The organism is Cedecea sp. B1(4), from assembly GCF_059414925.1.
This window is the reverse complement of sequence record NZ_JCAHMZ010000011.1, coordinates 1-83,410: the sequence shown is the minus strand read 5'-3', so window position 1 is coordinate 83,410 and position 83,410 is coordinate 1. Positions and strand designations below refer to the sequence as shown.

Below are 83,410 nucleotides of genomic sequence, written 5' to 3'. Positions count from 1 at the left end.
GATAAATTGTTAAAGAGCAGTGCTACTTTCTCAGTAGCGCGGGCTGTGCATATTACGCTTTCCCGCTGCGTAGTCAAGCATTTATTTTTCGCTTCACTCCGCCTGACACGCCGCTTTGCAAGCCGTTGTTCCGTGTCAGTGGAGGCGCATTATAGGGAGTTCTTCGGCGGTGACAAGCGTTTATTTAAAAAAACTTTCTGACCGCATTCTTTTTCGCCAACCCGCTTATTTACAACGCTATTTGGTGCTTAACTGTGCAATTTCACGGGCAAATCGGGCTACCTGCGGCCAATCGGTATAAACCACTTCTTTACTTGTATCCGTTTCACCGCCAGTCATTTTCATAATTAAGCGGATCATGAAGCGGTCCAGCCAGCCATAACGCGGGTAACGCAATGCACCGGCAAACACGGCACAATGATCGGGCTGCCAAACCGAGTTAAGCAAAAACTTGCGGGTATAAGGGTTCGTCTGCGGCGAACGCTTCTCTGGTTTACGGGCAACAAGATTGACCGCGAAAAATGCACTCGCGCGCTCCTTCAACTGCAGCTGATACTTTTTCACGAACGCCTCAACAGAGGCATGGAAATGTCCGTAGCGAATAGAAGCACCAATGATCACCCGGTCGTAATTAGCCCAGGCAAGTTCCTCGCAGCGATGGAGATTGACCACATCGCTCTCCACGCCCAGCTCTTTCAGTTCAGAAGAGATATAAGAAGCAATCTCACGAGTTTGACCATCTCGGGTCGAAAACAGAATTAAGGTTTTCACACAGGCTCCGGTTACTCGCGCCAGAAAGTAGGCGTGAACAGTACTAGCAGGGTAAATACTTCAAGGCGGCCAAACAGCATATTCACGATCAGGATCCATTTGGCCACGGGATTCATGCTGGCAAAGTTGTCGGCAACGACGCCAAGGCCCGGGCCCAGGTTATTAAGCGTTGCTGCAACAGAGGCAAAAGCAGAGAAGTCATCGACGCCGGTCGCGATGATAGCCAGCATACTGACGATAAACACCAGCGCATAAGCAGAGAAGAATCCCCATACGGCTTCAAGAATTCGTTCCGGCAAGGCCCGGTTCCCAAGCTTGATGCTGTAAACGGCATTCGGGTGTACCAGGCGTTTCAGCTCGCGGTTACCTTGTTTAAACAGCAGCAGGATACGAATCACTTTCAGGCCACCGCCGGTAGACCCGGCGCAGCCGCCGATGAAGGCAGAGCAGAGCAGCAAAACCGGCAAGAATAGCGGCCAGCGAGCGATGCTGTCCGTGGTAAAGCCCGCGGTGGTCGCCATCGACACGACCTGGAAGAAAGCCTGGTTCAAAGTCTGCCAGGCTGACTGGTAGGTATTATGGAACCAAAGCACCAGAGTACAGACCAGAACCAGCGAGAGCTGCACACCGATAAACATCCGAAATTCCGGATCGCGCCAGTACACTTTGAGGCTACGCCCGCTCAGCAGAGAGAAGTGCAGACTGTAGTTACAGCCAGAGATCAGCAGGAAGATAGCAATAATGGTATTGATGGTTGGGCTATTGAAGTAGCCCACACTCGCATCATGTGTCGAGAAGCCACCAATCGCAATAGTAGAGAAGCTATGCCCGATAGCATCAAACGCCGGCATCCCCGCGAACCAAAGCGCCAGCGCGCAAGCAATCGTCAGCAGGACATAAATAAGCCACAGCGTCTTTGCCGTTTCGGCGATACGCGGGCGCATTTTATTATCTTTAAGCGGCCCCGGCATTTCTGCCCGATACAGCTGTAACCCACCGACGCCAAGAATAGGCAAGATGGCCACCGCCAGGACGATGATCCCCATCCCGCCGAACCATTGCAGCATTTGCCGATAGAAAAGAATAGCATGAGGTAAAGAGTCCAGCCCCACCAGCGTTGTCGCGCCGGTCGTTGTCAGGCCAGAAAAGGATTCAAAAAAGGCGTCTGTTACCGTCAGATTCGGCCGCTCGGCAAAGACAAACGGCAGCGCACCCACGCTGCCCAGCACAGTCCAGAACAGCACAACTATCAGGAAGCCTTCCTTCGGTTTGAGATCCCTTTTCTCACGGCGATTTGGCCACCACAGTAAAGAACCTATCGCCAGCGCAACAAAAAAGGTTTGAGTGAAGGCGCGGCCGGCACCGTCTCGATAGATTAGAGCCACTAAGCCGGGGAGTATCATGGTTCCGGAAAAGAGGATAACCAACAGGCCAACGATTCGGGTAATGGCGCGAAAATGCATTTCAGCCGCTTCCTTAAATATCTATAAATAACGAGGTGGGATTATTGTTCAAACGGCAATAAATGCAATGCACCGCGGCTAAAGTCACTCAGCCTGGCGCTGAAGGCAGCCACCTGGGTTTGCGGCAACGCTACGCGCATAGCAACGATGGCCTGGAAGTCGCTTTCCACAATAAGACCATCGCTTTGCTTGAGTAGCGCTTCCACACCCGCCAACTGCGAATAGTCGCAATGCAAAGTATATTCGGTTAACGGCACTTTGAGCACTGTAGAAAGCTGGTTTAACGCCAGCTGTACGCCGCCGCCATAGGCTTTCACCAGGCCACCAGTACCCAGTTTCACCCCACCGTAGTAGCGCACCACCACCGCAGTGATTTCACCAATACCTTTTCCCATCAGTTGGGCAAGTATAGGTTTTCCTGCGGTGCCTGCAGGCTCACCATCATCCGAGAAACCTAGCTGCTGCGAGTCATCTGGCGCGCCAGCAACCCACGCCCAGCAATGGTGACGAGCGTCCGGGTGTTCAGCCCGGACTTTCTCAACAAATGCTTTAGCCGCTATTACTCCATCCGTATGGGCGACAAAGGTAATAAAGCGGCTTTTCTTGATCTCCTCGCTGACCGTGACGGGCTCGGCAGGGATTGGCCAACTTTCCATTACGCGAGCTTCAGGTTACGCGTCATGTTTTCGATGCTGTTTTCATAGATAACGACGTTATCTTCAATGCGGATGCCGCCAAACGGCTTCAGCGCCTCAATACGCTTCCAGTCGAAGTGTTTGCTGTACTGCCCTTCACGCCACGGTGCCAGCAGCGATTCGATAAAGTACAAACCGGGCTCAATGGTCAGCACCATGCGAGGTTCCAGCACGCGGGTACAGCGCAGATAAGGATGCTGCGAAGGTGCAGCCAGATGCGTCCCGGTATCGTCCTGCATAAACCCGGCTACATCGTGAACCTGCAACCCAAGCGGATGCCCGATGCCGTGCGGCATGAACGGGGTAGTGATCCCGGCTTCCAGCATCGCCTCTTCACTGATGTCGTTCACCAGCTTGTGGCGACGCAGCAACTTAGCCAGACGCTGATGGAACTGGAGGTGGTAATCGGTATAGCGCACACCGGACTTCATGGTGTCGATCAGCGACAGTTGCTCTTCGTTCACGTCTTTAATCAGGTGAGCGAAATCGCTGTCGCTTTGGGTCGTCCAGGTCCGCGTCAGGTCGGCGGCATAACCGTTATATTCTGCGCCAGCGTCCAGCAGGAAGCTGCGGATTTCGGCAGGTACGCGGTGATCCAGCTTAGTGTAGTGCAGCACTGAAGCATGCTCATTAAGCGCCACGATATTGCCATACGGCACATCGGTATCGCGGTGGCCGGTCGCCGTCAGATAAGCGATGTTAATGTCGAATTCGCTCATGCCGGACAGGAACGCTTCGTGCGCAGCGCGATGGCCGACGACTGCCGTTTTCTGTGCTTCGCGCATGCAGGATAGCTCGTAGTCCGTTTTATAAGCGCGATAATAATGCAGATAGTCGATAACCCCTTTCGGGTTGATGTTAGCTGGCGTGATATCCAGCTGTAATGCACGCTCTGGCACCGGGCCAATGTAGCCAATATTGCTGCGTGCGGCAGGCAGCTGGCTGCCGATACCGTCAGCTTTTGGCAGCGCAATCACTTCAATATCGTCGGTCCAGAAGGATTCCGGCAGCGGCTCCACGTTGTGCCAGTAATCCACCGGCAGATAGAACCACAGCTTCGGCTTATTCACGCCGTCCACCAGCAACCAGCAGTTAGGTACCTGGGTCACCGGCACCCAGGCCTTGAACTGCGGGTTTACTTTAAACGGATAGGCATGATCATCGAGGAAGACATTGAACAGCTCCCCGGAGTGAATAAGTAATGCATCAAGGTTAAAACGCGCCAGAACGTTGCGGGTACGCTCCTGTAGCGTTGCCACATGATCTTTATACAGCGCGGCCAGTGATTCCATAATTTATCCTTCTGTTTTTGTCTCTGTTCGCATCGCATCTTAGCATACCGGACAAACCGCCGAGTTATTTCCGCCGCCTGTGATCGAGTTTGCAAATATTTAAAGAGAAATTTGCATTTCATTAACATCAATTCCACACTCCGCTTCATCTGGTACGACCAGATCCCATTGCTGGATTCAGGAGACTGACATGCTCTACCAAGGTGAAACCCTACATCTCGACTGGCTGGAAGACGGCATCGCCGAACTGGTTTTTGATGCCCCCGGCTCCGTCAACAAGCTTGATACAGCGACCGTCGCCAGCCTCGGCGAAGCGCTGGCCGTACTTGAAAAACAGCCTAACCTCAAAGGCCTGCTGCTGAGCTCCAGCAAATCCGCCTTCATCGTTGGCGCCGACATTACCGAATTCCTGTCGCTGTTCCTGGTCCCGGCCGAACAGCTGACCCACTGGCTGCAATTTGCCAACAGCGTGTTTAACCGCCTGGAAGACTTGCCCGTCCCAACCATCGCCGCAGTGAATGGTTACGCGTTGGGCGGCGGATGCGAATGTGTACTGGCAACTGATTACCGCCTGGCGACGCCGGATACCCGTATTGGCCTGCCGGAAACTAAGCTAGGCATTATGCCGGGCTTTGGCGGTTCCGTTCGTCTGCCGCGTTTATTGGGTGCCGATAGCGCGCTTGAAATTATCACCGCGGGCAAAGACGTTGGCGCAGCAGAAGCGCAAAAACTTGGCCTGGTTGATGGTGTGGTAAAAACCGAAAAACTGCGTGACGGCGCACTGGCAGTTCTCCGCCAGGCGATCAAAGGCGAGCTGGACTGGCAGGCAAAACGCGCCCCGAAACTTGAGCCGTTACATTTAAGCAAAATCGAAGCCGGAATGAGCTTCACCATTGCTAAAGGCATGGTGGCACAGATCGCCGGGAAGCATTACCCAGCGCCAATGACTGCGGTAAAAACCATTGAAGCTGCCGCCGGCCTTGGTCGCGATGAAGCCCTGAAGCTGGAAACCCAAAGCTTTGTGCCGCTGGCTCGCTCCAATGAAGCCCGCGCGCTGGTCGGCATCTTCCTGAACGATCAGTTTGTCAAAGGCAAAGCGAAAAAACTCACCAAAGATATAGAAACGCCTAAACACGCGGCCGTACTCGGCGCGGGTATTATGGGCGGCGGCATTGCTTATCAGTCCGCCTGGAAAGGCGTGCCGGTCTTAATGAAAGACATTAACGAGAAGTCGCTGGCGCTGGGCATTAATGAAGCCAGCAAGCTGCTGAACAAACAGCTTGAGCGCAGCAAAATTGACGGCATGAAGCTGGCACAGGTGATTTCAACCATTCAGCCAACGCTGCAATACGCAGGGTTCGATCGTGTAGACGTTGTCGTTGAAGCCGTAGTTGAAAATCCGAAAGTGAAAAAAGCGGTGCTGGCAGAAACCGAAGATAAGGTTCGCCCTGATGCCGTGCTGGCTTCCAACACCTCAACCATCCCGATTAGCGAACTGGCAAGCGGGCTGAAACGCCCGGAAAACTTCTGTGGGATGCACTTCTTCAACCCGGTGCATCGCATGCCGCTGGTTGAAGTCATTCGCGGAGAAAAAACCTCAGACGCTACCCTCGCCAAAGTTGTGGCATGGGCAAGCAAGATGGGCAAAACCCCTATCGTGGTCAATGACTGCCCGGGCTTCTTCGTCAACCGCGTGCTGTTCCCCTACTTTGCAGGCTTTAGCCAGCTGCTGCGTGACGGCGCGGATTTCCGCCAGATCGACAAAGTAATGGAAAAACAGTTCGGCTGGCCGATGGGCCCGGCTTACCTGCTGGACGTGGTCGGAATTGATACCGCCCATCACGCACAGGCGGTCATGGCCGCAGGCTTCCCGCAGCGTATGAGCAAAGATTACCGCGACGCGATCGACGTTCTGTTTGATGCCGGACGCTACGGCCAGAAAACCCAGCAGGGCTTCTACCGCTTTAAAGAAGACAGCAAAGGCAAACCGCGCAAAGAGCAGGACGAAGCTGTTGATAGCCTGCTGGCAGACGTGAGCCAGCCTAAGCGCAGCTTCAGCGACGAAGATATTATCGCCCGCATGATGCTCCCAATGGTCAACGAAGTGGTTCGCTGCCTCGAAGAAGGCGTGATTGCCAGCCCGGCGGAAGCCGATATGGCGCTGGTTTACGGCCTCGGTTTCCCTCCGTTCCACGGCGGCGCGTTCCGCTGGCTGGACACCCTGGGCAGCGCGAAGTATTTCGATATGGCGCAGCAGTACCAAAACCTCGGCCCGCTGTACGTCGTGCCTGAAGGCCTTAAGGCCAAAGCATCACGCAACGAGCCGTACTATCCCCCGGTCGAGCCAGCCCGCCCGGCCAGTGATCTGAAAAGCGCCTGAGGAGTGAATATGGAAAAGGTTGTTATTGTTGATGCCATCCGTACGCCGATGGGCCGTTCTAAAGGCGGCGCGTTCCGCAACGTTCGCGCTGAGGATCTGTCGGCGCATCTGATGCGCAGTATCCTGTCCCGTAACCCGGCACTCGAAGCCGCCGCGCTGGACGACATTTACTGGGGCTGCGTCCAGCAGACGCTTGAGCAGGGTTTCAATATTGCCCGTAACGCATCACTTCTGGCGGAAATCCCTCATTCGGTGCCTGCCACCACGGTGAACCGCCTGTGCGGTTCTTCCATGCAGGCGCTGCACGATGCAGCACGCATGATTCAAACCGGCGACGCGCATGCTTGCCTGATCGGCGGCGTAGAACACATGGGCCACGTACCGATGACCCACGGGATTGATTTCCACCCTGGCCTCAGCCGCAACGTGGCAAAAGCTGCGGGCATGATGGGCCTGACGGCTGAAATGCTCTCCCGCTTACACGGCATCAGCCGTGAAATGCAGGATCAGTTTGCCGCTCGTTCCCATCAGCGTGCCTGGGCCGCCACAGAAGCCGGACACTTCAAAGCTGAAATTATGCCGACCAGCGGTCACGATGCCGACGGCGTTCTGAAGCGTTACGACTACGATGAAGTGATTCGTCCGGAAACCACGGTTGAAGGCCTGGCGGCGCTGAAACCTGCGTTTGATCCAGTCAACGGCACCGTCACCGCAGGCACATCTTCGGCACTGTCCGATGGGGCATCCGCGATGCTTCTGATGAGCGAGACTCGTGCTAAAGAGCTGGGCCTGAAAATTCGCGCACGCGTTCGCTCGATGGCCGTCGTCGGCTGCGACCCGTCCATTATGGGTTACGGCCCGGTGCCTGCATCCCGACTAGCGCTGAAAAAAGCTGGCCTGACCGCTCAGGATATCGACCTGTTTGAGATGAACGAAGCGTTTGCCGCCCAGATCCTGCCGTGCATTAAAGATCTGGGGCTGATGGATAAGATCGACGAGAAGATCAACCTGAACGGTGGCGCGATCGCGCTGGGCCACCCGTTGGGCTGCTCCGGCTCGCGTATCAGCACCACGCTTATCAACCTGATGGAGCGCCGCGATGCGCAGTTTGGCCTGGCTACCATGTGTATTGGCCTGGGCCAGGGCATCGCGACCGTATTTGAACGCGTTTAATAAAAAACGAAACTGAGTTTAGTTGCCGTGTTTCCCGCCTGTCAGGGGCGGGTTTTTTATATCTGAAAGATAAAAAAACCACCGACGATGCGGTGGCTTATTCTGACGACGAACGGCCTTAGATAAAGGAGAAAGCGTCGCCGAACATATGTTCAACCAGCGCCCCGCGCTCGTTGCAGAACAGTTCACGGGCAATTTTCGCCATTTCGAAACGACCTGCGATATAGATATCGTGCCCGCTCAGTGAAACGTGATCCTGCATAACGGCGGTAAGTACAGTCCCGCTCCGGCCACGCCAGCCTTCTTCCGGCTGCTCAACCACGGCTTCAACACGCAGATTAGGATGCTGTAGGGTCAGCCCTTCCAGCTCGGCCAGGTCGTAAAGATGCTTCTCTTCACGGCCGCCCCAATAGATTGCAATTTCACGCTCTGGGTTACGCGCCAGCGCCGTCAGCAGAATAGAACGAACGTAAGAGAACCCAGTGCCGCCGGCAATCAGGATAAGAGGACGATCTTCATCTTCGCGCAGCCACGCATCACCGTGTGGCATATCAACCACAATTTCCTGCCCTTTCAGAATACGGTCCATTACCGCCATGGCATAGAGGTTGAGCTCAGAGGCACCAATATGTAACTCAATGAACTCACGCTCGCTCGGCGTGGAAGCCATAGAGAACGGGCGCTTATCCCGCTCATCCATCACCACCATCAAATACTGCCCGGCCTGGAATGAGAAATCGCCTTCCGGCAGCAATCGAACGCGATATACCGTGTCGGTTATCGCTTCTACCGAGGTCACTTTACAGCTTAAGGTTGTCATGCGTCCCCTCTGTCGGGTCAATAATGCTAAACCGTAAAGGTCGCCACTCAGGCGCCTTTGTCGTTATCAAAAATAGCCAGTTCATCCCAGATTGCATCAATACGCGCGCATACCTCAACATCTTTCTTGATTGGGCGCCCCCATTCACGCTGGGTTTCGCCCGGCCATTTATTGGTGGCGTCCAGTCCCATTTTAGAGCCCAGCCCGGAAACCGGGGAGGCAAAATCCAGATAGTCTATCGGCGTGTTATCCACCAGCACCGTATCACGGGACGGATCCATACGCGTAGTGATCGCCCAGATAACATCGTTCCAGTCGCGTGCATTGACGTCGTCATCACACACAATAACAAACTTGGTGTACATGAACTGACGCAGGAACGACCAAACCCCCATCATGACTCGCTTGGCATGTCCGGCATACTGTTTTTTAATCGTCACTACCGCAAGTCGATATGAACACCCTTCCGGCGGGAGATAGAAATCAATAATCTCCGGAAATTGCTTTTGCAGGATGGGCACCAGCACTTCATTAAGCGCCACACCCAGCACAGCAGGCTCATCCGGCGGGCGGCCAGTGTAGGTGGAATGGTAAATCGCGTCCTGACGCTGGGTAACATGGGTTACGGTGAACACCGGGAAGCTATCCACTTCGTTGTAGTATCCCGTATGGTCGCCATACGGGCCTTCCGGTGCCATTTCACCAGGCTCAATGTAACCTTCCAGCACGATTTCTGCACCTGCAGGAATTTCAAGATCGTTGGAAATACATTTCACGACCTCGGTTTTAGTCCCGCGCAGCAGCCCGGCAAAAGCATACTCGGACAGCGTATCCGGCACCGGCGTCACCGCGCCCAGAATGGTGGCGGGATCTGCGCCAAGCGCTACGGAGACAGGGAAACGTTCACCCGGGTGAGCCTCACACCATTCCTGGAAGTCCAGCGCACCGCCGCGGTGAGATAACCAGCGCATAATCAGCTTATTTTTGCCAATCAGCTGCTGCCGGTAAATACCCAAATTCTGGCGCTCTTTATGCGGGCCGCGGGTGACCGTTAATCCCCAGGTAATCAGCGGGGCGACATCTTCCGGCCAGCAGCGCATGATCGGAATGCGATTAAGATCGACCTCATCACCTTCCCAAACCTGTTCCTGGCAAGGCGCATTACGCAGACGTTTAGTCGGCATATTCAGAACTTGTTTGAACTGCGGCAGCTTATCAAACAGGTCGCGGAAACCTTTTGGCGGCTCCGGCTCTTTGAGAAAAGCGAGTAATTTCCCGACCTCACGAAGAGCAGTAACGTCCTCCTGTCCCATGCCCATCGCTACGCGTTTCGGCGTTCCAAACAGGTTACATAGCACCGGCATGGTGTAGCCTTTCGGGTTTTCAAACAGCAAAGCCGGGCCACCGGCTCGCAGCGTGCGATCGGCAATTTCGGTCATTTCCAGATTCGGATCGACAGGCAATGCGATACGTTTGAGTTCGCCCTGCTGCTCAAGCAGCGCAAGAAATTCGCGTAGGTCGTGGTATTTCATGCAATTTATCGTGACGTCGGATTTGGCCGTCATTATACGGACTTCACCGCCACCATGCTGTATTTTTGTTAAATTAGCGTGAAACTGGCCGCCTGCGGGCCGCACCCGGACAGGTTATACTGAAGCTGTGTATATCTGCGAAGGACGTTTTGTTATTCTGACGCGCTTAAGCGGGCGAAAAGAGAAATTATGCAATCCTGGTATCTTCTTTACTGTAAACGTGGTCAATTACTGCGCGCCAAAGAGCATCTTGAGCGCCAGGAAGTTAATTGTCTTACACCAATGATCACGCTGGAAAAAATGGTGCGTGGTAAAAGAACTGCGGTCAGCGAGCCTCTGTTCCCTAATTACCTGTTTGTCGAGTTCGATCCAGAATCCATCCATACCACCACGGTGAATTCCACCCGTGGCGTCAGCCATTTTGTTCGCTTCGGCGCGCAGCCGGCAACGGTTCCGGAAACAGTGATTCATGAACTGATGCACTATCAAATAGAGAATATCCTCGACCCAGAAACGCCGTATCCCGGCGATAGCGTGGTGATTACCGAAGGAGCCTTCAAGGGATTAGAAGCCATCTTCGCTGAACCAGACGGTGAAGCCCGCTCAATGTTGCTGCTGAATTTACTGAACAAGCAGGTGCAGCAAAGCGTCAGGAATACCGACTTCCGCAAGGTTTAATGCAAAGAGGCCAGCAAATGCTGGCCTCTTTCTTCCTGAATCGCAACTAGCGCTGCATCTGCTCATCGTGCAGCCATTGGGCAACACGTTTTGAGAAGTACGTCAGCACGCCATCCGCGCCAGCACGCTTAAAGCACATCAAAGATTCCATAATCGCCGGTTTTTCGGCGAGCCAACCGTTCTGAATCGCAGCCATATGCATGGCATATTCACCGGATACCTGGTAGGCAAATGTTGGCACCCCAAAGGTGTCTTTCACGCGGCGCACAACGTCGAGATAAGGCATCCCAGGTTTCACCATCACCATGTCGGCCCCTTCCTGCAGATCTTGCGCCACTTCCTGCAAAGCTTCGTCGCTGTTAGCTGGATCCATCTGGTAAGTCTTCTTATTGCCGCCCTTCAGGTTACCGGAAGAGCCAATGGCATCCCGGAACGGGCCGTAGTAGCAGGAAGCATATTTTGCGGCATAGGACATGATCTGGGTATTCACGAAGCCATCAGCTTCTAACCGATCCCGGATAGCGCCAATACGTCCATCCATCATATCACTAGGCGCGACAATTTCGGCCCCGGCTTCAGCATGGGAAAGTGCCTGACGAACCAGAATCTCGCGAGTGACGTCGTTGATCACATAGCCATCAGCGTCAATGACGCCGTCCTGCCCGTGAGTGGTGTAAGGGTCCAGGGCAACGTCAGTCAGCAACCCAAGCTCAGGCACAGCATCTTTCAGCGCACGCACAGCGCGCTGTACCAGGCCATTTGGGTTATAGGCTTCTTCCGCATGCAGCGATTTCCCGTCGCTTTCAATGACCGGGAACAAAGAGAGCACAGGGACACCCAGCTTCGCGACCGCCTCTGCTTCTTTCAGCAGTTGATCGATAGTCATACGATAAACACCCGGCATAGACGGCACTTCCTGCTGCTGGTTGTGGCCTTCCATGACAAACACAGGGTAAATAAGGTCGTTTACCGTCAGCTGGTTTTCAGCCACAAGACGACGGCTGAAGTCATGACGACGTACGCGGCGCATACGACGCCCGGGAAACGTACCGGGAAATGCATAGCTCATTTAACTTTCTCCTGATTAAAACCCAGTCGGAATAACCGACGAGCATTGTCATCTGTTACCTGCGCAAGCCAGGCCGGGTCTTCACCGCGCCATTCGGCGACCTTATTCAGGATATGGGGCAGATAACAGGGTTCGTTGCGGCGGGACGCAGGTTTTGGTTGTAGATCCCGGGGCAACAAATAGGGCGCATCGGTTTCCAGCAGCAGTTGCTGAGCGGGGATAACCGGAAGTAACTCTCTTAATGTCAGGCCACGGCGCTCGTCGCAAACCCAGCCGGTAATGCCGATAAATAGTCCGCGAAGCAGGCAATCGCGGGCTTCCTCTTCAGTTCCGGTAAAGCAGTGCAGCACCACACCGGGCAGTTGATCCAACCAAGGGTCAAGCAGCGCAAGAAAACGTTCATGTGCATCCCGGCAGTGTAAAAATACCGGCATCATCAGCTCCGCGGCCAGCGCCAACTGCGCGGTGAAAGCGCGTTCCTGCTCTGCAGGAGTAGAGAAGTTACGGTTAAAATCCAGACCGCATTCGCCAATAGCGACAACCTGGGGGGCCGCCGCTAAACGGCGGATGGCACCCGCAGTTTCGTCATTCCACTGGCTGGCATCATGGGGATGCACTCCGGCGGTGGACCAGCAGTTTTCATACTGCTGCGCCAGGAGTAATGCTTGTTCACTTTCATGGAGGTTGGTACCGGTCAACATCATGCCACTTAGGCCAGCCTGCCATGCGCGAGCGACCACATCCTCGTGATCTTTTGCGAATTGAGAACTGGTTAAATTCACGCCAATATCAAACATCTCTCCCTCCAAACGACAACCGCCCCTGAGGGCGGTTATTTAATTACTGCTCTTTTTCCGAGCGCGTCTCTTCAGATTCATGCTCATCATCTTCATCGCCATTACGCCCTTTACCGACGTAGAAACGGGAGAAGAAGACGCCAACCTCAAACAGGCAGTACATTGGCACCGCCAGAAGGGTTTGCGAGAAAACATCCGGCGGCGTTAACAGCATGCCAACAACAAAAGCCCCAACCAGAATATAAGGGCGCTTCTGTTTCAATGATTCCGGTGTTGTCACCCCCATCCAGCACAGCAGGATAATGGCGACGGGCACCTCAAACGCTACGCCAAAGGCCATGAAAAGCGACATCACAAAGTCGAGATATTTCGTGATGTCCGTCGAGACGACCACCCCTATTGGCGCAGTTTTTGTCAGGAAACCAAAGGCTAGCGGGAAGACCACAAAATACGCAAAGGCAATGCCGATATAAAAAAGCAGCGTGCTAGAGAACAGTAGCGGCATCACCAGCTTACGCTCGTGTTTGTACAATGCAGGAGCAACAAAAGCCCAGATCTGGTACAGAATGACCGGCGCGGCCAGGAACACCGAAACGTAAATGGTTAATTTTATCGGGGTAAAGAACGGTGACGCGACATCGGTCGCAATCATCGTTGAACCCAGAGGCATGTGTTTGATCAGCGGAGCGGAAACCACCTGATAGATGTCATTGGCGAAATAGACCAGCGCCAGGAAAATCACCAGCACGGCGATCATGCTGTTCAGCAGGCGCTTACGCAGCTCGATCAGATGGCTAATGAGCGGTTGGGTATCTTCAACAGCCATAGTTACGATTTTTCACCTGGAGGTTGCGTTGGGGTGACAGCGGGTGCAGCCTCGGGCAAAGGCTTCACCTGAGGCTCGACAGCAGATTCGACGGCGTTTTCGACCGCCACAGGTGTCGGCGTCACAGCCTCCGACGGTACGGCATCAGGCGCAGCCGCCTGATGTGCCGCATTGGCTGGCGTGGCGCCTTCATGACTTTGCTGCTCATCCTTAACCAACGGGTTATGGATGGTATGCGCTTCGTCGCTGTTCTTTTCAGGATCGTGCTGGGTATAGGAACGCTTCATCGACTCAGCGGCCTGGCGCAGTTCGTCCATTGACGCCTTCAGTTCAGGCGTCAAATTATCCATACTGGCTTTCTCGACCTTTTTCAGGCTGTCCTGCAGTTCCTGCAGCTTCAGTTCCTGAGCGAGTTCGTTCTGCACCGTGGTAGCCAGAGAACGTAGCGCGCGCACCCAGCCAACAACTGTTTTTACCGCCACCGGCAAGCGCTGCGGACCCAGAACAATCAGGCCAATCACAAACACCAGCAGCAGTTCGCCAAAACCAATGTCGAACACGGTTTATACCTGCTCTTTATCGTTGCTTTTCGCTTCGTCTTTTTTCACGTCGCTCGGTTTTTCAGAGAGGGATTTTGCTGTGAAATCAGCATCCTTCTCACCATTTTCTTTCTCTTTGCCGTCGTCGTCGCTCATGGCTTTCTTAAAGCCCTTAATAGACGCGCCAAGATCTGAACCTAAAGAGCCCAGCTTCTTGGTGCCAAACAATAAAACAACGATAACAACAATGATTAGCAATTGTGGCCAACTGATGCCCATACCTACTCCTGAATAAAGATGTTAAGGCAATGAGAACCGCTATTATACGGCAATCACCCGTTAATTCCGATTAAAGTTCAGGCAGAGCGCCGCCAGCCAATCAGCCAGACAACGATTCCCCCCGCCATCAACCAGGCAGGCATAAAATCCCACTCAGGTTTGTTGATCAGCAGCAGCGTCCCGCTCAATATAAGCGTGGCACCGATACCGAACAGGTAACGCGACTGTCCCTGCCGCACGTGATGAAGTTGCAGGTCGCGCTGAATTTTATCAACGCTAAGCTGTAATTGCTTGCCCTGGCGCAAACTGTTGTACACCAGTTCCGGCAATTCCGGCATTTTTTCCACCCAAAAAGGCGCTTTTTCTTTGAAAGCACGTACCAGAGCAGGAATACCAACCTGATCTTTGATCCAGCTTTCCAGGAAAGGTTTCGCCGTTTTCCACAGATCCAGCTGCGGATAAAGCTGCCTACCGACGCCTTCGACGTATAAGAGGGTCTTCTGCAATAAAACTAACTGCGGCTGAACTTCCATGTTGAAACGACGCGCGGTATTGAACAGGTTCAGCAGCACATGGCCAAAGGAGATCTCCGCCAGTGGCTTCTCAAAAATAGGTTCACAAACGGTGCGAATCGCAAACTCGAACTCTTCAACATTCGTATCTGCGGGCACCCAGCCAGAGTCCACATGCAGCTCGGCTACCTTGCGGTAATCCCGGTTGAAGAAGGCAATAAAGTTTTCTGCCAGATAGCGCTTATCGTCTTTGTTCAGCGAGCCCACGATACCGCAGTCGATACCAATGTATTGCGGATCTTCCGGGTGGTCGTAGCTCACGAAAATGTTGCCCGGATGCATGTCCGCATGGAAGAAGCTGTCGCGGAAGACCTGCGTAAAGAAGACCTGCACGCCACGTTCGGCAAGCAGCTTCATGTTGGTGCCCTGAGCTTCGAGCGCAACGGTGTCAGAGACCGGAACACCGTAAATCCGCTCCATCACCATCATGTTCTCGCTGCAGTAGTCCGAATAAACCTCCGGCACATACAACATTGGGCTATTTTCGAAGTTACGCCGCAGTTGGATGGCGTTCGCCGCTTCACGAAGCAGGTTTAACTCATCGATCAGCGTTTTTTCGTATTCACGCACCACTTCCAGCGGGCGGAGGCGACGGCCATCCGGCAGCAAACGCGGCACCCAACGGGCGAGACGATAGATGAGCTTCATATCGGCTTTGATCACCGGCAGGATGTCAGGCCGAATGACCTTAATCACGACCTCTTTGCCGCTCTCTTTCAGGCGTGCGGTATGCACCTGAGCAATGGAGGCGGAGGCCAGAGGCTTGATGTCAAAATCGTCGAACCAACTTTCAACGGGAATTCCGCCCATCGCCAGTTCAATCTGTTTCTTCGCCAACGCGCCGTCAAAAGGTGCAACTCTGTCCTGCAACATAGCCAGTTGGTCAGCGATGATCGGTGGGAACAGATCGCGACGGGTAGAAAGCATCTGACCAAATTTGATCCAAACGGGACCAAGCTCCTGCAGCGCAAGGCGAAGACGTTCTCCCAAAGGCTTATCACGGTGACGATTCGGCATCCAGAACAGGCAACGCCGCCACAAACGTAACGGCAGCGTAATGCGCATTTTGGGAATCAGTTCATCAAGGCCATAGCTCAGAAAGGTACGGACAATGAAATAAAGGCGGCGAATTTCTCCTGGCGTCATTTGCCCTCCAGCTTATCCAGCCGTTTGCTGAGTGCGTCCACCGAGCGTGCAAGCGCTTCGGTTTCCTCTGCGAACCAGGCCACTTCGAGTGAGCCAGGCGCAACGCGCCACTCTTCGGTGAGCGCTTCTCCCAGATACTGCTGATTGCGGATCAATCCTTTTTTCAGCAGCTTTCCGCCATGACGCGCAAACTTACTGATACCTTCAGAGGCAATATCGCCTATATACGGAGCCAGCAGTTCCGCAGGATCAAACTCCGCGAGATCCATCAGCGATGCCAGATTTTGTACAACCTGAATGTCACCCGCCACGTCAAGTTCACCGCTGCGAATCAGAGCGGTAAGTTGCTGGCGATCGCGCAGTTTCGGCAGCACGCCGATATGGGTTGTGACGCTACAATCCGCCTCACCTTCCCACTGGCTCAGTACGTCCAGCTGTTGTTCACTGAACACCAGCACCAGCGGCGCTGAAAATTCTTTCAGGCTAACGCGCAACGTCTTGCCCTGCAGGCGTTGACGAGCGGATTTTAGGCTACGATCGCGCCAGAGGAAGGTGTTCAGCACACCTTCGATTCCGGCAGTCATCAGCGACATAAATGGCATCGCGGCTCCCTGTTAGAATTTATAGCCACGGTGCAGGGCGACAATCCCACCGGTCATATTGTAATAGGTGGTGTTTTCAAACCCGGCTTCTTCCATCATGCCTTTCAGCGTTTCCTGATCCGGGTGCATGCGAATGGATTCTGCCAGGTAGCGATAGCTTTCGCCGTCCTGAGCGACCATTTCACCGATGCGCGGCAGAATGTGGAAGGAATACGCGTCGTAGGCTTTGTTCAGCGGCTCGAAAGCTGGTTTGGAGAACTCAAGTACCAGCAGGCGGCCACCGGGTTTGAGAACGCGGAACATAGAGCGCAATGCAGCGTCTTTATCCGTGACGTTACGCAGGCCAAAGGAGATGGTGATGCAGTCAAAGGTGTTGTCCGGGAATGGCAGCGCTTCGGCGTTAGCCTGCACGTATCTGACGTTCCCCACAATGCCGATATTGCGCAGCTTTTCACGCCCCATTTTCAGCATCGAATCGTTAATATCGGCCAATACGACTTCGCCAGTCTCTCCGACGAGGCGAGAGAATTTAGCCGTCAGATCGCCCGTACCGCCCGCAAGATCCAGCACGCGTTGGCCACGACGTACGCCACTGCAGTCTATCGTGTAGCGTTTCCACAACCTGTGGATACCAAAAGACATCAGGTCGTTCATTACGTCGTATTTCGCCGCAACAGAGTGGAACACGTTCGCCACCATATCGACCTTTTGCTCTTTAGCTACGGTACGGAAGCCAAAGTGCGTTGTTTCCTGGGATCCGGACTCCTGGGATTCATCAACCATCTCAATGCCTGCTTAATAAAGAAAATGTTCGGGAAGTGTAACAGAATGGGCGTGAAAGCCCTATGATTCAACCGTGCTACTCAGCCTCAGTTTAACGCTCTTCACCCGTGCGCGATGAAGACAAAGTATCGAATTCAGCCTCAGGTTCTTCGCCCGCATGGCCCAGTCGAGCCGAATCATCCTCATCTTCCTGACGAGCGCGTTCGACCAGATCTGGATTCATCTCACGTTTGACTTCTACGCCAAGCCCGCGAAACGCATCCGCCTGAACCAGGATATTCCCACGCCCGGATGAAAGTTTTTTCATCGCCTGCCGGTAGTTATCCTGCGCCTTATCGAGACTTTGCCCAATCGCAGACATATCATCCACGAACAGGCGCATTTTATCGTACAGGCGCCCCGCCCTGTCGGCGATTTGCTGGGCATTACGGCTTTGATGTTCATAGCGCCACAGATTGGCAATAGTGCGCAGCGCCACCAGCAGCGTCGTCGGGCTCACCAGCATAATGTTATTTTTCAGCGCTTCGCTAATCAGTTCAGGCTGCCTGTCGATAGCCAGCAGGAAAGCGGGCTCAACGGGAATAAACATCAACACATAGTCCAGCGAACGTAGCCCCGGGAGTTGTTGGTAATCTTTGCGCCCCAGCAGGCGAATATGGCTGCGGATAGCGGCGATGTGCTCATTCAGCGCACTTTCACGCGTGAGTTCATCTTCACCATTGAAGTAACGCTCATAGGCCACCAGCGTCATTTTTGCATCAATAACAACGTCTTTGCCCTGAGGCAGGCGGACGATAACATCCGGCTGCATACGACTGTTGTTTTCAAGCTGGATGTTCACCTGAGTCTGGTATTCATGCCCTTCACGCAGGCCAGAAGCTTCCAATACCCGAGTTAACACCACTTCCCCCCAGTTACCCTGGGTTTTGTTGTCGCCCTTCAGTGCTTTGGTGAGATTGAGCGCCTCTTGCGCCATTTGTGCATTGAGCTGCTGCAGGTTACGGATTTCGTGCGTCAACGTATGCCGTTCGCGTGCTTCCTGGCCAAAACTCTCCTGGACCTGGCGTCGGAAGCCATCGAGCTGTTCTCGAAGTGGGGAAAGCAACACGTTAAGGCTTTGGCGGTTCTGCTCTTCAACCTTACGCCCGCTTTGCTCAAAAATACGGTGGGCCAGATTCTCAAACTGCTCGTTCAGGCGCTGCTCGCTGTTAAGCATTTGGCGATGCTTGTCTTCAGCATTGAGCCGGGTTTGCTCGAGCAACGTGGTCAGCTCACGAATATCTGCTTCCTGCCCGCTGTTAATTTCCATTTGAGCACGGACCTCACGGTTAAGCTGGTCGCACTCATCTCGCCAGTGCTGGTTTTGCTGAAGCTCCTGCCGCGCGGCTGTAAGCTCACCGTAGATTTCACGCTGTTCTTCATGCAAAGCCGCCAACCGCTGCGCCGCACGCAGACTGGCGACAAGCCAGCCGGTCAGCAAGCCCACCAACCCGATGCCCAGCCCAAATAACAGTGAAATATCCATGCTTCCCCCAAAACGAAACCAACATCGGCAAAATAAAATTCTGCTGTATAAATGTCCAGATGAAAAGGGATTTTCCGGAAGGGAGCGCGCAAAGCATAAAAAAAGCCGGCGAGCGCCGGCCTTATGAACGGAAAAGCAAAACTACAGCAGGCGACGCGCCGCCTCAACCACGATTTTCACCGCGTGACTTTCCGTTTTCTTCATGGTTTCCGCGTTAGGGATCTCTTGCTGAGTACGGTTCACGATGACCCCGGCAACCATACCCGCACGCAGACCCTGGCTGGAGCACATGGTCAGCAGCGTGGCGGATTCCATTTCATAGTTCATCACGCCCATTTCCTGCCACTCTTTCATTGAGCCTTTGAAGCGGCTAACTACGCGGCCGGACAGCGTGTCGTAACGCTCCTGACCAGGGTAGAAGGTGTCGGAGGATGCGGTCACGCCGATGTGCGTCGTTGCGCCCACGGCTTTTGCCGCTTCAACCAGCGCGGTAGTACATGCGAAGTCTGCCACGGCTGGGTATTCCATTGGCGCGAAGTGCAGGCTGGCACCATCCAGGCGAACAGATGCGGTGGTCACTAGCACATCGCCCACGTTGATGTTCGGCTGAATCGCCCCGGTAGTCCCGACGCGCAGGAAAGTGCGAATGCCAAGCTGTGCCAGTTCTTCAACGGCAATAGAGGTAGATGGGCCGCCGATACCGGTAGAACAGATGATAACCGGCTTGCCGTCGAGTTCAGCACGCCAGGAAGTGAATTCACGGTGGGAAGCCAGCTTAACCGGCTTGTCCATCAGCGCGGCGATTTTTTCCACACGCTCAGGATCGCCAGGAACGATGGCAAGCGTAGCCCCTTGCAGGTCATTTTTAGTGAGGCCGAGATGGAAAACATCAGACTTGGACATAACAGACTCCTCTGTTGAGTAGGTTTCAGGAGAAGCAAAGCGACACTTTACAGAACCCCTGAGCATAATTTCGTGATGACGCTCACTTTGGATGAAACAAATTACATTATTTGTATATTCATATGCGATCATCATCACAATTAAGCGTCGATCGGGCTATTTTTTGAACTTTGACGGCGTTTTTTGCCCGCCAGATTTGCTACTAATCCTGGCTATAGTTATCACACTGCGCTAATGCTGGTTCGGAGAAAACCATGAAACAAAAGCAAACAACACATAACACACCGGGCGAAGGTTTCGCACCGGCGGCATCCCCCATCGCCCCCACCGCTTTGCTAACGCCGGATGACACAATTCTTTCTGGGGAAACGTCAATTCCAAGTCAGGGCGACAATATGCCGGCTTACCACGCCAGACCCAAAAATGCCGATGGTCCGTTGCCGGTCGTGATTGTCATTCAGGAGATATTTGGCGTACACGAACATATCCGCGATCTCTGCCGTCGACTGGCGCTTGAAGGCTATCTGGCCATCGCCCCGGAGCTTTATTTTCGCCAGGGAGAACCGGGAGATTTTGCCGATATCCCCACGTTGTTAAGCGGCCTGGTCTCAAAAGTGCCAGACAATCAGGTGCTGGGCGATCTTGATCATGTGGCCAGTTGGGCTTCACGCAACGGCGGCGATGCGCATCGCCTGATGGTCACCGGTTTTTGCTGGGGCGGGCGAATTGCCTGGCTTTATGCGGCGCACAATCCACAGCTGAAAGCGGCCGTCGCTTGGTACGGCAAGCTGACGGGTGAGAAAACGTTGAACTCTCATCACCACCCGGTAGATATCGCCGTCAATCTTAATGCGCCAGTGCTAGGCCTTTATGGTGGTCAGGATACCGGGATTTCTCAGGAAAGCGTTGAGACCATGCGCCAGGCACTAAGAGCGGCCAATGCCAGGGCGGAAATTATTGTCTACCCGGAAGCCGGACACGCTTTTAACGCTGACTACCGCCCGAGCTACCATGAAGCGTCGGCCAAAGATGGCTGGGAAAGGATGCTGGCGTGGTTTAAACGGTACGGAGTAAGGAAGTAAAGCCGGTCGGTTACCCCGGACTGCATAACATAACGGGCCGTCCGTCACGGCCCGTTATATCCCTGACATCTAAAAATCGTATTCGTTAATCACATCTAGAATACTTTTTTCATTATGGTAGCGAGTTCTCAAAGCACCCTGCTGCGATTTTGCTTTACCACAGATAACATTAACCTGTTTTTCAATATCCTTTTGCTGCTCTTTTGGCAAGCTAGAATCCCATTCACCAGATAAATGCTGGCAGTCATCTGCATTTATTAGAAACTCAGTAACATCTTTTGGATATTTATCCGCAGCCTGAGCGCAGGAAACCAAAAAAAATAGCGCACAGAAAATTAGGCTTTTATTCATTTTATCGACCATCCGTTGACCAATGAGGTTTATCGTTAGCACCGCCGTGATACTTTATCACATCAAAGCTTTTCCCTACTTCATGTAATTGAGCATTCATGCCATCACGGGGCATTGTTTTGATAATAACAGTCTCACCTTTATTATCTTTAATTTCCAGGTTACCCATCCACGACAGCGTCATATCAATAGCATTGCCTTCCGTATGTCGGCTCCTTAACGCCGGAGCAACGTTGAGATTGGACATGCCATAAGCCCGAACCATCGCTTTTGCCGCATTAATGCTTTTATTTCTGTCAGCCTTTCCGTTCGCACCATTATGCACCCATTCAATTTCCACACCCGATTTTTCAGGAATATTGGCGGGTTCAACCATGCCTCGTGCCAGCTTCCAGGACCAGTGCATTAAATATGCCCTTTCCGGCGGACGTAACGTCGCCGAAATAGTTACCCTGACGCCAGCATCTTCAAGGCTTTTTAGAAAATTATTAACATTTGCCCGGAATATTGGACTCAGGGTTTGCGTGTCACTACTTCCCTGGAATCGACTAACCCAGCTTTCACCGCTTAGCTGCTTCATAAGTATCCTTTTATTTCACAAAAAAAGACAAACTGCGCAGTAAGCTTCTCAAGAAAAAATTCAGCGTGACAAGGTGAATGTTGGATAAATACGACTTTCAGAAAAGGGTAAGGGCATTATTCCTGGCATTAGCATGCATTAGCGAACAGGGAGGTGAGGGCGTGATTTTAGCTATGTGAAAAACGGAGGCTCTCACCTCCGTTTTAGTATTAAGCCTCGCGCAGATTCTGTGCCGCTTGCACCATGTTTGCCAGCGCGGCACGGGTTTCTGGCCAGCCACGGGTTTTCAGGCCGCAGTCCGGGTTAACCCACAGTCGCTCTGCCGGGACGGATTCCGCCGCTTTCTTGAGCAGGGCTTCAATCCATTGCACATCCGGAACGTTTGGAGAGTGGATGTCGTACACGCCCGGCCCAATTTCATTCGGGTATTCGAACTCTTTAAACGCCTCCAGCAGATCCATATCGGAACGGGAAGTTTCGATGGTGATCACGTCCGCATCCAGCGCCGCAATGGAGTCCATGATGTCGTTGAACTCGCAGTAGCACATGTGGGTATGGATTTGGGTGTCATCTCGCACCACGGCGGCGTTCAGACGGAAGGCCTCCACGCCCCACTCCAGATAAGCCTGCCAGTCGGACTGGCGCAGCGGCAAACCTTCACGCAGGGCGGGTTCATCAATCTGGATGATACCGATACCTGCGGCTTCCAGATCCGCTACTTCGTCACGCAGGGCCAGCGCAATCTGCTTCGCGATAGTCTCCCGGGAAACATCTTCACGCGGGAAGGACCAGCAAAGAATCGTCACCGGACCGGTCAGCATGCCTTTAACCGGTTTGTCGGTCAGGGACTGCGCGTATTTGGCCCACTCAACGGTGATCGGCTCCGGACGGCTGATATCGCCGATAACAATCGGAGGTTTCACGCAGCGGGAACCGTAGCTCTGCACCCAGCCGTTCTGAGTAAAGACGAAGCCATCCAGATGTTCGCCGAAATACTCAACCATGTCGTTACGCTCGGCTTCGCCGTGCACCAACACGTCAAGGCCCAGACGTTCCTGCTCAACAATCGCCTGCTTAATGTGTTCGGCGATACCCGTGCGATAGTTGCTCGCGTCCAGCTTGCCTTTTTTGAAGTCCAGGCGCAGGCCGCGAATTTCAGTTGTTTGCGGGAAGGAGCCAATGGTCGTTGTTGGCCAGGCTGGCAGGTTGAAACGTTCACGCTGGGCTGCTGCACGGGCAGTGTAAGCATTCTGGCGCTGGCTGTCCTGGGCGGTAATTTTAGCCAGACGCTCGCTGACAGCGGCATTGTGCACACGTTTGGACTGACGACGAGCCTGAATCGGGGCGCTCCATTCAGCAATTTTGGCGGTATTCCCACTGTTTAATGCTTCAGTCAGTAAGGACAGCTCAGCACACTTCTGCAGGGCAAAAGCAAACCAGCTTTTAACTTCGGCATCCAGGCGAGTTTCTACGCTCAGGTCAATTGGGCTGTGCAGCAGGGAGCAGGAAGATGCCACCCACAGCTCACGTTTACCCACCAGGTCTTTTAACTGAGCATATTTCTCCGTCAGATCGGCACGCCAGACGTTACGGCCGTTGATAACACCCGCCGACAACAACCAGTTTGCAGGCAGTTTCTTATGGATGTCATTCGCGTCATCTTTGCCATGTACAAAATCAACGTGCAGACCCTGCACCGGCAGCGCGGTGATGGTGTTCAGGTTTGGCCCCACGCCTTCGAAGTAGGTGGTAAGCAGCAGCTTCACCTGGCCGGTCAGTGCGTCGTAAGCGGGTTTGAAGACATCCAGCCATGCTTTTGGCAGCTCCAGCACCAGCGCAGGCTCATCGATTTGTACCCACTCAATGCCACGCTTCGCCAATTCGGCCAGCACCTGCTGGTAGACTGGCAAAATATCTTTCAACAGGCTCAGGCGGTCAAAAGGTTCGCCTTTCACTTTGCCCAGCCACAGGTAAGTCACCGGCCCAAGCAGGACAGGTTTGACCTTATGGCCCAGCGCAAGCGCCTCCTCGACTTCTTCCAGCAACTGAGTCCAGGTCAGTTTGAACTGCTGCCCCTGAGTAAATTCCGGCACCATGTAGTGGTAGTTGGTATTGAACCATTTGGTCATTTCTGCAGCGGCGGCAGGCTCGCCGGTTGGTGCCCGGCCTCGGCCGATGCGAAACAGCGTATCGATATCGACACTGCCGTCTTTGTTCTGATGGCGAGCAGGTACGTTACCGAGCAGCAGGCTGGTGGTCAGAACATGGTCATACCAGGCGAAATCGCCCACCGGCAGTAATTCGACGCCGGCTTGTTTTTGTTGGTCCCAGTGGCGGGCACGCAGTTCGCGGCCAACCGCCAGTAATTCTTCGCGGGAGGTATTCCCTGCCCAGTAGCTTTCTTGTGCTTTTTTCAACTCGCGCTTAAGGCCGACGCGAGGGAACCCCAGGGTGTGATTATGGATGGTCATATTATCACCTCTTTATTTATAAGCTTAATCCAGATGGATTTCGGATTTAGGGACAAAAACGCAATAAACGTTTTTGAACAGCCGCAGGCTGGCCCCAACGGGGCGAGGCTTCAGCCGAGTAACGCGGTAAGCTCGCTTATCACCGGGAGCTTACAAAGTAAGTGACCGGTGTAAGTGAGTGAAACCAACGCGCCATAAATTCGAAAGACGCTGGATTTAGACGTCCAGATGTTTACACTTCTATAATCAGCAGGTACTGTATAATCCTCAAGCGCAATTTGTTCATGCCGAAGTGAAGGACTTTCATGATCGAGATTAAACACCTGCGGACGCTGCAAGCGTTACGACACAGCGGTTCGCTGGCCGCCGCTGCTGCCGCCCTGCATCAGACTCAGTCGGCCCTCTCTCACCAGTTCAGCGATCTGGAGCAGCGGCTCGGCTTCCGCCTGTTTATCCGTAAAAGTCAGCCACTTCGCTTTACGCCGCAGGGGGAGATCCTGCTGCAGCTGGCGGAACAAGTGTTGCCGCAGATTGGCCGCGCCCTGCAGGCCTGCAATGAGCCGCATCAAACCCGGCTGCGCATTGCGATTGAGTGCCACAGCTGCATTCAGTGGCTGACGCCTGCGCTGGAAAATTTCCGCCAGCACTGGCCGCAGGTGGAGATGGACTTTAAATCCGGCGTTACGTTTGATCCGCAGCCTGCGCTGCAGCAGGGCGAGCTGGATATCGTTCTGACATCGGATATTTTGCCGCGCAGCGGGCTACATTATTCGCCGATGTTTGATTTTGAAGTGCGCCTGGTGATGGCGACAGACCACCCACTGGCGAAGAAAGAGAGCATTGAGCCTGAAGACTTAACCCTTGAAACGCTGCTTATTTACCCGGTACAGCGTGAGCGTATGGATATCTGGCGTCATTTCCTGCAGCCAGCAGGGGTTAGCCCGTCGCTGAAAAACGTCGATAACACGCTGCTGCTAATTCAAATGGTATCGGCGCGGATGGGGATTGCCGCCCTGCCGCATTGGGTGGTGGAAAGCTTTGAGCACCAGGGCCTGATTGTGACCAGAACCCTGGGTGAAGGTTTATGGAGTCGCCTCTACGCCGCGGTACGTGACGGCGAACAGCGCCAGCCGGTGACCGAGGCGTTTATTCGCTCGACGCGCCAGCACGCCTGCGACCATTTACCGTTTGTGAAGAACGCGGAGCGACCCATCGGCGATGTACCCACAGCGAGGCCATTATCACCGTTCCCCCAATAATAAAGCTCGGCCAGTGGGGTTGCTCCTGCCAGATGGCAAGATTCACCAGCAGCCCGGCCGGGACGTGCACGTTGTTCATGATGCCGAGCGTGCCGGCGTCCACCTGAGTTGCGCCGTAGTTCCACATAAAATAACCCAACCCGGAAGCGACAACGCCAAGCCAGACCAAAATCCCCCACTGTAGCGTCGTGGTGGGGAGTTTCTGCGGATTGCCAAGCGCAAACCAGGCAACAACGGCGACAATAAACGCCCCCAGATAGAACCACGAAAACGCGCAGTGCTGCGGCATCGGGTGCGTTTCCATCAGGCGCTTGTAGCCCACCATGCCGATAGCGAAGCAGATGTTCGCCCCCTGCACCAGCAGCAGGCCGATCCAGAAGTGATCGCTGACTTTATCGTAACGAATAATCGCCGCGCCAATCACCGCCAGCCCCGCACTCAGCGCATAGCCCCACCGCAGTTTATTGCCGCTCAGCAGGTCGTAAATCAGCGTGACGTACAGCGGCGTCATTACCGTGAAAAGCAGGAATTCGGATACCGTGAGATAGAGGTAAGCGCGGAAGCTGAACAGGTACATCACGCCCAGCTGTAGCGCGCCCACCAGCATGTACAGCAGCAGGGTTTTGAGCGGGTAGCCTTTAAAACGCAGGAACGGCAGAAACACCAGTGCTGCCAGGCCAACGCGCATCAGCACCGAGAAATAGCTGTCCACATGCCCGGCGAGGTACTCCCCAATCAGGCTAAACGAGAAGGCCCACAGAATCGTGGTAATGATGAGTAATGGCACAATGAGCAATCCACAACGAACAAGATTGCGCCATTGTACTGAGAGGAGGCTACATCGGCTTAACTATTTAGTTGACGAGTGGCCATTGATTAACCACTCGTCATTTGCCGATCACTCAGTCTTGAGGAACAGCTTACGCAGATAATGCGGCACGGCGTTGTCGCCGTTGGTGCCAATCACTTCCAGCTCCGGCAACAGATCTTTCAGGCGCTGGTGAGCGTTGCCCATGATGCAGCCCTTACCGGCCATGCTCAGCATCTCGGCGTCGTTCATGCCGTCGCCAAAGGCAATGCAATCCTTCAGGCCGTAACCCATCGCTTTCGAGACCGCTTCCAGCGCGTGCCCTTTGGAAACACCGCCCGCCATCACTTCCAGGCAGGTCAGCGTCGAGAAACTGACGTTCACGCGGTCACCCCAGCGGGCGTTGATCGCCTGTTCCAGCGGCAGCAGCGTGTCGTGATCGTCGCAGGTAAAGAATACTTTGCTGACGCCGTCGGCTTCCAGCAGGCCTGGTTCAAAGAGGGTGTAGCTGAATTTGGCTTCCTGGAAATACTTCATTTCTTCCGGGCGGTGGCGGTTCATAAACCACTCGTCGCCTTTGTAGACGTTGGTCACGATGTCCGGGTTGTTATGCACCACGCCAAACAAGTCCTGAGCGATGTCGTGGTCGAGATCGTGAGAGAAGAACAAGTTGCCGTCGGTATCGTGCACGCGAGCGCCGTTCGAAGTGATCATGTACGCTTTGATCTCAAGATTGTCGCGAATTTGCGCCACATCGATATGGTGACGACCGGTGGCAAAAACAAAGTTAACACCTTCAGCGGTGAGCAGTTTTAACGTTTCTTTCGCGTAAGCGGAGAGGAAATGATCGGGAGACAGCAAGGTGCCATCTAAATCTGAAGCAACGACGTGGTACATAGGGATATTCAGCCTCTGGAGAGATATTTTCAATTAGTTATGCCGGTCGAAAAACTCAAGCACGGCAGACAATGCTCTGGCTCGCATAGCGTCCTTCTCAAACAGGATCTCATGATACGCGCCTTCAATGACGTAAGGTGTTTCCCCCTCACAAGGGTGGCCCGCCGCGGCCATAATTTCGCAGAATTGCTGGTGCGCGCGGTTATCGACCACTCGCTCCTCTTCCGCCTGAAGTAAAAAGATCGGCGTGGTGATGGCAGTGGCTCCTGCTAACACCTTTTCTCCGGCGAGGATCCCTTCTCGTACCCAATGGAACGTTGGCCCGCCCACCCGCAATGCTGGCTCATCAGCATAAAAACGCAGGCTGCGGCGGTACCGCTCTTCGCTGTGGGTCAGGACGTTAACGCTAAACGGCAGCGCGCGCCAGCGGCCCGTCCCAATGGCGTATCCTTCCCGAATACGTGGATGCCCTTCGGCCCAGTCAAGAATATGACGCACCATCCATTCCGGCCAGCGCAGGATAATACCAAACATCGGGGCGCAGAGCGCGACCGCATCAAAAGCGCCCGGGGCTTGCTGTAACCATAACGCAGCAATGGCGCCGCCCATCGAATGGGCCAACAGGTAGCGTTTACGCCAGTGCCCTGACGCCACTTCCTGCTGGTAAAAACGATCAAAATCTTCGACATAGTCACTAAAGTTGACGACGTGGCCACGGTGGGTGTCCGACAGCATGCGTCCTGAACGCCCCTGCCCGCGGTGGTCGATGATCAAAACATCAAACCCGCTGTGGAACAGGTCATACGCCAGCTCAGCATATTTCACATAGCTTTCTATTCTACCAGGGCAGACAACAATCACGCGATCGTGCTGCGGTGAACAGAAGCGAACGTAGCGAACCGGCACGTCGTCCACGCCGGTAAATTCGCGCTCTTCCCGCTTGCGCCAGAAGTCCGTCAGTGGGCCCGTGGCAAAAGCAGCAAATGCGCCTTCCCGTTCTAACCATCCATTTTTATGCTGAGACATAGGGGTAGGCATCAGGTATCTGTGGATTTTTTATGGCCCGTGGCACGCTTATCAACAATAGCGTATTGTGGCATAAAAGCGCGCGTTCAGGGAGTTTCGCATGACCTTCGAGTGGTGGTTTACCTATCTGCTAACCACAATAATTCTTAGCCTTTCCCCCGGCTCCGGTGCCATCAATACCATGACCACCGCCATCAGCCACGGCTATCGCGGTGCGACAGCGTCAATTACCGGGCTGCAAACCGGGCTGGCGCTGCATATTGTGCTGGTGGGCGTTGGGCTAGGGGCCCTGTTTTCACGCTCGCTGCTGGCCTTTGAAGTCCTGAAATGGGCGGGCGTTGCCTATCTTATCTGGCTGGGCATCCAGCAATGGAGAGCCGCTGGCGCGCTGGATTTAAACACGCTGGCCACCACGCAACCGCGCAGCAAACTGTTCAAGCGAGCGGTGTTTGTTAACCTGACCAACCCGAAGAGCATCGTGTTTCTGGCCGCGCTGTTCCCGCAGTTTATCGTCCCGCATCAGCCCCAGGCGATGCAGTACGTTGTGCTCGGTGTTACCACAGTCGTCGTCGATATTATTGTGATGATTGGCTATGCGACCCTGGCCAAACGGATTGCCGCCTGGATTAAAGGGCCGCGCCAGATGAAAGCCCTGAACCGGGTCTTTGGCTCGCTGTTTATGCTGGTTGGCGCGCTGCTTGCGGGAGCGCGCCAGGCCTGATTATCGGGAGATGATCAGGTGAATACCAAACCCGGTGAACAGAGCGCCAGCCATACCGTCTATCCATTTGGCGAGGCGCTGATAGCCACGACGCATTTTTGGTAAGGCGAACAGGCTCGCCACGATAGTGAACCAGGCAAAGGTTTCAATCGCGATCAACACAAACAGGCCCCAGCGCTCGGCGCTGCCCACGTTGTCGCCAACAAAAAGCGAGAACACGCTGCCGAAGTAGATAATCGCTTTCGGGTTAGCCAGGTTCGTCAGTAGCCCTTTCACAAAGCTCTTCCCACCGCTCGCCAGCTCGACTTTTGGCGCTTCTTCGCTTTTAACTTCTTTCTTGAATGCGCCGCGCAGCATCTGATAGCCCATCCAGCAAAGATACAGCCCGCCGCCGACCATGATGATGTTATGCAGCCAGGCCATTTTTTCGAGGATAAGGTGCAGGCCTAGCAGCGCCACGCCTGCCCAAACCATGACGCCAGCGGTGATCCCCAGCACGCCCATCATCGCCTCTTTGCGAGAGCGACTTACGGCAGTCTGGGAAACAAAGAAAAAGTCAGGCCCCGGGCTCATCAGGGCAACGATGTGCACCAGCGCCACGGTCAGAAATAGCATTAACATAGGGAATAGCTCGCGTGCAGATAATTCGAAGAGTCATTATCCTGCCACTTTTCCTCGCGACAGGCTACTCTTCATCCACGCCGTCAACGTGGTCGCGGATAAGCGTCATAAACGGGCGGCCAAAGCGCTCAAGTTTGCGCGTCCCCACCCCGTTAATGCCCAGCATCTCGCCGGGCGACAGCGGCATCTGCTCCGCCATTTCAATCAGCGTCGCATCGTTGAATACCACATAAGGCGGGATGTTTTCTTCATCCGCGATGGATTTGCGCAGTTTTCTGAGTTTGGCGAACAGCTTGCGATCGTAATTACCGCCAAAGACTTTCTGGCTGGCGCGCGGCTTGATGGCGACAACACGGGGCACCGCCAGCATCAGCGGCTCTTCACCACGCAGGTAAGGACGTGCCGCTTCCGTGAGCTGCAGCGCTGAGTGCGCGGCAATATTTTGCGTCACCACGCCGAGGTGAATGAGCTGGCGGATCACGCTGACCCAGTGCTCCGTCGTGTGCTCGCGGCCCTCGCCGTAAACCTTCAGCTTATCGTGGCCAAGGTCGCGGATACGCTGATTGTTAGAACCACGCAGCACTTCAACCACGTAGCCCATCCCAAAGCGCTGGCCGACGCGGTAAATGCAGGACAGCGCTTTTTGCGCGTCCATCAGGCCGTCATAGCGACGAGGCGGGTCGAGGCAGATATCACAGTTGCCGCAGGACTGCTGGCGGCCTTCGCCGAAGTAGTTCAGCAGCACGAGACGGCGGCAGGTTTGCGCTTCGGCAAACGCGCCCATGGCGTTGAGCTTATGGCGCTCGATGTCCTGCAGCTGTCCCGGTGCTTTTTCTTCAAGGCATTTACGCAGCCAGGCCATATCCGCCGGATCGTAAAACAGCATCGCTTCCGCAGGCAGGCCATCGCGCCCAGCGCGGCCCGTTTCCTGATAGTAAGATTCAATGTTGCGGGGGATATCGAAGTGGGCGACAAAACGCACGTTCGGCTTGTTGATACCCATGCCAAACGCGACGGTCGCGACCACAATTTGCAGATCGTCACGCTGGAATTTTTCCTGCACGTCACCGCGTACCTGATGCTCCAGGCCCGCGTGATAAGCGCCGGCGCTGATGCCTTTGCTTTGCAGTCGGGCGGCGATGTCCTCCACTTTTGCACGGCTGTTGCAGTAAATAATCCCGGACTTACCGCGCTGTTCCTGAATATAGCGGGTGAGCTGATCGAGCGGCTTAAACTTCTCCATCAGCATGTAGCGAATATTCGGCCGGTCGAAGCTGCTGATTTGGATAAACGGATCGTGGAGTCCCAACAGGCGCACGATATCGAGCCTGGTGGTGTCGTCCGCCGTGGCCGTTAGAGCAACAAAGGGGACGGCAGGCAATCTTTCGCGAAGCTGACCAAGGGCAGCATATTCCGGGCGGAAGTCGTGCCCCCACTGCGAAATGCAGTGGGCTTCGTCCACTGCCACCATCGAAAGCTGCCAGTTACTAAGATGGTCAATAAAATTGTCCATCATCAGGCGTTCAGGGGCGATATACAGCAGGCGAATTTGCCCGGTGCGGCAGCCGGTCATCACTTCCAGCTGCTGTTCGCGGGTTTGGGTCGAGTTAAGACAGGCCGCCGCCACGCCGTTCGCCAGCAGCTGATCGACCTGGTCTTTCATCAGGGAAATCAGCGGGGAAACCACCACGGTCAGGCCGCCAAATACCAGGGCAGGAATTTGATAACACAGGGATTTACCACCGCCGGTTGGCATCACTACCAGGCAGTCACGCCCCTCCAGCACCGTGTCGATGATGGTTTCCTGACCCGGACGGAACTGTTGGTACCCAAAGGTATCCTGCAGAACCTGTCTCGCCAGCGACGCCTGATTGATTACTTCCGCCTGTGCCACGCTATCCCCACTACCTAAAATTCAGGCGCCATTTTCAGCGCCTGGAAGAGAAACTGCAATGCTTTAGAAAAGATCGTTTAGCATAACGCCTACGCCAACCCGTGTCTGGTTAAAGTTGTAATCGATGAGCGATTCACCGTAGCCGCTATAGACCTGGGTATAGAAGCGAACGTTTTTCGAGATCGGGTAACTCACGCCAAATTCTGCCCCACCATAGCCGCTATTCCAGTTGTATTGCCCCTTCACGCTGAAAATCGCATCACCCAGCGCATAGCCCACCTTAAGCTGGTAGTAGCCCATGTATTTGGTGATGTCCGGGTTGTCCTCTACGCTCCCCACCACGTACCAGGGTTTGACTTCCACCTGCCAGTCGCCGTGTTGTGCCATCAGGCGGGTGTACAGGCGGTTCCAGCCGCGCGAGGTTGGGTCAGAACGACCGTTTGAATCGTGGTTATAGCCAAACTCGACGTCCCGCAATGTCCAGCCCGCAAACGTTGCCTCCGTTGCGAAACCGAGGAATAGCTGAGGCTCATAGTTGGTTTCACGAAACGGGGAGGATTCATTGCGATTGGAAAGCTGCCACCAGGATTTCTGGGTATAGGAGGCGGCCAGCACGGAGTTATCCCCCAAAATACCGCGCCACAGTGGGAAAGCCAGGCTGAGCTGGAACTTCACCTCGTCTTTGCGCGCGTTGCTGGCCCAGTCATAAGAGCTGATCGCCTCTTTGTTCATGTCGCTGGTCCAGGTGTACAGCAGGTAATTCGTGTCGTACGGGTACAACGTGAAGGGGTTGTCGTGTTCCTGCAGCAGATTGGCAATGATGCTGCCTCGCACCGCGGGCTTGTCGTGAATCTTATCGATGGTGGTTTCTTGTGCGAAGGCGGTCAAGGGCAGCATCGCGGCTACTCCCCACCCCAGAGGTTTCAGCATTGGTCCCGTTCTCCATAACAAAAAAGTGTCTAAATATTTATCACCAAACATTTTACCGCAGGATGCCCCAAAGCACGTCTCTGGGGTTCCGAAAGTGGAAAGCAACAATTGAGAAGCATAAACTACACACTTTGTTAACTTATTCGTTATTTGTTCGAGGAATGAACGATGTCTTCCCCTGTACTGACCACAGAAGCCGCCCTCAAGCTGGTGGGCGAAATCTTCGTGTATCACATGCCGTTTAACCGCGCGCTTGGCCTGGAGCTGGAGTGCTACGAAAAAGCGTTCGCCCAGCTGAGTTTTAATAATCAACCGATGATGGTGGGCAACTGGGCACAAAGTATTTTGCACGGCGGCGTTATTGCCTCCGCGCTGGACGTGGCAGCTGGCCTGGTCTGCGTAGGTAGTACGCTGACTCGCCACGACACCATCACCGAAGACGAGCTTCGTCAACGTCTGTCCAAAATGGGCACCATCGATTTGCGCGTGGATTATCTGCGTCCGGGCCGCGGAGAGCGCTTCACGGCCAGCAGCAGCCTGTTGCGCGCCGGTAACAAAGTTGCGGTAGCGCGAGTAGAGCTACATAACCAGGACCAACTGCACATTGCCAGCGCAACGGCTACCTACATGGTAGGGTAAGGATGTAAACCCTGTTATTATTTGCTCACTATTTTTTTGCTGAGTTTTCTTCATGGATCCGAAACAGACACGTCAGGGGATCTTGCTTGCCCTGACGGCCTACTTTATCTGGGGCATCGCGCCGGTATATTTCAAACTGATTCACTACGTACCGGCGACAGAAATTTTGACCCACCGCGTTATCTGGTCGTTCTTCTTTATGCTGGCGCTGATCACTGTCTGCCGCCAGTGGCCGCAGGTGAAACGTTCCTGCCAGAACCGTAAAAAGATCCTCGCGCTGGCGTTAAGCGCCGTGCTGATTGGCGGCAACTGGCTGCTTTATATCTGGGCGGTGAATAATCAGCACATGCTGGAAGCCAGCCTGGGTTACTTTATTAATCCACTGGTGAACGTGCTGCTGGGGATGCTTTTTTTGGGTGAACGCTTCCGTCGGATGCAGTGGGTCGCTGTATTGCTGGCCTTCTGCGGCGTGCTGGTTCAGCTCTGGACTTTCGGTTCGCTGCCGATCATCGGCCTGGGTCTGGCCTTCAGCTTCGCTTTCTATGGCCTGATCCGCAAAAAGATTGCCGTAGATGCACAAACCGGGATGCTGTTTGAAACGCTGTGGCTGCTGCCGATCGCGGGCATTTATCTGTTTGGCATCGCCGACAGTGCCACCAGCCATATGGGGATGAACCCGTGGACGCTGAACCTGATGCTTATTGCAGCCGGGGTAATCACTACGGTGCCACTGCTTTGCTTTACTGCGGCAGCGACCCGTTTGCGCCTTTCAACGCTGGGCTTCTTCCAGTATTTAGGGCCGACGCTGATGTTCCTGCTGGCGGTGACGTTCTACGGCGAAGTGGTGACGCAGGATAAGCTGATTACTTTTGGCTTTATCTGGGCGGCGCTGGCGCTGTTTATCGCGGATGCGGTTTATACTCAGCGGCGCACGAAAGCAACGTCGCTGAAATAGATGTAAAAAAGGAGCCTTTGGGCTCCTTTTTTCTTACAACCAGTTTTTGCGCTTAAAGTAGAGATAGGGCGCTAAGCCAGCGAGCATCATAAAGATAATCGCGCCGGGATAGCCAAAGCTCCACTTCAGCTCAGGCATAAACTCGAAGTTCATCCCGTAGCTGGATGCCACCAGCGTCGGCGGCAGGAAGACAACCGAAACCACCGAGAAGATTTTGATAATGCGGTTCTGCTCGATGTTGATGAAGCCCATCGCCGCCTGCATCAGGAAGTTAACTTTCTGGAACAGGGATTCGTTATGCGGCAGCAGGGATTCGATATCTCGCAGGATTTCGCGAGCCTGTTCCAGCTGGCTGCCCGGCAAACGTGCCTTACGCACCAGGAAATTCAGCGCGCGCTGGGTATCCATCAGGCACAGACGAACCTTCCAGCCGATATCTTCCAGTTCCGCCAGCGTCGAAAGCGCGGCGTCGTATTCGTCGCCCTGATGCCCTTCCATGATCACGCGGCTAAGCTGTTCCAGGTCGCTATAAATGTTTTCGATTTCATCCGCCAGCTGTTCGATTTTGGTTTCAAACAGATCCAGCAGCAGCTCCCACGCGTTGCCGTCCGCCATGGACTGATTGCGGGCGCGCATGCGGTAAAGGCGAAACGCAGGTAGCTCACGTTCACGCAGCGTGTACAAGCGGCCTTCACGAATGGTAAAAGCGACCGTGCTGTTACCGGCGTGATCATCGGCATCTTCAAAGAAGAAAAAGGAGTGGATGTGAAGGCCGTCTTCGTCCTCAAAAAAACGCGCGGACGCTTCGATATCTTCCAGCTCTGGTCGGGTTGCCAGGCTTTGACCAAGTTCCGTTTGCACTCGCTCTCGCTCGCTCTCTTCCGGCTCGACGAGATCGACCCATACCGAATTGGCAAGGGTATCCGTCTCATCCAGCTCAATGCGGGCAAGGCGATTATTTTCCAGTTGAAATGCGCTCAGCATGACCGGGACTCCCAATGCAAAAAAAGATCAGGGACAATTCGGTTGGCACACAGACAGAAACAATAGAGGTTTCAGACCATTAAACAGTCTGACTCAAGGGGCGACGGAATGAAAATACACGAGGTCGCTGACAACCACGAAGGCTATCAGCATCAGAGGATAGCCTTAGAAGTTGTACCTGGATGACAGGTTATTGAGCCAGCATCTACTGGGTGTGTCCAAGGCGAGTGTCCTCTTAGCGTATTCGTGCGCGCATGTTACGCCACCACTAATATGGCGTCAACACGCAACGGGACACGGCTGAACAAGTTCATGCCAGTGACATATTAAGGGTAGCCCACGCACTAAAAATTGTAATTAATTTCTGTAGGTTACACGGTTTCCAGGCGCGCATAGGCGGCAACTAACCACTTGATTCCCTGCCCCTGGAATGCCACCTGCAGGCGGCTGTGCTCCCCGCTGCCTTCCAGGTTCACAATGGTCCCTTCGCCGAACTTAGGATGACGCACGCGCTGGCCCAGGCTAAAGCCAGAATCGTTCTGGGCGAGAGGAGTACCCATCCGCTGATGGCTGACCGGACGGCTGATACTTGCGCGCAGGCGAACTTCTTCCACGCAGTTTTCGGGCAGCTCGCCGATAAAGCGAGACGGACGATGGTAGGCTTCTTTCCCATACAGGCGGCGCGTTTCCGCATAGGTCAGCGTCAGCTTTTGCATTGCACGGGTTACGCCCACGTAGGCCAGACGGCGCTCTTCTTCCAGACGCCCACCCTCGTCGAGGGACATCTGGCTCGGGAACATGCCTTCTTCCATCCCCACGATAAACACCTGTGGGAACTCCAGACCTTTGGCCGAGTGCAGCGTCATGAGTTGCACGGCATCCTGCCAGGTATCTGCCTGGCCTTCCCCCGCTTCCAGCGCGGCATGGGAGAGAAACGCCTGCAGCGGCATCAGATCTTCGTCTTCGTCGTTGTAGCTGAACTGGCGCGTGGCCGTCACAAGCTCTTCTAAGTTCTCAATTCGGGTCTGGCCTTTCTCGCCTTTTTCCTGCTCATACATGATGAACAGGCCTGAATCTTTAATTACCCGGTCGGTCTGGACGTGCAGCGGCATATCCGCAGTTTCATGGGCGAGCGCGTCAATTAACTCCATAAAGCGCTGCAGCGCGGAGGCCGCGCGGCCAGCCAGCGCTTTTTCCTGCAGCAGCAGGCGGCAAGATTGCCACAGCGTTAGCTGCTGGTCACGCGCGGTCTGTCGCACGACGTCGAGCGTGCGGTCACCGATACCGCGGGTTGGCGTATTCACCACGCGTTCAAAGGCAGCATCGTCGTTGCGGTTGGCCATCAGGCGTAGATAGGAGAGCGCGTCTTTGATTTCCTGACGTTCGAAGAAGCGCATCCCGCCGTAAATACGGTACGGCATACTGCCCTGCAGCAGCGCCTCTTCCAGCACGCGCGACTGGGCGTTGCTGCGGTACAGAATGGCACATTGCTCCAGCGCACCGCCGTTTTCCTGCCAGGTTTTAATGCGGTTAACCACGAAACGGGCTTCGTCCAGTTCGTTGAAAGCGCAATAGATTGAGATAGGTTCGCCGTCGCTGCCGTCGGTCCACAGCTCTTTACCAAGGCGGCCAGAGTTATTGGCAATCAGGGCGTTGGCCGCGTTCAGAATGTTGTTCGTCGAGCGGTAGTTTTGCTCCAGACGAATCGTTTGTGCCCCCGGGAAGTCATTCAGGAAGCGCTGGATATTTTCAACCTGCGCCCCGCGCCAGCCGTAGATCGACTGATCATCATCGCCGACGATCATCACTTTACCAGTGTCCCCGGCCAGCAGGCGGATCCACGCATACTGAATGCTGTTGGTATCCTGGAATTCGTCCACCAGGATGTTGGTGAAGCGCTCGCGATAGTGATTCAGGATATGTGGCTTATTCAGCCACAGTTCGTGTGCGCGCAGTAACAGCTCAGCAAAATCCACCAGCCCGGCGCGGTCGCAGGCTTCCTGATAGGCCTGATATACCTTCTGCCAGGTTTGCTCCACCGGGTTACCGTAGCTTTCAACGTGATGCGGGCGCAGACCTTCGTCTTTTTTGCCGTTGATGTACCACATCGCCTGGCGCGGCGGCCACTGCTTCTCGTCCAGATTCATCGCTTTAATCAGGCGCTTCAGCAGGCGCAGTTGATCTTCGCTATCGAGGATTTGAAAGTCCTGCGGCAGATTGGCGTCCATATGGTGCGCGCGCAGCAGACGGTGCGCCAGGCCGTGGAAGGTACCCACCCACATCCCGCCCTGGCTGGTGCCCATCAGTTGACCGATGCGGTGGCGCATTTCCGCCGCCGCTTTGTTGGTAAAGGTCACCGCCATGATGGAGTACGGCGAGCAGTTTTCGACCGTCATCAACCACGCAATGCGGTGCACAAGCACACGTGTCTTACCACTGCCCGCCCCGGCCAGCACCAGCATATTGCTGCGCGTGGCGGCAACCGCTTCGCGCTGTTTGTCGTTGAGGCTGTCGAGCAGGTAAGAAACGTCCATTGGCACCGCCGAAAAAGAGAAAGAGTTGGCTCAGCCAACTACTGGTGATTTGTACAGAGTTACTGTTGATTATATCAGCGCGAGAAGGGATGCCAACCGCGAAATCTCCAGATGCGGTAATAAACGGCTGTCATCTATACGCATCAGGTCGCCTTCGCGCAGGTTAATCCAGCAGGCATGCATTCCGCAGCGCACGGCACCCGCCACGTCGGTGGTCAGGTCATCGCCGACATGCAGGATTTGCTCCAGCGGCACACCTAAACGCTGCGCAGCGGTATGATACATATCGCTGAAAGGTTTAGCCCGCCCGTCCGGCCCGGCCCGTAGAATGAATTCGAAGTAGTTATCCAGCCCGAACAGGTGCGGCTCTGCGTTACCGTTGGTGATCGCCACCAGCGGCCATTTTTTAGCAAGCTTTGCCAGCGTGTCGTGTGTTTCCTGTGGGATGTCGATGCGGCTGCGCCATTTTGCGAAGTTCTCCATGGCGGCACTGGCACCGGTAACAGCCTCTTCCGGGCTAAGCCCGGCATCTATCATCATTTGCTCGACGGCACGGCGACGCCATTCGGTGACATCATGATAAATGTCCGGCTCTTTCACGCGCAGCGTCTCACGGCTGCGATGAAAATCCAGGGCGGTAAACGCGCTGAGCTTTGGGTGATAATTCTGCACAAAGGCCAGCGACTCCTCAGTGGTGCGCAGGATCACCGGATGGTTATCATAAAGCGTATCGTCGAGATCGAAGGTCAGGGCGGCAATTTGCCCGAGTGGGCGGTAAAAATGCATTACGTTTTCCCCCGTTTGGCGCGTGGATGCGCGGCATCATACACCGAGGCTAAATGTTGAAAGTCGAGATGGGTATAGATTTGCGTAGTGGACAGGTTGGCGTGCCCAAGCAATTCCTGAACGGCGCGCAAATCGCCGCTGGATTCCAGCATGTGCGTGGCAAACGAGTGACGCAGTTTATGGGGATGCACATGGCTGCTTAGCCCCTGCTTGATACCCCATTCGCCAAACCGCTTTTGCACGTTGCGGGCGGATATTCGCTTCCCCGTTTTGGCCAGAAATAGCGCATCGTCATCCGGGCCAAATAGCTCGCGCAGATCCAGCCAGTGTTCAACCCAGGTCACTGCGCTCCGGCCAACGGGTACGCGGCGCTCTTTGCTCCCTTTACCCATCACCCAGACCTCTCCGGTAGAAAGATCTATATGACCGCAATTCATATTCACCAGTTCGGAAAGACGCAGGCCTGCGCCGTACATCACTTCCAGCATTGCCCGATCGCGCACGGCCAGCGGATCGTTCAGATCGATATCCAGCAGATGGTTCACATCATCAACTTCGATGTTTTTAGGCAAATGTCGACCGGCTTTTGGCGTGGTAATGCCTTTGGCGGGATTCGCTTTCAGCTCGCCCTGGCTAACCATCCAGTCAAAAAAGCTGCGTAGTGCCGAAAGTCTTAACGCGAGGCTGGAGGCCTGTAGGCCTGCCCTGCGGCTACGCACGGCCAGTGAGCGCACGGCGGCGGCATCGCATTGTTGCCAACTGGTGAGCTTCATCTCTTCGGCAATGTGAATAATCGCCGTGAGCTGGCGCTGGTAGTTCAGGAGAGTGAGCGGGCTGAGCTGGCGCTCAACCTTAAGGTATCGCAGAAAACCATCAACGTGAGATGTTAATACGGAAGTGGTCATGCCCGTTCAATCCAACGCTCCAGCAAGTCTGGCAGCATCAGCGCCAGCTCGTGCAGCAGCTGAGTGCCCTGCCCCTGTTGATAATGTTGCGGGTCGCGGCTACTGAACAGCAGAACGCCAAGATCGCCCTCGTTGCCCATCAGCGACAGGGCAACGGAACCAATGGCTTTTGCCTGCGGCAAGACCAACAAAAGTTCCGGGCCATTAAGTGGGCCGAGGTAGTGCTGGCTTTCGCCAAGACGCTGAATACGCAGCGGCTCAAAAGCCTGGCGGTTCAGCGCGAGATGCGTGAAGTCTGACGGAGCGCCGATACGCCAGCGGTCAGCAAAAAGCCGGATGTTCGCCCCGGCAAGACCCATGTCCCGCGCCCAGCGATGCAGCCGGTTCAGCATTTCCTGCAGGCTGGAAGCCGAAGCCAGCCTCCCCTGAAGCTTCAGTAGCCGATAGAACAGACCTTCGTTGGCGCTCGCCTGCTCCATCAGCAATGTCATGTTCTCTTCGAGGTGGTTGATGTGGTTACGGCTGCGGGCCATATGCCACTCCACCAGCGAAACGCTGCCGCGCACCGGGTGAGGAACCTGCATGCTCTCCACCTGGTGGGCATTGCGAATAAAGAAATCAGGGTTGCGCTGTAAGTATTCGGCAACCGCGACATCGTTAAGCTCAAGAAGGGCTTCTTGCTGTTCCTCGGCATTCTTCATAGATGTATAAATCCATCATAGACGTGGGCCGCCGGGCCGGTCATGTAAAGCGGTGACCCTGGCCCTTTCCAGGCGATATCAAGACGGCCGCCAGGCAGCTCGACGCGCACCTGCTCCGCCAGTAATCCTTGCTGAATACCAACCGCCACTGCGCCACAGGCGCCGCTGCCGCAGGCTTGAGTTTCGCCCGCACCGCGTTCGTAAACGCGCAGGCGGATGTGTTCGCGGCTCACCACCTGCATGAAGCCGATGTTGGCTCGCTCAGGGAAGCGTTCATGGCTTTCCATCACTGGGCCCAGGCTTTCAACCGCGGCGGTTTCGATGTCATCGACCTGAATAACGCAATGCGGGTTACCCATTGAAACGACGCCGCACATAATGGTTTGTTCGGCGGCACGCATAATATAGGTCTTTTCTGCTTTGTTTGCCCGGAACGGCACCTGTGAAGGATCGAAGTTAGGCTCGCCCATATTGACGCGAACCATCTCATCTTCCGTCACGCTCAGTACCATTCTGCCATTGGCGGTACTGACACGAATTTCACGCTTATTGGTCAGTCCTTTCAGGCGCACAAAGCGGGCAAAACAGCGCGCGCCGTTACCACACTGGGAAACTTCACTGCCATCAGCGTTAAAGATCCGGTAATGAAAGTCGAGATCGGGATCGTAGGGAGGCTCAACGATCAGCAACTGATCGAAGCCGACGCCAAGATGACGATCCGCAAGCCGACGGATCAGCTCCGGAGAGAAATAAACATTCTGCGTCACCGCGTCGACGACCATAAAGTCATTACCAAGGCCATGCATTTTAGAGAACTGCATCTTCTGCTCCATTAGCGCGGTTACAAAGCACGATTTAGCTAGTAAACAACCTGAGTCGGCGCATCATCAATGCCGCGACTGTTGCGGACGGGTGCCGTCTGGACAGGTTGTTCTGGGGTTGCGCTATGCGTTGTCGGCGTCGCTTTTTTATCAGCCGGAGGGAAATAAAGAGGCCCCTTCAGGCCGCAGCCGGTGAGGCTGACGAGCGTCAGTGCCAAAGCTAGAGGGCAGAAAATCTTCTTCATTATCGGGTAGCCTGTGATTCACTATTCTGCCGTCTATCATCGCAGGTGAACCCTGAAAAGCAATACTCTTCATCACCCAGACCGCTGAAAATCACCTGGCAGCAAATCGGGCAAGAAAATAATCGCTGCTACCTGGCCCCTTCTCATCGCTGACGCAGGTTGTCTTTCAAAAGGTGGCACAGTTGAAACGGATGAGTATTACGGCCCTGAATGATCCCTGAGCCACAGTTTCTTATTACCGGCGATGCTCTTATACTGCCCTGAAATCCCAACAGGAAGCAGACATGAACGACAGCGAATTTCACCTTTTAGCCGATAACCTGTGGCGCACGATTGAAGAGCGCCTGGACGACTGGGACGGCGATAGCGATATTGATTGTGAGATTAACGGCGGCGTGCTGACCATCAGCTTTGAAAACGGCAGCAAAATCATTATCAACCGCCAGGAGCCTTTACATCAGGTGTGGCTGGCCACCAAAAGCGGCGGCTACCATTTCAACCTGAAAGGTGACGAATGGATATGCGACCGTAGCGGCGCAGAGTTTTGGCAGTTGCTGGAAGAAGCCAGCACGCAGCAGGCGGGTGAAGCGGTTAGCTTCCGCTGATTACTGCTGGTACTGCTGCAGTAGCGGCGCTGAGTTGTCGTCCTGATTAACCGGCGCGGCTGTTGTGATTGACTGGGTGCGGAACGGAATGACCTGCACCCGCCCATCCGTTTTCACAATCTGATAGAACTGCGGCAGGTTGAAGTTGATGAAGCTTGAGCCGTAGGTAAAACGATCGTGGGACGAGGAGTAGAAGCGGCTCACGTCGCGCACCAGCTCTTCTTTGCTGCCTTCGCAATGATGATAAACTTCCGCCCGGTTGCTTTCATCCAGGATATAGATGTTGAAGCCCTGGTCTTCACTGGCTTCTTCAAAGAAGAACTGAATAATCCCTTCACTGGCAAAGCCATCCACCACCGCCGGCAACTGTACCTGGTTAGTACCAACCTGTACCGACAGGCCATGCAGCTTGTTGTGCGAGATGGCACCATAAAACTCAACGGCGTTTTCCAGTTTTTGTACCGAGACATTCAAACGCTCGAAGAACAGGCCCCATGTCTGCCCGGAGACGCGCAGCGCTTTAAAGCGGCCCGGCTCCTGGCGCGTGCTGGAAAGGCGGAATTCGATGCATTCAGACACCAACTGCTGTACGCGAGTGCGGATCAGGCCACGCAGATGCTGGCTGTAGCAGAAGACCTCCACGCTATCCGGCGGTGCGGCGTCCTGGTGCATTTTCCCAAGAATGGTTTTCAATGCCTCGATCATCGCCTGCTCGCCGTTAAAGTGCAGGGTACGCACTTCGTTCCACGAGTTGCGATACAGCAGGTCAACGCTGCCAATCAGGCACTGCTGCTGCTCGCCGAAGCTGAACACATCCAGCTTACGGAAATCAAAATGCACAACCTGATTGCGGAAGGCGGCCGTCGGGTCGTATTCAAGGTTGACGATAATCGCCAGATGGCGAATCTCGCACGGGCTATACAACGCTTTTGGCGTCGGTGCCGGGAGCCGCAGCGGGAAGTGGTGGGAGACATCCGCCACCATCTCCTGCAGCTTCGGTAAATCACAAATACCGTTGCCCTTAATAAACAGGCGGGTACGCGAGGTCAGCAGGCCGTTAAAGTAGGCCCACGCCACCAGCTTATTAAGATAACGGTTATATTCCAGCGGTTGATGGCTGACGATAGAGTCCATGTTCGGCGCGCGGTTGTAGAGATACCAGCCAGAGCGGTTCGCACGGCCAAGCGGCACATGGATAAAGGTCAGGTTTGGTTCAGACAGATCTGGGGAAATTTGCGGGTTTACCAGCGTGACTTTGCCCGGCAGCGCTTCAAACGCAGCGTACAGCTTACGCGTTAACACGCCGATGTCCTGCGGACTGGCAGACACACTCAGATTGTTGCGACGCGCAAAGCGGATGAGATTGCGGTAGCTTTGCATCATCGCGTCGAGCAGTTCGTTGTGCGCCTCGCGGACCTGGTCGATTTTCCAGTTTGCACGGTTGTCCAGCATCGCCAGACGCGTTTCGTCCCAGCCCCAGCTCTTCACCAGTTGACTAAGGACTTCGCGGCGCCAGCCAACACAGGCACGCTCACGTGAAAGTTTTTCGCAAACTTTCAGATAGAAACAGCGGCGAACCAAGTCCAGACGCGCATGATCTTCGATTTGCGTCAGGTACTCGGTGACGCGTTCCAGCATCATGCAGTACGGATCGAGGCCAAAGGAGACAATTTCACCGTCGTGCAGGCGCTGTTTAATGTCTTTTGCCAGCAGGCGCGTGTTCGGATATTCCCAGGAATACGCCTCCAGCAGCAGCGTTTTCAGCACGGCTTTATACGGCGAGTCGATGCTTTTATAGAGCTGCCACAGGCTGGCACCAAAGTACTCTTCAGCAGACAGTGAACTTAAACCACCGAGATCTAGCCACTCGTTCGGCGTCAGGACACCCTGCGCATAGAGGCTCATCACGTAATCGTCGTAATGTTCTTCTTCATCGCCCGGCACCATGTTCCACAGAATGCGCTTCCCGGCCAGACGTACCGCAGTACGGTAAAATTCGTCCAGCAGCAAGATGTGCTGAGTAGAACCGCAGTCTTCGCCGCCCAGGCTGCCGCTTTCGTTGTGGCGGAAGCGGTTTTCATCAATCAGGAAGAAACTGACCTCAACGCCAAGGGAGGCCGCCCAGCTTTCCAGCAGGCTACATTTGCGCTGCAGCAGTTGGCGCTCGTCGTTATCGAGCCAGGCCTGGTGGCAAACCCAGATATCAAGGTCAGAAGAGCAGCTCTGCCCCACGGAGGAGGTGCTGCCCATAGAATAGAGGCCGGTGATCGGCAGTTCGCCCGCTGGCGTCTCCTGAGGCGGCATACCGCGCTGCAGTTCGAGTTCGTCCAGGTAGTGGCGTTGGGTTTCATCAGGCGTGTAGAGGCAAATGCCGCGGGGAACGTTACCGTCAAGGTAACCCGGCATCAGCGGGTGATGATAATGTAATAACGTTGGCAGTAGACTGTAGACCTGTTGGAAGGCAGGCCCCATAGCAGCAAGCGCACGATCTACGCGCAGTTGGTTGATGGCATCCAGTCTCTGTTTAAGTGTCTCAATATAGAGGTACAAGACATATCGCCTGATGGTTTCAGTATTACGAAAAAACCCGTTTCCTGGTTGTTGTCCCCATTATTATAAACGATCGGGACAGCAATTGCTGGAAACGTGATCAATTTAACACCTTGCCTGTTGACCGTAAAGAAAGATGCGCTACCAAAGTGGTAGATGCCCTGGCCACAGGCTGTTTCTTCCATAATACGAATCACGTCCCTCTGTTGCCGGAAAAACCGCCGAACCTGACAGCCTTCCGCTAAGAGTGGTAGGATGGTCGGTGGACGATAATTACGGTAACAAGCATGTTAGACAATATACTCAGAATTGCCACTCGCCAAAGTCCCCTTGCACTCTGGCAAGCACATTATGTTAAGCAACATCTTGAAGCTTTTCACCCGCAGCTCACCGTTGAGCTGGTGCCAATGGTCACTCGTGGCGACGTCCTGCTGGATACACCGCTTGCCAAAGTCGGCGGCAAAGGGCTGTTCGTTAAAGAGCTGGAGCTGGCAATGCTGGACGGGCGCGCGGACATCGCCGTCCATTCCCTGAAAGATGTGCCAGTGGAATTCCCTGAAGGTCTGGGGCTGGTCACCATCTGCGAGCGCGACGATCCCCGCGACGCTTTTGTTTCCAATCATTATCAAACGCTGGATGAGTTGCCTGCCGGCAGCATTGTGGGCACCTCAAGCCTGCGCCGTCAGTGTCAGATAGCCGAGCAGCGCCCAGATTTGGTTATTCGTTCCCTGCGCGGCAATCTTGGCACCCGCCTTGGTAAACTGGATAAAGGCGAATACGATGCCATTATTCTTGCCGTTGCCGGGCTAAACCGCCTTGAGATGCAGGATCGCATTCGCTACGCCTTACCGCCGGAAGTGTCTTTACCCGCGGTCGGCCAGGGCGCCGTCGGCATCGAATGTCGCCTGGACGATGAGCGAACCAGAGCGCTGCTGGCACCGCTGAATCACTACGAAACCGCCGTTCGCGTTAGCGCCGAACGTGCGATGAATATGCGCCTTGAAGGTGGCTGTCAGGTGCCGATCGGCAGCTATGCCGAGCTGAAAGATAACGAGCTTTGGCTGCGCGCATTAGTTGGCGCGCCGGACGGTTCCATTATGGTTCGTGGTGAACGTCGAGGTAAGCCGGAAGATGCCGTGGCCATGGGTGTTTCACTGGCTGAAGAGCTGTTGAATAACGGCGCAAGGGAAATCCTCGCCGACGTTTATGATGGAGACGCTCCCGCATGACGATCCTCGTCACCCGCCCCTCCCCAGCCGGGGAAGAGTTAGTGAGCCGACTGCGCACACTCGGGCAGGTGGCTTACAGCTTCCCGCTTATTGAGTTCTCGCCAGGCCGGCAACTATCGCTGCTTCCGGCCCAGCTTGCGGCGCTCGCACCAGGCGATCTGGTCTTTGTCCTCTCACAACACGTCATTGACTATGCCGCCCCACTTTTGCGTCGTAACGGCATCCCGTGGCCGGGTAATTTAAGCTGGTTCGCCATCGGCAGAACGACCGCGCTGGCTTTCCATACCGTCAGCCATATTCCTATTCGTTACCCACAAGATCGGGAAACCAGCGAAATCTTGCTACAATTACCGGAATTACAAAATGTTGCTGGTAAGCGCGCATTGATTTTACGTGGTAATGGCGGGCGTGAACTGTTGGGCGAAACGCTGGAAGCGCGAGGTGCGGAAGTTAGCTTCTGCGAATGCTATCAGCGAAGCGCTATTATTTACGATGGAACAGAAGAAGCCCACCGTTGGCACGCCCGGGGGATCTCAACGCTGGTCGTGACCAGCGGCGAAATGCTACAGCAGCTTTATACGCTTACGCCTGACTGGTATCGCGAGAACTGGTTACTTCGCTGTGAGTTACTTGTTGTCAGCGAGCGTTTGGCAAGCCTTGCCAGGACATTGGGTTGGCAGAATATTCGGGTAGCCGCGAATGCGGACAATGACGCGCTGCTTCGTGCGTTACAACACACCTAACAATAACAGGACGCCACAATGACGGAACAAAATACTTCCTCCGCCATAGTTGAGGAAACCACACCCGCGGTGGAGACGCCATCACACGCCGAACCCGTAACGAAGAAAAATCGTTCCGGCATTGCCGGTATTGCGCTGGGGGCCATCGCGATTGCCATTGCCCTGGCATTAGGTGGCGGACTTTATAGCTATGGTAAGCATCAGGCGTCCACTCAGACGGCCACCAGCGATGCGCTGGCAAATCAGCTGATTGCCCTGCAAAAACAGCAAGAAGAACAAAAAAGTGAATTTGAAGCGGCGCTAAAACAGCAGACGACCGCACTTAGCGACGCCAACAAACAGCAGGCAGCGCTGACACGTCATCTGGACGAAGTGCAGCAAAAAGTCGCGACTATTTCCGGTAGCGATTCCAAAACCTGGCTGCTGGCACAGGCCGATTTCCTTGTGAAACTGGCCGGCCGCAAGCTGTGGAGCGATCAGGATGTCACCACGGCCGCTGCGCTATTGAAAAGCGCTGACGCCAGCCTGGCAGATATGAACGATCCAAGTTTGATCACCGCTCGCCGCGCACTGACCGACGATATTTCTACGCTGTCTACGGTAACACAGGTCGACTACGACGGGATTATCCTCAAGCTCAATCAGCTCTCTAACGGCCTGGATAATTTGCGTCTGGCCGACAACGACAGCGATGATTCCCCGATGGATTCTGACAGCAGCGAGCTGTCAGGTACGATTACCGAATGGCGCCAAAATCTGGTGAAAAGCTGGCACAGCTTTATGGATAGCTTTATTACTATCCGCCGCCGCGATGAAACCGCGGTTCCGCTCCTGGCGCCAAATCAGGATATCTACCTGCGCGAAAACATCCGCTCCCGCCTGCTAGTCGCCGCGCAGGCGGTGCCACGCCATCAGGAAGACACTTACAAGCAGGCGCTGGATAACGTTTCAACGTGGGTTCGCGCCTACTACGACACCAATGATTCCGCCACCAAAGCGTTCCTTGAAGAGCTTGATGGCCTGAGTCAGCAAAGTATTCATATGGATATTCCGCAAACGCTGCAAAGCCAGGCCCTGCTTGAAAAGCTGATGCAGACTCGGGTTCGCAATTTGCTTGCTCAGCCGGCAAGTCCTGCAGCCAATAATGCGCAGCCAGAAGCGGCTCCCGCTCAGCCGGCACCTGCCGTAAGTCAGGGGGAATAAGTATGATTAAAGTCTTATTGCTCTTCCTGCTGCTGATTGCGGGCATCGTGCTGGGCCCAATGCTGGCAGGCCATCAGGGCTATGTTTTAATCCAGACCGATAACTACAACATTGAAACCAGCGTGACCGGGTTAGTCATTATTTTGATCCTGACCATGCTGGTGTTGTTCGCCATCGAATGGGTATTGCGCCGCATTTTCCGCACCGGTGCCCGTACCCGTGGGTGGTTCCTGGGCCGCAAGCGCAGCCGCGCCCGCAAACAGACCAAAGCCGCATTGTTGAAACTGGCCGAAGGCGATTATCAGCAGGTTGAGAAGCTGATGAGTAAGAATGCCGATCACGCCGAACAGCCGGTGGTTAACTACTTGCTGGCTGCCGAAGCCGCCCAGCAACGCGGGGATGAAATTCGTGCGAACCAGCATTTAGAGCGCGCCGCCGAACTGGCGGATAACGATCAGCTTCCGGTCGAAATCACTCGCGTTCGCCTGCAGCTTGCCCGCAATGAAAACCACGCCGCACGCCACGGCATTGATAAGCTTCTGGAAATTGCGCCGCGCCATCCTGAAGTGCTTCGCCTGGCCGAGCAAGCTTACCTGCGAACCGGCGCATGGAGTTCCCTGCTGGATATTCTGCCGGCCATGGAAAAAGTGCAGATTGGGGATGAAGCTCACCGCGATGCGCTGCAACAGCAGGCGTGGATCGGCCTTATGGATCAGGCGATGGCCGGACAGGGTAACGAAGGCCTCAAAGCCTGGTGGCGTAATCAAAGCCGTAAAACGCGCCACCAGACCACGCTGCAGGTCGCCATGGCAGAGCATCTTATTGAGTGCGATGATCACGACGCCGCCCAGGAGATCATCCTTGACGGGCTGAAGCGCCAGTATGACGATCGTCTGGTATTGCTGATGCCGCGTCTGAAGTCAGGTAACCCAGAGCAGTTAGAGAAAGCATTGCGCCAGCAGATCAAAACGCAAGGCGATCGCCCTTTACTGCAGAGTACGCTTGGCCAGCTGCTGATGAAACACGGTGAATGGCAGCAGGCATGTGATGCATTCCGTGAGGCCATTAAACAGCGCCCGGATGCCTACGATTACGCCTGGCTGGCAGACTCTCTCGACAAATTACATAAGCCTGAAGAAGCCGCCCTCATGCGTCGTGACGGTCTGTTGCTCACGCTGCAAACTCCCTCTAACAGCTGATCATCAGGGCGGAGCTCTACCGCCCTTTTCTTTTTCCCACGCAAAAAAAAACACCTGCCAAAAGGCAGGTGTTAAAACAGGTCTGTTTGACAACTAAGTGGTGCTTCACTCAACGTTATGTCCAGGGTGTTCGATGAGACCCCATGGGGGCGACATCTGTCGGTGGACGATAAGCACCGTAATCGGCTCTGCGTCATTCCTTGGTTTATGAAGCCGAAGCAAACATAAGAAGTGGAATGAGCATCTACGCAGGTATTATTGCACAATACATGCCAGGTTTGCATTTAGAAACACACATCACGATTAAAATTAATATTTTCATTGAGTTAGCGTAAGGAAGTGCTCCACCTCAGCCTTCTCAGCTTACCTTCGTCAGAAGAAATAAAATGTCTCCTCCAGGAGACGGCTTATAGAGGTAAAAATTAAACTCAATAAAAACAAAATCTTAAATGTCTCCATTTGGCGACACTAAATGGCCTGATTGTCTCACCTGAGCGACAACATCAGAGCAACAGGTGCATAAAATGCCAGACAAAGGGCGCCACCAACGGTGATTAACGAGAGAGAATTAATTCCTTAAAGGGCGTTGCAGATGCATCGTTGTCTCGCTTAACCTGGCCCAAACCTCCTCCGGAGGTTTTCATCCTCTGTAAGCTTCATATGCAAAAAGGCCAGCTCGAAAGCTGGCCTTTTCTAAAGTGGTCGGCGAGAGAGGATTCGAACCTCCGACCCACTGGTCCCAAACCAGTTGCGCTACCAAGCTGCGCTACTCGCCGAAATACTGCTTTTACTGCTGCTTTCAACACATCAAAAGCTTATTAGGGCTCCGGGCTGAAAGCAAAAACCCTTCTTCAGAAGGGCTTTTAAAATTTGGTCGGCGAGAGAGGATTCGAACCTCCGACCCACTGGTCCCAAACCAGTTGCGCTACCAAGCTGCGCTACTCGCCGAAATACTGCTTTTATTGCTAATTAATTTAGGTGTGGTGCGAAGAGAGGGACTTGAACCCTCACGTCCGTAAGAACACTAACACCTGAAGCTAGCGCGTCTACCAATTCCGCCACCTTCGCATACATCTAAATTAATGGGGTGGCTAATGGGACTCGAACCCACGACAACTGGAATCACAATCCAGGGCTCTACCAACTGAGCTATAGCCACCACTGTAAAACTTTCACGCGGTACATGATACCACCGCAGCTCTAGCGCCATTATAATAAATGGTGCGCCCGACAGGATTCGAACCTGAGACCTCTGCCTCCGGAGGGCAGCGCTCTATCCAGCTGAGCTACGGGCGCGTAGCGCCGTTGCGGGGTCGGATAATACGGGCTTCGTGCTCAGCTGTCTAGTGCTTATTTCAATAAAATACTCGCAAAACTGCGCGTTTGGTTATGCTTTGTGCATCCTGATGCTTATCCGTTCAGTTTTTCACTAACGGCATGCTTATTCAGGCCAAACACCTTATAAACCAACGTCACCGCAGCAAGGAAAACAACGCCGACCGTGAGTGACATCCGCGTATCTTCATTCAAGCCCATCCCCACAAGCACACACGCCAGAAACGCCATGGTCAGGTAGTTAGCCCACGGGAATAAAATAGATCGGAACGGGTGGCTGGCAATGGCTTCCCGATGCGCCTTACGGAATCGAATCTGGCTAATCAGGATCACAAACCACGGCACCATGCCCGGTAATACGCTAGCGCTGTAGACATAAACGAAAACGCGCTGCGGATTTGGAATGATGTAATTCAGACAAGAACCGAGCAGCAGAATACCGATAGAAACAGCTACCCCAACGACAGGCACACCGCTGCGGGAAACCTTCGCCATTTTGGCCGGGAGCTGGCGGTTTTTCGCCAGGGCATATAGCATACGCCCACAGCTGTACATACCGCTGTTACAGCCAGACAATGCCGCCGTTAAAACAACAAAGTTAATAATCCCTGCCGCCGCGGTGATGCCTATTTTCGCAAAGGTCAGTACAAACGGGCTACCTGTAGTGCCGATTTGGTTCCATGGGAAAATAGTGACGATAACGAAAATCGCGCCCACATAGAAAATCAGAATACGCCACAGCACTTTCCCTACGGCACTGCGTAAGGTGACCTGCGGGTTCTTAGCTTCGCCGGCGGTAATACCAATTAACTCCACGCCCTGATAGGAAGCCACAACAATACACAACGCGGTCAGGAATCCTTTCCAGCCGCCAGCAAAGAAGCCGCCGTGCTCTGTAAGGTTGCGAAAGCCAGTCGCCTGACCATGATTTCCAAAACCGAAAAAGATAACGCCCAGGCCAACGACAATCATCACGATGATGGTTGTCACTTTAATCATTGCAAACCAGAACTCGATTTCCCCGTAAAGGCGCACTGCCGCAAGGTTTGCCAGCGCCACAAGCCCTACGGCAAAAATGGCGGGCAGCCACTGAGGAAGATCCGGGAACCAGTATTGGACGTAGACGCCAATCGCTGTAATTTCGGAGATGCCAACCGCCATCCACATAAACCAGTAAGACCAGGCCGTCAGATAGCCGAAAAAAGGGCTCATATAGCGGTGCGCATAGACGGCAAACGACCCGGCAACGGGTTCAAGGAACAACATTTCTCCCATTGAACGCATAATAAAGAACACGAACAGGCCCGCAATAATGTACGCCAGCAGTACCGACGGTCCGGCCCATTTGAGGGTACTGGCGGCGCCCATAAACAGGCCAACACCAATGGTCCCTCCCAGGGCGATAAGTTCGATGTGTCGAGCTTCCAGCCCGCGCTGCAGCTCTGCTTTTTTCTCTGCCATAAATCCTCTGTATTGTGTTTGCTTTACTCCGGTTTTTACCGGTTATTGTGTTTGGTTGTTGCCAGGGTCAATAACAGGCCATGCAGCGTCGGCAAGAGATTTGCTGGCGCAACATCACTACGGCACTGCATCGAGTGGGCGCAATGGTTCCGTATTTTTTACAAAATTACAAATAACTGCGTAACAAACTGGAATAAGTCTGGTTGAAAATCATGCAGGAAAAGCAAAACGCGCCCGGATGAGCGCGTTGAAAGGTTTAAAGCTTACCTGTCAAATGCCAGCGCTGATAGCGCAGCAGTCTGAGTTGTCTTTTGATTCTGGTTGGCTGTGATAACAACCGGTATAACCACTCCAGTCCGAATTTTTGCCAGACCTTAGGCGCCCGCTTTACTCGCCCGGTAAATACGTCATATGTTCCACCCACGCCCATATAAAGCGCATGGGGATAGACCTTCCGACACGCCTGCATCAGGATCTCCTGACGTGGCGAGCCCATCGCGACGGTAACAAGCTCAGCCCCACTGTCACGAATGCGCTCAAACAAGGCTGGCCGCTGCGCATCGGTAAAATAACCGTCCTGGCTACCGACAATATTGACCTGCCAAAGCTGCCGTAGCTTCGCTTCGGTCTGCGCAAGAACGTCGGGCTGGCCGCCCACCAAAAATACCGGGGTCCCTTCCTGACCCGCCCGCACCATCAAGGCTTCCCACAGATCGGCCCCCGCTACGCGATTAACCACAGCTTCAGGGTATTTTTTCCGGATGGAGCGAACGACGCTGATGCCGTCAGCGTATTTGTATTCCGCTGCCGCAATAAGGCCGCGAGTTTGCTCATCGTCTTCTGCCGTCAGCACTTTTTCAGCATTAATCGCCACTAACGTCCCCTGGCGCAATCGTCCCCCCGCATAGAGATAATCCAGCGCATGCTGCATATCTCGCCATCCCAACAGGTCAAGACCACGAAGAGTATAAAAAGGGGCTTCAGTAGAGTTGTTCATGAATATCCTTGTCATGCATTTTGCGCGTCGACTGCGGACACGCGGCGCAAGCGCTGATGAATAAGCCCCGCGCTTTCAAATAGCCAATAAAGTAATTTTGCCACGACCAGGCAGGCGCCAAAGATGACCAGGAAGAACACCACGCGTGAAACAAAAGAGTCCAGCCCCTCACGAGCCAGAACGATCATATTGAAAATCGCCCCGAAGCAGAACGCATAGATTATTGCCGCTTTATAGCGATTACTTTCTCTGTTCGCCAGCGCATACAGCCAGTCAAACCATTTGATAATCAAGCCGACGACAACCGCCCCGAGTGGGATAAACCACACGCCGCCCATCACCACCAGCGAGCCGATCAGCGTTGGGGAAATGGCCAGTCCCGAATGGTTGTTCAGTACCTGCCAGGTGAAATAGTTCGCGGTATTCAGCACCGTGCCAGGACGATCTGGCCAGACCCAACTGGGGATAAATACGTAGAAATCCCGAATAATAGGTGCGAGCCCCTGGAATTCAATCTTGTCGTAATTTTGCAGCAAGAGACCAAGATTCTCCCACGGAGAAAACGTATCTCGGGTCAAATAAAGGAAGGTATAAAACGCTTCGTCACCGCTGACGTTCAGGCCGTAGCGCTTAAGCGCCAACCAGAACATCCCGACGATCCCCAGCACACCCGCTGCCGCCAGCATCCAGAGAGAGATCCACCCGCGAATAATGCCGATAAACAAGAAGATGGCGAAGGCGATGATGATGTTGGCACGCGTCCCGCCGACAATCATGTACGTTAACAGGCCGAAACCCACAGTACTGACCAGGAAGAAGATCCAGGCCCGGCTGTCCTGACGCAGGAAGTACACCACCAGCATGGCTGGTATAAAGAAATAGAAGAAGCGCTTAAGCGCTACGCCTGATACTTCACTGGAGAAAATTTGGCTGTAAGAATGCAGCTTAAACAACAGGAAGCCGTTATGGGCAAAGAAGATCCCGACGCTGACCAGAGCCACTAACACCAGCATCAGCCACGTCAGGTGCGTCTCAACGCGATTCATGGTAAATAGCGGACGCCGCTCCATGTGCCCTGCCTTCGCCCTAAGCCGCGTTTTATAGGTCACATAGTAAATACCATAGAAACAGGCCGCCGCGAGCTGAGCCTGCAACAGCACGTCCGCGGGCACCACCGATACCCCAAAACGAAATACCAGGGTACAGGTAAACGGAAAGCCGAAGAAAAAGGTCAACAGGTAAAGCAGTGAAAAGAAGACGTTGAAGTTAAAGCGCACGCGGCGAAACTCTTGATACGTCAACAATCCGATAAACCCGACCGACAGGAACCAGACAACAAATAACCCGCCAAATTGCGTCAGACTCATTTTTGCTCTCCAGCCGCGGTACTAAGCGCACGATGCCACCCATCGATATAGTTCGGGTTAAAGAAAGCGATGCTGTGTTTATCCAGTAAGCGTAGCTGGCGCTGAGCTTCCCGCACAGTCGCCTCATCAAGGATATCTCCGGTAAAGAGCACCGGAATATGCTGCTCAACCATGTCTTGCCAGAAAGGATTTTTCCGGTTCAGCACGCAGGGGATCCCGGCCTGAATCAGTAAGCAAAGCGTGCCGATACCCTGCTGGCGTGCAAAGATAAAATAGCCGAGATCGCACTGGCGCAGCAGAGTGAGGTAATCATTGAATTCGATTTTTTCCGTCAGCACGTCGAGGTTTTGCGGGCTAAACAAACCGCTGCCAGCCTGCTTTACCTCTGCAATATAAGCTTCGTTATTTGCCGGGTATCCCATCGGCACAACAATGCGCACCGTGTCGCCAAATTGCTGATGAATAGCCTTCAGTGCATCAACATGCTGGTTACTGCGGTCACCAGAGTTGCCCACAAGTAACGTCAACTTCCCGCTGCGTTGCCGATCAACAGCCATTGTATTGAGGCCAGGATCCATACGCGTTGGGAAATACAGCAGCTCGCCAGGCACCTGTGGGTGCCGCTGGTGAAAATAGCTTAAATCCCCACGCGTGGCGTAAACGCACCCAACTCTCCCTTGGGCAAAACGGCGTAACTGGTAAAAAAGCCGAAATTTGATGCTGCGTGAAACCTCATAAAGATCGGCTCCCCAGATATGCCAGTTCACCTGCTCCGGCTTTAGTCCCCCGGTTAGCAAGGCAATCCAAAGGCTGCCGTTAAACTGCCCGTGAAAAAAGAAACGCTGCTGTCGGTTAGCTCGAGCTTTTGCCACAATTTCTGCGGCAATAGCCTGCTTTGAAGGGCATAGAGAGATCGACAGCGCCGGAAAAGCGGACAACAAAGAGGGATCCTCTGAAACCACGATGAATTCTCGTGCATGAGGCGTCGTGGCGGCCAGAACGTCGTTAAAAAAACGTAATACCGTCTGATTATGATGCGGGATATCAGATCCCAATACGTGAATCAGTGTTGTCATGCTCGTCTACGATAAATAAGAAATACGCCACAGCAGAGCGCAAAATAAACAATATAGGTCGCCATATAAGCCTGAGCCGCGCCCAGCGCACCATGAGCAGGTATTAACCAACGCGAAAAGCCGGTTAACAGAATAAACTGACTGATTTCAGTCAAAATATAAAAGCGCAATGACGCCTTCGCGATAACCAAATAGCCAAACACATAGGCGCCAACCTTCAGCACATCCCCCACCAGCTGCCAGGCAAACAAATCACGCATGGCGATAAATTTTGGCGAAAACAGTAGCCAGATGGCGAAATCACGCAGCAGCCAGACTGTCAGACTTGCGGTTGCCACGGCGGGCAGAACAAACTTTAGCGAGCGCACAATTTCACGCGTGATGGCGCTTTTTTCTTTCAGACGAGCAAGCGTTGGCAACAGGTAAACGCTAAAAGATGCCGTAATAAACTGCAGATAAGCATCTGAAATACTGCTTACCCCTTGCCAGATACCGACTTCGTCCCAACTGTAATGTTCCGCCAGCAGGTTTCGCATCATCACATAGGCCACGGGGAGCGTGACTGAGGTGATCAGCGCCATGAGCGTAAACTTACCAAGATGGCTGGCCAGCAGCTTATCCCAGCTCGGTCTCAAATAGCCCAGCGGAACATGTTCACGCCTGACCAGCATAAGCACCGCAGGAACGACGACCAGAGCGGGGACTAACGCGAGACCTAACAGCGCCCCCTGGTAACCGCCGAAGCGATAGCAAGCATAATAAGCCAACACGCCAACAACGCTGCCTGCAATTAACGCAAGTGCGTTACCCGCCGCATCACGAAACCCCTTCATAATGGCCAGCGACAGGTTTGCCCAGGCAATGCCCATCTGGACCAGTGCCACCAGACGCACCAAGTTCTGGTAGTCCGCATGACCAAACAATCCGAGGCTTATCGGTCCCGCGGCCAGAACGAAAATCACGGCCAGCAGCGACGAAAAACCCAACACCATCGCCGAGGAGGTGCCAAGTACCCGCTTTAACTGCTCCGGATTGTCGTGATGTTCAGCAACGTATTTGGTGACACCGTTAAAAATACCCGCACCAGCGAGCACGCCAAGCACGGTCACCATCTGACGAAAATTACCGGCCAACCCCACCCCAGAAGGGCCAAAGGCAACGGCCAGCATTTTGACCACCAGCAAACCGGCACCAATTTTTACCAGCGTGGACCCGGCGGTCCACAGTGACGCTTTAGCTAACGACATCTCAGGCGAAGTAACTTTGCAGCGTATTGATGATGGTGCGTTGGTTCACTGGCGGCAAGTTATAGAACAGCGGCAGGCGAAGCAAACGCTCACTTTCACGAGTGGTGAAGCGAGCTTCCCCGTGGAATCGACCAAATTTCTCACCGGCCGGGCAAGTATGCAGCGGTATGTAGTGGAACACCGCCAGGATCTCCGCTTCTTTCAGGTAGGAAATTAGCGCGCTGCGGTCTTCAATATCACGCAGCTTGATGTAGAACATATGGGCATTCTGCACGCAATTTTGAGGAATAGTCGGAAGTTCGATACGCCCGGCTTTTGCTAACGGCAAAAGAGCGTCGTGATAGGTTTGCCACAGCTTCAGACGCTGCTGGTTAATCTGTTCTGCCGCTTCAAGCTGCGCCCAAAGATAAGCCGCCTGCAGATCGGCCATTAGATAGCTTGAGCCAATATCACGCCAGGTGTATTTATCCACCTGACCGCGGAAGAACTGACTGCGGTTGGTGCCTTTCTCACGAATGATTTCTGCCCGCTCGATTAAAGCAGGGTCATTAATTAGCGTCGCGCCACCTTCACCACCCGCGGTATAGTTTTTCGTCTCATGAAAACTGAAACACCCGATGTGTCCAATTGCACCCAGCGCGCGGCCTTTATAAGTCGACATCACGCCCTGAGCGGCATCTTCCACCACAAACAGGTTATGTTTTTTGGCGATGATCATGATGGTATCCATTTCACAGGCCACTCCTGCGTAATGGACCGGCACGATGGCTCGTGTTTTTTCAGTAATTGCCGCTTCAATTTTTGTTTCGTCGATGTTCATGGTATCAGGGCGCACGTCCACAAAGACGATGACGGCCCCTCGAAGCACAAAGGCATTAGCCGTCGAAACAAAGGTATAGCTCGGCATGATCACTTCATCGCCAGGCTTGATATCCAGCAGGATAGCGGCCATCTCCAGCGAAGCTGTACAAGACGGCGTCAGCAGCACTTTCTTGCTGCCAAAACGTTGCTCCATCCATTGCTGGCAGCGGCGAGTAAATCCCCCGTCTCCGCACAGTTTGCCGCTGCCCATAGCAGCCTGCATGTATTCAAGTTCAGTACCAACGACCGGCGGAGCGTTAAATGGGATCATTTTTTCACCTGTATAACCAGAAGGCGGTGCTTTCTATGGTGGCACCGCTTTTAATATAGCGACGCAGCGCGGCGGTATTACTCACCTGAGTTGCCACCCGCAGGGTTTGCAAACCACGCTGACGACACCAGTCTTGCGCAGCAGCCATCAGTTCCTCGCCCAATCCTCGTCCAGCAAGCAGGCCAATTCTGGCCTCGACATCATTTAACTGCCGTAACGTCACAAAGCCTTGGGGCTCATCGCCGTTCTGCCGCAACAGGCACTGGTGATCGAACGTGCCAAGGACGGCGTTTTCAATCCATTGTGCATAGAAACGGCCGCTGTCCCCAGCCTTATACCAGGGCGTACGAAAGCGGCTTTGCGTGAATACCTGAGAAGCCGCCTGGCGAAGCGAAGGAATATCATTCGGCTGGGCGATATCGACGGGAATATTTGCATTTTGCGTGCCAACAGAAAGGACCAAATCCACTTCACCTTCGACAAGCTGGAAGCCAAGCTGCTGCAGACCATCCAGCCAGTCGGTACGATGAGAGGGAATTTTTGCCTGGACGCGCGACCAGGTATTTAACTGATCTTCCTGCAGCGCAGGAGCTTCCTCAGAGAAGCGAACCGCGCAGCTGTTTACGTTAAAGAAACGATTTTCCCAGTCCAGAGGAGCCAGGGTGCCGTGAATTGGGCTCATCGTCAGTTATCGCCAAACGCCTTTGGTGTCGACAATCCACGGCTGATGCACCTTATCAGCAGGAACAGCTTTAAATTCTTTATGATCAACCAGCATCACCAACACGTCAGCCTGTGCAAGCGCGACGTCTGCCGAAGTTAATTCACAGTGGCCGACAAGCTTCCCTGGTAACTCGTGGATATTGGGTTCCACCACCAGCGTTTTACCGCCGTGCCATTCGGCCAGCATCTCAGCAATTTCCATTGCCGGACTTTCACGTAAATCGTCAATGTTGGGTTTAAAAGCAAGCCCGAAGCAGGCAATGGTGAGTTCGCTGGCGCGGCGGCCTGTTTCAGCCAGGCAATCGGCTATCGCCGCTTTAACCTGATTAATGACCCAAAGCGGCTTGTTGTCATTCACTTCACGTGCGGTACGGATAAGACGAGCCTGCTCAGGGTTTTGCGAAACGATAAACCATGGATCGACCGCAATACAGTGCCCACCAACACCGGGCCCAGGTTGCAGCACATTCACACGAGGATGGCGATTGGCCAGACGGATAAGTTCCCAGACGTTAATCCCCTGATCGGCACAAATCAGCGAGAGTTCGTTAGCAAAAGCAATATTGACATCGCGGAAGCTGTTTTCCGTCAGTTTACACATTTCGGCTGTGCGAGAGTTGGTGATAATACATTCGCCTTTAAGGAAAATATTATACAACTCGCTTGCACGGGCAGAACATACTGGCGTCATACCGCCAACGACGCGATCGTTTTTGATAAGCTCAACCATCACCTGCCCCGGTAAAACGCGTTCCGGGCAATAGGCGATATTGATATCCGCAAGCTCCCCTACCTGTTGGGGGAAGCTCAAATCCGGACGCAGGGCAGCCAGCCATTCCGCCATTTGCTCCGTCGCGCCAACGGGAGAGGTTGATTCCAGCACGACAAGCACCCCTTTCTTAAGTACGGGTGCAATGGATTCTGCAGCCGATTTCACATAAATCATGTCGGGTTCATGATCGCCCTTAAAAGGAGTTGGCACAGCAATCAGATAAGCATCGGCCTCGACGGGCTGCACGGTAGCGCTCAGGTATCCACCCTCAACGGCAGATTTCACCACCTTGTCTAAATCAGGCTCAACGATGTGAATTTCACCTCGATTAATGGTGTCCACCGCCCGCTGGTTAATGTCCACGCCGATGACTTTTCGCTTGCTGGAGGCAAACGCGGCAGCGGTAGGCAGGCCTATGTAACCAAGGCCAATAACGGAGATGGTGGCAAAACTCATGATCTCACCTGATGTTGTTTTAAGGCATTCAAAATACGGCGGCAGGCTTCTCCATCCCCGTAAGGGTTATGGGCACGGCTCATCGCCTGGTATTCCTGCTCATCGCTGAGCAGTCGAGTGACCTCTGCCACAATTCGCTCTTCGTCAGTCCCCACCAGCCGCACAGTGCCGGCGGCAACAGCTTCAGGACGCTCAGTGGTTTCACGCATTACTAAAACAGGCTTCCCAAGAGATGGTGCCTCTTCCTGAATCCCGCCGGAATCGGTCAAAATAAGCCAGGCGCGATCCATGAGATAAACAAACGGCAGATACTCCTGAGGCTCAATCAAAACAACGTTATCAACGTGCCCCAAAATTCGTCTTACTGGCTCACTGACGTTTGGATTCATATGAACCGGATATACGATTTGCACATCGCTGTTTTGTGCGGCAATTTTTGCCAACGCGTGGCAGATACGCTTAAACCCTTCTCCGAAACTTTCCCGGCGGTGTCCGGTGACCAGAATCATTTTTTTTCCGGCATCGAGGAAGGGATGTTTCGCCTCTATTTCCTGGCGCACAGCTTCCTGAGTCAGGACGCGATTTCGCACTGAGAGCAAGGCATCAATAACGCTATTGCCAGTCACGAAGATTTTTTGTTCGCTGATATTTTCTTTCAGTAGGTTCTGACGCGAGTTTTCCGTCGGTGCAAAATGCCAGGAAGCAAGATGTCCAGTTAATGTACGGTTTGCCTCCTCCGGCCACGGGGAGTAAAGGTCGCCGGTACGTAACCCCGCCTCAACGTGTCCAACAGGGATCCGCTGGTAGAAGGCCGCAAGGCTTGCAGCAACGGTCGTGGTTGTATCGCCATGAACCAAAACAACATCCGGCTTAAAGGATTCCAAAATAGGCTTCAGCCCTTCCAGAATACGGCAGGTAATTTCCGTCAAGCCCTGCCCCGGTTTCATAATGTTTAAGTCATAGTCTGGCGTAATGGAAAAGAGGCGTAATACCTGATCCAACATCTCACGATGCTGTGCCGTTACACATACTTTCGCGTCAAAAAATGCGTCTTTTGCCAACGCATCCACCAACGGCGCCATTTTAATAGCTTCCGGGCGCGTGCCAAAAACGGTTAATACTTTCACGGTGATTCTCTTATGTTGAATAAAGTGGAGGCATTCCATCGCTCCTCCACAAGATAAAGGGCCTACGCGGTCTTTGGACGGCGAGCTAAAGCTACACCGGCACCAACCAGTGCCCCAACCGTACCCCACATAATCAGCAAGAATGCACGACGAGGGCTGTCACGCTTAACTGGCTCTTCTGGCGTGCGTAAATAGCGATAGTTTTGGAAACGAGTATCGACGGTTGGTCCGACATTCAGCGTGTTCAGCATCGCCCGGTTTTGATCGTAATCGATATCAAAATCAGGGCCCACGGCCTGAAGGCTTTCCAGGCGTGCCTGCAACATAGGGCGGCCCAGCATGAACATTTCTGAATCCGGAAGTTCTTCTGCGGGAACATTCGTTTCGCTGCGGGTGATATTTTGCTGTTGAGCGATTTTCAACGCCTGCTCAATGCTTTTTACTTTGCGATCGTAGATAGAGTGCGCGACAGCCTCCTGCCGTTTCACCTGCGCTTTCATCTGAACGGTACGCGCCGCCCAGGCCCCGGTCAACTCTTCGTTCAGGTGGCTAGCCGCGCGCTGGCTTGCAAAAGCAACGTATTGCCGTAAAAGATTGTTGGCATCTGCAGCGGTTTCAGCCACCAGTTTGACGCTGTCGTTAATATTGCGCGCGCTGTCGCCCGGGGTGTACTGAATGTTGTCGACAATCTCATCCAACAGCGCAGCATCAGCTTTACTGTTACCGACCTGACGCTGCTTGTAGTAATCCGTCTGTAGCCAGAAATCCCTACGGGTATCATATGCAGAAAGCTGCACAACGAATTCTTTATAGGCTTCGTCCATTACCGAAGGCTGATCCGCCGTCGCCATATTCGCTTTCACATCGAGGTTGCGCAGGAATTGCTGCTGAGAATAGTAGCCCCCAAGCATATTGACCGTTGGGCGATCTGTGATAGCCGTTGCACTCCACTCTTGTTTCGCTAAAAAGGTGTAAATCAGCGCAATAAGGGCAAACACAAAGGCAATTCCGATAATCCAGAATTTGCCCTGCCACAGTGTGCGAAACAAGCCACGAATATCCAGCTCGTTTTCCACAACCGGGTAATTATCAGGCACATGCTCTTTCATCGCTTCCCCAATCCAAGTCTGACTAAATGTTTACGTTGTTGTTTCTGCGAATGCGACGTTTATGGCGTCTGATGAAACGGGCCACTTTCCAGGCTCGTTTAATACAAAAATCGTATAGCACGAATGCTAGCAAGAACAATGCCAACATCAGCCACTCTGGAATAAAATGTAGATACTCTGCCGTAACACCAATGGCAGCAAGCAACGCTGCAGCAAGGGTGATCAGCACAAACGCTTGTCTCGAAGTAAACCCAGCCCGCATGATCAAATGATGAATATGCTGTCGATCTGCGGAGAAAGGACTCATGCCTTTGCGCAGCCGACGATACATAATAGCAATCATATCCATCAGCGGGATGGCGATGATCCATAACGCGGTCACCGGGCTGATGGGGTGTGTTTTACCCTGGGTCGTCTCCAACAGGATCCAGATAACCGTAAAACCGATTAACGTGCTGCCAGCGTCGCCCATGAAAACTTTATAGCGCCGCCCTAACAAACCAAGATTCAGAAGTATATAGGGCAAAATGGCAACGATCATCGCGAAACACCACATCGCAAGGCTGTGCTGACCATCCAAAAGAAGGATTATGCCCATGGCAGCAAAAGAAACCGAAGAGAGTCCCCCCAGCAAACCATCAATGCCGTCCACCATGTTGAATGCGTTGATCGCCGCCCAAACAGCAAACAGCGTCAGGAAGTAGCCAAATGGCCCCAGAACCAACTCCCATGAACCAAAAATGAAACCCAGGCTGCTAAGGTAAAGCTTGCCATAAGACATCATGATGATGGCAATCAGAGCTTGAACAAAAGCTCTTATCTTAACGCTGATATCGAAGCGATCGTCCAGCGCACCGACCAGGACCAACACGCCGGCGCAGGAAAGGTAAAGCCAAAGGTGTGGAATGTAATCATTACTAATTAAAAAGGTAAAACATATCCCTGCAAATACGGAAATACCGCCTACCAGTGGGATTGATCCCTGGTGACGTTTACGGAAATTAGGTTTATCAACCAACCCTATTTTGCGAGCAGCTTTTCGCGCACAAAAAAGAAATGCGGTGGTAAATAAAAAGACCAGGATTAAATCAGTTCCAGCGGTGAATAGATTCACAGTGAAAACTCTCGACGAAATAAAGGATCAGATTCATTAGCATCATAGTAGCTCTCTGCCAGACCGGTATGTGTCACGGTTTCTCCTTGAAATGACCGCACGTTATACGTGCAGGTTGATGCTTGATCCGAAAAAAACACACTATCTATGGTTAGATAAAGGCAAGCTATAGGAATTAGCTGCTATGCATATCGTATAGAGCAGAAACGAAAAACGCCACGACTAAGCGTGGCGTTCCCCGAGTTTTTGTTGCTTACGAGCGCTTCATCATGTCGAAGAAGTCATCGTTTGTTTTGGTCATCGCCAGCTTATTGATGAGGAATTCCATGGCATCAATTTCACCCATTGGATGAATGATTTTGCGGAGAATCCACATTTTCTGCAGCTCTTCCTGCGTGGTAAGCAGCTCTTCTTTACGCGTACCGGAACGGTTGTAATCGATAGCCGGGAAGACACGTTTTTCAGCGATCTTACGGGACAGATGCAGTTCCATGTTACCGGTGCCTTTGAACTCTTCGTAGATGACTTCATCCATTTTAGAGCCGGTATCGATAAGCGCGGTAGCGATAATAGTCAGGCTACCGCCCTCTTCCACATTACGTGCAGCACCGAAGAAGCGTTTTGGACGATGCAGGGCGTTCGCATCCACACCACCAGTCAGGACTTTACCCGATGCCGGAACAACGGTGTTGTAGGCACGAGCCAGACGAGTGATGGAATCGAGCAAAATGATAACGTCTTTCTTATGTTCAACCAGACGTTTCGCCTTCTCGATAACCATTTCAGCAACCTGAACGTGGCGAGAAGCCGGCTCATCAAAGGTAGAAGCAACAACTTCACCTTTTACCAGACGCTGCATCTCGGTTACTTCTTCTGGACGTTCGTCGATCAGCAGCACCATCAATACACAGTCTGGGTGGTTATAGGCAATGCTCTGCGCGATGTTCTGCAGCAGCATGGTTTTACCGGCTTTTGGCGGTGCCACGATCAGACCACGCTGGCCACGACCAATTGGTGATGCCAGATCCAGTACACGCGCGGTTAAGTCTTCGGTAGAACCGTTGCCACGCTCCATACGCAGACGAGAGTTTGCATGCAGAGGCGTTAAGTTTTCAAACAGGATCTTGCTACGGGCGTTTTCCGGCTTATCGTAGTTAACTTCGTTAACCTTCAGCAGCGCAAAGTAGCGTTCGCCTTCTTTTGGCGGACGAATCTTACCGGAGATGGTATCCCCTGTGCGGAGGTTGAAACGGCGGATTTGGCTGGGAGAAACGTAGATGTCGTCGGGACCGGCGAGGTAGGAGCTGTCTGCGGAACGGAGGAAACCAAATCCATCCTGCAGTATCTCCAGCACACCGTCACCAAAGATATCTTCGCCACTCTTAGCGTGTTGCTTCAGGATGGAGAAAATGATGTCCTGCTTGCGCATGCGGGCTTGGTTTTCCAGCCCCATATTTTCGCCGAGAGTAATCAGCTCAGAAACCGGCGTATTCTTTAATTCGGTAAGATTCATAATGGTGGGTTCTTAAACTCGGGGTAAATCTCGAACTTAGTTTCGTGAATGGTATGGCAGGGTCATCCATGCCTGTTTAATGGCTACCACACATGTCTGATCGCTGCCTGGTCATAGGAAAAACGCAGAACTGAAACGACGAGACGGAATGGGTGATAAGCCCGAATTCGGTTATGCGTCCGTTGTGATTGCTGTAAAAGAGAGTTGATTTGACAGCGAACGGGAAGCATTAAGGTAATACAAAGATTCAAACTTAAGGGCAAGTTTAAAGCGAAGTCATAGGTAACTTAGCATGTGTGACGCCGGGCGTCCAGCAGCTCGCAAAAAAATGCAAGTGCAGCACGCACCGGCTGAGATTCCATTATGCCAGATTAGCGTCGAGGAACTCTTTTAACTGGCCTTTAGACAGCGCACCCACTTTGGTCGCAGCGACTTCGCCATTTTTGAACAGCAACAGGGTTGGGATACCACGGATGCCGTACTTCGGCGCCGTACCCGGGTTCTGGTCGATGTTCAGCTTAGCTACGGTGATTTTGCCCTGATATTCATCAGCGATCTCGTCGAGAATCGGGGCGATCATTTTACATGGACCGCACCACTCTGCCCAGAAATCAACCAGAATCAACCCTTCAGCTTGAAGCACGTCCGTGTCGAAACTGCTGTCAGTCAGGTGAATAATTTTATCGCTCATGTTCAACTCCACAGGATTATGTCTACCTTGTTGGTGTAGCATTAACCAACTTGGGGTGACTTTATTTCACCCGGTTTATTTCAACGGATGTGCTTTCGTAAAGCAATAGTAAACTGATATTCTACCACACTATGAGCAAAACACATTTGACCGAAAAGAAGTTTTCCGACTTCGCCCTGCACCCTAAGGTGATTGAAGCCCTTGAAAATAAAGGGTTCCATAACTGCACCCCAATTCAGGCACTGGCACTTCCGCTGACTCTGGCGAATCGTGACGTTGCAGGGCAGGCGCAAACCGGTACAGGCAAAACGATGGCGTTTCTGACGTCCACGTTCCACTATTTACTTTCTCACCCGGTTCCAGAGAACCGTCAGGTGAATCAACCGCGCGCCTTGATTATGGCGCCAACCCGCGAGTTAGCGGTACAGATTCACTCTGATGCGGAACCGTTAGCTCAGGCGACTGGCCTGAAGCTTGGCCTTGCCTATGGCGGCGACGGCTATGACAAACAGCTGAAAGTGCTGGAAAGCGGCGTCGATATTTTGATCGGCACCACCGGCCGACTGATTGACTACGCCAAACAAAATCACATTAACCTGGGCGCGATTCAGGTTGTGGTCCTGGATGAAGCGGATCGCATGTACGATCTCGGCTTTATTAAAGATATTCGTTGGCTGTTCCGCCGCATGCCGCCGGTCACCCAGCGCCTGAATATGCTGTTCTCAGCCACGCTTTCCTACCGCGTACGTGAACTGGCTTTCGAGCAGATGAACAACGCGGAATATGTGGAAGTTGAGCCCGAGCAGAGAACCGGCCACCGCATTAAAGAAGAGCTTTTCTATCCTTCTAACGAAGAGAAAATGCGTCTGCTGCAAACGCTGCTCGAAGAAGAATGGCCGGACCGTGCCATCATCTTCGCTAACACTAAACATCGCTGTGAAGATATCTGGGGCCATCTGGCTGCCGATGGTCACCGAGTTGGTTTGCTAACCGGTGATGTTGCACAGAAAAAACGCCTGCGTATTCTGGAAGAGTTTACTCGTGGCGATCTGGATATTCTGGTCGCAACAGACGTGGCAGCTCGCGGTCTGCACATCCCAGCTGTGACGCACGTATTTAACTACGATCTGCCGGACGACTGTGAAGATTACGTTCACCGCATCGGCCGTACCGGTCGTGCCGGGGCAAGTGGTCATTCCATCAGCCTGGCATGTGAAGACTACGCGCTGAACCTGTCGGCGATTGAAAACTATATTGGCCACGCCATTCCGGTAAGCAAATATAACGCTGAAGCACTGTTAAATGAGTTCCCACCGCCAAAACGTCTGACCCGTAGCCGCCCAGGCAACGGTCCACGCCGCGGTGGCGCTCCTCGTGGTAATCGTCGTCGCGCAGGTTAAAAATCTATGCTAAGTACCGCCTCACTCTATGCAGCAATTGATCTGGGTTCTAACAGTTTTCATATGTTGGTTGTGCGTGAGGTGGCAGGAAGCATACAAACCCTGACCCGCATTAAGCGAAAAGTTCGCCTCGCTGCTGGCCTCAACAGCGAGTGCGTTCTCTCCCCGGAAGCCATGGAGCGTGGCTGGCAATGCCTGCGCTTATTTGCCGAACGACTCCAGGATATCCCTCAGAATCAAATTCGCGTTGTGGCTACAGCCACGCTGCGTCTCGCCGTTAATGCCGATGTTTTTTTGCAAAAGGCGCAGGAAATCCTGGGTTGCCCGGTGCAGGTTATTCGCGGTGAAGAAGAAGCCCGCCTGATTTATCAGGGCGTTGCCCACACTACAGGCGGCGACGATCGCCGCCTGGTCGTTGACATCGGTGGTGCAAGTACCGAGCTGGTAACGGGCACCGGGGCGCAAACAACCTCGTTATTCAGCCTCTCAATGGGCTGTGTCACATGGCTGGAGCGTTTCTTTAGCGACAGAAACCTCGCTCAGGAAAACTTCGCCGCGGCAGAAACGGCGGCTGCAGAAGTGCTCAGCCCGGTCATTGCCGAGCTTAAAAGCCACGGCTGGAAGATTTGTGTTGGCGCGTCTGGAACCGTGCAGGCGCTGCAAGAAATCATGATGGCGCAGGGGATGGATGAACGCATTACCCTGGCAAAACTTCAACAGCTAAAACAGCGAGCGATTCAGTGCGGCCGGCTGGAAGAGTTGGAAATTGAAGGCCTTACGCTTGAGCGTGCGCTGGTTTTCCCAAGCGGTCTGGCCATTCTCATCGCTATCTTCCAACAGCTTGATATTGAATGCATGACACTTGCAGGCGGCGCGCTGCGTGAAGGTTTGGTCTACGGGATGCTGCATCTTGCGGTGGACCAGGAGATTCGCCAGAGAACGCTACGTAACGTTCAGCGCCGTTTTATGGTAGATACCAGCCAGGCGGCTCGCGTGGAGCAGCTTGCGCAGAATTTTGCTTCACAAATCGCAGAGCCGTGGGGGCTGGATCCCCTCAGTCAGCAGATGCTGGCGAGCAGCGCCCTGCTGCATGAAATTGGCTTAAGCATCGATTTTAAACATGCCCCGCAGCACGCGGCCTATCTGGTGAGAAATCTGGATTTGCCGGGCTACACGCCCGCGCAGAAAAAATTGCTGGCAACGCTGCTGCTTAACCAGACCAATCCCGTCGATCTCTCTTCGCTCCACCAGCAAAACGCAGTCCCGCCGCGCGTGGCGGAAAGACTCTGCCGCCTTTTACGTCTGGCGATTATTTTCGCAAACCGCCGCAGAGACGATATCCTGCCCGAGATTAAACTGCAGGCCGACGGCGAAACCCTGCACCTGGCCTTGCCCGACACCTGGCTTGCCTGTCACCCTCTCGGTGCCGAACTGCTGGAACAGGAAAAACTCTGGCAGAGCTACGTGCATTGGCCGCTCAGCGTCAATTAATCTAGCTTTTACGCGCTTTGGCCAGCATTTCGCGGATGTTGGCCACATTACTCTGCCCTTTTTGCATCCGCTCTTCGGCAGAAACCACTTTTCGCTCAGTTTCCCAGCTTAAATCGTCCTGTGGCAGCTCCATCAGGAACCGGCTTGGTTCAGGCCGTATCAGCTCGCCATACTGCCGACGCTCCCGGCAAAGCGTAAACGTCAGCTCTTTTTGCGCCCGGGTAATCCCCACGTAAGCCAGACGACGCTCTTCATCCACGTTATCTTCGTCGATGCTGCTTTGGTGCGGCAAAATGCCTTCTTCCATGCCCACAAGGTAGACGTAGGGAAATTCCAGCCCCTTAGAAGCATGTAGCGTCATCAACTGAACCTGATCGGCCTCTTCTTCACTTTCACCACGCTCCATCATGTCGCGCAGAGTAAAACGCGTCACCACCTGGATTAACGTCATCGGCTCATTCAGGTCGTTGCCTTCAAGCATCTCAGTCATCCAGCTGAAAAGCTGGTTAACGTTTTTCATCCGCATTTCGGCAGCTTTCGGGCTGGGTGAGGTTTCATACAGCCAGCTTTCATAGTCGATGCCGTGGATCAGGTCTCGCACGGCGGCCACCGGTTCACGCTCGGCAAGCGTTGCCACGTCCCGCAGCCAGTGGGTAAAACGCTGCAACGCATCAAGGCCGCGCCCGCTTAGCGTCTGGCTTAACCCCATATCGAAGCTAGCGGTAAACAGGCCTTTATTGCGCTGCATCGCCCACTCGCCAAGTTTTTGCAACGTTGCCGGGCCAATTTCGCGCTTGGGTGTATTTACAATACGCAGAAATGCGCTGTCATCATCCGGGTTCGTCAACACGCGCAGATAGGCGAGCAGATCTTTAATTTCCGGACGAGAAAAGAATGAAGTGCCGCCGGAGATACGATACGGGATGCGGTTTTGCATCAGCATCTTTTCGAACACCCGGGACTGGTGGTTGCCGCGGTACAGAATCGCGTAATCTTTATAGTTGGTTTTATTAATAAAGTGGTGGGCGATAAGCTCGCCGGTGACGCGTTCGGCCTCATGCTCTTCATGATTAGCCGTCACGACCTTCAATTCTGCGCCGTGTTCAAGTTCAGAGAAAAGCCGCTTCTCAAAAACGTGCGGATTGTTGGCGATCAGAATATTGGCCGCATTCAAAATCCGGCGGGATGAGCGGTAGTTCTGCTCAAGCTTGATGACTTGCAGCGCCGGAAAATCCTTGCTCAACAGAACCAGGTTTTGCGGGTTTGCCCCACGCCAGGAGTAGATAGACTGGTCATCGTCGCCTACAACGGTAAAGCGCGCCCGGGCGCCAACCAACAGTTTCACCAGCTCGTACTGGCTGGTGTTGGTATCCTGATATTCATCCACCAGCAGATAGCGAATACGGTTTTGCCAGCGCTCCCGTACTTCTGCATTGCGCAGCAGCAGCAGCGTTGGCAGCAAAATCAGATCGTCAAAATCCAGCACGTTGCAGGACTTCAGGTGCGTGTCGTAAAGGCCGTAGCAATGGGCAAAAATACGATCCCGTTCGCCCTTCGCCTGCGCGGCGGCCTGCTCCGGAGACAACAACCCGTTCTTCCAGTTGGAGATGGTTGAAATCAGCTGTTGAAGCAGCACCTTATCGTTTTCTAACAGGCCTTCAGTTAGCTCTTTTAGCAGTGCGGTCTGATCGGTATCGTCAAACAGCGAGAAGTTAGATTTCATACCAAGCGCCGCGTACTCGCGCTTGATAATCTCCAGCCCCAGCGTGTGGAAAGTCGAGATCATCAACCCCCGTGCCTCTTTGCGCCCCAGCGTCTGCGAAACACGCTCTTTCATTTCGCGGGCGGCCTTATTGGTAAAAGTTACCGCCGCGATCTGGCGCGCCTGATAACCGCTTTCGCGAATCAGATGCGCAATTTTATTGGTGATCACACGCGTTTTACCCGAACCCGCCCCGGCCAAAACCAGGCAGGGTCCGGTGACAAATTCGACGGCTTGTTGTTGGCCAGGGTTTAAACGCATACGGTCACTCAATGAAAGTCAGGAGGGGACAAAAACAGCGTGGTAGTATAGCGAGCGTAATCAACATGACTCAAGGCACTATCATGGCAAAAACTGCAGCAGCACTGCATATCCTTGTAAAGGAAGAAAAACTGGCTCTGGACCTTCTGGAACAGCTTAAAAACGGTGGCGACTTCGAAAAACTGGCGAAGAAGCACTCTACCTGCCCGTCCGGCAAAAAAGGCGGCCATTTAGGTGAATTCCGCCAGGGCCAGATGGTTCCTGCGTTCGATAAAGTGGTGTTTTCCTGCCCACTGCTGGAGCCTTACGGCCCGCTGCACACTCAGTTCGGCTACCACATTATCAAGGTGCTGTACCGTAACTAAGTAAAAGGCCGGGATATCCGGCCTTTTCTTTATTTTGTCGACTGCAACGTCTGCTGGGCTTCATGCTTCAGCAAATGCGTGCCGACCGCCATCTGGAACACTTTAAAAATAATGCCGTTCACGAAAGTGGTCAGCGTGAGGGTAATAAACGCCGTCATAATCCAGTCGATCACCGGCATCCCGCTGTGCAGCAAATAGGGACGGTAAATCAGCATTCCGGCAAAAACGACCCAGTGGCTAAGACAGTAGAAACATTGAAAGAGATGGCCCAGCATCGCATGCTTTTTTGCCGTCCAGCTGCGCAACCCTGCAAACAGTTCAGTTTGCGTTATCGTCATCGAAATACTGGCGGCAGCCAGGGCGATCATCAGACAAACTGGCAGATCCGTGGTTAAGGTTGAAATCATTCCTCATGCCCCTTTTCATTGAAATAGCGAATAAATTCGCTCCCGATATCTTGTAATGTCAGGCTTTTAAACCTCGTCAGTACCAGCTCTTCAGCGGCGGTAAACGTCTCGGACATCACTCGATTGACTCCCTGCTCTACCAGGCATTGCGGGTTTTCATTGCGGTTACCTAGCGCAAACAGACCCGGCGATCCCAGCGCCAGATAAATATCCAGCAGCGTCACTTCGCTGGCCGGGCGGCAGAGTCTCCAGCCGCCGTGGTGACCTTTGGTTGAGCAGACGATGTTGTTCTCGCGCAGACCGGCGAGCACTTTACGAATAAACGCCGGATTGCCGTCGATAAAGGCGGCCATTTGTTCCGATGTGAGCGGTTTGTCCATCTGCTCCAGGTGAAGCAGGATGTGCAATGTTGCTGAGAAGGAGTTATTTATTTTCATGTAACTTAAAATATTACATAAAAAGAGAAACGGCAAGATAACAGGCACAAAAAAAGGCGCCGAAGCGCCTTCTTCATTTCAAAAACACATTAGCCAGCAACAGCGATGCGTTTCATATCGGTCATGTAGCCACGCAGTTTTTGACCCACTTTTTCGATTTCGTGGCTGCGAATGGCTTCATTGACGTCACGAAGCTGAGCGTTGTCTACCGCAGCGGCTGCGATCTCTTTGCCCAGATCGCCCGGCTGCAGCGTGGTCATGAACTCTTTCAGCAGCGGTACGGCCGCGTAGGAGAACAGGTAGTTACCGTACTCAGCGGTATCAGAAATAACCACGTTCATTTCGTACAGGCGCTTACGAGCAATGGTGTTAGCAATCAGCGGCAGCTCGTGCAGGGACTCATAGTATGCCGACTCTTCGATGATGCCAGCATCCACCATGGTTTCGAAGGCCAGCTCAACGCCCGCTTTCACCATGGCGATCATTACCACGCCTTTGTCGAAGTATTCCTGCTCGGAAATTTTACCTTCAAACTGCGGTGCAGTTTCGAAAGCAGTCTGGCCGGTCTCTTCACGCCAGGTATGCAGTTTCTTATCGTCGTTAGCCCAGTCAGCCATCATGCCGGAGGAGAACTCACCGGAGATGATGTCATCCATGTGTTTCTGGAACAGCGGAGCCATAATGGTTTTCAGCTGCTCGGACAGCGCGTTGGCGCGGATTTTTGCCGGGTTGGACAGACGGTCCATCATCAGCGTGATCCCGCCCTGCTTCAGCGCTTCGGTGATGGTTTCCCAGCCGAACTGAATCAGTTTTTCTGCATATGCAGCATCAGTACCTTCAGCCACCAGCTTGTCGAAGCACAGCAGAGAACCGGCCTGCAGCATACCGCACAGGATAGTTTGCTCACCCATCAGGTCAGATTTCACTTCCGCAACGAAGGAAGACTCCAGCACGCCCGCACGGTGGCCACCGGTGGCGGCAGCCCAGGCTTTGGCAATCGCCATACCTTCGCCTTTCGGATCGTTTTCAGGGTGAACTGCGATCAGCGTTGGCACACCAAACCCACGTTTGTATTCTTCGCGCACTTCGGTGCCCGGGCACTTAGGTGCTACCATCACCACGGTGATATCTTTACGAATGGTTTCACCGACTTCAACCACGTTGAAACCGTGGGAGTAGCCCAGCGCCGCGCCGTCTTTCATCATCGGCTGTACGGCCTGAACAACGGAAGAGTGCTGTTTGTCTGGCGTCAGGTTAACAACCAGATCCGCCTGTGGGATCAGCTCTTCATAAGTACCCACTTTGAAGCCATTTTCGGTCGCTTTACGCCAGGATGCACGTTTCTCGGCGATAGCTTCCGCACGCAGGGCATAGGAAACATCCAGTCCGGAGTCGCGCATGTTCAGACCCTGGTTAAGACCCTGAGCACCGCAGCCGACGATGACGACTTTTTTACCTTTGAGGTAGCTTGCTTCATCGGCAAATTCATCGCGCCCCATGAAGCGACATTTACCCAACTGCGCTAACTGCTGGCGCAGGTTCAAAGTGTTGAAATAATTAGCCATCGTAGAACTCCGTATGTGTCGTGTTGTGCTTATTGTAAGGGCTCTGCAGCCGTGTCGTGCTGCATAGAATGAACCCACTATATGACAGGAAATGCGTTGCTTAAATTGATATATTAACAACATCGCGTTGCAATTATTGCAATGCAAAAACGAGGCTTGATGACCATGGATTTACGCGATCTGAAAACCTTTCTGCATCTGGCTGAAAGCCGCCATTTTGGGCGTAGCGCGCGCGCCATGCACGTCAGTCCCTCCACGCTTTCGCGCCAGATCCAGCGTCTGGAGGACGACCTCGGGCAACCTCTGTTTTTGCGTGATAACCGCACCGTAACGCTGACTGAAGCCGGCGAGCAATTACGGCTGTTTGCCCAGCACACGCTGCTGCAATATCAGCAGATGCGCCACACGCTTGGCCAGCAAGGTCCTTCCCTGAGCGGAGAGCTGCATCTGTTTTGCTCGGTGACTGCCGCATACAGCCATTTGCCGCCCATTCTGGACCGCTTCCGGGCTGAACATCCTTCCGTTGAAATTAAGCTGACCACAGGCGACGCCGCGGATGCGGTAGAAAAAGTTGATTCCAATGAAGCCGACCTGGCGATCGCCGGAAAACCAGAGTCCCTTCCACCTGGCGTGGCTTTCTCAATGCTGGAAAATTTATCCGTGGCCTTGATCGCCCCCGCTTTGCCTTGCCCTGTCAGGGCGCAGGTAAGCCAACCGGAGCCAGACTGGGCCAAAATTCCGTTTATCATGCCCGAGCAAGGGCCCGTTCGCCGCCGTATAGAACTGTGGTTCCGCCGCCAGAAAATCAGTAACCCGGTAATCTACGCTACCGTCGCCGGCCACGAAGCCATGGTGTCAATGGTGGCGCTGGGATGTGGCGTCGCGCTGATCCCGGAAATCGTACTGGAAAACAGCCCAGAACCGGTGCGCAACCGCGTGCTGGTTCTGGAACGTAACGATGAGAAAGCGCCGTTTGAACTGGGCGTTTGCGTACAAAAAAAGCGGCTCAATGAGCCGCTTATCAGCGCGTTCTGGAAGCTTTTACCCGGCAGCCATTAACCGGCCAGGAAGAAGCGGAACGCTGGGTTCTGGGTTTCGTCGTGACATTCGTAACCCAGTTCGTTGAGCCGGGTTTCGAAGTCCGGCTCATTTTCACCCAACTCAAACGCCGCCAGAACTCGCCCGTAGTCAGTACCGTGGCTACGATAGTGGAACAGAGAAATGTTCCAGTGCGTTCCCAGCGTGCTCAAGAACTTCAGCAGCGCCCCCGGCGATTCCGGGAATTCAAAGCTGTACAACCGTTCGCGCAGCGGCTTCGAAGGTCGCCCACCCACCATGTAGCGAACGTGCAGCTTCGCCATTTCGTCGTCAGAGAGATCGACCACACCATAGCCGCCTTCGCTGAGCTGAGCGATGATCTCTTTACGCTCTTCCAGCCCGCGAGTCAGTCGCACCCCAACAAAAATGCAGGCATCGTCAGAGCTGGCATAACGGTAGTTGAACTCAGTGACCGAGCGACCGCCCAGCAGCTGGCAAAACTTCAGGAAACTACCTTTTTGCTCTGGAATGGTGACCGCCAGCAACGCTTCCCGCTGCTCGCCGAGTTCACAGCGCTCCGAGACATAGCGTAGCCCGTGGAAATTCACGTTTGCGCCAGACAGCACATGTGCCAGGCGTTCTCCACGAATGTTGTGCTGCTGGATGTACTTTTTCATCCCCGCCAGCGCCAGCGCGCCGGAAGGCTCGGCGACAGCACGCACGTCTTCGAACAAATCCTTCATCGCCGCGCAGATGGCATCGCTGTCCACGGTGATGATGTCGTCCAGATATTCCTGGCACACGCGAAAGGTTTCGTCGCCGATGCGCTTAACAGCAACACCTTCGGCAAACAGCCCTACGCGCGGCAGCTCAACCGGGTGCCCGGCATCCAGCGCCGCCTTGAGACAGGCAGAATCTTCGGCTTCAACCGCAATCACTTTGATCTGCGGCATCAGTTGCTTGATCAAAACCGCTACGCCAGCCGCCAGACCACCGCCGCCAACCGGCACGAATACACGATCGATGTGCGCATCCTGCTGCAGCAATTCCAGCGCAACCGTACCCTGCCCGGCGATAACTGCCGGGTGATCAAACGGAGGCACGTAGGTGAAACCTTGCTGCTGAGAAAGTTCGATGGCTTTGGCTTTTGCCTCATCGAAATTCGCGCCATGCAGCAACACTTCCCCGCCGAAGGCCCGCACAGCATCGACTTTGATATCCGCAGTAGCCACAGGCATAACGATCAGCGACTTAATACCCAATCGCGTGGACGAAAGCGCAACGCCCTGGGCGTGATTTCCCGCAGAAGCGGTGATCACACCACAGGCTTTTTGCTCGCTGTTCAAGCCCGCAATCATCGAATATGCCCCGCGCAGCTTGAAGCTATGCACAGGCTGACGGTCTTCACGCTTAACCAGAATGACGTTATCAAGGCGCGACGAAAGCTTTTCCATTTTCTGCAGCGGCGTTACCTGCACGACTTCGTAAACCGGCGCGCGCAATACCGCGCGCAGATACTCTGCTCCGCCGGGGGCATCGGGTAGCGGTTGTGACTCAGCCATAATTAGCCTCCAAGCTTGCTTTTATCACGCACGGCGCCTTTATCCGCACTGGTGGCGAGGCTGGCGTAGGCGCGCAGGGCGAAGGAAACCTGGCGCTCACGATTGCGAGGAGTCCATGCCGCTTCACCGCGAGCTTCCTGCGCTTCACGACGTGCAGCCATTTCCTGATCGGTAAGCTGCAGCTGAATACCGCGATTAGGGATATCGATGGCAATCATGTCGCCGTCTTCAATCAGGGCGATATTGCCGCCGCTCGCGGCTTCAGGAGAAACGTGGCCGATCGACAGACCCGAGGTCCCGCCCGAGAAACGGCCGTCGGTGACCAGCGCGCAGGCTTTACCCAGTCCCATAGATTTCAGGAAGGTGGTTGGGTAGAGCATTTCCTGCATGCCTGGCCCGCCCTTTGGCCCTTCGTAGCGAATAACAACCACATCACCCGCCACCACTTTTCCGCCGAGGATGGCTTCTACCGCATCGTCCTGGCTTTCATAAACTTTGGCCGGGCCGCGGAATACCAGGCTGCCTTCATCCACGCCCGCGGTTTTAACAATACAGCCGTTTTCCGCGAAGTTGCCGTACAGAACGGCCAGGCCGCCATCTTTGCTGTAGGCATTTTCCAGTGATCGAATACAGCCGCTAGCGCGATCGTCATCCAGCGTGTCCCAGCGGCAGCTTTGCGAGAAGGCCTGGGTAGTACGAATGCCCGCCGGACCTGCGCGGAACATGGTTTTCACCGCCTCGTCTTTGGTCAGCATCACATCATATTGTTCCAGCGTCTGCGGCAGAGAAAGGCCAAGTACGTTTTTCACTTCACGATTCAGCAATCCGGCGCGATCCAGCTCGCCGAGGATCCCGAGCACGCCACCGGCACGGTGCACATCTTCCATATGGTATTTCTGGGTGCTTGGCGCAACTTTACACAGCTGTGGAACCTTGCGGGACAGCTGGTCAATATCTGTCATGGTGAAGTCGATTTCAGCTTCTTGCGCGGCGGCCAGCAGGTGCAGAACGGTGTTAGTGGAGCCGCCCATGGCGATATCCAGCGTCATGGCGTTTTCGAATGCTTCTTTGCTGGCGATGTTGCGCGGGAGCGCGGTGGCATCATCCTGCTCGTAATAGCGCTTGGTCAGTTCAACAATGCGTTTACCCGCGTTCAGGAATAACTCTTTGCGGTCGGCGTGCGTCGCCAGCAGTGAACCGTTACCCGGCTGAGACAGACCTAGCGCCTCGGTCAGGCAGTTCATGGAGTTGGCAGTGAACATACCTGAACAAGAGCCGCACGTTGGACACGCGGAGCGTTCAACCTGCTCGCTTTGCTCGTCAGAAACTTTCGGGTCAGCACCCTGAATCATCGCATCGACCAGATCCAGCTTGATGATCTGGTCGGAAAGTTTAGTTTTCCCGGCTTCCATCGGGCCGCCGGAAACGAAGATCACCGGAATGTTCAGGCGCAGCGAGGCCATCAGCATCCCTGGGGTGATTTTGTCGCAGTTGGAGATACAAACCATGGCATCGGCGCAGTGGGCGTTCACCATGTACTCAACCGAGTCGGCAATCAGCTCGCGGGACGGCAAGGAATAGAGCATACCGCCATGCCCCATCGCGATACCGTCATCCACCGCAATGGTGTTGAACTCTTTTGCTACGCCGCCGGAGGCTTCGATTTGCTCGGCAACCAGTTTACCCAGGTCACGCAGGTGAACGTGGCCCGGTACGAATTGGGTAAAGGAGTTGACGACCGCAATGATCGGTTTGCCAAAATCGGCGTCGGTCATCCCCGTTGCGCGCCACAGCGCGCGGGCACCCGCCATATTGCGGCCGTGGGTTGTAGTGGCGGAACGATACTTAGGCATGCTTTATTTACTCCAGTCTGTCGGGTAGCAGGCGGTCAGTTGCCGCCCGCCTGATTATATTTTTGTTTAAGACTTACGGGTTTACCTGATCTAACCAGCCCCACTTGTCTTCGGTTTCGCCGGTGAACAAGCCAAAGAATGCCTGTTGAATACGTTTGGTGACCGGGCCACAGCGGCCTTCGCCCACCTGAATGCGGTCTACGCTGCGTACCGGGGTGATTTCGGCGGCGGTACCGGACATAAAGACTTCGTCGGCCAGGTACAGAGATTCGCGCGACAGCACCTGCTCACGGACTTCAATGCCCAAGTCTTTTGCCAGCTTGATGATTGCATCGCGGGTAATCCCCGGCAGCGCTGAAGAGGTAAATGGCGGGGTGTAGATCACGCCGTCTTTCACTTCGAACAGGTTTTCACCCGCGCCCTCAGACAGGAAGCCGTTCACATCGAGCGCAATCCCTTCCTGATAGCCGTGGCGGCGTGCTTCGCTGCCGACCAGCAGAGAAGAAAGGTAGTTACCGCCCGCTTTGGCCGCGGTAGGAATGGTGTTTGGTGCCGCACGGTTCCAGGAAGAGACCATTGCATCAATCCCCTGATCCAGCGCTTCAGCGCCCAAATAAGCGCCCCACGGGAAGGCCGCAATGATCACGTCGGTGGTATACCCTTCCGGCGGATTAACGCCCATACCTACGTCGCCAACAAAGACCAGAGGGCGAATGTAAGCGCTGGTGAGATTATTTTTACGGATAACCGCACGACAGGCCTCCATCAGCTCATCCACGCTTTGCGATACCGGGAAGCGATAGATTTTTGCTGAGTCACGCAAGCGCTGCATGTGTTCACGATGACGGAACACCACTGGCCCTTTGTGCGAGTCGTAGCAACGGATGCCTTCGAAGACCGAAGTACCGTAGTGCAGCGCGTGGGACATTACGTGAACTTTCGCTTCTCCCCACGGAGTCATCTCGCCATTGAACCAGATGTAATCAGCTTTCTTGGTCGTCATTGTTATTTTCCTTTTACGCTCAGGCGCGGATTTGTTGTGATGTTGGTTGCTGGATTTCAACGCAGGCAACGTCAACCAGCTTGCTTAATTGAGTAAACAGTAATTCGACTGGCCGCAGGCTAGCAACGGTCAATTCAATATTAATATTGTCGGTATTCCCCGCCGCGGCCATATTCATCGCGCAGATCTGGAATCCACGATGGCGCACTACGCGTAAAACACGTTCTAACGTTTCCGGGCGGAAGCGAGCCTGCACTGCGAGCTGATGTTGCATCATGATAATTTCTCCAGCATTTGCGAGTTACTGGCACCGGGCGGTACCAACGGCCAGACGTTTTCGTACTCATCGATCGAGACGTGAAGCATGTACGGGCCGTCGCTGTTCAGCAGGGCGTCTAACGCGGCTTCTACCTGGTCTTTACGGGTGATGTGCTGGCCTGGAATGCCAAAGGCGCTGGCCAGCGTGAGGAAATCAGGGTTGTCGGTCAGGGTGGTTTCACTGTAGCGCTCTTCAAAAAACAGCTGCTGCCACTGTCTCACCATGCCCAGGCGTTGGTTATCGAGCAGCAGGATTTTGACCGGCAACTGTTTGCGCTTGATGGTGCCTAACTCCTGAACGTTCATCATGAAAGAGCCATCGCCGGAGACGCAAATAACCGTATCTTCCGGCCTTGCAACCTGGGCACCTACGGCGGCGGGTAAACCAAAGCCCATCGTGCCAAGCCCGCTGGAAGTGATGAAGTTCTCCGGGCGGGTGAAGGTCATGTGCTGTGCGGTCCACATCTGATGCTGGCCTACGTCGGTGGTCACAACGGCTTCTGCTGATTTGCGCTCGGAGAGCTGCTTCAGCAGCAAGGGGGCATAGATAGCCTGACCCGGATGATCGTAGCGCCACTGGTGTTCTTCGTTCAGGGCGGCGATATGCTGCTGCCAGGAAGCAATGTGCAACGGCTGCTGCAAGGCCAGCAAAAGCTGATTCAGCGGCCCCTGCAACGCGACATGCGCCTGGCGCAGCTTGCTCAGCTCCGCAGGATCGATATCCATGTGGATAACTTTGGCGTGCGGAGCAAAGGTATTCAGCTTCCCGGTGACGCGGTCATCGAAACGGGCTCCAACGGCCAACAGCAGATCGCATTCCTGAACGGCGAGGTTCGCCGCCTTGGTGCCGTGCATTCCCAACATACCGGTATAAAACGCATGGTCGGCCGGGACTGCACCCAGCCCTTTCAGAGTGACTGTGGAAGGCATACCCGTGACGGAAATAAACTCACGGAGCGCTGGAACCGCCTGCGCCATCCCAACGCCGCCGCCAACGTAAAGCATCGGCTTTTTGGCCTGAGCGAGCATTTCACGGGCCTGCTGCAATTCAGCCAACGGTAGGCCAGCATCATCTTCAACGGCAGATAACCAGGCCTCAGGCTCACCAATAGCCAACTGAATATCTTTTGGAATATCGACCAGAACGGGGCCTGGACGGCCAGAATTAGCAATCTCAAAGGCCTCGGCAAGGACACGCGGCAATTCATCAAGGGATTCGACGAGGAAACTGTGTTTGGTGCAGGCAAGCGACAGGCCGAGGACGTCAACTTCCTGGAAAGCGTCAGTCCCGATCAAAGGAGCAGCCACCTGGCCGGTGATGGCAACCACAGGAACAGAATCTAAAAGTGCGTCAGCAAGGCCAGTTAACAGATTTGTCGCACCGGGGCCAGAAGTGGCAATACACACACCGGTTTTGCCCGTTGAGCGGGCATAACCAATAGCTGCCATGGCTGCACCTTGCTCATGGCGACACAGTAGATGTTCCACACCACCGTCGTACAACGCATCGTACACCGGCATAATCGCGCCGCCAGGATAACCGAAAACTGTTTCAACACCCTGCGCTCGCAACGCATGTACTACCCACTGTGCACCATTCATAGTTAGTTCCCCGTCTCATCACCGGAGAAACAGCATTTTATTCTGCAATACATACTCTGCTCCTCGCTTCACATTCTTCAGTCAACAAAAAACCCCCGGACCTTTCGGTGCGGGGGTTCTTTTCGATTCAGGCTTGATTTTTAAGCCTTTCTTTCTCCAAGTGCAGCCCCGCACGGTGGGATAATAATCACCACCACGCTAATCACGACCAGGCTAATCACTCGTAGAAGGGCTGTCATTTTCTGTATGTTCTAACGTCTAGTTCGAAGTAATACCTACAGAGTTATCACAGAGTTGACGTAAAGCACAATATTTTTTTATGACGAAAAGATCGCCGTTGAAATTAATTAGCATAAAAATTATTTAATTTCAGTGCATAACGAGAAAGTGAAAATAATTCATAAAACTGGTCTGCTGAGGGTATTTTCTGCGTAATACCAGTAAAAAGTTATTGTTCTGCGATCGGCTTCGCAGCCAGAGCTGTAAAAAAGAAAGTGGATAAAAAAGTCAGGGAGGTGCTTCCCGGTGCATAAAAAGAACAATATTTAATCTTTTATTGGCGCGGCAGAATGAAGTTTTTCACGGAGGAAAAATGTCACTGTCGGTTGTCTATACCAGAGCAGCGCTCGGCGTTCACGCCCCACAGGTTACGGTTGAAGTGCATATCAGTGCTGGTTTACCGGGGCTTACGCTTGTCGGACTGCCTGAAACTACCGTGAGAGAAGCCCGGGATCGAGTCAGAAGCGCATTGATCAATAGCGGCTACACATTTCCAGCGCGTAAAATCACTATTAACCTTGCTCCGGCAGATCTTCCTAAAGAGGGAGGCAGATACGATTTGCCGATTGCTCTGGCGCTGCTGGTTGCCTCTGAGCAGCTAAATACGCCCAAGCTGGCCAAGCTTGAGTTTATCGGCGAGCTTGCGCTGACCGGGGAGCTACGTGGGGTTTCTGGGGCCATATCATCCGCTATGGAGGCTTTGAATGCGGGGCGAGAAGTCGTGGTTGCCGCAGAAAATGAAGAAGAAGTAGCCCTGATCGCTAAACCGGGCTGCTTTGTGGCCACGCATCTGACCGAGGTATGCGCCTGGCTGGAAGGAAAACACGACCTCCGCACCCCGGTTAACCCTGCACTGTGGCAAGCGGATAACATAGAAGACATGAACGAGATTATTGGGCAAAGTCAGGGAAAACGAGCGCTGGAAATTGCGGCGGCTGGCGGGCATAACCTCTTACTGATAGGCCCACCAGGAACGGGAAAAACCATGCTGGCGAGCCGGCTCAATACGCTCCTTCCTCCTTTGAACGATGCTGAAGCATTACAGAGCGCTGCCATTCTGAGCCTAGTACAATCTTCACATCTTCATCGCCATTGGCGTCAGCGTCCGTTCAGGGCTCCCCATCATAGTGCCTCTTTAACTTCCGTCGTGGGCGGCGGGGCTATCCCGCAGCCAGGAGAAATTTCGTTAGCGCACAACGGCGTGTTATTTCTGGATGAATTACCTGAGTTTGAGCGCCGCGTACTGGACTCGCTTAGGGAACCTATTGAATCAGGCGAGATTCATATCTCTCGCACCCGGGCAAAAATCACCTACCCCGCGGATTTTCAGCTTATCGCGGCGATGAACCCCAGTCCTACAGGGCACTATGAAGGCAAACATAACCGTGCCACGCCCCAGCAGACTTTACGCTATATGAATCGGCTCTCGGGCCCTTTTCTCGACCGCTTCGATCTCTCAGTGGATATCCCGCTTCTCCCAGCAGGAATGCTGAGTCAAACGAACCATCAGGAAGAAAAAAGCGAGAGAATAAGGGAAAGAGTAATAGAGACACGCGACAGGCAACTCTCCCGGCAGAACAAGCTGAACGCCCGACTCAGCAATCATGAGATCCGCGAACACTGTGAACTTGTGCCGGATGATGCAGTTTGGCTGGAGGAAACATTACTCAAACTGGGCCTGTCGGTCAGGGCATGGCAACGTCTTCTGAAAGTCTCTCGTACCATCGCGGATATCGAGCATTGCGAGAGTATTACTCGGGCACATCTCCAGGAAGCACTAAGCTATCGAACTATTGATCGGCTGCTCCTGCATTTGCACAGACTGACAGAATAAAAAACGGGGCTTTCGCCCCATTTTTTAATCATCACTATCGCTGTAGTCTTCAACCGTATCCATCTGCGGTTTACCGCCAGACAGGGTATGAAAACGTTTTGGACGCTTAATACGCGCCGTGTACTTGCTCCAGACACGTTCCGCTTCAGTAGCAGGCTCGCGCACACCACGGCATACGGCAACAAACTGCACTTCTTCTTCATTGCCTGGTTCGCGCTTACCGAGATCCAGCTCATTGAACGCAAAACCATGACGTTCTAACAGCTGTGCCTCTTTGATGGTGAAATCACCATGACGAGCAAACCCACGTGGATAATGTTTATTGTCGAAAAACCGATTAGTCGTCGTAAAGCTTTCCGCCATCCTACACGCTCCTGATTTTCTTGGCCGAGCTATTTATGGCGCGGAGTATTAGTTACGCTTGACAGAGTGTAAAACAAAACATTTAAATCATAACGACAAATTATTTTTTGGAGTAAGCCGTGGACACCGAATTACTTAAAACCTTCCTGGAAGTTAGCAGAACACGGCACTTTGGTCGCGCTGCAGAAGCACTTTATTTGACGCAATCTGCGGTAAGCTTTCGCATCCGACAGCTCGAAAATCAGCTTGGTGTAAACCTTTTTACCCGCCACCGCAATAACATACGGCTGACAACTGCCGGGGAGCGCCTGTTGCCCTACGCAGAAAACCTGATGAATACGTGGTTAGCGGCGAAAAAAGAGGTATCACATACTTCTCAGCATAATCAGCTCACGCTTGGTGCCAGCGCATCACTTTGGGAATGTATGCTTTCTGAATGGCTCATTGCGCTTTATCAACAGCATAATGGTCTGCAGTTCGAAGCACGAATTGCACAACGTCAGTCACTCGTTAAACAGCTTCATGAGCGCCAGCTGGATTTGTTGCTCACAACTGAAGCGCCAAAAATGGACGAATTTTCCAGCCAGTTGCTAGGTTACTTCAGCATGCGGCTTTATGGTCCTGCCGCGGAAAGCCGTAAAGCTTCACTCAACTATTTACGCATCGAGTGGGGTGCGGATTTTCACCAGCATGAGGCCGAGCTCATTGGAAGTGATGATATTCCGGTATTAACGACCAGTTCAGCAAAAATAGCCTGTAAGCTGATCTCTGAACTTAACGGTTGCACCTTCCTGCCGATTGAGTGGGCAAAAGAACAGCCCGGGATCTGGCCTGTCCCCGAAAGCACAACGCTTTCCAGACCATTGTATGCTGTCTGGTTACAAAATACGGACAAACAGAGTGTTATCAATGAATTATTGAAGACACCATTAAAGGCGCAGTAATGCGCTTTTAATAGCTAAGAATATAAAGGAGAGGAATTTTGGACAAAAAAAATCCTTTGCCTAAGCAAAGGATTATATATGGCAGGGGCGGAGAGACTCGAACTCGCGACACCCGGTTTTGGAGACCGGTGCTCTACCAACTGAGCTACGCCCCTAAATTTTCCTACTATTAAGCCTGCTTAAAGAGCAGGCTTAATTTTAATAAGTGGCGGAACGGACGGG

General features: G+C 53.7%; 78 protein-coding genes and 6 tRNA genes. 20 read left to right on the top strand and 64 right to left on the bottom strand.

Going from position 1 to position 83,410, the window contains the following annotated elements; genetic code table 11:
- A partial coding sequence (locus tag ACR6JA_RS20230; RefSeq protein ID WP_494599349.1) for a hypothetical protein occupies positions 1 to 201 on the top strand: 201 nt, incomplete at its 5' end.
- 36 nt (positions 202 to 237) lie between these two features.
- Here ACR6JA_RS20230 and hemG read toward each other — a convergent pair.
- From hemG to pepQ, 4 genes are read right to left on the bottom strand one after another with little or no spacing between them, the layout of a single operon-like run.
- Complete coding sequence (gene hemG / locus ACR6JA_RS20225; protein WP_166879461.1) at positions 238 to 771, bottom strand: menaquinone-dependent protoporphyrinogen IX dehydrogenase; 534 nt, start codon at positions 769 to 771, stop codon at positions 238 to 240.
- An 11-nt stretch (positions 772 to 782) separates the two neighbouring features.
- Positions 783 to 2,234, bottom strand: coding sequence for a Trk system potassium transporter TrkH (gene trkH, locus ACR6JA_RS20220; RefSeq protein WP_008455438.1), 1,452 nt, complete (start codon positions 2,232 to 2,234; stop codon positions 783 to 785).
- A gap of 41 nt (positions 2,235 to 2,275) precedes the next feature.
- Positions 2,276 to 2,890, bottom strand: a complete 615-nt coding sequence (locus ACR6JA_RS20215; RefSeq protein ID WP_213716339.1) for an IMPACT family protein — start codon at positions 2,888 to 2,890, stop codon at positions 2,276 to 2,278.
- Complete coding sequence (gene pepQ / locus ACR6JA_RS20210; RefSeq protein ID WP_494494336.1) at positions 2,890 to 4,221, bottom strand: Xaa-Pro dipeptidase; 1,332 nt, start codon at positions 4,219 to 4,221, stop codon at positions 2,890 to 2,892. Before pepQ ends, ACR6JA_RS20215 begins: the two co-directional genes overlap by 1 nt.
- 190 nt (positions 4,222 to 4,411) lie before the next feature.
- On the opposite strand from pepQ, the gene fadB reads away from it, so the two are divergent.
- Positions 4,412 to 6,601 carry a fatty acid oxidation complex subunit alpha FadB gene (gene fadB / locus ACR6JA_RS20205; protein WP_494494335.1) on the top strand — a complete coding sequence of 730 codons (2,190 nt, stop codon included), beginning with the start codon at positions 4,412 to 4,414 and terminating at the stop codon, positions 6,599 to 6,601.
- A gap of 9 nt (positions 6,602 to 6,610) precedes the next feature.
- On the top strand, positions 6,611 to 7,774 hold the full coding sequence (fadA, locus tag ACR6JA_RS20200; RefSeq protein ID WP_008455446.1) for an acetyl-CoA C-acyltransferase FadA: 1,164 nt from the start codon (positions 6,611 to 6,613) through the stop codon (positions 7,772 to 7,774).
- Between the two features lie 118 nt (positions 7,775 to 7,892).
- On the opposite strand, the gene fre is transcribed toward fadA, so the two are convergent.
- Both fre and ubiD read right to left on the bottom strand, forming a co-directional pair.
- Positions 7,893 to 8,594 carry an NAD(P)H-flavin reductase gene (fre, locus tag ACR6JA_RS20195; protein WP_213716342.1) on the bottom strand — a complete coding sequence of 234 codons (702 nt, stop codon included), beginning with the start codon at positions 8,592 to 8,594 and terminating at the stop codon, positions 7,893 to 7,895.
- Positions 8,595 to 8,641: 47 nt separating this feature from the next.
- Complete coding sequence (gene ubiD / locus ACR6JA_RS20190) at positions 8,642 to 10,135, bottom strand: 4-hydroxy-3-polyprenylbenzoate decarboxylase (RefSeq protein ID WP_139827497.1); 1,494 nt, start codon at positions 10,133 to 10,135, stop codon at positions 8,642 to 8,644.
- Between the two features lie 180 nt (positions 10,136 to 10,315).
- Between ubiD and rfaH the strand changes: the two genes are divergently transcribed.
- Positions 10,316 to 10,804, top strand: coding sequence for a transcription/translation regulatory transformer protein RfaH (gene rfaH, locus ACR6JA_RS20185; protein WP_213716343.1), 489 nt, complete (start codon positions 10,316 to 10,318; stop codon positions 10,802 to 10,804).
- A 46-nt stretch (positions 10,805 to 10,850) separates the two neighbouring features.
- On the opposite strand, the gene hemB is transcribed toward rfaH, so the two are convergent.
- The 10 genes from hemB to udp form a co-directional block, all read right to left on the bottom strand.
- On the bottom strand, positions 10,851 to 11,873 hold the full coding sequence (gene hemB, locus ACR6JA_RS20180) for a porphobilinogen synthase (RefSeq protein WP_008455454.1): 1,023 nt from the start codon (positions 11,871 to 11,873) through the stop codon (positions 10,851 to 10,853).
- Positions 11,870 to 12,670, bottom strand: coding sequence for a 3'-5' ssDNA/RNA exonuclease TatD (gene tatD / locus ACR6JA_RS20175; protein WP_213716344.1), 801 nt, complete (start codon positions 12,668 to 12,670; stop codon positions 11,870 to 11,872). Before tatD ends, hemB begins: the two co-directional genes overlap by 4 nt.
- Before the next feature lie 43 nt (positions 12,671 to 12,713).
- A complete protein-coding gene (gene tatC / locus ACR6JA_RS20170) occupies positions 12,714 to 13,496 on the bottom strand; it encodes a Sec-independent protein translocase subunit TatC (RefSeq protein ID WP_213716345.1) in 783 nt (260 codons plus the stop codon).
- A 2-nt stretch (positions 13,497 to 13,498) separates the two neighbouring features.
- Positions 13,499 to 14,056, bottom strand: a complete 558-nt coding sequence (gene tatB / locus ACR6JA_RS20165) for a Sec-independent protein translocase protein TatB (protein WP_494494334.1) — start codon at positions 14,054 to 14,056, stop codon at positions 13,499 to 13,501.
- Positions 14,057 to 14,059: 3 nt separating this feature from the next.
- The gene (tatA, locus tag ACR6JA_RS20160; protein ID WP_008455463.1) at positions 14,060 to 14,314 is read right to left on the bottom strand and encodes a twin-arginine translocase TatA/TatE family subunit; all 255 of its coding nucleotides are present in this window, start codon (positions 14,312 to 14,314) and stop codon (positions 14,060 to 14,062) included.
- A gap of 77 nt (positions 14,315 to 14,391) precedes the next feature.
- On the bottom strand, positions 14,392 to 16,032 hold the full coding sequence (gene ubiB, locus ACR6JA_RS20155) for a ubiquinone biosynthesis regulatory protein kinase UbiB (protein WP_494494333.1): 1,641 nt from the start codon (positions 16,030 to 16,032) through the stop codon (positions 14,392 to 14,394).
- Entirely contained in the window at positions 16,029 to 16,634 is a 606-nt protein-coding gene (gene ubiJ, locus ACR6JA_RS20150) for a ubiquinone biosynthesis protein UbiJ (RefSeq protein WP_213716349.1), read from the bottom strand. The genes ubiB and ubiJ overlap by 4 nt, the downstream gene beginning before the upstream one ends.
- A 12-nt stretch (positions 16,635 to 16,646) precedes the next feature.
- On the bottom strand, positions 16,647 to 17,417 hold the full coding sequence (gene ubiE / locus ACR6JA_RS20145) for a bifunctional demethylmenaquinone methyltransferase/2-methoxy-6-polyprenyl-1,4-benzoquinol methylase UbiE (protein ID WP_008455469.1): 771 nt from the start codon (positions 17,415 to 17,417) through the stop codon (positions 16,647 to 16,649).
- A 91-nt stretch (positions 17,418 to 17,508) separates the two neighbouring features.
- Positions 17,509 to 18,942: a DNA recombination protein RmuC gene (gene rmuC / locus ACR6JA_RS20140; RefSeq protein WP_166879489.1), complete on the bottom strand. Its 1,434-nt coding sequence runs from the start codon at positions 18,940 to 18,942 to the stop codon at positions 17,509 to 17,511.
- Between the two features lie 141 nt (positions 18,943 to 19,083).
- The gene (gene udp / locus ACR6JA_RS20135) at positions 19,084 to 19,845 is read right to left on the bottom strand and encodes a uridine phosphorylase (RefSeq protein ID WP_008455474.1); all 762 of its coding nucleotides are present in this window, start codon (positions 19,843 to 19,845) and stop codon (positions 19,084 to 19,086) included.
- A gap of 254 nt (positions 19,846 to 20,099) precedes the next feature.
- Between udp and ACR6JA_RS20130 the strand changes: the two genes are divergently transcribed.
- The gene (locus ACR6JA_RS20130) at positions 20,100 to 20,927 is read left to right on the top strand and encodes a dienelactone hydrolase family protein (RefSeq protein WP_312746720.1); all 828 of its coding nucleotides are present in this window, start codon (positions 20,100 to 20,102) and stop codon (positions 20,925 to 20,927) included.
- A 69-nt stretch (positions 20,928 to 20,996) separates the two neighbouring features.
- Here the strand turns inward: ACR6JA_RS20130 and ACR6JA_RS20125 are convergent, their stop codons facing one another.
- The 3 genes from ACR6JA_RS20125 to metE all read right to left on the bottom strand — a co-directional run bounded on the left by ACR6JA_RS20125 (position 20,997) and on the right by metE (position 24,329).
- A complete protein-coding gene (locus ACR6JA_RS20125) occupies positions 20,997 to 21,278 on the bottom strand; it encodes a hypothetical protein (protein WP_250153703.1) in 282 nt (93 codons plus the stop codon).
- A 1-nt stretch (position 21,279) separates the two neighbouring features.
- Positions 21,280 to 21,858, bottom strand: a complete 579-nt coding sequence (locus ACR6JA_RS20120; RefSeq protein ID WP_250153704.1) for a peptidoglycan-binding domain-containing protein — start codon at positions 21,856 to 21,858, stop codon at positions 21,280 to 21,282.
- A gap of 209 nt (positions 21,859 to 22,067) precedes the next feature.
- On the bottom strand, positions 22,068 to 24,329 hold the full coding sequence (metE, locus tag ACR6JA_RS20115) for a 5-methyltetrahydropteroyltriglutamate--homocysteine S-methyltransferase (RefSeq protein ID WP_494494332.1): 2,262 nt from the start codon (positions 24,327 to 24,329) through the stop codon (positions 22,068 to 22,070).
- Between the two features lie 305 nt (positions 24,330 to 24,634).
- Between metE and metR the strand changes: the two genes are divergently transcribed.
- Positions 24,635 to 25,588 carry an HTH-type transcriptional regulator MetR gene (metR, locus tag ACR6JA_RS20110; RefSeq protein WP_008455485.1) on the top strand — a complete coding sequence of 318 codons (954 nt, stop codon included), beginning with the start codon at positions 24,635 to 24,637 and terminating at the stop codon, positions 25,586 to 25,588.
- Here metR and ACR6JA_RS20105 read toward each other — a convergent pair.
- The 3 genes from ACR6JA_RS20105 to pldB form a co-directional block, all read right to left on the bottom strand.
- The gene (locus ACR6JA_RS20105; protein ID WP_166879503.1) at positions 25,476 to 26,375 is read right to left on the bottom strand and encodes a carboxylate/amino acid/amine transporter; all 900 of its coding nucleotides are present in this window, start codon (positions 26,373 to 26,375) and stop codon (positions 25,476 to 25,478) included. The two genes, metR and ACR6JA_RS20105, sit on opposite strands and share 113 nt — an antisense overlap.
- Before the next feature lie 111 nt (positions 26,376 to 26,486).
- Positions 26,487 to 27,293 (bottom strand): sugar/pyridoxal phosphate phosphatase YigL, encoded by an 807-nt coding sequence (yigL, locus tag ACR6JA_RS20100; protein WP_008455489.1) that lies wholly within the window; start codon positions 27,291 to 27,293, stop codon positions 26,487 to 26,489.
- A 33-nt stretch (positions 27,294 to 27,326) separates the two neighbouring features.
- Positions 27,327 to 28,319, bottom strand: a complete 993-nt coding sequence (gene pldB, locus ACR6JA_RS20095) for a lysophospholipase L2 (RefSeq protein ID WP_008455491.1) — start codon at positions 28,317 to 28,319, stop codon at positions 27,327 to 27,329.
- 100 nt (positions 28,320 to 28,419) lie between these two features.
- Here pldB and rhtB point away from each other — a divergent pair, with 100 nt between their 5' ends.
- Positions 28,420 to 29,040, top strand: coding sequence for a homoserine/homoserine lactone efflux protein (gene rhtB / locus ACR6JA_RS20090; RefSeq protein WP_213716352.1), 621 nt, complete (start codon positions 28,420 to 28,422; stop codon positions 29,038 to 29,040).
- Here the strand turns inward: rhtB and rhtC are convergent, their stop codons facing one another.
- The 3 genes from rhtC to pldA form a co-directional block, all read right to left on the bottom strand.
- Positions 29,041 to 29,661, bottom strand: coding sequence for a threonine export protein RhtC (gene rhtC / locus ACR6JA_RS20085; RefSeq protein WP_166879511.1), 621 nt, complete (start codon positions 29,659 to 29,661; stop codon positions 29,041 to 29,043).
- A 64-nt stretch (positions 29,662 to 29,725) separates the two neighbouring features.
- Positions 29,726 to 31,555 (bottom strand): ATP-dependent DNA helicase RecQ, encoded by a 1,830-nt coding sequence (gene recQ, locus ACR6JA_RS20080; protein ID WP_039289231.1) that lies wholly within the window; start codon positions 31,553 to 31,555, stop codon positions 29,726 to 29,728.
- Positions 31,556 to 31,618: 63 nt separating this feature from the next.
- On the bottom strand, positions 31,619 to 32,485 hold the full coding sequence (gene pldA / locus ACR6JA_RS20075) for a phospholipase A (protein ID WP_034807964.1): 867 nt from the start codon (positions 32,483 to 32,485) through the stop codon (positions 31,619 to 31,621).
- 168 nt (positions 32,486 to 32,653) lie between these two features.
- On the opposite strand from pldA, the gene yigI reads away from it, so the two are divergent.
- Together yigI and rarD are read left to right on the top strand one after the other, a co-directional pair.
- Positions 32,654 to 33,124, top strand: a complete 471-nt coding sequence (gene yigI, locus ACR6JA_RS20070; RefSeq protein ID WP_213716354.1) for an acyl-CoA thioesterase YigI — start codon at positions 32,654 to 32,656, stop codon at positions 33,122 to 33,124.
- A 52-nt stretch (positions 33,125 to 33,176) separates the two neighbouring features.
- Entirely contained in the window at positions 33,177 to 34,079 is a 903-nt protein-coding gene (gene rarD, locus ACR6JA_RS20065; RefSeq protein WP_213716355.1) for an EamA family transporter RarD, read from the top strand.
- Between the two features lie 33 nt (positions 34,080 to 34,112).
- Here the strand turns inward: rarD and corA are convergent, their stop codons facing one another.
- From corA to lptM, 8 genes are all read right to left on the bottom strand, one after another.
- On the bottom strand, positions 34,113 to 35,063 hold the full coding sequence (gene corA / locus ACR6JA_RS20060) for a magnesium/cobalt transporter CorA (protein ID WP_039289228.1): 951 nt from the start codon (positions 35,061 to 35,063) through the stop codon (positions 34,113 to 34,115).
- Between the two features lie 165 nt (positions 35,064 to 35,228).
- Positions 35,229 to 35,285 carry a YsgD/CorL family protein gene (gene ysgD / locus ACR6JA_RS20055; protein ID WP_353591484.1) on the bottom strand — a complete coding sequence of 19 codons (57 nt, stop codon included), beginning with the start codon at positions 35,283 to 35,285 and terminating at the stop codon, positions 35,229 to 35,231.
- A 149-nt stretch (positions 35,286 to 35,434) separates the two neighbouring features.
- The gene (gene uvrD, locus ACR6JA_RS20050; protein ID WP_008455510.1) at positions 35,435 to 37,597 is read right to left on the bottom strand and encodes a DNA helicase II; all 2,163 of its coding nucleotides are present in this window, start codon (positions 37,595 to 37,597) and stop codon (positions 35,435 to 35,437) included.
- 69 nt (positions 37,598 to 37,666) lie between these two features.
- Positions 37,667 to 38,383, bottom strand: coding sequence for a 5-amino-6-(5-phospho-D-ribitylamino)uracil phosphatase YigB (gene yigB, locus ACR6JA_RS20045; protein WP_494494331.1), 717 nt, complete (start codon positions 38,381 to 38,383; stop codon positions 37,667 to 37,669).
- Positions 38,383 to 39,288, bottom strand: a complete 906-nt coding sequence (gene xerC / locus ACR6JA_RS20040) for a tyrosine recombinase XerC (protein WP_213716357.1) — start codon at positions 39,286 to 39,288, stop codon at positions 38,383 to 38,385. Before xerC ends, yigB begins: the two co-directional genes overlap by 1 nt.
- The gene (locus ACR6JA_RS20035; RefSeq protein ID WP_008455517.1) at positions 39,285 to 39,989 is read right to left on the bottom strand and encodes a DUF484 domain-containing protein; all 705 of its coding nucleotides are present in this window, start codon (positions 39,987 to 39,989) and stop codon (positions 39,285 to 39,287) included. Before ACR6JA_RS20035 ends, xerC begins: the two co-directional genes overlap by 4 nt.
- The gene (gene dapF, locus ACR6JA_RS20030) at positions 39,986 to 40,810 is read right to left on the bottom strand and encodes a diaminopimelate epimerase (RefSeq protein ID WP_008455518.1); all 825 of its coding nucleotides are present in this window, start codon (positions 40,808 to 40,810) and stop codon (positions 39,986 to 39,988) included. The genes ACR6JA_RS20035 and dapF overlap by 4 nt, the downstream gene beginning before the upstream one ends.
- Positions 40,811 to 40,848: 38 nt before the next feature.
- On the bottom strand, positions 40,849 to 41,055 hold the full coding sequence (gene lptM / locus ACR6JA_RS20025) for an LPS translocon maturation chaperone LptM (RefSeq protein ID WP_008455520.1): 207 nt from the start codon (positions 41,053 to 41,055) through the stop codon (positions 40,849 to 40,851).
- 284 nt (positions 41,056 to 41,339) lie between these two features.
- On the opposite strand from lptM, the gene cyaY reads away from it, so the two are divergent.
- Positions 41,340 to 41,660 carry an iron donor protein CyaY gene (cyaY, locus tag ACR6JA_RS20020; protein ID WP_008455522.1) on the top strand — a complete coding sequence of 107 codons (321 nt, stop codon included), beginning with the start codon at positions 41,340 to 41,342 and terminating at the stop codon, positions 41,658 to 41,660.
- On the opposite strand, the gene cyaA is transcribed toward cyaY, so the two are convergent.
- Positions 41,661 to 44,210, bottom strand: coding sequence for a class I adenylate cyclase (cyaA, locus tag ACR6JA_RS20015; protein ID WP_494494330.1), 2,550 nt, complete (start codon positions 44,208 to 44,210; stop codon positions 41,661 to 41,663).
- 287 nt (positions 44,211 to 44,497) lie between these two features.
- On the opposite strand from cyaA, the gene hemC reads away from it, so the two are divergent.
- From hemC to hemY, 4 genes are read left to right on the top strand one after another with little or no spacing between them, the layout of a single operon-like run.
- Positions 44,498 to 45,439: a hydroxymethylbilane synthase gene (gene hemC, locus ACR6JA_RS20010; RefSeq protein WP_494494329.1), complete on the top strand. Its 942-nt coding sequence runs from the start codon at positions 44,498 to 44,500 to the stop codon at positions 45,437 to 45,439.
- Positions 45,436 to 46,182 carry a uroporphyrinogen-III synthase gene (hemD, locus tag ACR6JA_RS20005; protein ID WP_166995868.1) on the top strand — a complete coding sequence of 249 codons (747 nt, stop codon included), beginning with the start codon at positions 45,436 to 45,438 and terminating at the stop codon, positions 46,180 to 46,182. The genes hemC and hemD overlap by 4 nt, the downstream gene beginning before the upstream one ends.
- Positions 46,183 to 46,200: 18 nt before the next feature.
- Positions 46,201 to 47,385, top strand: coding sequence for a uroporphyrinogen-III C-methyltransferase (hemX, locus tag ACR6JA_RS20000; RefSeq protein WP_213716361.1), 1,185 nt, complete (start codon positions 46,201 to 46,203; stop codon positions 47,383 to 47,385).
- Between the two features lie 2 nt (positions 47,386 to 47,387).
- Complete coding sequence (hemY, locus tag ACR6JA_RS19995) at positions 47,388 to 48,584, top strand: protoheme IX biogenesis protein HemY (protein ID WP_166879538.1); 1,197 nt, start codon at positions 47,388 to 47,390, stop codon at positions 48,582 to 48,584.
- Between the two features lie 699 nt (positions 48,585 to 49,283).
- On the opposite strand, the gene ACR6JA_RS19990 is transcribed toward hemY, so the two are convergent.
- The 18 genes from ACR6JA_RS19990 to trxA form a co-directional block, all read right to left on the bottom strand.
- Positions 49,284 to 49,360, bottom strand: a tRNA-Pro gene (locus tag ACR6JA_RS19990).
- A 95-nt stretch (positions 49,361 to 49,455) separates the two neighbouring features.
- Positions 49,456 to 49,532 (bottom strand) — tRNA-Pro (locus tag ACR6JA_RS19985).
- Between the two features lie 33 nt (positions 49,533 to 49,565).
- Positions 49,566 to 49,652, bottom strand: a tRNA-Leu gene (locus tag ACR6JA_RS19980).
- A 15-nt stretch (positions 49,653 to 49,667) separates the two neighbouring features.
- Positions 49,668 to 49,743: transfer RNA gene (locus ACR6JA_RS19975), tRNA-His, on the bottom strand.
- 60 nt (positions 49,744 to 49,803) lie between these two features.
- Positions 49,804 to 49,880 (bottom strand) — tRNA-Arg (locus ACR6JA_RS19970).
- Between the two features lie 114 nt (positions 49,881 to 49,994).
- Complete coding sequence (thrP, locus tag ACR6JA_RS19965) at positions 49,995 to 51,380, bottom strand: bifunctional threonine/serine APC transporter ThrP (RefSeq protein WP_494494328.1); 1,386 nt, start codon at positions 51,378 to 51,380, stop codon at positions 49,995 to 49,997.
- A gap of 256 nt (positions 51,381 to 51,636) precedes the next feature.
- Positions 51,637 to 52,377, bottom strand: a complete 741-nt coding sequence (gene wecG / locus ACR6JA_RS19960) for a lipopolysaccharide N-acetylmannosaminouronosyltransferase (RefSeq protein WP_213716362.1) — start codon at positions 52,375 to 52,377, stop codon at positions 51,637 to 51,639.
- A gap of 11 nt (positions 52,378 to 52,388) precedes the next feature.
- Positions 52,389 to 53,744, bottom strand: coding sequence for an ECA oligosaccharide polymerase (gene wzyE, locus ACR6JA_RS19955; protein WP_213716363.1), 1,356 nt, complete (start codon positions 53,742 to 53,744; stop codon positions 52,389 to 52,391).
- Positions 53,741 to 54,820 carry a TDP-N-acetylfucosamine:lipid II N-acetylfucosaminyltransferase gene (locus ACR6JA_RS19950; RefSeq protein ID WP_494494327.1) on the bottom strand — a complete coding sequence of 360 codons (1,080 nt, stop codon included), beginning with the start codon at positions 54,818 to 54,820 and terminating at the stop codon, positions 53,741 to 53,743. Before ACR6JA_RS19950 ends, wzyE begins: the two co-directional genes overlap by 4 nt.
- On the bottom strand, positions 54,817 to 56,067 hold the full coding sequence (gene wzxE, locus ACR6JA_RS19945; RefSeq protein WP_213716365.1) for a lipid III flippase WzxE: 1,251 nt from the start codon (positions 56,065 to 56,067) through the stop codon (positions 54,817 to 54,819). Before wzxE ends, ACR6JA_RS19950 begins: the two co-directional genes overlap by 4 nt.
- Before the next feature lies 1 nt (position 56,068).
- Positions 56,069 to 57,199, bottom strand: coding sequence for a dTDP-4-amino-4,6-dideoxygalactose transaminase (rffA, locus tag ACR6JA_RS19940; RefSeq protein WP_494494326.1), 1,131 nt, complete (start codon positions 57,197 to 57,199; stop codon positions 56,069 to 56,071).
- Positions 57,200 to 57,203: 4 nt separating this feature from the next.
- A complete protein-coding gene (gene rffC / locus ACR6JA_RS19935) occupies positions 57,204 to 57,881 on the bottom strand; it encodes a dTDP-4-amino-4,6-dideoxy-D-galactose acyltransferase (protein ID WP_213716366.1) in 678 nt (225 codons plus the stop codon).
- Positions 57,882 to 57,887: 6 nt separating this feature from the next.
- Positions 57,888 to 59,150 (bottom strand): UDP-N-acetyl-D-mannosamine dehydrogenase, encoded by a 1,263-nt coding sequence (wecC, locus tag ACR6JA_RS19930; protein WP_494494325.1) that lies wholly within the window; start codon positions 59,148 to 59,150, stop codon positions 57,888 to 57,890.
- On the bottom strand, positions 59,147 to 60,277 hold the full coding sequence (wecB, locus tag ACR6JA_RS19925; protein WP_494494338.1) for a non-hydrolyzing UDP-N-acetylglucosamine 2-epimerase: 1,131 nt from the start codon (positions 60,275 to 60,277) through the stop codon (positions 59,147 to 59,149). Before wecB ends, wecC begins: the two co-directional genes overlap by 4 nt.
- A 62-nt stretch (positions 60,278 to 60,339) precedes the next feature.
- Positions 60,340 to 61,386, bottom strand: a complete 1,047-nt coding sequence (gene wzzE, locus ACR6JA_RS19920) for an ECA polysaccharide chain length modulation protein (RefSeq protein ID WP_494494324.1) — start codon at positions 61,384 to 61,386, stop codon at positions 60,340 to 60,342.
- A 22-nt stretch (positions 61,387 to 61,408) separates the two neighbouring features.
- Positions 61,409 to 62,500, bottom strand: coding sequence for a UDP-N-acetylglucosamine--undecaprenyl-phosphate N-acetylglucosaminephosphotransferase (gene wecA / locus ACR6JA_RS19915; RefSeq protein ID WP_213716369.1), 1,092 nt, complete (start codon positions 62,498 to 62,500; stop codon positions 61,409 to 61,411).
- A gap of 253 nt (positions 62,501 to 62,753) precedes the next feature.
- Entirely contained in the window at positions 62,754 to 64,013 is a 1,260-nt protein-coding gene (gene rho / locus ACR6JA_RS19910; protein ID WP_008455558.1) for a transcription termination factor Rho, read from the bottom strand.
- 361 nt (positions 64,014 to 64,374) lie between these two features.
- The gene (gene trxA / locus ACR6JA_RS19905; protein ID WP_039299235.1) at positions 64,375 to 64,704 is read right to left on the bottom strand and encodes a thioredoxin TrxA; all 330 of its coding nucleotides are present in this window, start codon (positions 64,702 to 64,704) and stop codon (positions 64,375 to 64,377) included.
- 131 nt (positions 64,705 to 64,835) lie between these two features.
- On the opposite strand from trxA, the gene rhlB reads away from it, so the two are divergent.
- Positions 64,836 to 66,104, top strand: a complete 1,269-nt coding sequence (gene rhlB / locus ACR6JA_RS19900) for an ATP-dependent RNA helicase RhlB (RefSeq protein WP_494494323.1) — start codon at positions 64,836 to 64,838, stop codon at positions 66,102 to 66,104.
- Positions 66,105 to 66,110: 6 nt separating this feature from the next.
- Complete coding sequence (gene gppA, locus ACR6JA_RS19895) at positions 66,111 to 67,595, top strand: guanosine-5'-triphosphate,3'-diphosphate diphosphatase (protein WP_166995845.1); 1,485 nt, start codon at positions 66,111 to 66,113, stop codon at positions 67,593 to 67,595.
- 1 nt (position 67,596) lies between these two features.
- Here the strand turns inward: gppA and rep are convergent, their stop codons facing one another.
- Entirely contained in the window at positions 67,597 to 69,618 is a 2,022-nt protein-coding gene (gene rep, locus ACR6JA_RS19890; RefSeq protein ID WP_494494322.1) for a DNA helicase Rep, read from the bottom strand.
- 83 nt (positions 69,619 to 69,701) lie between these two features.
- On the opposite strand from rep, the gene ppiC reads away from it, so the two are divergent.
- Positions 69,702 to 69,983: a peptidylprolyl isomerase PpiC gene (gene ppiC, locus ACR6JA_RS19885; protein WP_008455569.1), complete on the top strand. Its 282-nt coding sequence runs from the start codon at positions 69,702 to 69,704 to the stop codon at positions 69,981 to 69,983.
- A gap of 29 nt (positions 69,984 to 70,012) precedes the next feature.
- Here the strand turns inward: ppiC and ACR6JA_RS19880 are convergent, their stop codons facing one another.
- The 3 genes from ACR6JA_RS19880 to ilvC all read right to left on the bottom strand — a co-directional run bounded on the left by ACR6JA_RS19880 (position 70,013) and on the right by ilvC (position 72,392).
- Positions 70,013 to 70,390: a hypothetical protein gene (locus ACR6JA_RS19880; protein WP_039289206.1), complete on the bottom strand. Its 378-nt coding sequence runs from the start codon at positions 70,388 to 70,390 to the stop codon at positions 70,013 to 70,015.
- On the bottom strand, positions 70,387 to 70,827 hold the full coding sequence (locus ACR6JA_RS19875) for an Rrf2 family transcriptional regulator (RefSeq protein ID WP_213716371.1): 441 nt from the start codon (positions 70,825 to 70,827) through the stop codon (positions 70,387 to 70,389). Before ACR6JA_RS19875 ends, ACR6JA_RS19880 begins: the two co-directional genes overlap by 4 nt.
- Positions 70,828 to 70,916: 89 nt before the next feature.
- Complete coding sequence (gene ilvC / locus ACR6JA_RS19870; protein WP_213716372.1) at positions 70,917 to 72,392, bottom strand: ketol-acid reductoisomerase; 1,476 nt, start codon at positions 72,390 to 72,392, stop codon at positions 70,917 to 70,919.
- A 165-nt stretch (positions 72,393 to 72,557) separates the two neighbouring features.
- Here ilvC and ilvY point away from each other — a divergent pair, with 165 nt between their 5' ends.
- Positions 72,558 to 73,451 carry an HTH-type transcriptional activator IlvY gene (gene ilvY, locus ACR6JA_RS19865; RefSeq protein ID WP_008455578.1) on the top strand — a complete coding sequence of 298 codons (894 nt, stop codon included), beginning with the start codon at positions 72,558 to 72,560 and terminating at the stop codon, positions 73,449 to 73,451.
- On the opposite strand, the gene ilvA is transcribed toward ilvY, so the two are convergent.
- The 6 genes from ilvA to ilvL all read right to left on the bottom strand — a co-directional run bounded on the left by ilvA (position 73,448) and on the right by ilvL (position 80,007).
- On the bottom strand, positions 73,448 to 74,992 hold the full coding sequence (gene ilvA / locus ACR6JA_RS19860) for a threonine ammonia-lyase, biosynthetic (protein ID WP_166879575.1): 1,545 nt from the start codon (positions 74,990 to 74,992) through the stop codon (positions 73,448 to 73,450). The two genes, ilvY and ilvA, sit on opposite strands and share 4 nt — an antisense overlap.
- A gap of 2 nt (positions 74,993 to 74,994) precedes the next feature.
- Entirely contained in the window at positions 74,995 to 76,845 is a 1,851-nt protein-coding gene (ilvD, locus tag ACR6JA_RS19855) for a dihydroxy-acid dehydratase (protein WP_213716373.1), read from the bottom strand.
- A 73-nt stretch (positions 76,846 to 76,918) separates the two neighbouring features.
- Positions 76,919 to 77,848: a branched-chain amino acid transaminase gene (locus ACR6JA_RS19850; RefSeq protein WP_039289201.1), complete on the bottom strand. Its 930-nt coding sequence runs from the start codon at positions 77,846 to 77,848 to the stop codon at positions 76,919 to 76,921.
- Positions 77,849 to 77,867: 19 nt separating this feature from the next.
- Positions 77,868 to 78,125 carry an acetolactate synthase 2 small subunit gene (gene ilvM / locus ACR6JA_RS19845; RefSeq protein ID WP_016538957.1) on the bottom strand — a complete coding sequence of 86 codons (258 nt, stop codon included), beginning with the start codon at positions 78,123 to 78,125 and terminating at the stop codon, positions 77,868 to 77,870.
- The gene (gene ilvG, locus ACR6JA_RS19840) at positions 78,122 to 79,768 is read right to left on the bottom strand and encodes an acetolactate synthase 2 catalytic subunit (RefSeq protein ID WP_213716374.1); all 1,647 of its coding nucleotides are present in this window, start codon (positions 79,766 to 79,768) and stop codon (positions 78,122 to 78,124) included. The genes ilvM and ilvG overlap by 4 nt, the downstream gene beginning before the upstream one ends.
- A gap of 140 nt (positions 79,769 to 79,908) precedes the next feature.
- The gene (gene ilvL / locus ACR6JA_RS19835; RefSeq protein ID WP_071530467.1) at positions 79,909 to 80,007 is read right to left on the bottom strand and encodes an ilv operon leader peptide; all 99 of its coding nucleotides are present in this window, start codon (positions 80,005 to 80,007) and stop codon (positions 79,909 to 79,911) included.
- A gap of 353 nt (positions 80,008 to 80,360) precedes the next feature.
- On the opposite strand from ilvL, the gene ACR6JA_RS19830 reads away from it, so the two are divergent.
- Complete coding sequence (locus ACR6JA_RS19830) at positions 80,361 to 81,881, top strand: YifB family Mg chelatase-like AAA ATPase (protein ID WP_494494321.1); 1,521 nt, start codon at positions 80,361 to 80,363, stop codon at positions 81,879 to 81,881.
- A gap of 24 nt (positions 81,882 to 81,905) precedes the next feature.
- Here ACR6JA_RS19830 and ACR6JA_RS19825 read toward each other — a convergent pair whose 3' ends face one another.
- Complete coding sequence (locus ACR6JA_RS19825) at positions 81,906 to 82,244, bottom strand: MaoP family protein (RefSeq protein ID WP_494494320.1); 339 nt, start codon at positions 82,242 to 82,244, stop codon at positions 81,906 to 81,908.
- A gap of 119 nt (positions 82,245 to 82,363) precedes the next feature.
- On the opposite strand from ACR6JA_RS19825, the gene hdfR reads away from it, so the two are divergent.
- On the top strand, positions 82,364 to 83,188 hold the full coding sequence (gene hdfR, locus ACR6JA_RS19820) for an HTH-type transcriptional regulator HdfR (RefSeq protein ID WP_494494319.1): 825 nt from the start codon (positions 82,364 to 82,366) through the stop codon (positions 83,186 to 83,188).
- 79 nt (positions 83,189 to 83,267) lie between these two features.
- On the opposite strand, the gene ACR6JA_RS19815 is transcribed toward hdfR, so the two are convergent.
- Positions 83,268 to 83,343 (bottom strand) — tRNA-Trp (locus ACR6JA_RS19815).
- Positions 83,344 to 83,410: the final 67 nt, after the last annotated feature.

What these genes read in the sequence shown, in the direction of transcription:
- rhlB (WP_494494323.1), top strand. Translation starts at nt 64,836, where the DNA reads ATGAGCAAAACACATTTGACCGAAAAGAAGTTTTCCGACTTCGCCCTG.
- fre (WP_213716342.1), bottom strand. Translation starts at nt 8,594, where the DNA reads ATGACAACCTTAAGCTGTAAAGTGACCTCGGTAGAAGCGATAACCGAC.
- cyaY (WP_008455522.1), top strand. Translation starts at nt 41,340, where the DNA reads ATGAACGACAGCGAATTTCACCTTTTAGCCGATAACCTGTGGCGCACG.
- hemX (WP_213716361.1), top strand. Translation starts at nt 46,201, where the DNA reads ATGACGGAACAAAATACTTCCTCCGCCATAGTTGAGGAAACCACACCC.
- pldB (WP_008455491.1), bottom strand. Translation starts at nt 28,319, where the DNA reads ATGTCTCAGCATAAAAATGGATGGTTAGAACGGGAAGGCGCATTTGCT.
- ACR6JA_RS20125 (WP_250153703.1), bottom strand. Translation starts at nt 21,278, where the DNA reads ATGAATAAAAGCCTAATTTTCTGTGCGCTATTTTTTTTGGTTTCCTGC.
- ilvM (WP_016538957.1), bottom strand. Translation starts at nt 78,125, where the DNA reads ATGATGCAACATCAGCTCGCAGTGCAGGCTCGCTTCCGCCCGGAAACG.
- ilvD (WP_213716373.1), bottom strand. Translation starts at nt 76,845, where the DNA reads ATGCCTAAGTATCGTTCCGCCACTACAACCCACGGCCGCAATATGGCG.
- rho (WP_008455558.1), bottom strand. Translation starts at nt 64,013, where the DNA reads ATGAATCTTACCGAATTAAAGAATACGCCGGTTTCTGAGCTGATTACT.
- ACR6JA_RS20130 (WP_312746720.1), top strand. Translation starts at nt 20,100, where the DNA reads ATGAAACAAAAGCAAACAACACATAACACACCGGGCGAAGGTTTCGCA.
- ACR6JA_RS20120 (WP_250153704.1), bottom strand. Translation starts at nt 21,858, where the DNA reads ATGAAGCAGCTAAGCGGTGAAAGCTGGGTTAGTCGATTCCAGGGAAGT.
- pldA (WP_034807964.1), bottom strand. Translation starts at nt 32,485, where the DNA reads ATGCTGAAACCTCTGGGGTGGGGAGTAGCCGCGATGCTGCCCTTGACC.
- ubiJ (WP_213716349.1), bottom strand. Translation starts at nt 16,634, where the DNA reads ATGCCATTTATGTCGCTGATGACTGCCGGAATCGAAGGTGTGCTGAAC.
- ACR6JA_RS20215 (WP_213716339.1), bottom strand. Translation starts at nt 2,890, where the DNA reads ATGGAAAGTTGGCCAATCCCTGCCGAGCCCGTCACGGTCAGCGAGGAG.
- rmuC (WP_166879489.1), bottom strand. Translation starts at nt 18,942, where the DNA reads ATGGATATTTCACTGTTATTTGGGCTGGGCATCGGGTTGGTGGGCTTG.
- hemD (WP_166995868.1), top strand. Translation starts at nt 45,436, where the DNA reads ATGACGATCCTCGTCACCCGCCCCTCCCCAGCCGGGGAAGAGTTAGTG.
- wzxE (WP_213716365.1), bottom strand. Translation starts at nt 56,067, where the DNA reads ATGTCGTTAGCTAAAGCGTCACTGTGGACCGCCGGGTCCACGCTGGTA.
- rep (WP_494494322.1), bottom strand. Translation starts at nt 69,618, where the DNA reads ATGCGTTTAAACCCTGGCCAACAACAAGCCGTCGAATTTGTCACCGGA.
- ilvG (WP_213716374.1), bottom strand. Translation starts at nt 79,768, where the DNA reads ATGAATGGTGCACAGTGGGTAGTACATGCGTTGCGAGCGCAGGGTGTT.
- hemY (WP_166879538.1), top strand. Translation starts at nt 47,388, where the DNA reads ATGATTAAAGTCTTATTGCTCTTCCTGCTGCTGATTGCGGGCATCGTG.
- dapF (WP_008455518.1), bottom strand. Translation starts at nt 40,810, where the DNA reads ATGCAGTTCTCTAAAATGCATGGCCTTGGTAATGACTTTATGGTCGTC.
- corA (WP_039289228.1), bottom strand. Translation starts at nt 35,063, where the DNA reads ATGCTGAGCGCATTTCAACTGGAAAATAATCGCCTTGCCCGCATTGAG.
- trkH (WP_008455438.1), bottom strand. Translation starts at nt 2,234, where the DNA reads ATGCATTTTCGCGCCATTACCCGAATCGTTGGCCTGTTGGTTATCCTC.
- rfaH (WP_213716343.1), top strand. Translation starts at nt 10,316, where the DNA reads ATGCAATCCTGGTATCTTCTTTACTGTAAACGTGGTCAATTACTGCGC.
- metE (WP_494494332.1), bottom strand. Translation starts at nt 24,329, where the DNA reads ATGACCATCCATAATCACACCCTGGGGTTCCCTCGCGTCGGCCTTAAG.
- ilvY (WP_008455578.1), top strand. Translation starts at nt 72,558, where the DNA reads ATGGATTTACGCGATCTGAAAACCTTTCTGCATCTGGCTGAAAGCCGC.
- rffC (WP_213716366.1), bottom strand. Translation starts at nt 57,881, where the DNA reads ATGAGCCCAATTCACGGCACCCTGGCTCCTCTGGACTGGGAAAATCGT.
- ilvL (WP_071530467.1), bottom strand. Translation starts at nt 80,007, where the DNA reads ATGACAGCCCTTCTACGAGTGATTAGCCTGGTCGTGATTAGCGTGGTG.
- ubiE (WP_008455469.1), bottom strand. Translation starts at nt 17,417, where the DNA reads ATGGTTGATGAATCCCAGGAGTCCGGATCCCAGGAAACAACGCACTTT.
- ppiC (WP_008455569.1), top strand. Translation starts at nt 69,702, where the DNA reads ATGGCAAAAACTGCAGCAGCACTGCATATCCTTGTAAAGGAAGAAAAA.
- hemB (WP_008455454.1), bottom strand. Translation starts at nt 11,873, where the DNA reads ATGAGCTATGCATTTCCCGGTACGTTTCCCGGGCGTCGTATGCGCCGC.
- tatD (WP_213716344.1), bottom strand. Translation starts at nt 12,670, where the DNA reads ATGTTTGATATTGGCGTGAATTTAACCAGTTCTCAATTCGCAAAAGAT.
- tatA (WP_008455463.1), bottom strand. Translation starts at nt 14,314, where the DNA reads ATGGGCATCAGTTGGCCACAATTGCTAATCATTGTTGTTATCGTTGTT.
- ubiB (WP_494494333.1), bottom strand. Translation starts at nt 16,032, where the DNA reads ATGACGCCAGGAGAAATTCGCCGCCTTTATTTCATTGTCCGTACCTTT.
- hemC (WP_494494329.1), top strand. Translation starts at nt 44,498, where the DNA reads ATGTTAGACAATATACTCAGAATTGCCACTCGCCAAAGTCCCCTTGCA.
- pepQ (WP_494494336.1), bottom strand. Translation starts at nt 4,221, where the DNA reads ATGGAATCACTGGCCGCGCTGTATAAAGATCATGTGGCAACGCTACAG.
- fadB (WP_494494335.1), top strand. Translation starts at nt 4,412, where the DNA reads ATGCTCTACCAAGGTGAAACCCTACATCTCGACTGGCTGGAAGACGGC.
- rhtB (WP_213716352.1), top strand. Translation starts at nt 28,420, where the DNA reads ATGACCTTCGAGTGGTGGTTTACCTATCTGCTAACCACAATAATTCTT.
- yigI (WP_213716354.1), top strand. Translation starts at nt 32,654, where the DNA reads ATGTCTTCCCCTGTACTGACCACAGAAGCCGCCCTCAAGCTGGTGGGC.
- tatC (WP_213716345.1), bottom strand. Translation starts at nt 13,496, where the DNA reads ATGGCTGTTGAAGATACCCAACCGCTCATTAGCCATCTGATCGAGCTG.
- ACR6JA_RS19825 (WP_494494320.1), bottom strand. Translation starts at nt 82,244, where the DNA reads ATGGCGGAAAGCTTTACGACGACTAATCGGTTTTTCGACAATAAACAT.
- thrP (WP_494494328.1), bottom strand. Translation starts at nt 51,380, where the DNA reads ATGGCAGAGAAAAAAGCAGAGCTGCAGCGCGGGCTGGAAGCTCGACAC.
- ilvA (WP_166879575.1), bottom strand. Translation starts at nt 74,992, where the DNA reads ATGGCTGAGTCACAACCGCTACCCGATGCCCCCGGCGGAGCAGAGTAT.
- ilvC (WP_213716372.1), bottom strand. Translation starts at nt 72,392, where the DNA reads ATGGCTAATTATTTCAACACTTTGAACCTGCGCCAGCAGTTAGCGCAG.
- wzzE (WP_494494324.1), bottom strand. Translation starts at nt 61,386, where the DNA reads ATGAAAGAGCATGTGCCTGATAATTACCCGGTTGTGGAAAACGAGCTG.
- trxA (WP_039299235.1), bottom strand. Translation starts at nt 64,704, where the DNA reads ATGAGCGATAAAATTATTCACCTGACTGACAGCAGTTTCGACACGGAC.
- rhtC (WP_166879511.1), bottom strand. Translation starts at nt 29,661, where the DNA reads ATGTTAATGCTATTTCTGACCGTGGCGCTGGTGCACATCGTTGCCCTG.
- xerC (WP_213716357.1), bottom strand. Translation starts at nt 39,288, where the DNA reads ATGACCACTTCCGTATTAACATCTCACGTTGATGGTTTTCTGCGATAC.
- ACR6JA_RS19850 (WP_039289201.1), bottom strand. Translation starts at nt 77,848, where the DNA reads ATGACGACCAAGAAAGCTGATTACATCTGGTTCAATGGCGAGATGACT.
- ACR6JA_RS19830 (WP_494494321.1), top strand. Translation starts at nt 80,361, where the DNA reads ATGTCACTGTCGGTTGTCTATACCAGAGCAGCGCTCGGCGTTCACGCC.
- rffA (WP_494494326.1), bottom strand. Translation starts at nt 57,199, where the DNA reads ATGATCCCATTTAACGCTCCGCCGGTCGTTGGTACTGAACTTGAATAC.
- lptM (WP_008455520.1), bottom strand. Translation starts at nt 41,055, where the DNA reads ATGAAGAAGATTTTCTGCCCTCTAGCTTTGGCACTGACGCTCGTCAGC.
- wecC (WP_494494325.1), bottom strand. Translation starts at nt 59,150, where the DNA reads ATGAGTTTTGCCACCATCTCCGTTATTGGCCTTGGTTACATAGGCCTG.
- wzyE (WP_213716363.1), bottom strand. Translation starts at nt 53,744, where the DNA reads ATGAGTCTGACGCAATTTGGCGGGTTATTTGTTGTCTGGTTCCTGTCG.
- rarD (WP_213716355.1), top strand. Translation starts at nt 33,177, where the DNA reads ATGGATCCGAAACAGACACGTCAGGGGATCTTGCTTGCCCTGACGGCC.
- wecG (WP_213716362.1), bottom strand. Translation starts at nt 52,377, where the DNA reads ATGAACAACTCTACTGAAGCCCCTTTTTATACTCTTCGTGGTCTTGAC.
- yigB (WP_494494331.1), bottom strand. Translation starts at nt 38,383, where the DNA reads ATGCATTTTTACCGCCCACTCGGGCAAATTGCCGCCCTGACCTTCGAT.
- metR (WP_008455485.1), top strand. Translation starts at nt 24,635, where the DNA reads ATGATCGAGATTAAACACCTGCGGACGCTGCAAGCGTTACGACACAGC.
- ACR6JA_RS19875 (WP_213716371.1), bottom strand. Translation starts at nt 70,827, where the DNA reads ATGAAAATAAATAACTCCTTCTCAGCAACATTGCACATCCTGCTTCAC.
- ACR6JA_RS19950 (WP_494494327.1), bottom strand. Translation starts at nt 54,820, where the DNA reads ATGACAACACTGATTCACGTATTGGGATCTGATATCCCGCATCATAAT.
- udp (WP_008455474.1), bottom strand. Translation starts at nt 19,845, where the DNA reads ATGTCCAAGTCTGATGTTTTCCATCTCGGCCTCACTAAAAATGACCTG.
- yigL (WP_008455489.1), bottom strand. Translation starts at nt 27,293, where the DNA reads ATGTACCACGTCGTTGCTTCAGATTTAGATGGCACCTTGCTGTCTCCC.
- gppA (WP_166995845.1), top strand. Translation starts at nt 66,111, where the DNA reads ATGCTAAGTACCGCCTCACTCTATGCAGCAATTGATCTGGGTTCTAAC.
- ACR6JA_RS19880 (WP_039289206.1), bottom strand. Translation starts at nt 70,390, where the DNA reads ATGATTTCAACCTTAACCACGGATCTGCCAGTTTGTCTGATGATCGCC.
- uvrD (WP_008455510.1), bottom strand. Translation starts at nt 37,597, where the DNA reads ATGGACGTTTCTTACCTGCTCGACAGCCTCAACGACAAACAGCGCGAA.
- ACR6JA_RS20035 (WP_008455517.1), bottom strand. Translation starts at nt 39,989, where the DNA reads ATGAAGAATGCCGAGGAACAGCAAGAAGCCCTTCTTGAGCTTAACGAT.
- fadA (WP_008455446.1), top strand. Translation starts at nt 6,611, where the DNA reads ATGGAAAAGGTTGTTATTGTTGATGCCATCCGTACGCCGATGGGCCGT.